Here is a 114,735-nt window from a genome sequence, read left to right as displayed (position 1 = left end):
GCGGTGCTGGCGAAATTCCACGGTATTCCGTTCTACGTCGCCGCCCCACAAACGACGCTCGACCCGGCCTGCCCGAACGGGGATGCGATCCCCATCGAGCAGCGCGCCGCCAGCGAGGTGACGGGCGTTGCCGGAAGCTTTGGCGCGGTGCAGTGGGCGCCGGAAGACGCGCAGGTCTATAATCCGGCATTCGACGTCACGCCTGCCTCGCTGATTAGCGGCTGGGTGCTGGATACGGGTGTGGTCACGCCGGATGAGGTGGCGGAAGGGAAATTTGCCTGAGTCCGGCTATCCTTTAAGGGGGTTCCCTGAGAGGACAACATTGTGACGCTCGATCCTGAAACAGACTTAAAACTGGAGCGCGTGGTGGACGCACCGCGCGACCTGCTCTGGCTCTGCTGGACCACGCCCGAGCACATCAAAAACTTCTTCATTCCTGCTCCGCACAAGGTGACCGAATGCGACCTCGACTTGCGCGTGGGCGGGCGGTTCAACACCGTGTTTGAGGTAGACGGGCAGGGGATGGATAACCGGGGTGTCTTCCTGGAAATCGACCCGGGGAAAAAGCTGGTGTTTACCGACGGCTATACCGAAGGCTGGAAACCGGCCGAGAAGCCGTTTATGACGGCAATTTTGTTGCTGGAAGACGTCGGGGAGGGGAAAACCCGCTATACGGCGATAGCGCGCCATCCGACGAAGGAAATCCGCGAGCAGCATGAACAGATGGGCTTCCACGGAGGGTGGGGGATAGTGCTGGATCAGCTGGTGGAGTATGTGAAAGGGCTTAACGCGTAGTGCGCGCTGGTGCCCTCACCCCGACCCTCTCTCACAGGGCTGAGGAATCCCCAGTAATTCTTAAGCAGAAGCATTAACGTTGTTTCAGAACGATTTAAGGCTTTCAGCGATGCTCTGGTCCGGCTGTAAATCGCTGAGGCGTTTCCTGCAGGCCGGGGCGAGGCGCAGGGATGCGCCGAGAGGGCGGGCTTTACAGGGACGTTACCTCCGCCCGTACCCGATAAGCCGGAAGGAATAAGCCGAGGGCACCGCGAAGCGGCGATTTACCGCCGGGAGCCCGGGTCGCCAGGGTGGTGGCGACTGAGCCACCCTGGCACGTTCACCGGTCATGTCGTTACAGAGTAGCAGGGAACATAAAGTGAACGGAATGACCACCACAGCCGTATGTTCCCCTCACCCTAACCCTCTCCCCAAAGGGGCGAGGGGATTGTTCAGTGCTAGCTAGCATTAATTTGTGGGGAACCCTCAGCCCACAGGGAGAGGGAGAAAAGATCAGGCCAGGCGTGGATAGGCATCCGCGATTGCATCGCCCGTAAACTGCGCCACCCAGCCTTCCGGATTGTCGAAAATACGAATGGCGGTAAAGTTCGGCTCTGAACCCATATCAAACCAGTGCGGCGTGCCCGCCGGCACGGAAATCAGGTCGTTTTTCTCGCACAGCACCTGATAAACCTCATCGCCAATGTGCAGGCAGAACAGCCCGGCACCTTCCACGAAAAAGCGTACTTCGTCCTCGCCGTGGGTGTGTTCGTTCAGGAACTTCGCGCGCAGCGCCTCTTTCTGCGGATTGTCGGCGCGCAGGCTGATCACGTCCCAGCTCTGATAGCCTTTCTCTGCCACCAGCTTGTCGATCGCGTGTTGATACGCTTCGATCACGGCTTCGGGCGCAGGATCCTGCCCTAAATCACGGTCTGCCGCCCAGCGCTCAAAGCGCACGCCTTTAGCGTTCAGCTGTTGAGCGATCTCGGCGGCGTCGGTGCTGTGCCACTGGTGCTGGCTGGCGTCTTTATCGGAATAAATGGTCAATGCGCTCATGAAGGGATCTGCTCCGGATTAATCTCGTCAAACTGGTGGATTTGATGGTGATGGCTCGCGCCGTCATCTTCACCGCGAATCAGTTGCAGGGTGCGAAAACCCGCCTGTTCAGCCGCGTCCAGCTCCTGATGAATATCCGACAGGAACAGGATCTGCGACGGGGCGATGCCCGTTTGCGCCGCTATGTTCTTGTAAGACTGCACCTCGCGCTTGGCGCCGATGTGGGTATCAAAATAGCCGCTGAACAGATGAGTAATATCACCTTCGTCGCTGTAGCCAAATAACAGTTTCTGCGCAGCAACGGAGCCAGAGGAATAAACATAGAGATCAATCCCTTGCGCCTTCCATTTTTCCAGCGCGGGCAGAACGTCAGGGTACAGATGGCCGGTAAAGTCACCGTTGATGTAGCCCTCCTGCCAGATGATGCCTTGCAGGGCTTTGAGCGCCGTCGATTTGCGGTCTTCATCCATAAAGCTAAACAGCACGTTGATGAGATCGCCGACGCCGGCATGCGGATCGCTGATTTCATCGCGCAGGTTGTCCAGAATCGATTTGACCGGCTCGGCGTACTGCTGGGCGGTCACGAAGGCCGCCAGCCGCTCACGCGCGTAGGGGAACAAAACGTCATGGACAAAACGAATATCGCTGGTGGTTCCTTCAATATCCGTCACAATCGCGCGAATCATACTCTCTCCAGTTGTCGTAAACGCATTTCGCATTCAAATAAGAATTCTAAACCTTCCAGATGACGGCGGGCTTCGGCCACGTCGCGTCCCCAGCAGGTTAAGCCATGGCCGCGCAGAAGAAAACCATAATTAAGCGGACGCTCCTGGGCGTAATGGGCGATGCGCGAGGCGAGGGCGTCGATGTCCTGGTCGTTATCAAACACCGGGATGGCGACGGTATCCAGATGGGTAGTCTGCCCGGTAAGCGATTTCTGCATCTCGAAACCGCTGATATTCAGTTCGGCTTCTTTGACCAGACGCGACAGCACCGTGGCGTTAACGGTATGAACGTGCAGGACGGCGTTAGCCTCTGGGAACAGGCGATAGATAAGGGTATGTAGCCCGGTCTCCGCCGACGGTTTTCGACCGGACGGCGCCCGGTTGGTGGCGATCTCAACCTGTAGAAAATCGTCGGTGGTCAGGCTGCCTTTGTCCTTGCCGGATTCGCTGAGCCAGCAGAGGTGCTCGTCCTGACGCAACGACATATTACCGCCGGTGGCGGGTGCCCAGCCTTTGGCACCTATCCAGCGGCAGGCGTCGACCAGGTGTGTGAGCAGCAGGTTGTCTGTCATTTCCTTTTACCCCTCGGCCAGGAATATTGATATGGTTTAGACGTCTAAGCGTCTTGATTGCCAAAGACTAACATCGTGTTATAGTGACAGCAACATAAGTATTACAAGCAGGCACGACAACATGAGCAATAACGTATTGATCCCGCAGAGTAAACTTCCTGATCTCGGTACCACCATCTTTACGCAGATGAGCGCCCTGGCGCAGCAGCACAACGCGATTAACCTTTCTCAGGGGTTCCCGGATTTTGACGGTCCGAAATATTTGCAGGAACGTCTGGCGCACCACGTGGCGCAGGGTGCGAATCAGTATGCGCCGATGACCGGCGTGCAGGCGCTGCGGGAAGCCATTGCCGACAAAACGGCGGCGCTGTATGGCTACCACCCCGATGCGAACAGCGATATCACGGTGACGGCAGGGGCGACCGAAGCGCTGTATGCTGCCATCACCGCGCTGGTGCGCGCGGGGGATGAAGTCATCTGCTTTGACCCAAGCTACGACAGCTATGCGCCTGCGGTTGAACTCTCCGGTGGCGTGGTGAAGCGCGTGGCGCTCCAGCCGCCGCATTTCCGCCCGGACTGGCAGGCGTTCGCCGCGCTGCTGAGTGATAAAACGCGCCTGGTGATCCTGAACACCCCGCATAATCCGTCGGCGACGGTGTGGCAAAAGGCCGATTTTGCCGCGCTGTGGCAGGCTATCGCCGAGCGGGAAATTTACGTCCTGAGCGATGAAGTCTACGAGCACATCTGCTTTGCGGAGGAAGGGCACGCCAGCGTGCTGGCCCATCCGCAGCTTCGCGAGCGCGCGGTTGCGGTGTCTTCATTTGGAAAAACCTACCATATGACCGGCTGGAAGGTAGGGTACTGCGTGGCCCCGGCGGCCATCAGCGCGGAGCTGCGTAAGGTGCATCAGTACCTGACCTTTGCGGTCAACACGCCTGCCCAGCTGGCACTGGCGGACATGCTGCGCAGCGAACCGCAGCACTATCGCGAGCTGCCGGATTTTTACCGCGCGCGTCGGGATATGTTTGTAAATGCGCTGAGCAAAAGCCGTCTGGAAATTCTGCCGTGTGAAGGGACCTACTTCCTGCTGGCGGACTACAGCGCGATTTCCGATCTGGACGATGTCAGCTTTTGCCGGTGGCTGACGGAGGAGGTGGGCGTGGCGGCTATTCCGCTGTCGGTGTTCTGCGCCGATCCCTTCCCGCACAAGCTGATTCGCCTGTGCTTTGCGAAGCAGGAATCGACGCTGCTGGCGGCGGCGGAGCGTCTGGCGACGCTCTGACTATTTCACCGTCCAGGCTTCGGAATAGCGACGGTCTGCAAACAGCTCCAGCAGGCCGTTGATCTGCTTCAGGCGCAGCACCTCGTCGCTGTCCATCCCCAGTTCCTTACCGATTTTCTCATCGTTCCAGCCAAGCTGGGCCAGCTCCCGGACGATGTCGGACATGGCGTTGATCTGGTGGCGTCCCCGCGCGCGGTTGTGGCGGATGGTGGCGGCCATCCGGTCAAGCTTTTGCTGGCGATCTTTGCGCAGGCAGGTGACGGGCAAATAGCCCCGAAGCTGGCGCTTCAGCGCGGCCCTGCTTTTACCGATTTCGTGACGATGGAAGCCGTCGACAATTTCGTAATGCGCTGGCTCGCTTTCCGTCACCACGATGGGCTGCGTAAACCCGTCGAGCTCGAGCGATTGACTCAGCAAACGCTTTTCCGGCGGCGCCACGTTATTCGGGTTGTAGTCGTTGGCAACGATAGCGTCCTGCTTTATCCACAGCACGCAGTCGACGGGCTGGTCGCTGAACGGGCTGAGATGATGCATGGCCTGGCGAAAAGCATTGATGGCATCTATACGTTGCTCGTCGGTGAGCGTCTTTAAATAGGTTTCCAGTTCGGTAATCAGTCGTTGCTGCATAAGATCCCCCACTCATTGCGTTTTGATTTCATCCGTTCGCTATAGCGCTGATAGTGCTTTGGTTTGTTCGGGCTAAAGGAGAGGGCCCGACACCAGTAATCGTTGTTGAGCAGAACCTTGCAAATTCGCCGCCAGGAAGGGATATCCTTTGAGCCGATGTCACCCACCTGCGTCTCGGGAAGATCGGACATCCCGCGCTTCTGATACCAGTGCAGGTACACCGCGACTTTATTGCGATAATGTTCAGCCGTCTGTTGCGGCATGCTGTCGAGGAGCAGCATGGCGTACTCCTGCCAGCTGAGGTGGTCGGGCTTGAGGATCTTTCTGTGACCGTAGAAGTGGTTGTCGTGCCCCGCGTAAATTCCGCCGCTGCGCACGCCGCTGACGCGTGCGCACATGGCGGCCCAGCGTTCAGGTTCAACGACATGATAGAGCCATAAGCCCTGTCGCTGCTCCGGGCCAAAGGGTTCACAGATGCGCATGTAGCGCGGCGGCACGCCGGCCTGGTACATCAGATTGTAGAGGGGGTTATAGGCGCAGCCCGTTTTGGCAAACCAGGTCCAGATGTCGGCGGTTTTCCAGTCGTAGAGAGGATAGATATACCAGGCATGACCGCCGGGCGCGACGGTCGTCCAGGGTTTATCGTCGGAAAAGCGCTGCTTGCGCGCACAGGCGATTGCCAGGAAGCGGTTATAGGATTCGTCGGCGCGGATGCCCACCATCACTGCGGCGGGGCGCCTTCGCGCATACCATTCGGCAAAGTCCCTGACGAAGGCCTCAAAGGTCATCCCCTGCTGATAAAAATCAAAATAACACGTACTGGTGATGGCATCAGGCGGAGGCTGTCTGACCCAGCTTATGCCGGGTTCCCAGCACTGCCATTCCGGCTGGTACTGAGAGAGGGCATTTTGCGTGGTGATCGGCAGCGCCACCCACCAGAACTGATTGATGACGTCACGATATTGGGTCCTCATGTTCTCAATATGCTCAATGGTGCAGGAGAACTGTGCTTCCCAGTCCAGAAAGAGGACATCTATTTTTCTGTTCAACTGCCGCGCCCGCTGCGCAGCAAGATGAAGCATCACCGTTGAATCTTTTCCGCCAGAAAAAGAGACGCACACGCGGGTAAAATTTTGCAGCGTCCAGTTTATGCGTTCTGAAGCAGCCTCCAGAACGTTTTCCTGAAGAGGGTATTTATAGATAGACATGATGAGTCGCATCCTGCGTATGGAATACCGTTAATGCTATTAAACTGCCATCATGTTATTATATGTTCTCATTCTCAACTAATTATTTTACGCCTTCACTCTATTCTTTCTGGAAATACCTTCGCGATGACGCGTCCATTCTATTGAGCCAGCTTATGCATTTTTTCAATAAAGCTGGCGAATACGCTGCTGTTTAACGACGCGCGGTTGTAGACCATATAGATGTCCACTTCAGGTAATTTAAAGGGAGTGTTAACGATTTTTAATTTTAAGGCCGCTTTATAGGTTTCAAAAATGGACACGGAAATATAACCAACTAAATCAGACATGGCGATCATGGAGAGAAGCGAACTGAGGGAGTCTGACCGAAACGCGATGTTTCTTTCCGGGAACGCCTCGTTGACTTCAGCCTGACGCTCCTTCACGCCACTGTTGTTGCTTTGATACATCGTAAACTTTTCCTGGTACAACTCCTCGACGGAGACTTCTGTACCTATTCTGGGATGGTCTTCGCGGCAGATCATGACTGTGGGAATTGTGGTGAAATGCGAGCAGACAACGGAGCGATTATTAACGGGCGCCACGGTAAAAATGAGATCGGCTTTACGGTAGGCCAGTAAATCCTCTGCTGACTCCGCAGAGACAAGCATATCACGTTGTTCTACTGAGCAATTTTCCTGATTCATCAACAACTGAATAGGGTTGAGAAGGTAGCCTGGCGTCACCATCTGAGAACAATAAATGACAAAGTTTTTATTGATGTCGGTGCTGTGCATCAGGTTGATGGTCTGCTCAATCTGATTGAGGTTTTGCTCAAGATGCAGGTGCAGGTTAGTCCCGACGGTCGTGGGGGTGATCCCCTTGCCGGAACGGATAAACAGCGGATCGTTAAGCTGGCCACGCAGGCGTTGCAAAGACTGACTGACGGCTGAAGGGGTAATGTAAAGCGTTTCAGCGGCCTTGCTGATGCTAAGATGTTGATAGATACACTCAAAAATGACCAGTAAATTAAGGTCGAATTTTTTAAGGTCATAAAGATTTGCCATGTGTCATCCTGTTTGCCGTGAGTCTGTTGTTAACATATTGATGATAACTATAGATTAAAGCTAACCATTTACAATCCTTGTGGTTAACTAACTTAAAGTGTTATTTAAGTTATCTTAATATATCACGCCATCGGATTATTGAAATAGAATTACATGTGAGATTAAGATAATTTTATCTTTGAATGGGCTGGGTTCAATTTAATAAATGTTGACATTTATATATTGCCGTAAATTGATTACGTAAAGTTAATTTACGAGCGTAATGTATTTCTCTCAGTCAAAACCTATCACAGCCATAGGCAGGAACGCGCTTTTGATGGATTGCTCTCGATGGGTGCTGGTGGTGTAATCAACCTGCTGTTACGACCTTGATACAAGGTATGTAGAGCGCAACGCAACGCCAGCCTCGGCTGGCACTGAATGTACCTGCGGGGAATTCAGGTATCAGGGCCGCCCGTTGAGGCGGCCTTTATACTTTCTGGAGTACCGCAGCAGGTTCACCTTGCTGTCTTGTTGAAGTTGTAAGGTTTGGCTGATTGATTTGATAAAGCATACGCATTAGCCCCGATGAGCAAAGTTGGTTACCTTAGCTCTCAACGAAAACACGGAGGAAGTACAGATGTCTTTGATTAACACTAAAATTAAACCTTTCAAAAACCAGGCGTTCAAAAACGGTGAGTTCATTGAAGTAACCGAGAAAGATACCGAAGGTCGCTGGAGTGTCTTCTTCTTCTATCCGGCTGACTTCACCTTCGTTTGCCCGACCGAACTGGGCGACGTAGCTGACCATTACGACGAACTGCAGAAGCTGGGCGTAGACGTTTACTCTGTCTCTACCGATACCCACTTCACCCACAAAGCGTGGCACAGCAGCTCTGAAACCATCGCGAAAATCAAATACGCGATGATCGGCGACCCGACTGGCGCCCTGACCCGTAACTTCGACAACATGCGTGAAGATGAAGGCCTGGCCGACCGTGCAACCTTCGTGGTTGACCCGCAGGGCATTATCCAGGCTATCGAAGTTACCGCTGAAGGTATCGGCCGTGATGCTTCTGACCTGCTGCGTAAAGTGAAAGCGGCTCAGTACGTGGCTTCTCACCCAGGTGAAGTGTGCCCGGCTAAATGGAAAGAAGGCGAAGCGACCCTGGCTCCATCCCTGGACCTGGTCGGTAAAATCTAAGTTTTCACCATCCGGCAATCAATGGGCGCCCCCGCGCCCATTTCATTCCAGCACCATGATGCAAGTTGCATTCAGGCCGCCCGCAAAGGCAGCTTGCATGATGACGTCTTAAGAGAGGGAAGAACTATGCTCGACACCAATATGAAAACCCAGCTCAAGGCCTACCTTGAGAAACTGACAAAACCCGTTGAGCTGATTGCCACGCTGGACGACAGCGCGAAATCGGCAGAAATCAAAGAGCTGCTGGCAGAGATCGCTGAACTGTCTCCGAAAGTGACCTTCAAAGAAGACAATTCGCTTGCGGTTCGTAAACCCTCTTTCCTGATTACTAACCCGGGCTCGGACAAGGGACCGCGTTTTGCCGGCTCCCCGCTGGGGCATGAATTTACCTCACTGGTGCTGGCGCTGCTGTGGACCGGCGGTCATCCTTCAAAAGAAGCGCAGGCGCTGCTGGAGCAGATCCGCGATATCGACGGTGATTTTGAGTTTGAAACCTATTATTCGCTCTCCTGCCACAACTGCCCGGACGTGGTGCAGGCGCTGAACCTGATGTCGGTTCTGAACCCGCGCATCAAGCATACGGCGATTGACGGCGGTACGTTCCAGAATGAGATCACCGATCGCAACGTGATGGGTGTTCCGGCGGTGTATCTGAACGGTCAGGAGTTCGGCCAGGGCCGCATGACGCTGACGGAAATCGTTGCCAAAGTGGATACCGGCGCGGAAAAACGCGCGGCGGAAGAGCTGAACAAACGCGATGCGTACGATGTGCTGATTGTCGGCTCTGGCCCTGCGGGCGCGGCGGCAGCGGTTTACTCTGCACGTAAAGGTATTCGTACCGGTCTTATGGGCGAACGCTTTGGCGGCCAGGTGCTGGATACCGTGGACATTGAAAACTACATTTCCGTACCAAAAACCGAAGGTCAGAAGCTGGCCGGTGCGCTGAAGGCTCATGTCAGCGATTACGAGGTAGATGTGATCGACAGCCAGAGCGCCAGCAAGCTGATTCCGGCGGCGGTGGAAGGGGGCTTACACCAGATTGAAACCGCCTCTGGTGCGGTGCTGAAAGCTCGCAGCGTGATCGTTGCCACCGGGGCAAAATGGCGCAACATGAACGTGCCGGGCGAAGATCAATACCGTACCAAAGGCGTGACCTATTGCCCGCACTGTGACGGCCCGTTGTTTAAAGGCAAACGGGTGGCGGTGATCGGCGGCGGTAACTCCGGCGTGGAAGCGGCTATCGACCTGGCGGGGATTGTTGAACACGTGACCCTGCTGGAGTTCGCGCCAGAAATGAAGGCCGACCAGGTGCTGCAGGATAAAGTTCGCAGCCTGAAAAACGTCGACATCGTGCTGAACGCGCAGACCACCGAAGTGAAGGGCGACGGCAGCAAAGTGACCGGTCTGGAGTACCGTGACCGCGTAAGCGGCGACGTTCATAGCGTTCAGCTTTCGGGGATCTTCGTACAAATTGGCCTGCTGCCGAACACCACCTGGCTGGAAGGCGCGATTGAGCGCAACCGCATGGGCGAGATTATCATCGATGCCAAATGTGAAACCAGCGTGAAGGGCGTGTTTGCCGCGGGCGATTGCACCACCGTGCCGTACAAGCAGATCATCATTGCGACTGGCGAAGGTGCAAAAGCGTCCCTGAGCGCGTTTGACTACCTGATCCGCACCAAAACCGCATAATAAAAGAAAGTAAGACATACCTGCAGTAGCCACCTCTTTATGAGGTGGCTTTTTTTTAGATTTTTTTACCCTCAATTATCCTCGTTATTAACCCCTTCATGCGTTAATTACCTGCTTCGATCAAAGAAAATAATAAGCCTGCTGATAATATCTTGTCGTTTTTTATAGCGATAAATATTTATATTTAATATGAATGACAAAGATACATCTACTTCTTCAATATATGAGACGTTAACCCCATTTGAAATAAAGGGATTGATGTTTCGTGATTTCTTTAACGCGGCGGACATGGCATCGCGATGCGCTTCGTTACATCCTTTATTCCCGGAAAGTAAAACCTGGCAGCAGGATGAGGCGTTAGAGGTTGAGTATGATTTCAACGCCCTGTTTGTCGGCCCTGCAACGCTATTGGCGCCGCCTTATGCCTCGGTGTATCTGGACGAAGAGCCTCTGCTGATGGGCGCTACAACGCTGAGCGTACGCGAATTCCTGCGCAGCATCGGGCTTTTTGTGACCGGGGAAAATAGCGTTCCCGACGATCACGTCAGCTATGAAATGGAGCTGGTGGTGATGCTCTCCGCGCATGCCAGACATTCGCCGCAATATCATGACGCACTCGCCCGCTTTGTGCAGGGGCATCTTGAATTATGGCTCCCCGCATTTATTGCAAAAATAAAGGATTGCGCGAAAACATCCGCAATTAAATGTCTCGCGTTGCAGATGACTAATTGGTTTGATGAATTAAAGACGAGAGTAATATTATGAGTATTGATAAAGGGCAGCTAAATCGGCGATCCTTTTTAAAAGGACTGATTGCGCTGGGTACCGTTGCCGCATTACCCGGCGGACTATTATCATCCCGATGTGCCATGGCACAGCCCCCCATTCCGTTTAACCCAAAAACCTACAAAATTTACCGTAACGCTTGCCCGCGTAACTGCTACGACACCTGCAGCTTAAAAACCTGGGTCAAAGATGACGTCATCACCTTCGTTGACGGGGCAAGCGAGTCCACGTTTACACACGGTGCCCCGTGTGTGAAAGGGCTGACCTACCCGCGCCGGGTCTACTCCCCGGACCGTATTAAATACCCGATGATCCAGGATGGGCGCGGCAGCGGTAAATGGCGTCGCATCTCCTGGGATGAGGCCATGCAGCGCATTGCCAGCAAGATGCTGGAGATTAAAAAGAAAGACGGGTCTATGCTCGGCCTGGCGCTGTCGAAATACTCCGGCAACCTGGGCGTGATGAGTTATGCCGTGGAGGGGATGATGTCTTCTCTCGGTTACACCACGCGGTTCGCTGGTACGCCATGCTGGCCAGCAGGGATCGATGCCCAGCACTACGACATGGGCGACATGTGGTGTAACGACCCGGAAGATTTGGTGAAAGCCAAATACATCATTATCTGGGGCGCAAACCCGGCCTGGTGCTCCATGCATACCATGAAGTACATCTATCAGGCGCGTGAGAAAGGGGCGAAAGTGGTGGTCATTGATCCGCTGTTCTCGCAAACCGCCGCGAAAGCCGATTTGTATCTGCGCGTGCGCCCGGGATCGGACGGCGCATTGGCGCTGGGAATGGCGCGGCACCTGCTGGATATTGGCCGCGTCGACCAGGAGTTTGTGAACAACTTCGCGCACGGTTTCCCGGAATTTGAACAGTATCTGCGCAGCAATATCACCGTGGAGTGGGCATCTGAAATCTGTGGCCTGTCGGCAGAGGTGATTCGCCAGCTGGCGGAAGAGTTCACCGCGGTAAAACCTGCCACCGTCTGGATCGGCTACGGGATGCAGCGCCACGTCAACGGTGGGGCGAACGTGCGCGCCATTGACGCTTTTGTTGCCATGACAGGCAACATCGGTGTGGAAGGCGGCGGTGCCCGCTACGGCCATCTGCAGACCTGGGGCTACAACTATCATGCGATGACGCAGAAGCCACCGGTCGGATCTGTTGGCATGGTGGGAGAAAGCGGCCCGGTAGGGGAGTTCGTCAGCGACAGCGGCGAAAAGAGCCACTATTCCGACCGCGCGCTGAACCTGAACCAGACCGCGCAGAGCATTCTTGATGCCAACGATCCGCCCATTCGTATGCTGTGGGTGGCGTGCAAGAACCCGTTCGCGCAGGACTTTGACCGCAACAAAATGGAAAAAGCCTTCAGCAAGCTGGAGATGGTGGTCTGCGTCGATCAGTTCTTCAACGAGACGCTGCAGCATGCCGATATTGTGCTGCCGGTGACCACCACCTTTGAGCACTGGAACCTGTCATCGTCTTACTGGCATTACTGGCTTTCGGTGAATGAACCGGCCATTAAACCGATGTACGAGTGCAAGAGCGATTTGGATATTGCCGTGCTGCTCTCGCGTACCATCAACAAAATGGAGCCAGGCTCCTGTACCTTCCCGCAGGACATTGACCAGAAAAAATGGCTCGACCTTGAGTTCAATGAGGGCATGGCGAAGCAGTTCGGCATCCGCTCCTGGGACGATCTGCTGGATGGGCCGGTGAAAGCCAAAATGGTCAGCTCGGCGGCCTGGCACGACCGCAAGTTTAAAACGCCATCGGGCAAGTATGAGTTCCTCTCCGAGCTGTGTGAAAAGAACGGCCATAAAGCGCTGCCGGAGTATCTGCCTGCCGCGGAGGGCAAGCTGCCGTTCCATCTGTTTACTCCGCATTTGCAGTACGGCCTCCACTCTCAGTTCGTCAACCTCGACTGGATGCAGGTCTTCTGGCCGGAGCCGTTTGTCTATATCCACCCAACCGCCGCGCACAAGAAGGGGATTCGCGAGCTGGCGAAAGTCCGCGTGTTTAACGACGTGGGCGAAGTGGAGCTGCGGGCGAAAATCACCACCAACGTGCCGGAAGATTTCCTGGTGATGTATGAGTCCTGGTTTAACAAGCTTAAGTACAACGTGCAGAACGTCGTGAAAGATACGCCAGCCGATATGGGCAAGATGGCAACCGGCGCGCCTGGCGCGGCGATCCACAGCCAGTTTGTCGACATTGCCCTTATCGCGAATGAAGGAGCAGACGCATGAGACGCGCATTTTTAGTGAACAGTGATAAATGTATTGGCTGCCGCGGATGCGCCATGGCCTGCAAGAGCTTTAACCAGCTTGAGCCGGATCGCTTCTGGCGCTATGTCTATCCGCTGGATAAAGAAATTTATCCGCATGAGGAGCGTGCGTTTTTCTCGCTGGCCTGTAACCACTGTGAAAACCCGGCCTGTCTGGCGGCATGCCCGGTGGAAGCCTACACCAAACGTGATGACGGCGTGGTGGTCCATAACCCTGAACGCTGTATCGGCTGTAAAAACTGCATCCGTAACTGCCCGTACGGCGCGCCGCGCTTCAATGAAGAGACGCAAAAGGCGGAGAAGTGCAGCATGTGCTATGAACGTCTGGATATCGGTATGGCCCCGGCCTGCGTGAACGCGTGTCCTGTCGGTGCCCTGTCGATTATCGATCTGGATGCCGATCCGCTGCCGAACAATGCCGTGCAGTATCCGCCGGGCTTTCCGAAGATGCCTCAGCTTAATCCGGGTACGCGCTTCATTCTGGCCCGTCAGCCAAAACAGCCGGGGGATAAATAATGGAAAAGTACGAACTGCCGTTGGTGATTTTTACCGTGCTGAGCCAGATGTCCGTCGGGATGACGCTGCTCCTGACCTGGCGCACGCTGCGTAGTGAAGTGCATGGCACACGCCTTCACTGGCTGATTACCGGGCTGATTCTGGGCGTTGCCTCCATTGCCGCGGTGCTGCATCTGGCGCACCCGGAACACGCATACAACGCGTTGATTAACCTGAAACATGCCTGGCTGAGCCGTGAAATTCTGGGCGCGACCCTGTACGGCGCCATGATTGGGCTGGCCTTCCTGAGTAAGGGAAACAAAGGCGCAGCGCTGCTGGCGTCCCTGTTCGGGATCCTGCTGGTGGTGGTGCAGGGAATGACCTACGCGGCACCGGCGATGCAGGCCATTGCCAACGGCATCACCATGATGCTGTTCTTTGCGACGGTCTGGGTGATGGGCTGTGCCGCAACGCCGCTGCTCGGGCTGAAAGGATCAAACGCCGCGCTGCGCCAGGGGATTATCGCCCTGATGGCGCTGCTGATTGCCGCGCCGGTGATGTGGCTCAGCGGCGGTACCATCATGAGAATGACCGCTCAGGCCTGGTTAAGCTCGCCGCTCTATCTGGGCAGCCTGCTGTGCTGCGTTGTGGGTGGCGCGTTATCGCTGAAGCGCCAGCCGATGCAGAAAGCGGTGTTTGCGCTCCTGCTGGTGGGCGTGGTGCTCAGCCGCCTGACCTTCTTCGGCGATACCGTCAGCACCATCGTCAATATTGGTCACCTGTACTGATAAACAAAACCCCGCGAAAGCGGGGTTTTTTGTTGGTATTTACCTGACCACCATCACCGGAATATGGGTGTGGCGGGTCACGCTGGAGGCGTTCGACCCCAGCAGGTGAGTGGTAATGGAAGGATTACGTGAACCGATCACCACCACGTCTGCATTCAGCTCCGCGGCCAGTTCATTGACGGCATCGCGCACGCTACCGAACCGGACGTGGGTTTTGATGCGGGAAGGGTCGATGCCGAAATGCCCGACCATGGTCTGCAGCCGCGTTTCGGCTTCGTGCTGTAAGTGCTCCTCAAAGCGACGCACGTCGGCGGCAAAGCGGTGCAGGCTCAGGCTGGCAGAGCCCGGTAAGACGTGTAAAAGATGAATAATTCCGTCCTGCTGCGCGAGGAATTCCGCGTGGCGAACAGCTTTGTCGCTCAGTTCCATTTCGAAAACATCAACCGGCATAATGATTGTCTTATACATAACCGTTTCTCCTTGTTTATAAACGCTGGATACATTCAACCACAAAATATGAATGGTTTCTGTAAGCGCTTCGGCACTTTTCCTCTCTCGCCAGGATAAATCTCAAAAGGCGCGTATTTCCCGGCAGACTTTCAGGGGTAGCTACCCTTTATAAACTTACCTGAAACCTTTCGGAGGTAGCATGAAAGCACTCACGTACCACGGTCCGCACCATGTTCGCGTTGAGAATGTCCCCGATCCCATCATTGAACAGCCCGACGATATCATCCTGCGCGTCACGGCCACGGCGATTTGCGGCTCCGATCTGCATCTCTATCGTGGAAAGATCCCAAAGGTGCAGCACGGCGACATTTTTGGACATGAATTTATGGGCGAGATCGTCGAGTGCGGTCGAGAGGTGAAGGACCTGCAAAAAGGCGATCGCGTGGTGATCCCCTTTGTCATCGCCTGCGGTGACTGCTTCTTTTGCCGTCTGCAGCAGTACGCTGCCTGTGAGAATACCAATGCCGGGCAGGGCGCTGCGCTGAACAAAAAGCAAATTCCCGCGCCGGCAGCGCTGTTTGGCTATAGCCATCTCTACGGCGGCGTGCCGGGAGGGCAGGCGGAATATGTGCGCGTGCCGAAAGGCAACGTCGGACCGTTTAAGGTGCCGCAGTTGCTCTCCGATGATAAAGCCCTGTTTCTGTCTGATATTTTACCCACCGCCTGGCAGGCGGCAAAAAATGCGCAGATTGAAAAAGGCTCCAGCGTCGCCGTTTTCGGTGCCGGTCCGGTGGGGTTATTGACGATTGCCTGCGCACGGCTGTTAGGGGCTGAGCAGATTTTTGTTATCGACCATCACCCCTATCGGCTGCGTTTTGCCGAGGCGCGCTACGGTGCTATCCCCATCAATTTTGATGATGATAACGACGCGGCGGAAAAGATAATCGAGCAAACCGCCGGGCAGCGGGGTGTCGATGCCGTCATTGATGCCGTCGGGTTCGAAGCCAAGGGCAGCACCACGGAGACGATCCTCAGCAACCTTAAAATTGAGGGCAGCAGCGGCAAAGCGCTGCGTCAGTGTATTGCTGCCGTCCGGCGCGGCGGGGTGGTCAGCGTACCCGGCGTGTATGCCGGGTTTATTCATGGCTTCCTGTTTGGGGATGCCTTCGATAAAGGGCTGACGTTTAAGATGGGCCAGACGCACGTCCACGCCTGGCTGGGCGAACTGCTACCGCTGATAGAAAAAGGGCTGCTGACGCCGGAAGAGATTGTGACGCATTATCTCCCCCTGGCGGATGCGGAACGTGCCTATAAGATTTTCGAAAAACGGGAGGAGGAGTGCCGGAAGGTGATTCTGGTGCCCGGCGCGGAAACGCCTGAGGCCGCTGAGCAAAAAGTGAAGGGCCTGGTAAATGCGTTTCCGGGCGGCGTGGTATGAGGTCACTTGTCGGTGGCGCTCAAGTTACTGTCCTGCGATGTAGCGCAATCGGGTGAAGATGTTCGGAAAGAGGATGCAGGCGCATCCTCTGTGCAACGCGGGTCGCGTTTGTTCAGAATGACATTAACGCAGGTAATCGCCCGCGGCTTCTGGCTGGTAGAGCAGCTCCAGCACTTCCAGATGGGTGGAGGCACCGCCCGGCAATTCCCAGTGGATGGTATCGCCCGTGCGCAGCCCCAGCAGTGCGGCCCCCACCGGCGCAAGAACCGAAAGTTGCGCGCTGCTGTCCGTCATCTGGGCCGGGTAAACCAGCGTGCGGGTCAGTTCTTCACCGGTGGTCAGGTTGCGGAATTTCACCTGGCTGTTCATGGTGACCACGTTATGCGGCATCGTCTCAGGCGTGCACATCTGCGCCCGGTCGAGTTCCTCATTCAGGGCATCGGCCACCGGAAGTGAGGCGAATTCTGCTTTTTCCAGCAGCCTGTCGATACGTTCTGCGTCGAGCTCGTTGATGATGATTGTAGGTCTGGACATTTTTTACTCCATGTCGTTAATGCTGCGTCTAACGCAGAAACCAATCCAAAAGAAAACCCTCGCCGTCTGGCAGCGAGGGTTTAACTCTCCCGATGATACTGGCTGAACGCGCAAGTTTGAAGTGATGAAGGTCACATTCATGTGCCATATGAATTTTCACTGAAATTTATTCAGTCTTCATTCCTGGCGGATTGCGTTACGCTGTATGTTCTGAACCCGGGCGCTGCGCGAAACATCATTCGCTGCAGCCCTTACCAACGAGAGAGCGCTATGTACTTCTACCAACCGTCTCAGGGGCATGGCCTGCCGCATGACCCGCTGAACGCCATTGTCGGCCCCCGTCCGATTGGCTGGATCTCCTCTTGCGACCAGGCCGGTCAGCTCAACCTTGCGCCGTATAGCTTCTTCAACTGCTTTAACTATCGCCCGCCGATCATTGGCTTTTCAAGCAACGGCTGGAAGGACAGCGTGCGTAATATTGTTGAAACAAAGGAGTTTGTCTGGAATCTGGCAACGCGCGATCTTGCGGAAGCGATGAATCAGACCTCTGCCATGCTGCCTCACGACCAGGACGAATTTACCTTTTCCGGATTAACGCCTGCGGCAAGCCAGCTGGTGAGCGCCCCCCGCGTGGCGGAAAGCCCGGTCAACTTTGAGTGCCGCCTGTCTCAGTGCATTCAGCTTACCGGCGCCGACGGTACGCCGGTGGATACCTGGCTGGTGCTGGGAGAAGTGGTCGGGATCCATATTGCCGAAACGCTGCTGGAAGAGGGGATATACCAGACGGCGAAAGCGCAGCCCATCCTGCGTGCGGGTGGGCCGACGGCTTACTATGGCATCAGTGACGAACACCGGTTTGACATGGTGCGACCGGTGGTGGGCGATCAGTAACCGGCCTTATCAATGACAAATTGTTTTCCGCAGTTGCCTGGATGCGGCTGCGGAGCAAAGGATGTCGCAGAAAGCGGGGCGTTAATGGTGTCTGCTTTGAGTGAAATTTGCATCTCGGTCAGATATGCCGGATTACCGTTGCAGGTCAGCTTGAAGGCTTTGATATTTTCCTTGCCCCAGGTTTTGGCAACGGCGTTGTCAAAATCACTCCGGCTGACGGTTTTACCGTAATTTTCCGCAAGGAAATGACCGACGGCGCTGTTTTTCATTTCCTGATTCATTCTCACCATGGTGCCGAAATAGGCATCGGGATCAAAACCAAAGCAGACGCCATGTTTGGCATATTCGTAACGTTCCAGACAGGAGTTTCCACCCGCGCCCGGCATGACCTCGTTCAGCTTAGCCGCGCCGGAAAGCGACAGCCCGGTTTCGGCTGCTGCGCATTTGCGGCTGGCCTTCACTTCCGGCATGTTCGGGATAGGGCGCGTGGCGCAGCCAAATCGCATCCATCGACGTTCATCCACGCCGCGTGCGGCAATGGATTTCGGCAGGCCGGGCCATAGCCCGTGAACGGTCAGAAAATCGGTTTTATTGTCGCGCTCTTTTTGCAGACGACATTCATCCGGTTCATTGCGGTTACGCTCGACCATGCTTTGACAAAATCCCGTTTGCCAGGACAAAGCCAGCACATAGCGATCGAAATCGCCGTACTGCGTGGCCTTGAGGGGTTCGGCCTGTGCTGAGAAGAGACTGAGTGCAAGCGCTACTGCGCCAGACGGGATAACGATATCCTTCCTGAACATGTGATTTCCTGATTGGTTGTGCGCAATTCATTTTTGTGGGTTATTAAAGCACAAAAAGCGCCCGCAGGCGCTTTTAGGTAATCAGGAATTTCACTTAGGCGGCGCCGGGAACCAGCACTTCGGTAGCTATAATGACGATGATCAGCCCAACCAGCACCGGCACTGACGTGCGTTTCACCACTTCAAACGGCGAGATTTTGGCCATCCCGGCAACCGCCACCACCACGCCTGAGACAGGCGAGATGGTACGACCCAGGTTTGAAGCCTGGAGCATGGGAATGGAAAGATAAGCCGGGTTGATACCGGACGAGTGAGCCAGCTTAGGGATCATCTCAACGAAGGCGTAAAATGGCGCATTCCCGGAACCGGTGGTCATTGCCGCCAGCATGGTCAGTACCACCAGGACCAGCATCAGGATAATACTGGCCGAGCCAAACGAGGTGGCGATGGAGATCAGGCTCTGGATAAAGCCGATCGTGCTCAGACCCTGGGCAAAGACACCTGCTGCAACCAACAGCATCACCACGCCGGCAAACGCATCTGCCATACCGCGATACGCGACCTCAAGGCCGGAGAAGACTTTTTGGGTGTTGAAACCGCGCACGAACTCCAGCGCAGCGGCTAACAGCATACAGATAACCAGGATAGTAATAATGTGCAGCTGCGGGCCCCATTTCCCGTCAAAAATGAGCACGCCGATAATTGGCGTGAAAGGCAAAATGGCATAGAACGCAGGCGCTGTGGTGGTGATTTCGCTTACATCCATCATTTCATGGCTGATGTTCTCTTTCTTATCGAGATAGCGCTGCCAGAAGAAATGCGCGATACCCATTCCCACAATGGCGACAATCGAGATCGGCAGCGTGGTTTTAAAGGCGAAGTCGATAAGCGACATTTCGGCTGCTTTCGCCGCCAGCACAACGTCTCCTGACGTCGGGGAGAGAATAATGGCCGCCGGGGAGGCGCAAATTGCCGCCGCTGCCCCACGGCTTATGCCCACGTTCACCATCACCGGGAACAGCGTGGCCATTAACAGTACGCCAAGCCCGGTTGCCGATGAAACGGCCAGCGACATCAGGCAGGCGAGGAAATAGGCGGCAACCATCAACAGATACGGCGAGTTAATGTACTGCAGGGGTTTCGAGGCAAGCTTCACAACCATGTCGTTCGCGCCGATATGGGTCATATAGGCTGCAAAACCGCACAGCATCATGATCATCATACCCAGATCGCCACCGCGGCTCATGAGCAGGATTTTAATATATTCAACAATATCCGTGGCGGTGTAGCCCGTGCTGGCTGCGCTGGCAGGTAAAACCTGATGACCCATTACTGCGCTGATTATCAGCAGCGTTAAACCACCGACAAATAAAACGCCCGTGGCTGAGTATCCTTTAATGATGTAGCGAGCTACACCCACAATGACGACGACCCCAATTAGGAGTTCGATAAACGTAAGCATGATTTCCCCTGTGTCTTTCTGCCCTGAGATATAAAAAATTAATATAAAAATGAAGGATGAAAATGTGCCGAATTAATGGCCCGCCCTTGCTGATTAAAATCAATAAACAGACGACTAACGAACAGCATAACAGCGTTTTTGCCATGGCTAAGGCATTTATGTCATAAGGATCTTGACCGGCAAAGACAGCGTAACATGTCTATGTAATGATAACAAAATGTTAAACTTTTGTGTGGTCTGGCCTGTTAGTACTGGAGACGGTTAACAGACATTAGGCGTACATGATGAGGGTTTATTCGGGATAAGCAGAACGCCGCTTTAAGAATATTCCCGAAAAGTGTCCTGATATTTAAGAGTAGGGGTGATGCCATTAAGGCTTGGTTCAATTATTCTATGTTAAACTTTGCCTCGAATATCAAGAATGGTAATTGCATTGTGATTGTACGTAATACTTTTTTCTCTATTTTATTGTTTATTATTGGCCAGTTAACGTTTTCTTCTGTTGCACAGGCAGAGAACAACGCGACGGACAAAGGTTGGTTCTCTACTTTTACGGATAATGTTTCGCAGACCTGGTCAGCGCCTGAACATTATGATCTCTATGTCCCGGCAATAACGTGGCATGCGCGCTTTGCTTACGACAAAGAGAAAACGGATAAATACAACGAGCGTCCCTGGGGAGCGGGTTTTGGTCAGTCGCGATGGGATGATAAAGGAAACTGGCATGGCATCTATCTGATGGCCTTCAAAGACTCCTTTAACAAGTGGGAACCGATTGGCGGCTACGGCTGGGAAAAAACCTGGCGCCCGCTGGCGGATGAGAACTTCCACGTTGGTCTGGGTTATACCGCCGGGGTGACCGCGCGCGACAACTGGAAGTACATTCCGATCCCCGTATTGCTGCCTCTGGCCTCTGTTGGATACGGCCCTGCAACGTTCCAGATGACCTACATTCCGGGAACGTATAACAACGGTAACGTTTACTTCGCCTGGATGCGTTTTCAGTTTTAACTGACAAAACATTACCTGGTGGTGAAAAAACGTGCAGCCGTTGATTCGTAAGCGATAAAAATCTGTCAGTGAAAATTAACGCGACTTTAGTCACTTTTTGTCAAAGATCCGCTGGACAAAAGGTCCCACAATTGATGTACTGGTAACCGACACAGCATTTGTGTCGTTTTTTAATGTAAAGGTAATTTTGATGTCTAAGATTAAAGGTAACGTTAAGTGGTTTAATGAGTCCAAAGGATTCGGTTTCATTACTCCTGAAGATGGCAGCAAAGACGTGTTCGTACACTTCTCTGCAATCCAGTCTAATGGTTTCAAAACTCTGGCTGAAGGTCAGCGTGTAGAGTTCGAAATCACTAACGGTGCCAAAGGCCCTTCTGCTGCTAACGTAATCGCTCTGTAATTCAGACGCGTCAGCAAGAATTTCAAAACCCGCTCATTGAGCGGGTTTTTTTCGTTATGAATCAGCCAAGCAGGTAAATTTTCAGGAAGCTGGCCACGATCAGTACACTCAACAACACCATGCCTGCGCTCATCAGACTCTGTTTCATTTGTCACCCTCGTTCAGTATTGCCTTCAGAGTGACAGAGAAAAATTAAGCCAACATTAACGCTCCGGCAGTTAATGCGTGCTTACAGAGGAAAAAAGCCAAAATGCGATCCCCGTCATCGCGAAAGATCCGATCATGTTGATCGCGATATTCACCAGCGCCCAGCCGATACGTCCTTCCTGAAAGAGAAAAACTGTTTCCGCGGAAAAGGTTGAAAAGGTCGTCAAACCGCCGCAGAAGCCGGTGGTAATCAAGACTTTCCACATGGGATCGATGTGCGTCATCCGGTTAAACCAGGCCAGCCCCATACCAATAATAAAAGCACCAATCAGGTTGGCGGCCAGCGTTCCTAATGGAATCGCCTGGTGCAGGGGATTAAACCGCATACTCAGTAACCACCTCGCAACGCTCCCCGTGCCTCCACCAATAAAAACAGCTAAAAGGAGTTGTAACACGCTAAATACCTGCTATTTGATGTGTAAGAGTAGCGAGTTTAACGCTGTTTATAATGAGGGGACAAATATGTATGTTGCGGTAGGGCAGTTTGCGGTCACGCCTGACTGGCGGCTTAACGCAGTGCAGTGCGTTAACCTGATGATACAGGCCCGACAGAAAGGCGCGTCGCTGCTGGTGCTTCCTGAGGCGTTGCTGGCAAGGGATGATAACGACCCGGATTTGTCCGTGAAGTCCGCACAGGCCCTTGACGGCGAATTTTTACAACAGCTGCTCGCCGAGAGCGTAGGCAGTACGATGACCACCGTCTTAACCGTGCACGTTCCCTCAACGCCGGGTCGCGCAGTGAATACGCTGGTGGCTATCCGTGACGGTGCCATTGTTGCGCGCTACGCCAAGCTTCATCTCTATGATGCGTTCAGCATTCAGGAGTCGCGACGCGTTGATCCGGGAGATGTCGTCCCACCGCTCATTGATATCGACGGGTTTAAGGTGGGGTTGATGACCTGCTATGACCTGCGATTCCCTGAGCTGGCGGTGCATCTGGCGCTGCAGGGGGCGGAGGTGCTGGTATTGCCTGCCGCATGGGTTAAGGGGCCGCTAAAAGAGCAACACTGGGCTACGCTGCTTGCGGCACGCGCGCTGGACACGACCTGTTATGTTGTTGCCGCCGGGGAGTGCGGCAATAAAAACATCGGGCAGAGCAGGGTGGTTGATCCCCTGGGAGTGACGATTGCCGCCGCAGCGGAAGCGCCGGTTATGCTGATGGCGGAGATAATTTTAGAAAGAGTTGCGCTTGCGCGTCAGCAATTACCTGTTCTTCGCAACCGTCGCTTTGCGCCACCGCAATTATTGTGATGTTTTTTTCAACAATGCTTGATTCACCTTGTTACAGATTGCTATTGTGTGCACGCGCCAAATGACCGTTAATACGATCGGGTTTTGGCGCTGAATGCAGCCTGTTTTAAGTAAAGAAGGTATCTATGGGTGAGATTAGTATTACCAAACTGCTGGTGGTTGCCGCACTGGTCGTCCTGCTGTTTGGTACCAAGAAGTTACGCACGCTGGGTGGTGACCTGGGGGCTGCCATCAAAGGCTTCAAGAAAGCGATGAACGACGATGACGCAGCCGCGAAGAAAAGCGCTGACGACATCCCGGCAGAGAAGCTTTCCCACAAAGAGTAACGGCAATGCCTGAGGGCTTGCAAAAAAAACCGGCTCATGAGGCCGGTTTTTTTGCATTACTGTAAATGAATATTACGGCGTTATTTGACTTCTTCGCCTTTCGCCTGCATATCCGCATGGTAAGAAGAACGAACAAACGGACCACAAGCCGCGTGGGTAAAGCCCATCGCCAGCGCTTCGGCTTTCATCTCGTCAAATTCATCCGGGCTCACGTAGCGCTGTACCGGCAGGTGGTGACGGCTTGGCTGCAGATACTGGCCGAGCGTCAACATGGTCACACCGTGGCGGCGCAGATCGCGCATGACGTCGATGATTTCGTCATTGGTTTCACCCAGACCAACCATCAGACCTGACTTGGTCGGGATATGCGGATGTGCTTCTTTAAAGCGCTCCAGCAGCTTCAGAGACCAGTTATAGTCGGCTCCAGGACGCACCTGACGGTAAAGACGCGGAACGTTCTCCAGGTTGTGGTTAAACACATCTGGCGGCGTCGCGGTCAGGATATCCAGCGCGCGGTCCATACGGCCGCGGAAGTCAGGAACCAGCGTCTCGATTTTGATGTTCGGGCTTTTTTCGCGAATGGCAGTAATGCAGTCAGCGAAGTGCTGAGCACCGCCATCACGCAGATCGTCGCGGTCAACGGAGGTGATAACCACATAACGCAGCGCCATGTCGGCGATGGTTTGCGCCAGTTTTTGCGGCTCGTTGGCATCGGGGGCCACCGGGCGGCCATGCGCCACGTCGCAGAATGGGCAGCGGCGGGTACAGATGGCACCCAGAATCATAAACGTCGCGGTGCCGTGATTGAAACATTCAGCAAGGTTCGGGCAAGAGGCTTCTTCACAAACAGAGTGAAGGCCATTCTTTCGCATCGCCGCTTTGATCCCCTGGATACGCGAAGAGTCTGCCGGAAGTTTGATTTTCATCCATTCCGGTTTTCTTAACAGCGCCTCGCGCTCTGTAGCCACGTTTTTAACCGGGATAAGGGCCATTTTATCGGCATCGCGGTATTTAACACCGCGTTCCATCACAATGGGTTTACTCATAGCGTGCGTGTTCCAGTTGCGAATATCGAAGGAAAGCGTTTCAATTCAAGGGAATGTTGTATTTATCAACTATTTTTGAACGAACGACAGGCAGTATATCATTTATAGGGGCGTTAAAGCAGCCTGCCAGGTCGCCAATTTGTAAAATAGTTGTTGTTTTGTGCCTTTTGCCCTGCGAGCGGCAGGGACGTGTACGGGTACGCTCTGTCAGAAGGCCTGACGGATAATGCGGATGACGTTTTCCAGTACCGGATCGCGCAAGCTGAGCTTGTTGTAATGCAGTGAAATCTCGATAGATTCTGCATTGAGCTGGCTAAGCGGAATACTCTCCAGCGGCCAGCATTTCCGCAGCAGGTTATACAGGCGTGAAGGCATGATGCACAGCATATCGCTGCTGCCAATCAGGGATGCGGTGGTGAACATATTGTAACTGCTGAAACTGATCTGACGTTCCGGGAAAATTTCGTCAATACGCTGACGCAGAGCGTGGTTAGACTGTCCTTCGGTAATGAAAGACGAGTGGTCGTAGTTGCGCAGGTTTTCAATGGATAACGGCTCGCTGAGGACGGGGTGCTGCTTGCGGCAAACCAGCACCAGGTTATCCGCGTAAAGCACATTTTGCCCCAGCGCTCGGGCGCTAAAGCTGCCGCTTTCGATGACCAGGTCCGTCTGGAATTGAGCAAGCTGAACGTCAGGTTCGTTAAGAGGCACATTGCGAAGCAGAAGCTGAGGTGCATGCTCTTTCACGGCCTGGAAGATCGCGGGCATCACCAGTACGCCGACAGAAGGGGAGCAGCCGATGGTGATGGTTCTCTGTTTGTCATAGCTTCCGGTTAAATCCAGCGCACCCAGAATCGACTCCAGCCCCTGGCTGATGTATTCGTGGAGATGTGTCGCATAGGCCGTTGGCGTGACGCCCTGGCCCTTACGGATAAATAAGGGGTCGGGAAATATAGCCCGTAGCTTTTGAATTGACTGACTTATTGCCGATGGCGTGAGATTAAGAATTTTCGCAGCGTTAACGATACCCTTATGGACATATACTGCCTCAAAAATAGTCAGTAAATTGAGATCAATATTACGTAAAGTCCGAAAAATTTGCGGCTTATCTTCGCCACCAGGGTCATTCAGGCGTTTGGCTGGTAAATTATTATACTCCACGCTTTCACTCCGTATACATTCACAACATGAATGATAGTTCAATTTATTTATTATGCTTGTAGAGATTCGTAAAGTGTTGCTTTTGTTCCACTTGTTTATCAAAAACAAACAGTTGTGTGATTATCACTCAAGTTACTTAGCCTGTGTATGCCGTGCTGTCCGGAGGCTAAATAATATGTAAGGGCAATATTCGGGCGCTTCGAAAATATAGAATCTGCGGATTATTGTAAAGCGTAAAAGCGGTAAATAAACAGTGGCCCGTCAAATTATCGAGCCATTCTGGATGATATATTAAGCAGGGATATATTCGTGCGGGGGATTGTTAAGTAGCGCTAACATATTCTTCAGAAGCACGGGACGTATATTTTCTGGCGTAGCGGTATCGACCCACTGGCGCATTTGCGTCATTTCCATGCCGGCGTAGCCGCAGGGGTTTATGCGCTGGAAAGGCGTAAGATCCATATTAATATTCAATGCCAGACCGTGGAAGGAACATCCTTTACGAATACGTAGCCCCAGAGAGCAGATCTTCATTTCGCCAACGTAGACGCCCGGCGCATCGGCACGCGGATGCGCGTCAATCCCATACTCCGCCAGCGTGTTGACGACGGTCTGTTCCAGTAACGTCACCAGCTCACGTACGCCAAGCTTTCTGCGCTTCAGATTAAGCAGGACGTACATGACCTGCTGACCCGGACCGTGGTAAGTCACCTGTCCGCCACGATCGCTCTGGATCACCGGGATATCGCCCGTCATTAATAAGTGTTCCGCTTTTCCCGCCTGGCCCTGCGTAAATACCGGCAGATGTTCGACCAGCCAAATCTCATCAGGGGTTGTGTCATCGCGTGAATCGGTGAACTCGTGCATAGCCTGAGAGACAGGCTCATAAGGTTGCAGCCCGAGATGACGGACCAGAATTTTATCCTGATACAAAACGCGTCTCCGAAGACGAGAAACAAAAGATGAGGGGGAGTATATCACAGCGGGGAAGAGGGGTTACCCGGTAAACCGGGTAACCGCAAAGGGACTACAGCACCATACGAACGATTTCGATATTGCCGAGCTCTTCGTACAGCGTCTCAACCTGCTCGATATGTGTGGCAGTGATGGTAATAGAAACCGAGTGGTAGTTGCCCTTGCTGCTTGGTTTTACTGACGGAGAGTAGTCACCCGGCGCATGGCGCTGTACCACTTCAACCACCTGATCAACCAGCTCAGGTTTCGCCAGACCCATTACTTTGTAGGTAAACGGGGTAGGGAATTCAAGCAGTTCGTTAAGTTTGGTTTTCATGTCAGCTCCGGCGTAACGTCAAAAAGAATAACTCCCACGTCAGGTGGGAGTTATCAGGATACTTAGTATATGGGGATCAAAATCACACTTTCAAGTGTTCGATTTTTAGCCAAACCAGTGATGGAACATCAATTTAATGTAATCAATGATTTTGCCGAAGAAATTGCCTTCAGGAATTTCTTCCAATACCACGAGTGGACGCTGGTCGATCGTTTTACCGTCCAGCTGGAAGTTGATGGTGCCCACCACCTGGTTTTTCTGCAGCGGGGCATGCAGTTCGGTGGTGTTGAGCACATAGCTTGCTTTCAGATCCTTCATACGACCGCGTGGAATGGTCAGATAGAGGTCTTTATCCACGCCCAGAGAAGCACGATCGTTATCGCCGAACCAGACGGGTTCAGAAGCAAATTCTTTGCCTGCTTTCAGCGGGTTCACGGTTTCGAAGAAACGGAAGCCCCAGGTCAGCAGCTTCTTACTTTCGGTTTCGCGACCTTTAAAGGTGCGACCGCCCATCACGGCAGAGATCAGGCGCATCTGGCCTTCAGTGGCAGAGGCCACCAGGTTGTAACCGGCTTTGTCGGTGTGGCCGGTTTTGATGCCGTCAACGTTCAGGCTGTTATCCCACAGCAGGCCGTTACGGTTGGTCTGACGAATGCCGTTGAAGGTGAACTCTTTCTCTTTGTAGATAGAGTACTCGTTAGGTACGTCGCGGATCAGCGCCTGACCAATCAGCGCCATATCACGCGCGGAGCTGTACTGACCGTCTGCATCGAGACCGTGTACGGTCTGGAAGTGGCTGTTCTTCAGACCCAGGGCATTTACGTAGCTGTTCATCAGGCCCACGAACGCATCCTGACTACCGGCGGCGAAATCGGCCATCGCTACGCAGGCATCGTTACCGGACTGCAGGTTAATGCCACGAATTAACTGCGAAACCGGAACCTGCATTCCCGGTTTCAGGAACATCAGCGAGGAACCTTTGAAAACCGGGTTCCCGGTAGCCCACGCATCGTTGCCGATAGTGACCAGATCCGTCTCTTTGAACTTACCGGCTTTCATTGCCTGGCCGATGACGTAGCTGGTCATCATTTTGGTCAGGCTGGCCGGGTCACGGCGGGCATCGGCATTCTGTTCTGCCAGCACTTTGCCAGAGTTGTAATCGATCAGGATGTAGGATTCCGCGTCGATTTGCGGAACGCCAGGGATCATGGTCTTGATATTCAGGTCATCAGCATGAGCTGCAGAGAGTGCAGCCGCGCAAAGGGCCGTGGTCAGCGCCATGCGCTGCACAAAACGAGCAGAAAAAGTGGTCTTCATGGTCAGAACTACGACATCCGTGATGGAATTAAAAAAAGTGCCTTACTATAGCAAATGCTATTCAGGCAGGCATCCGACTTTAAGCATGAGTTTGTGAATGTGTTTTACACAAACTGACATTTCGGATACCGCCGATTAATTACTTCGTAACAGCGATAAAGGACTGCAGCTGTGCCTCGCTCTGCAAACGCTGCTGCAGGGATGCCGCCTGCGACTTGCTGGCAAACGGCCCCATCTGAATACGCCAGACCGCGCCGTTTTGCTCAACGCGTCCTGGCACGCCAAACTGCTGGCTTAGACGCTGCTGATACTGCTGGGCACGGGCCCGATCGCTCACTGCGCCCACCTGGACGACAAAGCCGCCGCTGGCTGCTGCGGGAGCGGCAACGGCTGCGCTCTGGGTCGTGACCGGAGCCGTTACCGGGGCAGGCTGCTGCACGACGGGGGCGGCAACAGGGGCTGGCGTCGGCTCACTGCTCTCCAGCACGCCCGAGGCTAAGTTCGTTGGTGCGCCAAGGAAGCCGCTGCTTTTTACCGGTGCGCCAGTGGCATCATCGCTTTGCAGGGTGTCATTGCTGATTGGGCGTATTTCTCCCGCCGGCTGAGAAGGCTCTGCCGGCGAGGAGACGCTTCCCATGCCGCCGTCCAGATTTGGGCGGTCGGGGAGGGCATAGGTCTGTTTCGCCACCGTGGTACACGCGGTTCCCGGCCCGGAGAGCGAACCATCCTGCGCCACGATAATTGGGTCAATGCGAACTTTGGTGTTGTTCGAGGTATTCAGGCGATCGGCAGACGCGCGGGACAGGGAAATCACCCGGTCATTACCGTACGGGCCGCGGTCGTTAATACGCACGACGATCATACGGCCGTTCGCCAGGTTGGTGATACGGGCGTAGCTAGGGATAGGTAGCGTCGGGTGCGCTGCAGTCAACTGCATTGGGTCAAATGTTTCACCCGATGCCGTCAGGTTACTGCCCGGCTCAGCATCATAAATGGCGGCAAAGCCAGCCTGGCTAAAGCGGGACGGATCCTGCACAATTTTGTAGCTTTTGCCGTCGCGCTCGTAATCCTGATTCGCGCTGGCATTCAGCGGTTCATAAACGGGATCGGCACCGCTAATTTCAACGATTGGGCCATTACACACCGCAGGCTGCGGCGGCGCGACGGTTGCCTGTTGCTGACCATCATCACTTGTACAGGCCGCAAGTAAACTTGCCGCAATGCAGATACCCAGCCACTGCTTACGCATTCCGATCCCCTTATTTTTATACGCTTTTTGACAACATTTTTCTGTGGGTGTGGATCGACATCACGATACCAAACCCGGCCATCAACACGATCAGTGCCGAGCCTCCGTAACTCACCAGCGGCAGCGGTACGCCTACCACCGGCAGAATACCACTCACCATACCAATATTTACGAAGACATAAACGAATAAAATCAACATCAGTCCGCCTGCCATGACGCGGCCGAAGGTGGTCTGCGCGCGGGCCGCAATCCACAAACCTCGCATGATGAGCAGCACGTAGAGCGCCAGCAGGATCAGGATGCCAACCAGTCCCAGCTCTTCCGCCAGTACCGCAAAGATAAAGTCGGTGTGGCGCTCCGGTAAAAACTCCAGCTGCGACTGGGTACCGTGCAGCCAGCCTTTACCGCGCAGGCCGCCGGAGCCAATCGCAATCTTGGACTGAATAATATGATAGCCCGCACCGAGCGGATCGGTTTCCGGATCCAGAAGCATCATGACGCGCTGGCGCTGGTAGTCATGCATCAGGAAGAACCACAGGATAGGGATAAACGCTGCAACCAGCACCACCGCGATACCAATCAGACGCCAGCTTAAGCCCGACAGGAACAGGACAAACAGGCCGGAGAGGGCGATAAGGATCGAGGTGCCGAGGTCAGGCTGCGCCGCAACCAGCAGTGTCGGCAGGAATATCAGCACCAGGGCGATAGCGGTATTTTTCAGCGACGGCGGACAGACGTCGCGGTTGATAAAGCGCGCCACCATCAGCGGGACTGCGATTTTGGCAATCTCCGAGGGCTGGAAACGGACTACGCCCAGATCCAGCCAGCGCTGTGCCCCTTTTGAGATGGCACCGAACGCATCTACCGCCACCAGCAAAATAATACAGAAGATGTAGAGATAGGGCGCCCAGCCTTCATAGACGCGCGGCGGGATCTGCGCCATTACCACCATAATGACCAGACCCATCGCGATCTGGCCGATCTTGCGTTCCATCATGCCGATGTCCTGGCCGCTGGCGCTCCAGATAACCAGGGCGCTGTAAACCAGCAGGGCCAGCAGGATCAGCAGCATGGCTGGGTCGATGTGAATTTTATCCCACAGCGATTTTTTATTTGGATTATCCGTCATGATTATTGGTCCTCCGCCGCAGCGGCGGCCGGATTTTCAGCCGGCAGTTCGGTGTTGTTATCACCCAGCATAATGTGGTCCAGGATCTGGCGCATGATGGTCCCTACCGCCGGTCCAGCGCCGCCGTTCTCCAGAATCATTGCCACCGCCACCTGCGGGTTATCATAAGGGGCAAACGCCGTCATCAGCTTATGGTCACGCAGACGTTCGGCAATGCGGTGTGCGTTATAGGTTTCATTGGCTTTCAGGCCAAAGACCTGCGCCGTACCGGATTTCGCGGCCACTTTATATGGCGTACCGGCGAAATACTTGTGCGCGGTTCCGTTAGGACGGTTTGCCACACCGTACATACCGTCTTTCGCTATTTCCCAGAAGCCGGAATGGATGTCGCCTACCGGCGCTTCATGGGGCTGCACCCACGGCACTTTTTTGCCATCTTCAACGGTGCTTTGCAGCAGATGCGGAACTTTCACCACGCCGTCGTTAATGAGGATCATCATCGCTTTGTTCATCTGAAGCGGGGTGGCCGTCCAGTAACCCTGGCCGATACCCACCGGTATGGTATCACCCTGATACCACGGCTTCTTAAAGCGCTTCAGCTTCCACTCACGGGTTGGCATGTTGCCGGAGCGCTCTTCAGCCAGATCCACGCCGGTGTAGTGCCCGTAGCCGAATTTGCTCATCCACTCTGACAGGCGGTCAATGCCCATGTCATACGCCACCTGATAGAAGAAGGTATCCGCAGATTCTTCCAGAGATTTCGTAACGTTCAGATGGCCGTGGCCCCATTTCTTCCAGTCGCGATAGCGTTTTTCAGAGCCCGGTAGCTGCCACCAGCCCGGGTCAAACAGGCTGGTATTACGGTTGATGACGCCCGCGCTCAGCGCTGAGACCGCCACGTACGGTTTAACCGTTGATGCCGGTGGGTAAACGCCTTGCGTGGCGCGGTTCACCAGCGGGGTGTTAGGGTCATTCAGCAGGCCGGAGTAGTCTTTGCTGGAGATGCCGTCAACAAAGAGGTTCGGGTCATAGCTTGGCATGGAAACCATCGCCAGAATGCCGCCGGTGCGCGGGTCGGTGACTACCACGGCGGCGCGGCTGCCCGCCAGCAGGGTTTCAATATACTGCTGCAGTTTGAGATCGAGCGTCAGATAGACGTCGTGCCCCGCCTGAGGCGGCACTTCTTTAAGCTGGCGGATGACGCGGCCACGGTTGTTAACCTCAACTTCTTCATAGCCGGTCTGCCCGTGCAGGACATCTTCGTAGTAGCGCTCGATCCCCAGCTTGCCGATATCATGCGTCGCGGCGTAGTTTGCCAGCTTGCCGTCTTTATCGAGGCGCTCGACGTCTTTATCGTTAATCTTGGAAACGTAGCCAATCACATGCGTCAGCGCGGATCCGTAAGGATAGTAGCGACGCTTGTAACCCTTCACTTCCACACCGGGGAAGCGGTACTGGTTCACCGCAAAACGGGCGACCTGGACTTCCGTCAGATTGGTTTTAACCGGAATGGAGGTGAAACGGTGAGAGCGGGCGCGCTCTTTTTTGAAGGCCGCGATATCATCATCGTTAAGATCGACAACGCTCCTTAGCGCTTCCAGCGTATTCTGCACGTTATCGACCTTCTCCGGCATCATCTCGACTTGATAGATGGTGCGGTTTAACGCCAGAGGGGTGCCGTTACGGTCGTAGATAATGCCGCGGCTGGGTGCGATAGGCACCAGCTTAATGCGGTTTTCGTTAGAACGCGTCTGGTAATCGGTAAAGCGGACAATTTGCAGATTATAAAGGTTGGCGATCAGCACGCCGGTAAGCAGCAAAATCCCCGTAAAGGCGACCAGCGCCCGGCGCACAAACAGCGCGGACTCAGCCGTATAGTCGCGAAAAGAATTCTGTAGTTTCATCCGCTGCTTAATCTACCCTGGTCAGTCATTACTCGCGGTGATAGGGGTGGTTGGTAGTAATGCTCCACGCGCGATACAAGCTTTCCGCCACCAGGACCCGCACGAGCGGGTGGGGCAGCGTCAGCGCAGAGAGAGACCAACTTTGTTCTGCTGCAGCTTTGCAGGCGGGGGATAACCCTTCAGGTCCGCCAATCAACAGACTGACGTCGCGGCCATCCTGCTTCCAGCGCTCCAGTTCATGCGCCAGCTGCGGCGTATCCCAGGGTTTACCTGGAATATCAAGGGTGACGATGCGGTTCTTGCCTGCGGCAGCAAGCATCAGTTCACCCTCTTTGTCGAGAATACGTTTGATATCCGCGTTCTTACCGCGCTTCCCGGCGGGGATCTCCACCAGTTCGAACGGCATATCTTTGGGAAAACGACGCAGATATTCAGTAAAACCGGTTTGTACCCAGTCCGGCATTTTGGTGCCGACGGCGACCAGCTGCAACTTCACGCATTAACCCCAGAGTTTTTCCAGCTCATACAGGCGACGGCTCTCTTCCTGCATGACGTGGACAATCACATCGCCGAGATCCACAACCACCCAGTCAGCGGTCGCTTCACCTTCAACGCCAAGCGGTAAGAGTCCTGCTGCGCGCGATTCCTGAACCACATGGTCGGCAATCGAAACAACATGACGCGTAGAGGTACCGGTGCAGATAATCATGCAGTCGGTAATACTGGATTTACCCTTAACGTCGATAGCGATGATGTCCTGACCTTTCAGGTCATCAATTTTGTCGATAACAAAATCCTGGAGTGCTTTACCCTGCAAGTTTTCCCCCTGGGTGAATGAGATTGTACAACTATGAATTCGTGGCCAGACAGTATACCTGAACTGACGCCCCTGTCGGGACAAATGTCACCGTCCGGGCTTTTGAAGGCGGGTATCATCCCACCCTCCGCCTGAGATTGCATCGCCATTTTTGTAAAACAATTTCTGTAAAGCAACGATCGGCGGGAAAGTCTGGCAGCGGAGGATAACAGTATGGCTTAACCTGTCAAGGCAGGATAATCAATATGCTGCTTTTTATGCCCTCCGGCTATTTATCTGCGGTTTTCTGATACAACCCGTGCGTATGAATATACGCCAGCACCGGGGCAGGCAGCAGATCGTCACAGGCTAAACCCTGCTGTAAACGTTCGCGAATAACGGTCGCAGAGATGTCGAACCACGGCGTCTCCGCCAGATAAATCTTCCCGGCGGGCTGGTTGTGAAGATCTTCAACGTTATCGGTGAGATGGTCTTCAAGCCACTGCTGATATTGCGCTTCGCGCATGGTCAGCGGGTAGCCCGGACGGCGGCAGACGAGCAGGTGGCTATTCCCCAGAATGGTTTCATACTTGTGCCACGTGGGGAAATTGAGCAGGGAGTCCTGACCGATGATAAAGGCGAGCGGCTGGTCAGGCCCTTGCTCGGCCCGCCACTCCTGCAGCGTTTGCGACGTCCACGAGGGGGTGTCGCGACGCAATTCCCGTTCATCCAGCCTGAAGAGCGGCTTATCCGCGATAGCCAGAGCGAGCATCTCTTTGCGCTGCTCGCTGGTTGCTTCAGGCTGGGGGCGGTGCGGCGGAACATTATTGGGCATGATGGTAACGCGCTGCAGGCCGATCAGATTTGCCAGACTTTCTACCGGCTTTAGATGCCCGTAGTGTACCGGGTCAAAGGTGCCGCCATACAGGGCCTGTAAAGAGTGCATACTATCCATCAATAAATACGTCAGCCAGTGCCTTGTGGCAGAGCAGCAGGGAAAGGCTTTCCAGCTCCGCCCACACCGACTGGCCGTAATCTTGTTTTAGGGTAAGCTCGGCGCGCATCAGAAGCTGCACAGCCTGGCGCAGCTGTTCATGGCTCAGGCGGTTGATGGCCTCGGTGGTCATTGCCCGCCGGTTTTGCCACACCCGGTGTTTATCAAACAGGGAGCGTAACGGCGTATGGGCCGACTGGCGCTTGAGCGTTATCAGCAGCAACAGTTCGCGCTGCAGCGTGCGCAGCAGGATGACGGGTTCACTGCCCTCCAGGCGCAGCTGCTGGAGAATATGCAGGGCGCGTTTGCTTTTCGCCGACAACAGAGCATCCACCCAGTGGAACGGCGTGAAGTGTGCGGCATCGTTAACGGCCTGCTCAACGCGCGGTAAGGTCAGCTTGCCGTCCGGCCAGAGCAGGGAGAGCCTGTCCAGCGCCTGTGCCAGGGCCAGCAGGTTGCCTTCATAGCAGTAGCAGAGCAGTTGGTTCGCCGCATCGTCCAGTTGAAGGTTGTGCTGCTTCGCTCTCGCGGCGACCCATTTAGGCAGGTGCGCCTGCTCAGGCGTCTGGCAGGTGACCAGCACCGCGTGGGTCGCGAGCTGGGTGAACCATGCCGCGTTTTCCTGCGCTTTGGTGAGCTTGCTTCCGCGCACAATTAACAGCAGATCGCTATGTAACAGGCTGACCAGCGTGGCGAGTTGCTCATTGATGGCCGCGTTAGGGCCGTTCTCCGGCAGCAGGATCTGGATTGTCTGGCGCGAGGCAAAAAGGCTCATCGCCTGACAGAGTGAGAAGAGGGCGTTCCAGTCGGTGGCGTTATCCACCTGAACGGTATGGTGTTCATCAAAGCCCTGAGCCGCGGCCGCATGCCGCACGGCATCCAGGCTTTCCTGAAGTAGTAACGGGTCGTTTCCGAGCAGCAGATACGCCGCGCGCAGCCCTTCATTGAGCTGCGCGCGGAGTTGTTCAGGATACAGCCTGATCATCATTTACCCAGAGAGGTAGAAACAGGAGGCGTACTGGCATCCGGTTTTTCAATAATATCAGAGCCTTCTCGGTTAGACGCTGCAATACCCGGCAGTTTGCGGATCAGCTGTTCCGCCGCCTTGTCGTACATTTCGTTGATGATAATCTGCTGTTCGGCATCTTTTGCCAGCGCGGTTTGCGGGTTATCAAAGAACGAACGATACACTTTTGCGCTGATCGGATAGATGTCTTTACCCGGGATCAGCACAGCCGCGTTGACCGACAGCACCATCTGATATTCAGCCGTGCGGCCGTCCTGGAAGATGGACGCTGTATCCTGGCTCAGCGTCATTCCCAGTACGCGCAGAGACGGTACGTCCTGGCGCAGCGTACCTTTCTCAATAAGCTCAACGCCGTTCAGGCGCAGCTGATTACGAATGGCCCGGCTGAGCGGTCCGTTTGGATCCCCGGAATCAAAGATCATTGTTTTCATCTCAGCAGGCACCGCCGTGGTATTGCGCAGGTGCCAGCCACAGCCAGCGGTGACAAGCACCGCCAGAGATAAGAGTATTGTTGCCAGTTGTCGCACGTTTCCTCCCGCGCTTAGCCAACGACCAGATTGAGCAGTTTACCCGGTACGTAGATCGCTTTACGTAAGGTAACGCCCTCAAGATATTTCGCAACCAGAGGTTCCTGGCCCGCGCGCTCGCGAACCTGATCTTCAGTTGCATCGACCGCCACGGTAATTTTACCACGGACTTTACCGTTGACCTGGACCACCACCAGCGTGGTGTTTTCCACCATCGCTGCTTCGTCAGCTACCGGCCACGGCGCGTTGTCGATATCGCCTTCGCCTTTCAGCTCCTGCCACAGGGTGAAGCTGACGTGTGGCGTGAACGGGTTAAGCATGCGAACCACGGCTAGCAGCGCTTCACGCATGATGGCACGATCCTGCTCGCCGTCCTGCGGGGCTTTCGCCAGCTTGTTCATCAGTTCCATAATAGCCGCAATTGCGGTATTGAAGGTCTGACGACGACCAATATCATCGGTCACTTTCGCGATCGTTTTATGAACATCACGACGCAGCGCCTGCTGATCTTCGCTCAGCGCAGCGGCGTTCAGTGCCGGAGCATCACCCTGTGCGGTATGTTCGTACACCAGCTTCCAGACGCGTTTCAGGAAGCGGTTCGCGCCTTCTACGCCGGATTCCTGCCACTCAAGGGTCATATCAGCCGGAGAAGCAAACATCATGAACAGACGTACGGTGTCCGCGCCGTAACGCTCAACCATCACCTGCGGGTCGATACCGTTGTTTTTAGACTTGGACATCTTGCTCATGCCGGTATAAACCAGTTCATGGCCTTCAGCGTCTGTCGCCTTCACGATACGGCCTTTCTCGTCGCGCTCAACGATCGCATCAACCGGAGAAACCCAGTTACGCTCTCCGTTCGCGCCAACGTAGTAGAAGGCGTCTGCCAGCACCATACCCTGGCACAGCAGCTGTTTAGCAGGCTCGTCAGAGTTCACCATGCCGGCATCGCGCATCAGCTTATGGAAAAAGCGGAAGTAGAGCAGATGCATGATGGCGTGTTCGATACCACCAATATAGATATCTACCGGCAGCCAGTAGTTGGCGGCGTCAGAATCCAGCATGCCTTCTTTGTACTGCGGGCAGGTGTAGCGCGCGTAGTACCAGGAGGACTCCATAAAGGTATCGAAGGTGTCGGTTTCACGCAGCGCAGGCTGGCCGTTAACGGTGGTTTTGGCCCACTCAGGATCGGCTTTGATCGGGCTGGTGATGCCGTCCATAACCACGTCTTCCGGCAGGATCACGGGCAGCTGATCTTCAGGCGTTGGCATGACGGTGCCGTCTTCCAGGGTCACCATTGGAATTGGCGCACCCCAGTAACGCTGACGGGACACGCCCCAGTCGCGCAGACGGAAGTTCACTTTACGCTCGCCCACGCCCAGTGAGGCCAGCTTATCGGCGATGGCGTTGAAGCCCTCTTCGAAGCTGAGGCCGCTGAACTCACCGGAGTTGAACAGGGTGCCTTTTTCGGTCAACGCCTGCTCGGACAGGTCAGGTTCAGAACCATCGGCGGCCAGAATAACGGCTTTAATCGGCAGGTTGTATTTGGTGGCAAACTCGTAGTCGCGCTGATCGTGACCCGGAACGGCCATGACTGCACCAGTACCGTACTCCATCAGAACGAAGTTTGCAGCCCAGACCGGGATCGCTTCGCCCGTCAGCGGGTGCTTAGCATAGAAGCCCGTCGAAACGCCTTTTTTCTCCATCGTCGCCATGTCGGCTTCGGCCACTTTCGTGTTGCGGCATTCGTCGATGAAGGTCGCCAGTTCCGGGTTGTTCTCTGCCGCTTTCTGCGCCAGCGGGTGACCTGCGGCCACGGCCAGATAGGTCGCACCCATGAAGGTGTCCGGACGGGTGGTGTAGACGGTCAGGGTCTGGTCGTAGTTCTCAACGTTGAAGGTAATTTCCACGCCTTCAGAACGGCCGATCCAGTTGCGCTGCATGGTCTTAACGGTGTCAGGCCAGTGATCCAGCGTATCCAGATCGTTCAGCAGTTCGTCAGCGTAAGCGGTGATTTTAATAAACCACTGTGGGATCTCTTTACGCTCTACTTTGGTGTCGCAGCGCCAGCAGCAGCCGTCGATAACCTGCTCGTTCGCCAGAACGGTCTGGTCATTCGGGCACCAGTTAACGGCAGAGGTCTTCTTGTACACCAGGCCTTTTTTGTACAGCTCGGTGAAGAACTTCTGCTCCCAGCGGTAGTATTCTGGGGTACAGGTCGCCAGCTCGCGGCTCCAGTCATAGCCGAAGCCCAGCATTTTGAGCTGGTTTTTCATGTACGCGATGTTGTCGTACGTCCACGGTGCCGGAGCGGTATTGTTTTTTACCGCTGCGCCTTCTGCAGGCAGGCCGAACGCATCCCAGCCGATTGGCTGCAGAACGTTTTTGCCGAGCATGCGCTGGTAACGGGCGATCACATCACCGATGGTGTAGTTACGCACGTGGCCCATGTGTAGTCGACCAGAAGGATAGGGAAGCATCGACAGGCAGTAATACTTCTCTTTGCTCTCGTCTTCGGTTACTTCAAAGGTGCGCTTCTCGTCCCAGTGTTGCTGGACTTTTGATTCTATCTCTTCCGGGCGGTATTGCTCTTGCATGGCAGCCAGTGGTCCTGTGTTCAATACAGCTACAAAAATGTAGCCAATGGATGTGGTAATTCAGATCCGCATAGCATAGCCCAAACGCCCGCGTCAAAACAGCCTTTCGCGCAATTGCACTTTGCAGGAATTTACCGGGTCTGTGCTTCACCTGACAAAGCGGCGGCGAAATAAGGTCTATTATTAGAAATAGTTACTTACCCGGGAGGCAAAATGATGAACAAGGTTGCTCAATTTTACCGCGAACTGGTGGCGACACTGACGGAACGGCTGCGTAACGGCGAGCGCGATATTGACGCGCTGGTCGAACAGGCGCGTGAACGGGTGACGCAAACGGGTGAGTTAACGCGAACCGAAGTGGAAGAGGTGACGCGCGCCGTACGCCGCGATCTGGAAGAGTTCGCGCGCAGCTACGAAGAGAGCCAGGATGAGATCGCCGACAGCGTCTTTATGCGGGTGATCAAAGAGAGCCTGTGGCAGGAGCTGGCGGATATTACCGATAAAACCCAGCTGGAGTGGCGCGAGGTGTTCCAGGATTTAAATCATCACGGCGTGTACCAGAGCGGTGAAGTGGTGGGGCTGGGGAATCTGGTGTGCGAGAAGTGCCATCACCATATTGCGGTATATACGCCGGATGTGTTGCCGCTGTGCCCGAAGTGCGGGCACGATCAGTTCCAGCGTCGCCCGTTTGAGCCATAAGTAAAAGCGCAGTTTAGTTCCCTCTCCCCGTGGGAGAGGGCCAGGGTGAGGGCGTCAGGCCGCACAATAGTAAGCAAGTCTTTCCGCCAGCAAATCCACAAACGCCTCCCGGTCGATATCCACCATCAGCGTCGTATTCGGTTTATTCCCCGTCAGCGAATAGTAATCCACCACCGTCATCCCCTGGGTATATTTCCCCTGCGTCTCCACGCCAACCCATCTGTCCACCGTGGTAAACATTTCAGGCTTCAGCAGCCAGGCGATGGTGCACGGGTCATGCAGCGGCGCGCCGTGAAAGCCCCATTTCTCGGCTTTGTGGTACTCCATAAAGAAGTCGAGCAGCTCGGCTACGGTTGTCGCAACCGGGTTGCCCACGGCGCGGAAGCGCTCAATATCGTCTGCCATAATCTGTGCCCGATGCGTCACGTCCAGCCCCGCCATCACAATCGGCAGGCCCGACTGGAAGACGATCTCCGCCGCTTCCGGATCAACAAAGATGTTGAATTCGGCCGCAGGCGTCCAGTTCCCCAGCCCCATTGATCCGCCCATGATGACGATACGGGCGATGTTACTGTGCAGTTCAGGATGGCTGTTCAGCAGGAGCGCAACGTTGGTCTGGGGGCCGGTCGCCACCAGGGTGACGGGTTCTGCACTTTCACGCAGCACCTTCGCCATCAGCTCCACGGCGGTGCAGTTTTGCGGTGCAAAGCCCGGCTCCGGCAGCGCCGGGCCATCCAGCCCGCTTTCACCGTGAACGTTGTCGGCAATGATCAGCTCGCGCATCAGCGGCTTAACGGCGCCGCCTGCGACAGGAATATCGGTGCGTTTCAGCAGCGTCAGCATTCGTAAAACGTTGCGCAGGGTTTTGTCCGGCGTCTGATTTCCGGCGGACGAGGTGACCGCTTTCACGTCCAGTTCAGGGGAGGCAAGCGCGAGGACGAGCGCGATCGCGTCATCATGACCCGGATCGCAGTCGAGAATTATAGGGTGTGCCATAGCGTTCTCCATTCTTAGCATTATTTTGTGACAAGGTTAACGCTGCGATGTGACGCCGAATAGAAAAAGAGATCTAAAGCGTGAAGCAGTGCGCAATCCGCAGATTGCGCACCGAGAAGATTAGTGCAGGATTTTCGCGAGGAAATCTTTCGCGCGTTCGGATTTCGGGTTGGCGAAGAACTCTTCTTTCGGTGAGTCTTCGACAATTTTCCCTTCGTCCATGAAGATCACGCGGTTGGCCACTTTACGGGCGAAGCCCATTTCGTGCGTCACCACCATCATGGTCATCCCTTCGTGCGCCAGCTCGACCATCACGTCCAGCACTTCGTTGATCATTTCAGGATCGAGCGCTGATGTGGGCTCATCGAACAGCATCGCCACCGGATCCATGCACAGTGCGCGCGCAATCGCCACACGCTGCTGCTGGCCGCCGGAAAGCTGTGCCGGGAACTTATCGGCATGTGCAGAAAGCCCCACGCGCTCCAGAAGCTTGAGCCCCTTTTCGCGCGACGCTTTTTTATCACGCTTGAGCACTTTGACCTGAGCCAGCGTCAGGTTCTCAATAATGGACAGATGAGGGAACAGCTCAAAATGCTGGAACACCATGCCGACGTGAGAGCGAAGCTGGGCCAGGTTGGTTTTCTTGTCGTTCACTTTCGTGCCGTTAACAACAATTTCGCCCTGCTGCACAGGCTCCAGACCATTAACCGTTTTGATCAGCGTAGACTTACCGGAACCGGACGGCCCGCACACCACCACCACATCGCCTTTTTTGACTTCGGTGGAGCAGTCGGTCAGCACCTGAAAGTGCCCATACCATTTAGAAACATTTTTCAGGGAAATCATTATACCGTCCTTTTCTTCAGCCAGCTGACCAACAGCGACGCGCTTAAACTAATCACAAAATAGACCGCACCCGCGAAGAGCACCATCTCGACCTGCGTACCATCACGTTCACCTATGGTCGACGCGGTACGGAAGAAGTCCGCCAGACTCAGAACGTAAACCAGAGAGGTATCCTGGAACAGCACGATACCCTGGGTCAGCAGGAGCGGAACCATGGCGCGAAACGCCTGAGGCAGAATGATGAGCTGCATGGACTGCCAGTGCGTCATTCCCAGCGCCAGCGCGGCGCTGGACTGCCCACGGGAGATGCTCTGGATACCCGCACGGATAATCTCTGAATAGTAAGCGGCCTCAAACATCGAGAACGCCACCATTGCAGAGATCAGGCGGATGTCGGTTTTCGGCGACAGTCCCAGCACATTCTGTAAGAAGCCTGGAACAATCAGGTAAAACCACAGCAGCACCATCACCAGCGGGATGGAGCGGAAGACGTTAACGTAGGCAGTCGCAAACCAAGCGAGCGGCTTAAAGCTCGACAGGCGCATGACGGCCAGCAGGGTGCCCCAGACGATACCCACGACGATAGCGATCGCGGTGATCTTTAGGGTAATCACCAGGCCATCGAGCAGGTAAGGCATGGATGGAACAATAGAACTCCAGTCAAATTCGTACATTATTTGCCTCCCAGATTGCCCGGCAGGCGTACTTTGCGTTCAACCAGGTTCATCACCAGCATGATGAAAGCGTTAATCAGAACATACGCGAGCGTGATCGCGGTGAAGGATTCCCACGCGTGAGCGGAGTAATCCAGCAGCTTGCCCGCCTGTGCAGCCATATCCACCAGGCCGATGGTTGAGGCGATGGCCGAGTTTTTCACCAGGTTCATCATCTCAGAGGTCATCGGTGGAACGATAACGCGGTAGGCGTTAGGCAGCAGCACGTAGCGGTAGGTTTGTGGCAGGGTCAGGCCCATCGCCAGGCCCGCATTTTTTTGTCCGCGTGGCAATGACTGAATGGCGGCACGCACCTGCTCGCAAACGCGCGCAGCGGTAAACAGCCCCAGACACATCATGGAGGAGACAAAGAACTGCACGTTCGGATCCAGCTCCGACTTGAACCACATGCCAATATTTTCCGGCAGCAGTTCCGGGATGACCAGATACCAGGTAAAGAACTGCACGATGAGCGGAACGTTACGGAACAGTTCCACATACAGTGTGCCAATTGTTGAAAGAAAACGGTTAGGGACGGTGCGCAGAATACCGAACAGCGAACCGACAAGAAACGCGATGATCCACGCCGTTATCGATAATGCCACGGTAACCTGAAAGCCGCTCCACAGCCAGCCAAGATAGGTGGTGTTGCCGAACGGGGCTTGTTGCAGGAAGATGCCCCAGTTCCAGTCTATTGACATAATAAACTCCAGAAAAAAGAGGGTAGCAGCGCTACCCTCGAAGATTGGTGAGAAGCTCTTTTTTCGCGCTGAGTGGGGAACGACCACTCAGCGTATATGTCTGTCCATGCTTCCCGACAATCGAGAGGGCAGGAGATCCCGCCCCTGTTGTTCTAATTAGTTAAGAGCCTTGTCATTTGGAGATTTGAACAGCGCTTTCATGTCGTCAGACAGTTCAAAGTTCATATTGAGATTTTTTGGTGGAATCGGGTTCTTAAACCACTTGTCGAACCATTTTTCCGCTTCGCCGGAGGTCTGCACCTGGGCGATAGTGTCATCGATCAGCTTTTTGAACTGCGGATCGTCTTTACGCAGCATACAGCCGTAGGCTTCTTTGGACTGCGCGGTACCGACGATATCCCAGTTGTCTGGTTTCTTCGCCTTCGCACGTTCGCCCGCCAGCAGGGCGTCATCCATCATAAACGCGACGGCACGACCGCTTTCCAGCGTACGGAAGGAGTCGCCATGGTCTTTCGCGCTGATGATGCGCATATCCATTTTCTTCTCGTCGTTCAGCTTGTGCAGCAGGACTTCAGAAGTGGTACCGGAGGTCACAACGACCGCTTTGCCTTTCAGGTCCGCAAAATCTTTGATTGCGCCGCCCTTCTTGGTCAGCAGACGGGTGCCCACGACAAAGATGGTGTCAGAGAAGGCCGCCTGTTTTTGACGCTCCAGATTGTTGGTGGTGGAACCACACTCGAAGTCAAAGGTGCCGTTTTGCAGCAGCGGAATACGGTTCTGTGAAGTGATTGGGATCAGCTTCACCTGCAGGTCAGGTTTGTTCAGCTTTTTCTTCACAGCTTCAACGATAGCGTTGGAGTAATCCTGTGAATAGCCCACGACTTTTTGCGTGTTGTCGTAGTAAGAGAACGGGACGGAAGATTCACGGTGGCCGACCACGATGACGCCGTTTTTGGCAATCTTGTCGAGAGTGCTGCCTGCTGCCGGAGCGTCTTCAGCGTGAACCACGCCTGCGGACATTCCCATAACCAGCATTGCTGTGGCCAGTTTACGTAATTGCATACCCAACTCCTTTCTTATCAGCGCCAGTGACGCATAGATACCCATTGTGATGTTGTTATATCTCGCGCAATGCGAGTGCAGTGTTATGCAAGCTTGTTAACATTTAGTCTGGCTTAATGTAAAGATTTTGCTGCGTTATTGTTTATTTTTGCGAAGCGCGCCGCACCATTCAGAGGCAATAATCTCCCGTTGCACCGTTTCGGTGCTAGCGACGATCTACACTGGTGCGACAAGGTTGCACGTTAAGCCAGACAGCGTTTACGTGAATAAATAAAGCAACAGGCGTGCCAGAATTGAAGATTGGGAGGAAATTGCCGGGTAAGGCGCAGCCGCCACCCGGCATCAGAAGGCAAGATTATTTATGACGCTGACGCAGGCTCATCAGCACGGCGCCAAAGCCGAACAGCGCGGTCAGGATCCACAGCGGCCAGTTGCCGGTGCGGGCGTACGGCGTCAGGCCCGTGGTTGGCGTGACTTTGGTTGTCAGCACTTCACGGGTGAACTGCGGGATCATGGCCTGGATTTCGCCCTGCGGGCCAATCACGGCGGTGATGCCGTTATTGGTGCTACGCAGCAGCGGACGCGCCAGCTCCAGAGAACGCATGCGCGCCATCTGGAAGTGCTGCCACGGGCCGATTGATTTACCGAACCACGCATCGTTGGAGATGGTCAGCAGATAGTCGGTGTCCGGGCGGAAGTTATCGCGCACCTGCTCGCCGAGGATGATTTCGTAGCAGATGGCGGCCGTCAGGGCCAGACCGTGCGCGTGAAGCTGGGGCTGAACGTACGGACCGCGGCTGAAGGAGGACATCGGCAGGTCAAAGAACGGTGCCAGCGGACGCAAAATAGACTCCAGCGGCACAAATTCACCGAACGGCACGAGGTGGTTCTTGTTGTACCGGTCGGTGGAGTGGTAGCTGTATTCGCTGTCTTTGCCGAGCGTAATAATGGTGTTGTAGGTGTCGTAGCGGTTCTGCTGATTCAGACGCGCATCAACAATGCCGGTAATCAGGGTGCTGCCACGCGCTACCAGCAGATCGTTCATCATGTTGAGGAACGGCTGCTGGTTAATTTCCAGATCGGGAATAGCGGATTCTGGCCAGATAATCAGCTGCGATTTGCCCATCACCTCTTCGGTGGCGTTGGCGTAGATCTTCAGCGTGTTCAGCAACTCTTTTTCGTCCCACTTCATGGACTGCGGGATATTCCCCTGCACCATGGAAACCTGCATGGCGCGCTCGGGCTCGGGCGTGAACCACTGGATATAGCGCAGCGGGAAGGGCAGAGCGAACAGCACCATCGCCACAGCCAGCGGCTTCCAGCCGCGCGTGACCAGCGCCAGCACCAGCAGGCCGCTTACCACCATCAGCAGGAAGTTAATGGCTTCAACGCCCATTACCGGTGCCAGACCTTTCATCGGGCCGTCAATCTGGCTGTAGCCGAACTGCAGCCACGGGAAGCCGGTCAGCACCCAGCCGCGGAGGAACTCGGTAATCTGCCAGACCACCGGCGCGGCAATGGCGACACGCAGCCAGGTGGTTTTAGGCCACAGGCGAGAGAGAATTCCGGCGAACAGACCGGTATAGAGCGAGAGATAGGCGGCGAGCAGGACGACCAGGAAGACGTTAACCGGCCCCGGCATCCCGCCAAACTGTGCGATGCTGACGTAGACCCAGTTAATGCCGGAGCCAAATAGCCCCAGCCCCCAGAAGTAGCCGATCGCAGCGGCCTGTACCGGACGACGATTCAGGGTTAACCCCTGAAGCCCCATCAGGGAGAGAATGGCCGCGGGCCAGATATCGTAAGGAGAAAAAGCCAGCGTACCGCTGGCTCCGAGTAACAGCGCCAGCAGCAAACGGACGCGCTGGCGTTCAAGCAATGGGGCAAATGCCATTTACATTAATCTTCCAGTTTTGGCACCGGTGAATCGTCCGGCGTTCTGACGTGAACCTGTATAATACGTCGGCTGTCGGCCATTGCCACTTTGAACTGGTAACCGTCGATGTCAACGGTCTCACCGCGCGCCGGAAGATGGCCAAAGGCCTGCATCACCAGCCCGCCAATGGTATCGACCTCTTCATCGCTGAAGTGGGTACCGAAGGCGTCGTTGAAATCTTCAATCGAGGCCAGCGCGCGCACGGTCCAGGTGTGGCGACTAAGCTGACGGAAGTCGATATCTTCTTCTTCGTCGTACTCGTCTTCGATTTCGCCCACGATCAGCTCAAGAATATCTTCGATCGTGACAAGACCTGAGACACCGCCGAATTCATCAATAACAATCGCCATGTGGTAACGCTGAGAGCGAAACTCTTTCAGCATTCGATCCACACGTTTACTTTCCGGCACGACCACGGCCTGGCGTAACACTTTTTCCATGCTGAAGGCTTCGGCATCGCTGCGCATAAACGGCAGCAGATCTTTGGCCATCAAAATCCCTTCGATGTGATCTTTATCTTCGCTGATGACCGGGAAACGCGAGTGGGCGGATTCGATGATCACATCAAGGCACTCGTCCAGCGTCTGGTTACGTTTCAGGGTGATCATCTGCGAGCGGGGGATCATGATGTCGCGGACGCGCTGGTCGGCAATGTCCATGACCCCTTCGAGCATTTCGCGCGTATCTTCGTCGATAAGGTCGTTCTGCCCGGAATCACGAATCAGCTCCAGCAGTTCATCACGGTTTTTCGGCTCGCCGTGGAAAAGCTGGTTCAGAATGAGGGAGAAAAATCCCTTTTTACTGGTTGTCGTGTCGCTACTGTGTGAATTGTCGTCGCTCATGGCGTTTGTTAAGGGTTCTCTTGTTAGTTCAACGTTAACCGCCGCGCTATGTCCCTGCGCGGCGGCATGGTAGTCAGTAACTGACTATTCTTTCTCGGCAATGTACGGATCCTCATAGCCCAGAGCAAGCATTATCTCTGTCTCAAGGGACTCCATCTCTTCCGCTTCGTCATCTTCAATGTGGTCGTAGCCCAGCAGGTGCAGGCTGCCGTGTACCACCATATGCGCCCAGTGGGCTTCCAGCGGTTTCTGCTGCTCTTTGGCTTCCTGCTCAACCACCTGACGGCAGATGATCAGATCGCCCAGCAGCGGCATCTCAATACCCGGCGGCGCTTCGAACGGAAAAGAGAGCACGTTGGTTGGCTTATCTTTCCCGCGGTAGGTCAGGTTAAGCTCATGGCTTTCAGCTTCATCCACCAGGCGAATCGTGACTTCTGATTCTTCCTGAAACTGGGGGATTACCGCATCCAGCCATTTCTGAAACTGTGCCTCTTCTGGCATGCCGGAATTGTCTTCACATGCCAGCTGTAAATCGAGGATCACCTGACTCATTTCTGTTCTTGCTCCTGCGCTTCGCGCTTACGTTCTGCGGCCTGTTCGGCCCTGCGTTTGTGATCCGCCTCTTCCCAGGCTTCATAGGCGTTAACGATGCGCGCGACCACCGGGTGGCGAACGACGTCTTCACTGTGGAAGAAGTTAAAGCTAATTTCGTCTACCTCTGACAGCACCTCAATGGCGTGGCGCAGGCCTGATTTAGTGCTGCGCGGCAGGTCGATCTGGGTGACGTCACCGGTGATCACCGCTTTCGAGTTGAAGCCGATACGCGTCAGGAACATTTTCATCTGTTCGATGGTGGTGTTCTGGCTTTCATCGAGAATGATGAACGCGTCGTTGAGCGTGCGGCCGCGCATGTAGGCGAGCGGGGCCACTTCGATCACGTTACGTTCGATCAGCTTCTCCACTTTCTCGAAGCCGAGCATTTCAAACAGCGCGTCGTACAGCGGGCGCAAATAGGGGTCCACTTTCTGACTCAAATCGCCCGGCAGGAAGCCGAGTTTTTCACCCGCTTCAACGGCAGGACGGGTCAGCAGGATGCGACGGATCTCCTGACGCTCCAGCGCATCCACCGCAGCGGCAACCGCCAGATAGGTTTTACCCGTCCCCGCCGGACCCACGCCGAAGGTGATGTCATGGTCAAGAATGTTGGCGATGTACTGCGCCTGGTTCGGCGTACGCGGCTTGATGACGCCACGCTTGGTCTTGATATTGATCGCCTTGCCGTAGTCCGGCACGCTTTCCGCGCTCTGCTCAAGCACGCGGGCCTCTTTAATGGCGAGGTGAATTTGTTCCGGTTCGATGTCCTGAATCTCGCCACGCATCGGGGCGGTATCGACATACAGGCTGCGCAGAATATCTGCTGCCGCATTGACGCAGATAGGGCGTCCGGTGAGTTTGAAATGGTTATCGCGACGATTGATTTCGATACCCAGACGTCGCTCCAGTTGTTTGATGTTGTCATCAAACGGCCCGCACAGGCTCAGCAGGCGAGCGTTGTCTGCGGGCTCAAGGCTAATTTCACGCGTATCTATGTTCAAACTGTTCCTCTTTAAATGGTTAACTGACCCGCTGCCACACGGCGCAATAGAACGGTCATTACCGAAATTATTCACGCCACAGAATAAAGGCGCAAGCGTTGCGGTAGATATTGGGGGTGATGAGAGGAAATACAAGGCCTGCCGAAGAGGCAGGCCTGAAGGATCAAGGCTGGTAAATCCCAACGCCAGAATCGTTTTCTTTGCGGGTACGAGAAATAACGGATTCCGGTGACTCGGCAATACGCAGGCCCATTTCGTCCTCGGTGCGTACCACCTTCGCGCGCAGCGAGTTGGTCAGCACTTCGACAATTTCGACGTCCACAAATTTACCGATCATGTCCGGGGTGCCTTCGAAGTTCACCACGCGGTTGTTCTCGGTACGACCAGAGAGCTCCATAATGCTCTTACGGGAGGTGCCTTCCACCAGAATGCGCTGGACGGTGCCGAGCATGCGGCGGCTCCAGGCGTTGGCCTGCTGGTTGATGCGTTCCTGAAGAATATACAGACGCTGCTTTTTCTCTTCTTCCGGCACGTCATCAACCATGTCGGCCGCAGGCGTGCCAGGACGCGCTGAGAAGATGAAGCTGTAACTGACGTCAAAGTTCACTTCACCGATGAGCTTCATGGTGCGCTCGAAGTCATCAGCGGTTTCGCCTGGGAAGCCGACGATAAAGTCAGAGCTAATCTGGATATCCGGACGCGCTTCACGCAGCTTGCGGATGGTGGATTTATATTCCAGCACCGTATGCGGGCGGCCCATCAGGTTCAGCACGCGGTCAGAGCCGCACTGAATCGGCAGGTGCAGGAAGCTCACCAGCTCTGGCGTATCGCGATAGACGTCAATAATGTCGTCGGTAAACTCCATCGGATGGCTGGTGGTAAAGCGAATACGGTCAATGCCGTCAATCGCGGCTACCAGGCGCAGCAGTTCGGCAAAGCTGCCGGTGGTGCCGTCGTAGTTCTCGCCACGCCAGGCGTTAACGTTCTGGCCCAGCAGGTTCACTTCGCGAACGCCCTGCGCGGCAAGCTGGGCAATTTCAAACAGAATGTCGTCCGCAGGGCGGCTGACCTCTTCACCGCGGGTGTAAGGCACCACGCAGTAGGTACAGTATTTGTTGCAGCCTTCCATGATCGAGACGAAGGCGGTCGGGCCATCGGCGCGCGGCTCTGGCAGACGGTCAAATTTCTCGATCTCCGGGAAGCTGACGTCAACGACCGGACTACGGTTACCGCGAACCTGATTGATCATCTCCGGCAGGCGGTGCAGGGTCTGAGGACCAAAGACGATATCCACATACGGGGCTCTCTGACGGATCAGCTTACCTTCCTGCGACGCGACGCAGCCACCGACGCCAATGATCAGGTCCGGATTTTTCCGTTTGAGAAGCTTCCAGCGGCCTAACACATGAAAGACTTTTTCCTGTGCTTTTTCACGAATTGAACAGGTGTTCAGCAGCAGCACATCGGCTTCTTTCGCATTTTCAGTCAGCTGGTATCCGTGGGTGGTATCCAGCAGATCGGCCATCTTGGATGAATCGTATTCGTTCATCTGACAGCCCCAGGTTTTTATATGGAGTTTTTTAGTCATCGACTTGCTCAGCTCAGGATTGCAAGCCGCGTATTGTAATGCTTTGGTGGGGTTGTGACCAGTATGAAGGTTGTGTGTCTCAGGACCGCAAAAATCCGGTAAACTTAAGGGATTCTCCAATAAGGAAAATTGACCATGACACTCCAACACACCGAAGTTGCCGTTGTCGGCGGCGGTATGGTCGGCGGCGCGCTGGCGCTGGGGCTGGCGCAGCAGGGATTTGATGTAACCGTTATTGAACAGGCGGCTCCCCCGGCATTCGATCCCGCCAGCAAACCGGACGTGCGCATTTCCGCCATCAGCGCGGCGTCCGTCGATCTGCTGCGCGGCCTGGGCGTCTGGGAGGCGGTGCAGGCGATGCGCGCACACCCTTACAGCCGTCTTGAAACCTGGGAGTGGGAAAATGCCCACGTGTCGTTTGACGCCGCCGAGCTGAAGCTGCCGCGCCTGGGCTATATGGTGGAAAACAACGTGCTCCAGCTGGCGCTCTGGCAGGCGCTGGAGGCACATCCGAAGGTGACGCTGCGTATGCCTGCGTCACTTAAGACACTGCATCCTCATGAAAGCGGCTATTTGCTGACGCTCGACAGCGGCGATGAACTGGCCGTGAAGCTGGTCGTCGGGGCCGATGGCGCTAACTCGCAGGTCAGGGAGATGGCGGGTATTGGGGTTCATGCCTGGCAATATCAGCAATCCTGCATGTTAATCACCGTTCAGTGTGAGAATGCGCCGGGCGAAAGCACCTGGCAGCACTTTACGCCGAACGGCCCGCATGCATTCTTGCCGCTGTTTGATAACTGGGCTTCGCTGGTGTGGTACGACAAACCGGCGCGCATTCGCCAGCTGCAGGGGCTGTCGATGGAGCAGTTGCAGCGCGAGATCCTGCTTCACTTCCCGAGCCGCCTTGGCAACGTGACGCCAGTCACCGCAGGTGCATTCCCGCTCACGCGCCGTCATGCTTTACAGTATGCCCGAGAAGGGCTGGCGCTGGTGGGCGATGCGGCACACACCATCCACCCTCTGGCGGGGCAGGGAGTCAACCTTGGATACCGTGACGTCGATGCGTTACTGGACGTTCTGGGCAACGCACGCGCTCACGCGGAAGCCTGGGCCAGCCATCAGGTACTGAAGCGCTACCAGACGCGCCGTATGGCGGATAACTTCATCATGCAGTCAGGGATGGATCTGTTCTATGCCGGTTTCAGCAATGACCTGGCCCCGGTGCGCATTCTGCGTAACATTGGCTTAATGGCGGCAGAGCGTGCCGGTGGGCTGAAGCGTCAGGCGCTGAAATACGCCCTCGGACTCTAATCTTAATTCCCTCTCCCCGTGGGAGAGGGGCAGGGGGAGGGCATCAGGCCGCACTATTCTGAGCAACAAAAACAAAAAAGCCCGCAGAGCGGGCTTGTTTGTTTTAAGTGGCTGGGGTGCAGGGATTCGAACCCCGGAATGCTGGTATCAGAAACCAGAGCCTTACCGCTTGGCGACACCCCAATTGCGTTAAACAGACTGCTTAACGACTTTTAAATTGGCTGGGGTACGAGGATTCGAACCTCGGAATGCCGGAATCAGAATCCGGTGCCTTACCGCTTGGCGATACCCCAACAATTTTTTATTACCGAAAAAAATCGATAATCTTAATTTGGTGGCTACGACGGGATTCGAACCTGTGACCCCATCATTATGAGTGATGTGCTCTAACCAACTGAGCTACGTAGCCAGTACTGCAGTCTTCGATGGCTGGGGTACCTGGATTCGAACCAGGGAATGCCGGTATCAAAAACCGGTGCCTTACCGCTTGGCGATACCCCAATACCGCGGAGAACCGCAAAATCGAAGAAATATGGCTGGGGTACCTGGATTCGAACCAGGGAATGCCGGTATCAAAAACCGGTGCCTTACCGCTTGGCGATACCCCATCCGTGCAACGCTTACCCGGGAATGGTGCGGGAGGCGAGACTTGAACTCGCACACCTTGCGGCGCCAGAACCTAAATCTGGTGCGTCTACCAATTTCGCCACTCCCGCAAAAAGATGGTGGCTACGACGGGATTCGAACCTGTGACCCCATCATTATGAGTGATGTGCTCTAACCAACTGAGCTACGTAGCCATCTTTTTTTCGCGTTACCTTATCGGCGTTGCGGGGCGCATTATGCGTATAGACCCTTGCAGCGTCAACACCTTTTTCAACGAAAATAGCCGGAATGTGACTGTTTGGTTAGGTTGCGAACAGCGTGGCCGAATATTCGGCAATTATTGGTTATTAATCGGTTTTTGGTGGTGAAATGTGAGGCAAAAAAAACAGGCCCCTGAGGGGCCTGTTTGAAATCGTTGTGATTATTTGTAGGCGGACTGGTGAACGCCTACCGCACGCCCCGATGGATCGTTCATCGCCTTGAAAGATTCATCCCATTCAATGGCTTTTGCAGATGAACAGGCCACTGACGGACCGCCAGGAACACACTCGGCAGCGCTCGGCACCGGGAACAGCTCTTCAAAGATCTCACGGTAGAGGTACGCTTCTTTCGAGCCCGGCGTGTTGTACGGGAAGCGGAAGCTTGCGGTTTCCAGCTGCTGGTCAGAAATCTGCTTCGCCGCCACCTCTTTCAGGGTGTCGATCCAGCTGTAGCCAACGCCATCAGAAAACTGCTCTTTCTGACGCCATGCCACGCTCGCCGGCAGGTAGGATTCAAAACATTCGCGCAGGATATGTTTTTCCATCTTGCCGTTGCCGCACATCTTGTCCTGCGGGTTGATACGCATCGCCACGTCGAGGAATTTCTTATCCAGGAACGGTACGCGCGCTTCCACGCCCCAGGCCGACATCGCTTTGTTGGCGCGTGCGCAGTCAAACATGTGCAGCGCCTGGAGTTTACGCACGGTCTCTTCGTGCAGCTCTTTGGCGTTTGGCGCTTTGTGGAAGTACAGGTAGCCACCAAACACTTCGTCAGAACCTTCACCGGAGAGCACCATCTTGATGCCCATCGCCTTGATCTTGCGCGACATCAGGTACATCGGCGTGGAGGCGCGAATGGTGGTTACGTCATAGGTTTCAATGTGATAGATCACATCGCGGATCGCGTCCAGGCCTTCCTGCACGGTGAAGTGAATTTCGTGGTGAACGGTGCCGAGGTGGTTTGCCACTTCCTGCGCGGCTTTCAGATCCGGTGCCCCTTCCAGGCCCACGGCAAAGGAGTGCAGCTGCGGCCACCAGGCCTCGGAGCGCTCCTGATCTTCCACGCGACGAGCCGCGAATTTCTTGGTGATCGCGGAGATCACGGAGGAGTCCAGACCGCCGGAGAGCAGTACGCCGTAAGGCACGTCTGACATCAGGTGGCTTTTCACGGAATCTTCCAGCGCCTGACGCAGCTCGGCTTTATCCGTCACGTTGTCTTTCACCGCGTCATAGTCAAACCAGTCGCGCTGGTAGTACGAACGGATTTCACCGTCTTTACTCCACAGATAGCTGCCCGCCGGGAACTCTTTGATGGTGCGGCAGACCGGCACCAGGGCTTTCATTTCGGACGCGACATAGAAGTTGCCGTGTTCATCGTGCCCCATGTACAGCGGGATAATACCGATATGGTCACGGCCAATCAGGTAAGCGTCTTTTTCGCTGTCGTACAGCGCGAAGGCAAACATGCCTTGCAGCTCGTCGAGGAACTCCGGGCCTTTCTCCTGATACAGCGCCAGGATCACTTCACAGTCAGAGCCGGTCTGGAAGGCGTAGCGGTCGCCGTACTCGGCGCGCAGCGCCTGATGGTTATAAATTTCACCGTTGACAGCCAGCGCGTGCGTTTTTTTCTCGTTATACAGCGGCTGTGCACCGGCGTTGACGTCAACAATCGACAGGCGTTCGTGAGCCAGAATCGCTTTGTCGCTGGCGTAAACGCCTGACCAGTCCGGGCCGCGATGGCGCATCAGGCGGGACAATTCGAGTGCTTTTTTACGCAGTTCGCCCGCGTCAGTTTTAATATCCAGTACGCCAAAAATTGAACACATAACCTTCTCCGTTAACCCTGTTGCATTGTGATGTTGCTTGCTTATGAAAATGCCGCAAAAGGGGGGAGGGGCGCAAGGGTTTTACGGGCCAAAACGGAAAAAGTGCAATAGTGATTGCGGAATAGTGAAAAAAGAGTACGTCACACATCCTTTTATTGATGATTATGCAATGAAAATGGTTTTTTGTTAGATGGTGTTTTGTTTGTATAAGCTGAAAATGAAAAACCACGCCCTGGGACGTGGTTCAGAATCAAATAACGTCGATTTCGTCGACAGAGGGGTAAATCCAGCTTGGTCGGAAGGGCATCGTATCGATGTCATCAAGCTGCGAGACGCCAGAAAGTACCAGGATGGTTTCAAGCCCCGCCTGGAAGCCAGCCAGAATATCGGTGCGCAGGTTGTCGCCAACAATGACGGTTTCTTCTGAGTGTGCCTGCATCGTATTCAGCGCGGCGCGGATGATCCACGGGCTCGGTTTGCCGACAACAAAAGGCTTACGGCCCGAGATTTTTTCAATACCGGCGCACAGCGCGCCGCAGGCCGGATAGAAACCACGGCCGTGCGTATCCGGGTTGGTGGCAATAAAGCGCGCACCGTTGGCGACAAAGTAGGCTGCTTTATGCATCATCTCCCAGTTAAAGGAACGCGTTTCTCCCACGATCACAAAGTCCGGGTTCACATCGGTAATGGTAAAGCCTGTTTTATACAGCTCGTGGATCAGCGCGCCTTCACCGACCACGTAGGCTTTTTTTCCTTCCTGACGCTTCAGGAAATCCGCCGTTGCCATTGCGGAGGTATAAAACACGCTGTCCGGCACGTTGACGCCTGCGGTGGCAAAGCGGTTCGCCAGATCCTGACCGGTTTGGGAAGGGTAGTTCGTGAGTAGAACCAATGGCATTCCTTTGTCGATGATGCGGTGAAGAAACTCCGCAGCACCCGGCACGGCAACGTTGTCGTGCATCAGCACGCCGTCGATATCACAAATTACATTCTTAATGGTCATGGACATTCCGACATCAAAAAAAGAAGGCGTTACTATAAGGTCCGATCAGGATTCCAGCAAATGCTGGAGCAGGATCCCGTTGAGCATGGCGCGCTTGACAAGCGCAAACGCGCCAATCGCCGAGCGATGGTCAAGCTTCGAACGAACCACCGGGAGGTTCTGTCGGAATGCTTTTAGCGCCTGGGTGTTGATACAGCCTTCGATAGCGGGCAGCAGCACCTTTTCCGCTTCAACAATCTCTCCGGCGATCACCACTTTCTGCGGGTTAAACAGGTTAATGGCGATGGCGATGGTTTTCCCCAGATGGCGACCTACCTGCTCGATCACCTCACAGGCCAGCGCGTCGCCTTTATTGGCGGCTTTGCAGATGGTGCCTATCTTGCAATCGTCCAGCGTGACGCGGCTTTGATAACCCTGCTCAAGCAGGTGGCGAACGCGCTGCTCGATGGCCGTGTTGGCGGCGATGGTTTCAAGGCAGCCGAAGTTGCCGCAGTGGCAGCGTTCGCCGAGCGGTTCAACCTGGATGTGGCCGATCTCGCCAACGTTACCGTTACGACCAATAAAAATACGGCCATTGGAGATAATCCCTGCGCCCGTACCGCGGTGTACGCGCACCAGAATAGAGTCTTCACAGTCCTGACTCGCACCAAAGTAGTGCTCAGCCAGCGCTAAAGATCGAATATCATGGCCGACAAAGCAGGTCACCTTAAAGCGTTTTTCCAGCGCGTCGACCAGCGCCCAGTTCTCAACCTGAATATGCGGCATGTATCGGATCACACCGCTTTCCGGGTCGACCAGGCCCGGCAGAATGACAGAGATGGCGATCAGTTCGCGGATCTTGCGCTGACAGCTTTCAATAAAGTGCGCGATAGTATTCAGCAGCGCGTGTTCCAGCGTCTCCTGAGTGCGCTCGGGCAGCGGGTAGTGCTCTTCCGCAATGGCTTTGCTGCTCAGATCGTACAGCGTGAGCGTGGTGTCATGACGACCAAGCCGGACGCCAATGGCCTGAAAGTTACGGGTTTCGGTAATGATGGAGATGGCGCGGCGGCCCCCGGTGGAGGCCTGCTGATCGACTTCTTTGATCAAACCGCGCTCAATGAGCTGGCGGGTAATTTTTGTCACGCTGGCGGGAGCAAGCTGGCTTTGTTCGGCTATCTGGATCCGCGAGATTGGACCATGTTGGTCAATCAGGCGATAAACCGCCGCACTGTTAAGTTGTTTAACGAGATCGACATTACCGATTTGAGCTTGTCCGCCTGGTGTCATACTTTTACTTACTCAGTGACGACCTCGTTACCATTAACGATGGTCTTAATAATTTTATAATCGTGTGTGAATGCCGTCAGGTTTGCAACCATACCTGGTGCAATTCCGCCGAGCTGTTTATCCACGCCGATGGCGCGAGCCGGATAAAGGGTAGCCATACGCAGGACTTCATCAAGCGCAATCCCACAATGCTCCACCAGATTACGCACCCCTTCAATCATGGTCAAAGAGGAGCCACTCAGCGTACCGTTTTCATCCACACACAGTCCATTGCGGTAGTATATTGTTTTACCAGCAAAAATGAACTGCTCAATATTTGCGCCTGCTGGCGCGGTGGCATCGGTGACCAGGCAGAGCTTGTCACCTTTCAGCCGTTTGGCGTTGCGAATGTTGGTGTAATCAACGTGCATGCCATCAGCGATAATGCCGCAGTAGACGTCTGGTTCGTCGAGAATCGCCCCGACCAGACCCGGTTCACGGCCGGTAATATACGGCATGGCGTTGTAAAGGTGGGTCGCAAAGGTAATGCCGGCACGGAAGCCCGCTTTGGCTTCTTTCAGCGTGGCGTTTGAGTGGCCTGCTGAAACCACAATCCCGGCGGCAGCCAGTTTGCTGATGACCTCAGTACCGGTCATTTCAGGCGCCAGCGTCACTTTAGCGATCACATCAGCATTGGCACACATGTAGTCGACCAGTTCAGCATCCGGCTTGCGCACGTAATCCGGGTTATGCGTGCCTTTTTTCACTATGTTCAGCCATGGCCCTTCCAGATGCAGACCCAGCGCCTGGTTCGGGTGTTTGGCGAGGTATTCGCGCATCACGCGGATACCCTGTTTCATCAGGTCATCACTGCTGGTGATGAGCGTCGGCAGATAGCTGGTGCAGCCTGATTTCTCGTTAGCTTTCTGCATGATTTCCAGCGTTTCAACCGTCACCGCCTCGGCGGTGTCATTGAACTGCACACCGCCGCAGCCGTTAAGCTGTACGTCGATGAAACCGGGGGAGATTACTGCTCCATTGAGTGAGCGCTGTTCTATCTCCGGCGGCAGTTCCGCCAGCGGGCAAACACGTTCAATCAGGCCATTGGCGATAACAATCGCATGGTCATCCAGAATTTCATGGCCGGTATAAATCCGACCGTGGGTTAAAGCGTACATATCGACCCCCGGTTAAAAAAAGCGACCGCCTCTGACAGAAGAGGCGGTTATTCAATTACAGACCTTTGATGTTCTCAGCTTCTAACTCGTTGAAGTATTTCAGCGTTTTCACCTTCAGCTCCATCGTGGACGGTTCGTCGCAGACGATGACTGATTTTGGATGCAGCTGCAGGCAGCTGATGGTCCACATGTGGTTAACGTTGCCTTCAACGGCTGCCTGGAGCGCCTGCGCTTTCACGCCGCCCAGTACCAGAATCATCACCTCTTCGGCATCCAGCAGGGTGCCTACGCCAACGGTCAGGGCGTATTTTGGAACCTGGTTCACGTCACCGTCAAAGAAGCGGGAGTTTGCCACGCGGGTGTCATGGGTCAGCGTTTTAATACGGGTACGGGAAGCCAGAGAAGAGGCTGGTTCGTTAAACGCGATATGACCATCGTTGCCCACGCCACCCATGAACAGGTGGATTTTACCGTAAGAACGGATTTTTTCTTCGTACTGACGGCATTCTGCGTCAATATCAGGCGCATTTCCATTCAGCAGGTTAATATTTTCAGCTGGGATATCAACGTGATCAAAGAAATTGCGGTGCATGAAGCTATGGTAGCTTTCAGGATGCTCCTTTGGCAGGCCGACATATTCGTCCATGTTGAAGGTCACAACGTGTTTAAAGCTAACCTGGCCCGCTTTATGCATTTCAACCAGCGCTTTGTACGCGGTCAGTGGGGTACCACCGGTTGGAAGGCCAAGAACGAAAGGACGATCGGCAGTAGGCTTGAAGGCATTAATACGGTTAACGATATGGCGAGCGGCCCATTTACCGACTTGTTCAGCAGTTGCCAGGGGAATCAGTCTCATTGTTCACCTCAAAGTTTAAGTAGAAGAGTGGGCGGATGGGTATCGGAACCTGATGCTTAAGCGTAACCTGGAACCTTTCAGGCCGGATCAATCCGTCTTGATTTTTTGAATGATAAAATAAGTTTTGGCTGTTAGCCAGTGAAAGGGAGGAGGGAATACGATATTTGGTGACAATAATCACAAAAAATAGGTGTTTAATTTGCGATACGAATTAATTTTTCACACACTCAGACTGCCAGTGAATCATCAACTGTATCTATCGTTCGTGACACAATAAAAACATAGTTTATGCGCGAGTCTTAATAATGGGTCTCGTAGGGGGAATAGGATGAATATTTTAGGTTTTTTCCAGCGCCTCGGTAGGGCTTTGCAGCTCCCTATCGCCGTGCTACCGGTTGCAGCGTTGCTGCTGCGATTCGGGCAACCCGATCTTCTTAACGTGCCGTTTATTGCCCAGGCAGGCGGCGCCATTTTTGACAACCTTGCGCTGATCTTCGCCATCGGCGTGGCGTCAAGCTGGTCAAAAGACAGCGCCGGTGCTGCGGCACTGGCAGGGGCGGTAGGTTACTTCATCCTCACGAAAGCGATGGTAACCATCAACCCGGAAATCAACATGGGTGTACTGGCGGGTATCATTACCGGTCTGGTCGGTGGTGCCGTGTACAACCGCTGGGCGGGTATCAAACTGCCTGACTTCCTGAGCTTCTTCGGCGGTAAACGTTTTGTGCCAATTGCGACGGGCTTTTTCTGTCTGATCCTGGCAGCTATCTTTGGCTACGTCTGGCCGCCGGTGCAGCATGCTATCCATGCGGGCGGCGAGTGGATTGTTTCTGCGGGTGCAGTGGGCTCAGGTATCTTTGGCTTTATCAACCGTCTGCTGATCCCAACCGGTCTGCATCAGGTGCTGAACACCATCGCCTGGTTCCAGATTGGTGAGTTCACCAATGCTGCGGGCACCGTATTCCACGGCGACATCAACCGCTTCTACGCGGGTGACGGCACCGCGGGTATGTTCATGTCTGGCTTCTTCCCAATCATGATGTTTGGTCTGCCGGGCGCTGCACTGGCAATGTACCTGGCTGCGCCAAAAGCGCGTCGCCCAATGGTTGGCGGCATGCTGCTGTCCGTTGCGATTACCGCGTTCCTGACCGGTGTAACCGAGCCGCTGGAATTCCTGTTCATGTTCCTGGCGCCGGTGCTGTACCTCATGCATGCGGTGCTTACCGGTATCAGCCTGTTTGTGGCGACCCTGCTGGGCATCCATGCTGGCTTCTCTTTCTCTGCAGGCGCGATCGACTACGTGTTGATGTACAACCTGCCGGCGGCAAGCAAGAACGTCTGGATGCTGGTGGTAATGGGTCTGGTCTTCTTCGTCATCTACTTCGTGCTGTTCACTGCGGTTATTCGTATGTTTAACCTCAAAACACCAGGCCGCGAAGATACCAAAGACGAAGTGGTCACCAACGAAGCCAACAGCAATACCGAAGAGGGTCTGACTCAGCTGGCGACCAGCTATATCGCTGCCGTCGGTGGGACTGACAACCTGAAAGCGATTGATGCCTGTATCACCCGTCTGCGTCTGACGGTGGGTGACTCGGCGCGCGTAAGCGACGCAATGTGCAAACGCCTTGGTGCATCGGGCGTGGTTAAACTGAACAAACAAACTATCCAGGTTATCGTAGGCGCCAAAGCGGAATCCATTGGCGACGAAATGAAGAAAGTGGTTGCCCGTGGCCCGGTCGCGGCAGCATCAGCCGACAGCGCGCCTGCGTCGACGGCTGCCCCGGTAGCGAAGCCGCAGGCCGTGCCTAACGCCGTGACGGTGGCCGCGCTGGTCTCTCCGGTAACCGGTGACGTGGTTGACCTTGAGCAGGTGCCTGACGAAGCGTTCGCCAGCAAAGCGGTCGGTGACGGCGTGGCGGTGAAACCAACGGACAAAACCGTTGTGTCTCCGGCGGCAGGCACCATCGTGAAAATCTTCAACACCAACCACGCGTTCTGCCTCGAAACCGAAAAAGGCGCGGAGATCGTTGTCCATATGGGGATCGATACCGTAGCGCTGAACGGTCAGGGCTTTACTCGCCTGGTGGAAGAGGGGGCCGAAGTGGTGGCAGGTCAGCCGATTCTGGAAATGGATCTGGACTTCCTGAACGCTAACGCGCGCTCGATGATTAGTCCGGTCGTGTGCAGCAACATCGACGACTTTAGCGGTCTGGTACTCCAGGCGAAAGGTCAGGTGGTTGCGGGTCAGACACCGCTGTATGAGATTAAAGGCAAGTAATCGCTCCTGAGTAGAGTCATGCCTTAAGCGGCGGGGGATATCCTCCGCCGCTTTTTTTTGCAGCAAACGCCCCCATTATTTTCATCTGATACGTATTTTCCGTAACTAAGGGTTGTCACTACGTCCGGCTTATAAGATCATACGCCGTTATACGTTGTTTACGCTTTGAGGAATCCACGATGAGTGAGGCAGAAGCCCGCCCGAGTAACTTTATTCGTCAGATCATCGATGAAGATCTGGCCAGTGGTAAGCACACCACGGTACATACGCGTTTCCCGCCGGAGCCGAACGGCTACCTGCACATTGGTCACGCGAAATCGATCTGCCTGAACTTTGGCATTGCGCAAGACTACCAGGGGCAGTGCAACCTGCGTTTCGATGACACCAACCCAGTAAAAGAAGACATCGAATACGTTGAGTCCATTAAAAACGACGTGCAATGGCTGGGCTTCAACTGGTCTGGCGATATCTGCTACTCCTCTGACTATTTTGATCAGCTGTATGCCTACGCGGTGGAGCTGATCAACAAAGGTCTGGCCTACGTCGACGAGCTGTCTGCGGACGAAATCCGCGAGTATCGCGGTACGCTGACTGCACCAGGCAAAAACAGCCCGTTCCGCGATCGCAGCGTGGAAGAGAACCTGGCGCTGTTTGAAAAAATGCGTGCCGGTGGCTTCGAAGAAGGCAAAGCGTGCCTGCGTGCCAAAATCGATATGGCGTCGCCGTTTATCGTGATGCGCGATCCGGTGCTGTACCGCATTAAGTTCGCAGAACACCACCAGACCGGCAACAAGTGGTGCATTTATCCGATGTACGACTTCACCCACTGCATCAGCGATGCGCTGGAAGGCATTACCCACTCGCTGTGTACGCTGGAGTTCCAGGATAACCGTCGTCTGTACGACTGGGTGCTGGATAACATCACCATTCCTGTGCATCCGCGTCAGTACGAGTTCTCTCGTCTGAATCTGGAATACACCGTGATGTCCAAGCGTAAGCTGAACCTGCTGGTGACCGACAAGCACGTTGAAGGCTGGGACGACCCGCGCATGCCGACCATCTCCGGCCTGCGTCGTCGTGGTTACACTGCCGCTTCTATTCGTGAGTTCTGCAAACGTATCGGCGTGACCAAGCAGGACAACACCATCGAAATGGCGTCTCTGGAATCCTGCATTCGTGAAGATCTTAACGAAAACGCCCCGCGCGCGATGGCTGTTATCGATCCGGTGAAACTGGTTATTGAAAATTACCCGCAGGGTGGAAGCGAGCTGGTCTCTATGCCTAACCATCCGAATAAACCGGAAATGGGAAGCCGCGACGTGCCGTTCAGCGGTGAGATCTGGATCGACCGTGCTGACTTCCGTGAAGAAGCCAATAAGCAGTACAAGCGTCTGGTGTTGGGTAAAGAAGTTCGTCTGCGTAACGCCTACGTCATCAAAGCCGAGCGCGTAGAGAAGGATGCTGAAGGTAACATTACCACCATCTTCTGTTCGTACGATGCTGAGACGCTGAGCAAAGATCCGGCAGACGGCCGCAAGGTGAAAGGCGTGATCCACTGGGTGAGCGCTTCCCACGCGCTGCCGGTAGAAATTCGTCTGTACGATCGTCTGTTTAGCGTACCTAACCCGGGTGCGGCGGAAGACTTTCTGGCGACCATCAACCCGGAATCTTTGGTGATCAAGCAGGGTTATGCGGAGCCATCGCTGAAAGCCGCTGAAGCGGGCAAAGCGTTCCAGTTCGAGCGTGAAGGTTACTTCTGCCTGGACAGCCGTTATAGCACGGCAGAAAAACCGGTATTTAACCGTACCGTAGGTCTGCGTGATACCTGGACCAAGATCGGCGAATAATAACGCTGCACTGGTCAATGAGAGACAAACGCCGCTTATAGCGGCGTTTTTTTATTTAATGATCATATCGTTAAAGTAGGCCCGTAATTAGGCCAGCTAAAATTTTTGGTCAATGCGGTGCTACTTATTTTTCTAAAAAAAGTTTGTCTGTTTCATAAAAAAGAGAATTAAGACAAATACGGGTTTTATTACGATCTAATACGCCGAAATTACCTGCTCTACCCCCGCCACACCTTGCATCCGGCCAAATGTTACAAAGCACTACCAATTATGTGCACTTCGTCATAATCCTGACTTTTGCCCACTGAAAAGCATTGATAATTCGCGTCGCGAAAAATAACCTAAAGACGGTAGTTAATTCGAGGGTATTTATAACTACCCCTGGCCTTTTGGTCTTTTATATTTTCGCCGTTTAAGGCGTTTTAATTCGTCAAAGAGGAATAATCTATGCGTACGTTCAGTGGCAAACGTAGTGCGCTGGCGCTGGCTATTGCCGGTGTCACAGCAATGTCGGGCCTGGTGGTGACACCAGAGGCAAAAGCAGCAGGTTTCATCGAAGATTCTACCCTCACTGGCGGTATTTATTACTGGCAGCGTGAACGTGACCGTAAAGATGTCACAGAAGATAAATACAAAACCAACCTCTCACACTCCACCTGGAACGCCAACCTGGACTTCCAGTCAGGCTACGCCGCCGATATGTTCGGTCTGGATATTGCCGCGTTTACGGCGATTGAAATGGCTGAAAATGGCGACAGCGGCCACCCGAACGAAATTGCCTTCTCCTCCAGCAATAAAGCCTATGACGAAGACTGGTCAGGGGATAAAAGCGGTATCAGCCTTTATAAGGCCGCAGCGAAATTCAAATACGGCCCGGTATGGGCGCGTGGGGGCTATATTCAGCCAACCGGCCAGACGCTGTTAGCACCGCACTGGAGCTTTATGCCTGGTACCTATCAGGGGGCAGAAGCCGGGGCTAACTTTGACTATGGTGATGCAGGTGCGTTGAGCTTCTCCTATATGTGGACCAACGAGTACAAAGCGCCGTGGCACATTGAGATGGACAAGTTCTACCAGAACGATAAGAAAACCAAAGTCGATTACCTCCACTCGCTGGGCGCGAAGTACGATTTCAAAAACGATCTGGTTCTGGAAGCTGCATTTGGTCAGGCGGAAGGCTATATCGATCAGTATTTTGCTAAAGCCAGCTACAAATTTGATATCGCCGGTAGTCCGCTGAGCACCAGCTACCAGTTCTACGGTACGCGCGATAAGGTCAGCGATGGCAGCGTAAATGACATTTATAACGGTACCGCGTGGCTGCAGGCGTTAACCTTCGGCTACAAGGTTGGCCAGGTTGATTTGCGCCTGGAAGGGACATGGGTGAAGGCGAAAGGGCAGCAGGGCTACTTCCTGCAGCGTATGACGCCGACCTATGCCTCATCCAACGGTCGTCTGGATATCTGGTGGGATAACCGCTCAGACTTTAACGCCGACGGCGAGAAAGCGGTCTTCTTCGGCGCCATGTATGACCTGAAAAACTGGAACCTGCCGGGCTGGGCGGTGGGCGCTTCTTACGCTTACGCCTGGGATGCAAAACCAGCAGACATGGCGACGCCGGATGCGTACTACGATCCAAACTATCGCCTGAAAGAGTCCTCCTACAGCCTGGATGCTATCTACACCCTGCAGGAGGGCCGCGCGAAAGGCACGATGTTCAAGCTGCACTTTACGCAGTATGACAACCACTCCGATATCCCAAGCTATGCGGGCGGTTACGGCAACATCTTCCAGGATGAACGTGACGTCAAATTCATGGTTATCGCCCCATTCACCATCTTCTGATGAGCACACCGGCGGGCTGAGTCCCGCCGGTCTGGAGACTGCATATGATGAAAAAAATCGTAATCGTCGCGCTGATGGCATCAGGGCTGGTGGCGTGTGTTCAGACTCAGGCGCCGAAAGAGGACGCCCGTCTGAAGGAGGCGTACAGCGCCTGTATTAATACCGCGGAAGGATCGCCTGAGAAAATTGAAGCCTGCCAGAGCGTGCTAAATGTGTTAAAGAAAGAGAAAGCGCATGAGGCGTTCGCGACGCAGGAGAATGTTCGCGTGATGGATTATCAGGCCTGCATCCAGGCACGTAAAACCGGTAACGATCAGGAAGTGGCGAAGCGTTGCGATAAAATCTGGAACGAGATACGCAATAACAACAAATGAGTTGATCTACGCCCGGTGGCACTTTGCTGACCGGGCTTTTTTAATGCAAAAAAAAGCCAACCTTACGGCTGGCTCAGAGTATGAACGCTAACTTATTTTGTGTCGTGAGCGTGTTCATTCTCGCGGCAATCCCCTTCAGCGCAGTGACCGTAAAGGTACAGGCTGTGGTTGGTCAGGCGAATGCCATGACGAGCTGCGATTTCACGCTGACGCGCTTCGATGGAATCATCGCTAAATTCAATGACCTTGCCGCAATCGAGGCAGATCAGGTGATCGTGGTGATGCTGCTGGGTCAGTTCGAATACAGATTTACCGCCTTCGAAATTATGACGGGTAACAATGCCCGCGTCATCAAACTGGTTCAGCACGCGATATACGGTGGCCAGCCCAATCTCTTCACCCATGTCGATAAGACGTTTATAAAGGTCTTCCGCACTGACATGGTGATTGTCTGGACCCTGAAGCACTTCCAGGATTTTTAACCGAGGAAGCGTTACTTTCAGGCCAGCCTTCTTTAATGCGGTATTGTTGTCAGTCATGCGGAATCTGTCCTGTTGCTAAACGATTCACTTCTCTGGGAAGTGACAGAAAATGCACCTGGGATAATGCGTCTCATTATAGAACTGCCATGCCTAAATGAAAACTGCAAGTCTCAGGCAAAGTATGCTTATAAAAACGTGGTATCACCTACAAACTTGCTCAAAGGAAACCACATTTTGCCAGGGAGACATTGTACAGGTCTGGGCGAAAAAGTTAAAAGTTTGTAGCAATTAATTTAATCGGTTTTACCTGGAAAAGGGGCGCAACCCGCGTTGCGCCGTAAAAATCAGGCGTTGAGAATATCGTCCAGATGCAGTTCTTCGCGGATCTGCTTAACCCACTTCTCTACACGCTCTGCGGTCAGTTCTGGCTGACGGTCTTCGTCAATGGCAAGTCCGACAAAATGATCGTCATCGGCCAGGCCTTTAGAGGCTTCGAAGTGGTAACCGGCAGTCGGCCAGTGGCCCACAATAACCGCGCCATTAGGCTCAATGATGTCGCGAATCGTCCCCAGCGCATCACAGAAGTACTCGGCGTAATCTTCCTGATCGCCACAACCGAACAGGGCAACCAGCTTGCCGTTGAAGTCCACCTCTTCCAGCGTCGGGAAGAAATCGTCCCAGTCGCACTGGGCTTCACCATAGTACCAGGTTGGAATACCCAGCAGCAGAATGTCATAGCCCTCGAGATCTTCTTTGCTGCTCTTGGCGATGTCATGCACATCAGCAACGTCTTTACCGAGCTGTTTCTGAATGTTTTTTGCGATATTTTCGGTATTGCCGGTATCACTGCCGAAGAAAATGCCGATGATTGCCATGAGTAAAATAACCTCTTGAAACTTAATGGTATGGTGGCGCAATTCGGCCACGGATAAGGGCAATAATAGCAGAACTGGCAACCCTGCGGAAACCGCTATCGCGCAGGACTGCACTCTGTGCTACATGAAAAGGGCGATAAAGGGGTTTTTCAGACTTATGCCTGGCTGCGCAGCGTCTCAAGTTGGGCGATGAGCATCTCTTCAATAAGCTCGCTGCGGCTGATATTACGCGCCTCTGCCAGCTCGTTAAGCGCATCGACCGCGTCGGCGTTGAGCTTCAGTTCGACACGCTTAAGCCCACGATTTTTATCGCGTTTAAGCTGATTGCGTTTATTGATACGCAGCTGTTCATCGCGCGAAAGCGGATTCGTTTTCGGTCGTCCCGGTCGACGCTCATTCGCGAACAGATCTAGTGTCGTACGGTCCGTTTGTTCTTTGGCCATGATTATGAGACTTCGGGGGAAACACGCCGCCCTGCTAAAGCCCGGGCGATAAGCGCGCCATCATACATCACCAAAAACGGCACGCCAACGACTGGAAGCCCGTCATCTTCCAGTCGCTCTCTTTTTAATCAATTTGCAGTATCAGCGAGATAGCGGCGAATGGCGCGCAGTACAGCATCCGGTTTTTCCGCATGCACCCAGTGTCCGGCACCGGCAATGACGTGGGCGCGCGCCTGCGGGAATTGTGCCAGCAGCGTGTCGCGGTACGCGTCGGTAATATAAGGAGAGTTACCGCCGCGAATAAAGAGGGCAGGGTGCGGCCAGGAGGGAACGGTTTCCCAGCCCACGATGTTGTTGTACTGGTCCCACAGCACCGGCACGTTAAAACGCCACTGCCCGTCAACAAACGACTTCAAAAGGAACTGCACCACGCCTTCTTCATCAAGATGCTCACGCATAACCGCTGCCGCCTGCTGACGAGTGGAAACGCCAGCTTCGGTTACAGCATTGATCGCCGCGAAAATCTCATCGTGACGGCGAACGTCGTAATCCACAGGCGCAACGTCAATCACGACAAGCCCGGAAATTCGCTCTGGCGCCAGCGCGGTGAGCGCCATAACCGCTTTACCGCCCATTGAATGCCCGATGAGGGTCACCTTCTGCAGGTTGTGCGCGTCTAGCGTATCCAGCAGATCCTGCGCCATTGCCGCATAGGTCATCTCGTCTGAGCGGCCGGAAAGCCCGTGGTTGCGCATATCGACCTGTAAAATATCGTGATCGGTAACCAAATCGCGGGCCAGCACGCCCAGGTTATCCAGGCTGCCAAAAAGTCCATGAACCAGCACGATGGGGGAATTATTGTTCGGCGATTGTGCAGTTTGCGCTCGGGTATTCAATTTCATGGCAAAGTTCTTTTTTTACGTATGTCAGGTTAGGGTATCATGTTGACCATTCTGCCGCCCGGCTGCAAGGTTCCAGTTTAATCTGACTTTTGCCGCCAACCTGGTTTGACGCTATCCGCTGTTGGGATTTGACCTTATAATCCCAATGACTTGTATTCAGATAAGATATCGCACTGGATTAAGATGAAAACAATCGAAGTTGATGACGAACTCTATCAGTATATTGCCAGCCAGACGCGGCATATCGGGGAGAGCGCGTCCGACATTTTACGGCGCATGCTTAAAATTTCCGCCGCTTCACAGCCTGCCACCCCAGTTACCAAAGATGTCGTGTCTCAGCCGAGCGTTGCTGTACAAGCAAAACCTGCCGTGACGCCGGTAAAAGATAAAGTGCGCGCGATGCGCGAACTGCTGCTCTCCGACGAATATGCGGAGCAGAAAAAGGCGGTTAACCGTTTTATGCTGGTGCTGTCTACACTTTACTCCCTGGATAACAAAGCGTTTGCTGAAGCGACCGAGTCGCTGCACGGCCGTACCCGCGTCTATTTCGCGGGCGACGAGCAGACGCTGCTGCAAAATGGCAATCAAACCAAACCTAAACATGTCCCTGGCACTCCGTACTGGGTGATCACCAATACCAATACGGGCCGCAAGTGCAGCATGATTGAACACATCATGCAGTCCATGCAGTTCCCGGCGGAATTGATTGAAAAGGTTTGCGGTACAATTTAACCCTTGCATCATAAGGACCCGGTAATGGCAAATCACAGCCGTGCAGGCCAACCTGCACAACAAAGCGATTTGATTAACGTCGCTCAGCTGACCGCGCAGTATTACGTGCTGAAACCGGTCGTGGGCAACGCAGAACACGCAGTGAAGTTTGGTACATCTGGTCACCGCGGCAGCGCGGCGCGCCACAGCTTTAACGAACCGCACATTCTGGCCATTGCTCAGGCCATTGCGGAAGAGCGCGCTAAAAACGGCGTTACCGGTCCGTGCTACGTGGGCAAAGATACCCATGCGCTGTCTGAACCGGCGTTTATTTCCGTGCTGGAAGTGCTGGCGGCGAACGGTGTGGACGTGATTGTTCAGGAGAACAATGGGTTTACTCCAACACCGGCGGTATCAAACGCGATCCTTGTGCACAACAAAAAAGGTGGCGCGCAGGCTGACGGTATCGTCATCACGCCATCCCACAACCCGCCGGAAGACGGTGGTATCAAATACAACCCGCCTAACGGCGGCCCTGCTGACACTAACGTCACCAAAGTGGTGGAAGATCGTGCAAACGCGCTGCTGGCCGACGGTCTGAAAGGCGTTAAACGTATTTCTCTTGATGAGGCGATGGCTTCCGGCCACGTGAAAGAGCAGGATCTGGTTCAGCCGTTCGTGGAAGGGCTGGCGGAGATCGTCGATATGGCGGCCATCCAGAAAGCCGGCCTGAAGCTGGGTGTGGATCCGCTGGGCGGCTCCGGTATTGAATACTGGAAACGTATCGCCGAGCACTACAAGCTGGATCTGACCATCGTAAACGATCACGTCGATCAGACCTTCCGCTTTATGCACCTGGACAAAGACGGCGCGATCCGTATGGACTGCTCCTCCGAGTGCGCGATGGCGGGCCTGCTGGCGCTGCGTGATAAATTCGATCTGGCGTTTGCGAACGACCCGGATTACGACCGCCACGGTATCGTCACTCCTGCCGGGCTGATGAACCCGAACCACTATCTGGCTGTTGCGATCAACTACCTGTTCCAGCACCGTCCGCAGTGGGGCAAAGAGGTGGCTGTCGGTAAAACGCTGGTGTCCTCCGCGATGATCGACCGCGTGGTCGAGGCGCTGGGCCGCAAGCTGGTGGAAGTACCTGTGGGCTTCAAATGGTTTGTTGACGGTCTGCACGACGGCAGCTTTGGCTTCGGTGGTGAAGAGAGCGCGGGGGCCTCTTTCCTGCGCTTCGACGGCACCCCGTGGTCAACCGATAAAGACGGCATCATCATGTGCCTGCTGGCGGCGGAGATTACCGCGGTTACCGGTAAAAACCCGCAGGAACATTACAACGAGCTGGCTGCACGCTTTGGTGCACCAAGCTATAACCGTATTCAGGCTGGCGCGACCTCTGCGCAAAAAGCGGCTTTGTCCAAACTCTCTCCGGAGATGGTCAGCGCAAGCACCCTGGCAGGCGATCCGATCACCGCGCGTCTGACGGCGGCACCGGGTAACGGTGCGTCTATCGGCGGCCTGAAAGTGATGACCGAAAATGGCTGGTTCGCCGCGCGTCCGTCCGGTACGGAAGATGCGTACAAGATCTATTGCGAAAGCTTCCTCGGCGCTGAGCATCGCCAGCAGATTGAGAAAGAAGCGGTAGAGATTGTCAGCGAAGTGCTGAAAAACGCATAAGTCGTGTTCTGGTGCGGGCTGATGCCCTCACCCCGGCCCTCTCCCACGGGGAGAGGGAGAAAACACTAAAAACGGCAACCTCAGGGTTGCCGTTTTGCTTTTACCTAACTGTGTTTGTTCTTCAATTCAAATCTCGGCGACACCAGACCGTACAGCGTCCAGCCCATAAAGGTCACTATCGCCCCGTACAGCATCGCCTCCTGTCCGGACGAGTAGAGCGCATAGAAGCTGTATATCGCCCCAACCAGCGCCACGATATTCGCTACTCGCGCTTTGTGCGGATCCACCTTCGCCACCTTCTGAATGATCGCCAGCGCCGCCATCGACAGAATATACGGGATGATGTTCGTCACCACCGCCAGGTTGACCAGCACGTTGAACTGGCTGTTCAGCGACGGGCTGATGGTCATTAGCGATAATCCGCTCTGGAAGATGACAATTGCCAGCATCCCCTGCACCGGCGCATCGGCTTTGGTCACGCGGGAGAAGATTTTCGGGAAATAGCCTTCATCTGCCGAAGATTTAAAAACCTGTGCAATGGTGAACTGCCAGCCAAGCAGCGATCCGCAGCAGGACATCACCATCAACCCCATGATCACTTTCCCGACTTCCGGGGTGAACATCTGCGCAAAGGCCAGTCCGAACGGTGCCGTGGAGTTAGCCAGATCCATGTTTGGCACGATCCCCGCTATCACGTTGGTTGAAACGATATAGATCACCGCCGCGCCCAGCGTCCCGCCGAGAACCGCAATCGGCACGTTCTTCTCCGGATTTTCCACCACTTCCGCATTTGCGCAGGCGGATTCCAGGCCCAGGAAAGCCCAGAGCGTCATGGCGATAGACGAGCCCACGGCGGTGAAGAACGGCACATGGTGCGGGTTCCAGGAGTTGACGTACAGCGTCGGGCTAAACCAGAACCAGCCGATGATGCACAGACCGACCACCGGGATGATCACGCCCCAGACGGTGATGCTGCTGAGCTGTCCGGTGATGCGCGCGCCGCCAAAGTTGGCAACGGTACAGATCCACAGCACGCCGATCGTCGCCAGCCCAATTTGCACCGGGCTGAGCGTCGCGCCAAACAGCTCCGTACCGTAGCCCACGGCGGAGATGGCAATCGCCACGTTGGCGATCAGCAGCGACACCCCATAGGTATAGTTCGCCATAAAGTTGCCGGACTTGCCGAAGGCGTACTCGGCATAGCCGCCCATGCCGCCTGACTTGCGGCTGAACATCCCGCACTTGGCAAACGCCCACGCCAGCGCCATCGATCCGACAGCCGTCACCAGCCAGGAGATGATCGAGATGGTCCCCACCTCGGCAAGCTTGGTGGGCAGCATGATAATCCCGGAGCCCATCATGTTAACCATGGTGAGGATAGTCAGCTGCACCACGCCCATCTTATTGGACTTGCTCATAATTTTTCTCCTTTCAGCAGCGATGGCTTAGCAGCGGATTGTTTGATGACGTAGCAGCGAACCTGTTTGCGACCCTCACACTCCTCGACGTACACGCCCTGCAGCTCCGGCGCGAAGCCCGGCAGAAGGTTGATGCCTTCTTCCAGCGCGGCAAAGTAGCGCAGCACGGAACCGCCCCAGACTTCCCCTGGAACCACGCACAGTACCCCCGGTGGGTAAGGGAGTGCACCTTCGGCGGCGATGCGGCCTTCCGCGTCGCGCAGGGAGACCAGCTCGACCTCACCGCGCAGGTAGGCGTAATTCGCCTCTTGCGGGTTCATCATCACGCGCGGGAAGTGAGACTTGCGGAACATCTCTTTTTGCAGCTGCTTCACGTTGTGACGGGCGTACAGGTCGTGCATCTCCTGGCAGATCTGGCGCAGGGTGTAATCCGCGTAACGTTCCGGATGCTGTTTGTAGAGGGAGGGCAGGACGTCTTTCAGCGGCACATCGCTCTCAAGCAGTTTTTCGAAGCGCACCAGCTGGGCGACCAGCTGCTGCAGCTTGCCCATGTCCTCCGCAGGGGTGAGCAGGAACAGGATCGAGTTGAGATCGCATTTTTCCGGCACGATGCCGTTTTCTCGCAGGAAGTTGGCGAGAATGGTGGCGGGCACGCCGAAGTCGTCATACTCCCCGGTGCGGGCGTTAATGCCCGGCGTGGTCAGTAGCAGCTTGCACGGGTCGATAAAATACTGGTGCTCTGCATAACCTTCAAAGGCGTGCCAGCGTTCACCCGGTACGAAATGGAAGAAGCGCAGATCGGTTGCAATCTCTGCCGTGTCCCAGCTTTCCCACGCGCGGCCATCCACCGTCTCGGGCACAAATGGACGAATAAATCGGCAGTTCTCCAGGATCAGCTTGCGCGCCTCAATGCCCGTCACCACGCAGTCCATCCACATGTTGCGGCCGCTTTGCCCCTCATGCATGCGGGCGTTAATGTCCAGCGCGGCAAACAGCGGATAAAACGGGCTGGTGGAGGCGTGCATCATAAAGGCATTGTTTAGCCGCTTATGTGGGACATAGCGCTGCTGGCCTTTGATGTGGCTGTCCTTCTTGTGAATTTGCGAGGTCTGCGAGAAGCCAGCCTGCTGTTTATGCACGGACTGGGTGACCAGAATCCCCGGATCGTTTTCGTTCAGCTCCAGCAGCAGCGGCGAGCAGTCGGCCATCATCGGAATAAACTGCTCGTAACCCACCCAGGCCGAGTCAAACAGGATGTAATCACACAGGTGCCCAATCTTATCCACCACCTGACGGGCGTTGTAGATGGTGCCATCGTAGGTGCCCAGCTGGATCACCGCCAGACGGAACGGACGCGCATCGCGTGCACGGCCAGGCGCCACCTCTGCCACCCGTTCACGCAGGTAGCTCTCCTCAAAGCAGTGCGCGTCAATGCCGCCGATAAAGCCGTACGGGTTGCGCGCGGTTTCCAGATAGACCGGCGTTGCGCCAGCCTGGAGGAGGGCACCGTGATGGTTAGATTTGTGGTTGTTACGGTCGAACAGCACCAGGTCGCCCGGAGTGAGCAGGGCGTTCAACACCACTTTGTTGGACGACGAGGTGCCATTCAGCACGAAGTAGGTCTTATCGGCGTTAAAGACTTTTGCCGCATGCTGCTGGGCAATGCACGGTGCGCCTTCGTGGATCAGCAGATCCCCCATCGCCACGTCGGCGTTGCACAGATCGGAGCGGAATAACGTCTCGCCAAAGAAATCGACAAACTGATTGCCGGCAGGATGACGGCGGAAAAACTGCCCGCCCTGATGCCCCGGGCAGTCAAACGCGCTGTTGCCCTGCTTCACGTAGTCGACAAGGGCCCGGAAAAACGGCGGGCGCAGCTGGGTTTCATACTTCTGCGCGGCCGCTTCCAGCTGGCGTCCATAAAAGTCTTTGCTGGTGTCTGAATGCTCAAATACGCCGTGAATGCGCGATAAATAATCTGCCGGGATGATCTCTTCTTTGTGCGTCGCCACAAATACGGGAATGCCAAAACCGGTAGCTTCTATTTCTTCCAGGATACCGCTGGCAATATCCGTGACCGCCAGAACAATGGCGGCAACATCAATATAATCAGAAGCGCGGATATCCACCACTTCACGCTGGGTAGTAAAGCAGTCCGGACATGCACGGCTGGCTGCGATTTTTAAATTTTTCATCTTTCTCTCTTTATTTTAGGTAATAAGCGTCCCTCGATTTCTTGCAAGAAAGAAATCGATAATTTTCCGGAAAAAAGCAATGGGTAGCCGCTGATTAAAATCAGTGAATTGCTTTTTTGATGATTGAAATTCAGTCCGCCCGGTGCGGATGAGTCTGAATTAAGATGAATGAGCGCACGAGTTCACAGGTAATTGCCTGTAAATTAAGGTGTTTCAGGATGACCTGTAAGCGAGTGCGCCAGAAGTCGAAGGACTACCGGGCATTAAAGAGATGAAAGTCAAAGCAGTTTCGGTGGGCAAACATCATAATATGTGTTGTCCGCCTTATATGGGGCATTAAGCGATTGTTGTTTTCCATGTTTATTTTCCTTTCAGTAATTGAAAGCATGGTCATTTTATCCAGGCAAAGGCGATTAACCGTGAAGCAGATCACTATTAACCGATCATTTCAGAAATAATTAGTCGCTTTTGATGAATAATGCAGATCAAAATTCTGAATTGTTAGTGTCACGTTAATAGATTGTTTTGTGAATGTTTGATACGAGCGTAAATAATCAAAAAAATAACGGTTGGGATATTTATGAAATATTTTCCGAGAGGTTTAGTTTTTATTTAAAAATAAATTGAATAGTTATTCAAAGCATAAACCGATAACCGATACCGGTTTCAGTTAATAAATGACGGGGGCGCGCGGGGTCAACTTCAAGTTTCTGGCGAAGATGTCCCATATATATGCGTAAATAGTGACTATGCTCCACCGCGTTGGGTCCCCACACCTGACTTAACAGCTGGCGCTGGGTGAGTACTTTACCGTGATTATTAAGCAGCACGGCGAGCAGGCGAAACTCGATTGGCGTGAGATGGATTTCTTCTTCACCGCGCACAATACGTCGCGCGGCCAGATCAACCCGGATATCCCCAAACGTGTAGGTTGGGTCAGCAGGCGTGGTTGCGCTGTGGCGGCGCAGGGCCACGCGCAGGCGAGCCTGTAGCTCGCCGATACCAAAAGGTTTTATCAGATAGTCGTCCGCCCCGGCATCCAGCGCGGCGATTTTATCCGTCTCTTCAGTACGGGCGGAGAGCACCAGAATCGGCATCTGGCTCCACTGACGTACCTCGCGGATAAAATCGATGCCGTCACCGTCCGGCAGGCCAAGATCGAGGATCACCAGGTCCGGCTTGCGGGTCGCGGCTTCAATTAGCCCCCGCTGAAGCGTACCCGCATCATGAACGCGCAGACCATCGCCTTCCAGCGCTGCGCGCAGAAACCGGCTAATGGCGATCTCATCTTCAACAATCAGAACGTTGATCACAAATCCTCTGGTAATTCATTCAGTTCCGGCGGGGTTTCCAGAGGAAGTGTAACACAAAAACGCGCGCCGCCTTCCGGACGATTCTCCGCGAAAATGGTTCCGCCATGAACATCAATTATTGCCTGACAAATCGCCAGCCCCAGCCCCACGCCCGGGATGGCAGACTCTTTATTGCCGCGTGCGAATTTTTCGAAAATAGCCATCTCCTGTCCGGCAGGAATGCCCGGCCCGGTATCCCAGACGTCAAGACGAAGCGTGTCGTCGACCACCGTCGCATCCACCCCAATCCGGGCGCTGGCACCCGCATATTTGCCGGCGTTTTCCAGCAGATTAATTAACACTCGTTCAAAAAGCGGACCGTCGACGTGAATTAACGTCAGGGGCTCGGGTATGTTCAGCGCAATATGCCGCCCACCGAGGCCGGGTTCGAGCATTTTCAGCGCGCTGCCCACCACCTCTTCAAGCGTGAGCCACTCTTTTTTGAGGTTAAAACCGCCTGACTGGATCCGCGCCATATCGAGCAGGTTATTCACCAGACGCGTGGTATTGAGCACGTGCTGACGGATTTCGCTGGCCTGCATGGCGTGTTTTGAACCTTCCGCTGCCAGGTCCAGCGTCAGGATTTCCGACTGGCCAAACAGGACGGTAAGAGGTGTGCGCAGGTCGTGTGATAGCGCCGCCAGCAGCGAGTTACGAATGCTTTCGCGCTCGCTTGCCAGCCGGGCCTGCTCTTCGCTGGCGGTGAGAGCCAGCCGTTCCAGCGCGCTGGCAACCAGCAGCGTAAAGGTCTCCAGCAGTCGCTGCTGTTCGGGGATCATCAGCTGGCGCAGATTAGAGGGCTCCACGATAACCAGCCCCAGGTTTTTATCGGCGCTGCGCAGGGGCAGAATTTGATAGGGCACGCCGGGCAGGGTGTCGGTCCCTGCACCCGCCGGTAGCCCTTTATCAAAGCTCCAGCGGGCGATGGCTTCGTCCCAGGGCGTCATGCCCGAGGCCGACGTCAGCGGGCGCAGCTTGCCGTGATCGTCCGGGAGTAAAATCAGGTTGCTGGCATGAAAGGTCGAGCGAATAAACTGCTCGCTGGTCTGCACAATATCCAGCGGCGTGCGGCCTACCGCCAGCGATTTCGACATCTCATAAAGATGCCGCGTGCGCTGTTCGCGATAGCGGGCGATACGCGCCTGGTAGCGCACGCCAGCCGTTAAGTTCCCGATCACCAGCCCGACGGTGAGCATCACGGCGAAGGTGAGGATGTACTGTACGTCCGAGACGGCGAGCGTCCCGCGGGGGGCAATAAAGAACAGATCGAAGCTGATGACGTTAATAACCGTCGCCAGTACCGACGGCCAGCGTCCGTAAAAGAGCGCCACCACTACCACGCCCAGCAGGTAGATCATCACCAGGTTGGCCGCGTCGAAGGCAATCAGCCATTTGCTGGCGATTATAGTGATCAGGGCGCAGAGCACGACGGCGACAAGGCAGCCGCGGAGCTGAATACGCCATTTATCGCTGAAGGCCCGGCTGTCCGGCGCGCGGCTGGGGAGGGGAGCAGGTTTATCATCCAGCGCCACGATCACCAGGTCCAGATCCGGCGCGCGGCGGGCCAGCTTGTCGGCAAAGGATTCGCGGCTAAACCAGCGGCGATGCTGGCGGCGGCCAATGACAATTTTCCCCAGGTTATGCTCCCGCGCGTAGCGCAGAATGGCCTTATCTTCCTGCGGATCGGAAAGGGTAGCGGTTTCGGCACCCAGCTCCTGCGCCAGGCGCAGCGAGCTCAGGATCGCGCGGCGCTGATTTTCGGGCAGAGCGTGCAGCTGCGGCGTTTCGACATACACCGCATGCCAGACGCTGCCAAATTTGGCCGCCAGGCGCGCAGCGGTGCGGACCAGTTTTTCATTGCCGCTGCCGTGGCCCACGCACAGCAGAATGGCATCCCGCGTATGCCAGACGCGCTCCTGTCCCTGCAGGTCACGCCAGGCGCGCATCTGATCGTCAACGCGATCGGCAGTACGACGCAGGGCCAGCTCGCGCAGGGCAATCAGGTTACCTTTGCGGAAGAAATGTTCGATGGCGCGCTCGGCCTGGCCGGCAATATAAACCTTTCCTTCGTGCAGGCGCTGGCGCAAATCGTCAGGAGGCAGGTCAACCAGCACCACCTCATCGGCAGAATCAAAGAACGGGTCGGGCACCGTCTCGCGCACCTGAATGCCGGTCACGCCGCTGACCACGTCGTTCAGGCTTTCAAGATGCTGAACGTTAACCGTTGTGAACACATCAATGCCGGCCTTGAGCAGCTCTTCAACATCCTGCCAGCGTTTGGGATGGCGTGAGCCTGGCGCATTGCTGTGCGCCAGTTCGTCCATCAGGATAAGGGCAGGGCGGCGCGCGAGGGCGGCATCAATATCAAACTCCGTAACTAACCGACCACGGTGGCTAATGCGGCGGGGCGGCTGGGTAGCCAGCCCCTTCAGCAGCGATGCTGTCTCTTTACGTCCGTGGGTTTCAACCACGCCGATCAGAATATCGAGCCCCTGCGCCCGAAGCCGCTGGGCTTCCGTCAGCATGGCGAAGGTTTTCCCGACGCCCGCGCAGGCGCCAAAGAAAATTTTCAGTTTGCCGCGATGGGCTTCAGCCGTCTGTTCAAGCAGCCTGTCCGGATCCGGGCGCATGGGCTCGTCGGTCATTTAGTTTTTCCTTAGCGCGTCCAGCGCCAGATTCAGCTCAACAATATTTACCACGGGCATGCCGATGAAGCTGACCAGCGGCTTTTGCGTGTGCTCTGCCACCAGCTTGCTCACCTGTTCGACGGTCAACTGACGGGCGGCGGCGACGCGCGGGATCTGCCAGGCCACCGCTGCCGGCGTCAGGCTGTAGTCCAGCCCGCTGGCCGAGGCGGTCACCAGCTCTACGGGCACCTCGCGGCTGGCCTGAGGATTGGCGGCACGCAGGGTTGCCACGCGTTCAGCGACGGCTTTGTCCAGCTCCGGGTTGCTGCCCGCCAGGTTACTGCCGCCGGATGCCATCGGATTATACGGGCTTTCGGCAGTGGCGGAAGGGCGTCCCTGGAAGTAGCGAGCATCCGTAAAGTTCTGACCAATCAGGCGTGAACCGCGGTTTTCGCCGTTTTGTATAATCAGCGAGCCGTTGGCCTGATCCTTAAACCACCACTGGCCCAGCGCGGTGGTTACCAGCGGGTACAGCCCGCCGGTAATGAGAGACAGCAGAATAAACAAAAGTATAGCGGGGCGTAACATCGTCATTTGATTCACCTTTTAAACCAGCCCGAACAGGGTCAACAGCAGGTCGATAGCCTTGATACCGATGAAAGGCACCACCAGCCCGCCCAGGCCGTATATCCACAGGTTGCGGCGCAGCATGGCAGCGGCGGTCAGCGGCTTATAGCTCACGCCCTTCAGCGCCAGCGGAATAAGAAAGACAATGATCAGGGCGTTGAAAATCACCGCGCTCAGAATGGCCGATGCCGGAGAGTGCAGGTGCATCACGTTCAGCGCATTGAGCTGCGGGTAGGTGGCCGCAAAGGCCGCCGGGATAATGGCAAAATACTTCGCCACGTCGTTGGCGATACTGAAGGTGGTCAGCGAACCACGCGTCATCAGCATCTGTTTGCCGATGTGCACTACCTCAATTAGCTTGGTCGGGTTAGAGTCGAGGTCGACCATGTTGCCCGCCTCTTTTGCCGCCTGGGTACCGGAGTTCATCGCCACCGCCACGTCGGCCTGCGCGAGGGCAGGAGCATCGTTGGTCCCGTCGCCGGTCATCGCCACCAGACGGCCTTCCGCCTGGTACTGACGAATCAGTGCCAGCTTGGCTTCCGGCGTGGCTTCGGAAAGGAAATCATCCACGCCCGCTTCAGCGGCAATCGCCGCGGCGGTAAGACGGTTATCCCCGGTGATCATCACCGTTTTAATGCCCATTTTACGCAGCTGGGCAAAGCGCTCTTTAATGCCGCCTTTGACGATATCTTTCAGGGCAATTACGCCCAGCACGTTCGCGCCTTCTGCCACCACCAGCGGCGTGGCCCCCTGACGGGCTACGCTTTCGACCAGGTTGTCCACTTCAGGTGGGAAGTGGCCATTGTTGGCCTCAATGTGGCGACGGATGGCGTCAACAGAGCCTTTACGGATCATGCGATCCTGAATGTTAATCCCGCTCATTCGGGTTTGCGCCGTAAACGGCACGAAAGTGGCATGCAGGCTCTGAACGTCGCGCTGGCGCAGGTTAAAGCGCTGCTTGGCGAGGATCACGATACTGCGGCCTTCCGGGGTTTCATCGGCAAGCGAGGAGAGCTGTGCCGCATCCGCCAGCGTTTTTTCATCCACGCCCGGGGCGGGTAAGAATTCGGACGCCTGGCGGTTACCGAGGGTAATGGTCCCGGTTTTATCCAGCAGCAAGACATCCACGTCACCGGCGGCTTCAACCGCGCGCCCGCTGGTGGCGATGACGTTAGCACCGAGCATACGGCTCATGCCGGCCACGCCGATGGCCGACAGCAGGCCGCCGATGGTGGTGGGGATCAGGCAGACCAGCAGCGCCACCAGTACGGTGATGGTGACCGGAGTGCCGCCATAGGCGGAAAATGGCCACAGCGTCGCGGTTGCCAGCAGGAAGACGATGGTCAAGGCTATCAGCAGGATGGTCAGGGCAATTTCGTTCGGTGTTTTACGGCGTTGAGCACCTTCCACCATGGCGATCATCCGGTCGAGGAAGGTTTCGCCCGGGTTGACGCTGCACTGGATCACCAGCCAGTCGGAAAGAATGCGCGTCCCACCCGTTACGGAGGCAAAATCACCGCCAGATTCACGGATCACAGGTGCGGATTCCCCGGTAATGGCGCTTTCATCTACCGATGCGCCACCTTCAATGACTTCTCCGTCGCACGGGATGATGTCGCCAGCTTCCACCAGCACCACATCACCTTTACGTAGTTCATCCGCCGGAACGTGGTCCATCTGCGCGCCGTATTTCGGTTCACGTAATTTCCGCGCAAACGCCGTTTTTTTCACCCCTTTCAGGCTGTTGGCCTGCGCTTTACTCCGGCCTTCCGCCAGCGCTTCGGCAAAGTTGGCGAATAGCACGGTAAACCACAGCCACAGGCTGATGGCCCCGGTGAACATCGCGTTTCCCGACATGTGACCCGTCCCCATGGCAATCGCCAGTGCGGTGGTCAGGACGCTGCCGGCCCAGACGATAAACATCACCGGGTTGTGCCATTGCACGCGCGGGCTCAGCTTTTTGACCGCATCCATAAGCGCCTGACGAACTAACGTCGGTTCGAGCAGGGCCAGTTGTTTACGACTCATGACAAATACTCCGCAAAATCAGCGTAAAGAGAGAGTTTCCGCGACCGGGCCTAACGCGAGGGCGGGGATAAAGGTCAGGGCGCCGACCAGCAACACGGTGCCCGTCAGCAGGCCGATAAACAGCGCGCCGTGGGTCGGTAACGTCCCGGTGGTGGTCGGTTGGATTTTTTTATTCACCAGCGATCCGGCAATCGCCATTACCGGCACAATGATCCCGAAGCGGCCCACGAACATGCAGAACGCCAGCAGACAGTTCCAGAACGGAGAGTTGGCGCTTAAGCCTGCAAAGGCGCTACCGTTGTTGTTGGCGGCCGAGGAGACGGCATATAGCACTTCGCTAAAGCCGTGAATGCCCGGGTTAAAGATGCCGCTGCGTCCGGCCTCGGTCATCAGGGCCAGCGCGGTGCCGAGCAGCACAAGCGCCGGGGTGACCAGAATCGCCAGCGCGGTTAATTTCATCTCGCGAACGTCGATTTTTTTACCGAGGTATTCCGGGGTGCGGCCAATCATCAGACCGGCAATAAACACCGCCAGCAGCACGAACAGGAGCATGCCGTAAAGACCGGAGCCCACGCCGCCAAACACCACCTCGCCGATCTGCATCAGCCACATCGGGATCATGCCGCCCAGCGCTGTGAAAGAGTCATGCATGGCGTTTACCGCCCCGCACGAGGCCGCCGTGGTGACCACCGCATACAGGCTGCTGGCGAGAATGCCAAAGCGGCTTTCTTTGCCTTCCATATTAATACTGCTGTTCGCCCCCAGCTGCATGAAATGGGGGTTGCCGCTCCATTCAGCCCACATCACCAGCGCCACGCAGACCACGAAGATCAGCGACATGGTCCAGAGCAGTGTGCGGCCCTGACGGCGATCGTTGACCACATCACCAAAGGCGAAACAGAGCGCGGCGGGGATCAGGAAGATCGCCAGCATCTGCACAAAATTGGTCAGGGCGGTAGGGTTTTCAAACGGATGCGACGAGTTGGCGTTGAAGAATCCGCCGCCGTTGGTGCCGAGCATCTTGATGGCTTCCTGCGACGCCACTGGCCCCATCGGCAGGATCTGTTTTGCTCCTTCAAGCGAAGTATACGGGGCGTAAGGCAGCAGGTTTTGCAGGGTGCCCTGCTGAATAAAGAACAGCGCGATAAGCAGCGCAATCGGCAGCAGGATCCACAGCGTAATGCGCGTCAGATCCATCCAGGCGTTACCCAGGGTACCGATTTTCTGACGTGCAAACGCGCGCGTCAGCGCGAAAATTACCGCGATACCGCTGGCTGCAGAGAGGAAGTTCTGCACGGTTAATCCAGCCATCTGGCTGAAATAGCTGAGGGTGGTTTCACCGGCATAGGACTGCCAGTTGGTGTTGGTAACAAAACTGACTGCCGTATTCAGCGCCAGGTGCCAGGACAGGCCCGGTAACCGTTGCGGATTCAGCGGCAGGCTACCCTGCAGCATCAGCATGGCAAAAAGTGCAATGAGCCCAACGATGTTCAGCAGCAGAATGGCGATCAGATAGTCACGCCAGTTCATCTCCCGATCGTCTATACCCAGTACGCGCCAGATCCCTTTTTCAACGCCTCCCGTGCCGGGCAGGGGGACGTTGTTGATCAATCGCGCCAGTCCCGTTCCCAGCGGCCTTGCCAGAACGAACAATACCACTAAGAAGCTGGCAATAAGCAAAAACGCCTGAGCAGCCATCAGAATGCCTCCGCGTTAATCAGGGCATAGACCAGATAACCCAATAACAGGAACACCAGCACGATGCCGGCAATAAGACCTGCACTCACAATCCACCTCCGGGTGACTTTTGTTGTTGTGCTAACGGTAGGATTTATGGCGCAAAGATTTCGCAAAAATCAGAAGGGTGGGTGTAAAAAAAGTATAAAAATGGAAAGACCATAATTTAACTATTGATAAGTAAATCATTAACTTTTTTGTAACTTAATTACGGCGCGAATGTAAATATTCGCTAAATGAATAAAAATAAGTGGTCGGATGAGTAGTAAAATTACACGCAAAGCGATATTATTTTATCCAGGTCACAGATTTCACATTTTCCGGAGAAGGTTTCCGGCCAACTACAGGGGAGAAAAATATGGATCTTTATAAAGAGTATCCGGCTCATATCGTGTTCATGCGTCGCACTTTCGCCGTAGTGGCTGGCGTGCTGGCTCTGCCGGTGATGTTGTTCTGGAAAGATCGCGCGCGTTTTTACAGCTATTTGCACCGCGTCTGGGCGAAAACCAGCGAGAAGCCGGTGTGGATGGATCAGGCAGAGAAAGCGACCTGCGATTTCTATTGATACAACGCTGACGCGTAGCCATAAAAAAAACCGCCAATAGCAATATGGCGGTTTTTTTGTCCCTCGGGATTCGCGGTCCGTTGGGTGGTCTTGCAGCCCCTACCCGGGATTTTTATCATACCCTTCTGTAAGAAGATGGCAATCCCTCGAAGCCTTTATAAATTCCTAATTTTATTCGGGTATCTTACCTTTGCAGCGGATAGTAATTATGATGCTGCGTCCCTTTCCGCCATCTCGCAAATGGGCATCGGTCCTGGGAAAGGTGTATTTTCAGCCGTAAAGCAGCCCGCCTACCCGGGCTTGTGTCCACCGACTTATCACCGGTGGTGAACGGTGGAGCGGTTAGCAGCAGGGACCGCATAGTGAAACGCTATATATGCATCGCGTTCATTGTCGCCAGCGTACTCGTTGTAAAGAGTGATGAACCTAATGCGTTTGTCGCTTTAACCACGATAGCGCAGGACAAGTAGCGTTAAGGCCGCCCCGGGCGGCCTTTTTTATTTCATCCCGTCTACACTTCATGGCAAAGTAGTTCAATGCATGCTTTTTCCTTGTATGGCATGCCCTTATGGACATAATGGACAATAGCCTGGAGTTTTATGCCCACCCATCTGGTTTGGTTTCGCGCGGATTTGCGCGTACATGACAACATCGCTCTCGCGGCAGCCTGCCGCTCTGATGACGCCAGCGTACTGGCGCTATTTATCGCCACGCCTGAGCAGTGGCAGCAGCATGATATGGCTCCACGGCAGGCGGCTTACCTCAAATCACACCTGAACGAACTGCAGCACTCGCTTGCCGAGAAAGGCATTCCGCTGATCTACAAAGAGGTCAGCGATTTTACCGCGCAGCTTCATATGCTGCAGGAGATATGCCAGCAGAACGGCGTCACGCATCTTTTTTATAACTACCAGTACGAACTGAACGAACAGCAGCGGGACCGCCAGCTGGAGAAAATGCTGGGAGAGGTGGTATGTGAGGGATTTGATGACAGCGTGATGCTGGCACCGGGCAGCGTTATGACCGGCGGTCACGAAATGTATAAAGTGTTTACGCCGTTTAAAAATGCTTTTGTTAAGCGCCTGAAAGAGGCGCTGCCGGAGTGTGTACCCGCGCCCGCCGCCAGAGGAGAGGCTATAACCGATCTCCCCGAATTAACGTTCAACTATCCCCAGCGGGCATTTGATGAACTTCTGTTCCCTGCCAGTGAGAAGGCCGCTATTGCGAAGCTGCGCCAGTTTTGCAAGCAGGGCGCGGGAGAATATGACGCGCGCAGGGATTTCCCGGCAATTGAAGGGACAAGCCGGTTATCGGCCTGCCTGGCGCTGGGCGTGCTCTCTCCTCGCCAGTGTTTGCATCGTCTTCTGGCCGAACAGCCGCAGGCGCTGGACGGTGGTGCGGGCTCGGTGTGGCTGAACGAACTTATCTGGCGTGAATTCTACCGCCATCTGATGACGTACCATCCCAGTCTCTGTAAGCATCGTCCGTTCATTCCGTGGACCGACAGCGTAAAATGGCAGCACGATGAGGCACTTTTACAGGCCTGGCAAAAAGGGGAGACGGGCTATCCGGTAGTGGACGCCGCTATGCGCCAGCTAAATGAAACCGGGTGGATGCACAATCGTCTGCGAATGATTACCGCGAGCTTCCTGGTGAAAGATCTGCTTATCGACTGGCGAATCGGAGAGCGCTATTTTATTTCTCAGCTGATCGATGGCGATCTGGCTGCGAATAACGGTGGCTGGCAGTGGGCGGCCTCTACCGGCACCGATGCGGCTCCCTATTTCAGGATTTTTAATCCGACCACCCAGGGGCAAAAATTTGATGCCAACGGCGACTTTATTCGCCGCTGGTTGCCCGCGCTCAGGAACGTTCCTGAAAAAGCGATCCATGACCCGTGGGCATGGGCGGATAAACAGGGCGTAAAGCTCGATTATCCCCGCCCGATTGTCGACCATAAACAGGCGCGCGTCGCCACGCTGGCGGCGTACGAAGCCGCCCGAAAAGTTTGAGAGAATGATGATGAAAAACAGTGAACTGGAACGCCTGATTAACGAAAAACTTAATACCGCCTCCTTTAGCGACTATGGCCCGAATGGCCTGCAGGTCGAAGGGCGCGAAACGGTGCAGAAAATCATCACCGGCGTGACGGCAAGCCAGGCGCTGCTGGATGAGGCGGTGCGTCAGGAAGCCGACGCGGTGATTGTCCATCACGGTTACTTCTGGAAAAACGAATCGCCGATTATCCGCGGCATGAAGCGCAACCGCCTCAAAACGCTGCTGTCGAATGATATCAACCTGTACGGTTACCATCTGCCGCTGGATGCGCATCCTGAACTGGGAAATAACGTCCAGCTGGCGCAGCTGTTAGGGATAACCGTGATGGGTGAAATCGAGCCGCTGGTGCCGTGGGGCGAACTGTCGATGCCGGTACCGGGGCTGGAGCTGGCATCGTGGATCGAAGCGCGGCTGGGGCGTCGTCCGCTGTGGTGCGGAGATACCGGGCCGGATACCGTGAAGCGCGTGGCGTGGTGTACCGGCGGCGGCCAGGGCTTTATCGACAGCGCCGCGCGCTTTGGTGTTGATGCGTTTATTACCGGCGAAGTCTCCGAGCAGACGGTTCACTCTGCCCGCGAGCAGGGGCTGCATTTTTACGCGGCAGGCCACCACGCTACCGAGCGCGGCGGTATTCGCGCCCTCAGCGAGTGGCTAACGGAAAATACCGATCTGGATGTGACCTTTATTGATATCCCTAATCCGGCCTGATGAGAGGTAGTTAAGTGCAGCGAGCGCGTTGTTATCTTCTGGGTGAAACCGCGGTAGTTCTGGAGCTTGAGCCTCCCGTGACGCTTGCCACGCAAAAGCGTATCTGGCGCCTGGCTCAGCGGCTGCCCGAGCTACCCGGCGTGGTTGAAGCTATTCCGGGTATGAATAATATCACCGTGGTGCTACGCGATCCGCACACCGGGGCGCTGGATGCCATTGAGCGTCTGCAGCGCTGGTGGGAAGAGAGCGAGGCGCTGGAGCCAGAATCGCGGGCGATTGAGATCCCGGTTGTCTATGGCGGCAAAGGTGGCCCTGACCTTGGCGTGGTGGCCGAACACTGTGGATTAACAGTAAAGCAGGTTGTGGAGCTGCACAGCTCGGTGGATTACGTCGTCTGGTTTCTGGGTTTTCAGCCGGGCTTTCCGTATCTGGGCGGATTATCTCCCCGGCTGCATACCCCGCGTCGGGCTGAGCCGCGCCTGAGCGTACCCGCAGGAACGGTGGCGATTGGCGGTGAACAAACCGGAATTTATCCGCTTACTTCACCGGGCGGCTGGCAGCTTATCGGGCACACGTCCACGCCGTTATTTGAACCTGGCCATGACGCGCCAATACTCCTGCGTCCGGGTGATACCCTGCGCTTTATCCCGCAGAAGGAGGGGGTATGTTAACGCTTATTCGCGCGGGGCTTTATACCTCCGTTCAGGATGCCGGACGCTTTGGCATGCGCCAGTCCGGCGTGAGCTACTGCGGTGCGCTCGATCGTCCTTCGCTGGAGATTGCCAACCTGCTGGTAGGCAACGCGGGCAGCACGGCGGCGTTAGAAATTACGCTGGGTCAGTGCGTTATTGAATTTGGTGAGGAGACCTGGTTCGCCTTAACCGGCGCGGGCTGTGACGCGACGCTGGACGGCAAAGCGGTGTGGACCGGCTGGCGATTGCGGGCGAAAGCCGGGCAGCGTCTGACGCTTAAGCGTCCTCTGCACGGCGTGCGCAGCTATCTTGCCGTGGCGGGGGGCATCGACGTGCCGGAGGTGTTGGGGTCGTCCAGCACCGACCAGAAAGCGGGAATGGGCGGCCATGAAGGACGGCTGCTGCGCGACGGCGATCGTCTTGCGATTAAGCCATCAGCGCGCCATTTCACCACCACGCAGGGCGTGAAGCAGCTGCTGTGGGGGAACGTGATCCGCGCCTTGCCGGGACCGGAATATCAGGAGTTTGATGAAGCCTCAAAAGAGTCTTTCTGGCGTTCGCCGTGGAAAATCAGCCCGCAGAGTAACCGTATGGGTTACCGGCTTCAGGGGCAGCCGCTGACCCGCACGACTGACCGGGAGCTGCTTTCCCACGGGCTGCTGCCGGGGGTGATTCAGGTGCCGGGCAACGGGCAGCCCATCGTACTGATGAACGACGCGCAAACTACCGGCGGCTATCCGCGTATTGCCTGCATTATTGAAGCGGATCGCTACCATCTGGCTCAAATCCCTCTCGGTCAGCCGATTCATTTTGTGCAGTGTACGCTGGAGGAGGCGCTAAAGGCCCGGCAGGATCGGCAGCGCTATCTCGAACAGCTGGCGTGGAGGCTTGATGGTAAAGATTGATTTAAACGCCGATCTGGGGGAGGGCAGCAGCGCCGATGCGGAACTGATGACCCTGGTCTCCTCGGTCAATATCGCCTGCGGTTTTCACGCGGGCGATGCGCAAACCATGCTGGAGAGCGTGCGTAATGCCATTAAAAACGGCGTGGCGATTGGCGCTCACCCGAGCTTCCCGGACCGGGACAACTTTGGCCGTACGGCGATGGATCTGCCCCCTGAGACGGTCTACGCTCAGGTGCTCTACCAGACTGGCGCGCTGGAGGCGATGGTGCGCGCTGAGCATGGCGTGCTGCGTCACGTCAAACCGCACGGCATGCTCTATAACCAGGCAGCGAAAGACCCGGCGCTGGCGGAGGCGATTGCCCGCGCGGTGCGGGACTGCAATCCGCAGCTGATTCTGGTTGGCCTGGCGGGTAGCGAGCTTATTCGTGCCGGAGAACGGCTGGGGCTGACGACGCGGCAGGAAGTCTTTGCCGATCGGGGATACATGCCGGACGGCAGCCTGGTGCCGCGCACGCAGGCCGGTGCGCTGATTACTGACGAAAATAAAGCGCTGGCGCAGACGCTGGCGATGGTGCGCTTCGGGCGGGTGACCGCCGTGGATGGAAAATCCGCAAATGTTCAGGCCGATACGGTGTGTTTACACGGCGACGGGGAGCATGCGCTCCAGTTTGCGCGACGCCTGCGGGCGGCGTTCTCTGAAGAGGGCATTCTCGTCAGCGCAGATTGATTATAAAAGGACAATGACATGCCTGAAGGTCCGGAGATCCGCCGCGCGGCGGATAGCCTGGAGGCGGCGATAAAGGGCAAACCCCTGACCGATGTCTGGTTTGCCTTTCCTCAACTTAAGCCGTTTGAAACAGAGCTGGTGGGACAGACGGTGACCCACATTGAAACGCGCGGCAAAGCGTTGCTCACGCATTTTTCCCATAACCTGACGTTATATAGCCATAACCAGCTCTACGGTGTGTGGCGCGTCGTCGATGCGGACGAGCAGCCGCAAACGAAGCGCGTGCTGCGCGTCCGGTTACAAACGGCGGATAAGGCGATCCTGCTCTACAGTGCCTCTGATATCGAAATGTTAACGCCGGAGCAGCTGCTGACGCATCCGTTCTTACAGCGCGTCGGGCCGGACGTGCTGGACATGCGCCTGACGGCGAGCGACGTTAAAGCCCGGCTATTGTCTTCCCAATTCCGCAACCGCCAGTTTTCCGGGCTGTTGCTCGATCAGGCGTTTCTTGCCGGGCTGGGAAACTACCTGCGGGTGGAGATCCTCTGGGAAGTGGGGCTGGCGCCGCAGCGCAAGGCCTCTCAGCTTAGCGAGGAACAGCTGGAGGCGCTGTCGCACGCGCTGCTTGATATTCCACGGCTGTCGTACAACACGCGCGGCCTGGTGGATGAGAACAAGCATCACGGGGCACTGTTCCGCTTTAAGGTATTCCATCGGGCGGGGAAAAAGTGCGAGCGTTGTGGTGGGGTGATTGAGAAGGCTACGATCTCTTCCAGACCGTTTTACTGGTGCCCTCGGTGCCAGATGTAAAAAAGCCGGGTGGCGGAGGTAAAAGCAAAACGGCAACGAAAGTTGCCGTTTTTAATGTTTTGAGAGGGCCGGGGGGAGGGCATCAGGCCGCACCCAACGTTTCTTAGCGCTTCAGGTCAGACTTAAAATCACGCTGCTCGTAGCCGGTGTACAGCTGACGAGGACGGGCGATTTTCATGCCTTCGCTGTGCATTTCGTTCCAGTGCGCAATCCAGCCCACGGTACGCGCCATGGCGAAGATCACGGTGAACATGGAAGATGGAATGCCCATCGCTTTCAGAATAATGCCAGAGTAGAAATCGACGTTCGGGTAGAGTTTCTTCTCGATGAAGTACGGGTCGTTCAGCGCGATGTGTTCCAGCTCCATCGCCACTTCCAGCAGATCGTCTTTGGTGCCCAGCTCTTTCAGCACTTCATGGCAGGTCTCACGCATAACGGTTGCGCGCGGGTCGTAGTTTTTGTAAACACGGTGACCGAAGCCCATCAGGCGGAAGGAGTCATTCTTGTCTTTCGCGCGACGCACGAACTCTGGAATGTGCTCAACGGTGCTGATCTCTTCCAGCATCTTCAGCGCCGCTTCGTTCGCGCCGCCGTGCGCCGGTCCCCACAGGGAGGCGATGCCCGCAGCGATACAGGCGAACGGGTTCGCGCCTGAAGAGCCTGCGGTACGGACAGTAGAGGTAGAGGCGTTCTGCTCGTGGTCAGCGTGCAGGATCAAAATACGGTCCATCGCACGTTCCAGCACCGGATTCACTTCATACTCTTCGCACGGTGTGGAGAACATCATGCGCAGGAAGTTACCGGCGTAGGAGAGGTCGTTACGTGGGTACACAAACGGCTGGCCGATGGAGTATTTGTAGCACATCGCCGCCATGGTCGGCATTTTGGACAGCAGGCGGAACGCCGCGATATCACGGTGACGCGGGTTATTCACGTCAAGTGAGTCGTGGTAGAACGCCGCCAGCGCACCGGTAATCCCGCACATCACCGCCATTGGGTGAGAGTCACGACGGAACGCATGGAACAGACGGGTAATCTGCTCATGGATCATAGTGTGACGGGTTACGGTGGTTTTGAATTCATCGTACTGTGCCTGCGTCGGCTTTTCGCCGTTCAGCAGGATGTAGCACACTTCCAGGTAGTTGGATTCGGTGGCTAACTGATCGATGGGGAAGCCGCGATGGAGCAGGATACCTTCGTCACCGTCAATGTAGGTGATTTTGGATTCGCAAGATGCGGTAGAGGTAAATCCAGGGTCAAAGGTAAATACTCCTTTGGAACCCAGCGTACGGATATCAATAACATCCTGACCGAGCGTGCCTTTTAGCACATCCAGTTCAATAGCATCATCACCATTTAGGGTGAGTTTTGCCTTTGTATCAGCCATTTACGGTCTCCTTAGCGCCTTATGCTTAAGACTGCTTTTACCGGATTTGCCTTCAGCTGTTAATCACCGTTACCAGATTGTTATTTGGCTTACCGCTCAGCTCACGAGGAGTAACCAGGGTACAGAGCTATGGCGCCTTGCAGGTAAACGAATGAAATATCAGTGAAACAACAGCAAATCAGCGTTTTTGCAGTCCGAATTATTCAAACCTGTATATCACTAATAACTGTCCTGATAACTTCGGTCAATACCATCACACTGTTACATAACTATTTGTCAGGTGAAAGAGAGACCTCATAACTTTTGCGCATTATATGCCTTTTCTGATGACGTTTGTAACAATATTGTTTAACATTTGTCAAATCAGATGATTAAAAATTAAAAAGATGTTGTTATCGTGACCCTGATCACTGTTCCAGAGAAAACCCAACAAACTGTATGTAGGTTAATTGTAATGATTTTGTGAACGGCCTATACTGCCGCCAGGTCTCCGGAACACCCTGCAATCCCGAGCCACCCAGCGTTGTAACGTGTCGTTTTAGCATTTGGAAGCAATGTTTTGCATGACGCGCAGTTATAGAAAAGGAACGCTGCTTGACCCGCATCGCAGTCCGGAGGAAGGAAACAATAAGAACAGCATGTGGGCGTTATTCATGATAAGAAATGTGAAAAAACAAAGACCTGTCAATCTGGATCTCAAAACGATCCGGTTCCCCGTAACAGCAATAGCGTCCATTCTGCACCGTGTTTCTGGTGTGATTACGTTTGTGGCGGTCGGTATTTTGCTGTGGTTACTGGGCACCAGCCTCTCTTCCCCTGAAGGATTCCTCCAGGCCTCGGCCATCATGAATAGCTTCTTCGTGAAATTTATCATGTGGGGCATTCTCACCGCGCTGGCCTATCACGTTGTTGGCGGCGTACGCCACATGCTGATGGACTTTGGCTATCTGGAAGAGACGTTCGAGGCCGGGAAACGTACCGCGAACATTTCATTTGTGATCACTGTCGTGCTTTCACTTCTCGCAGGAGTTCTCGTATGGTAAGCAACGCCTCCGCATTAGGACGCAACGGCGTACATGACTTCATTCTGGTCCGTGCTACCGCCATCGTTCTCACCCTTTACATCATCTATATGATCGGTTTCTTCGCGACCAGCGGCACGCTGACGTGGGAAATCTGGAGTGGTTTCTTCGGATCGGCCTTCACCAAAGTGTTCACCCTGCTGGCCCTGTTCTCCATCCTTATCCATGCCTGGATCGGCATGTGGCAGGTGTTGACCGATTACGTTAAACCGCTGGCGATTCGCCTCCCACTGCAGCTGGCCATTGTGGTTGCACTGGTGGTTTACGTTATTTATGGATTCGTTGTGGTGTGGGGTGTGTAATGAAACTGCCAGTCAGAGAATTTGATGCTGTTGTGATTGGTGCGGGTGGCGCAGGTATGCGCGCCGCACTGCAAATTTCCCAGAGCGGCCAGACCTGTGCGCTGCTCTCTAAAGTGTTCCCGACCCGTTCCCACACTGTGTCCGCGCAGGGCGGTATTACCGTTGCGCTGGGTAACTCCCATGAAGATAACTGGGAATGGCACATGTATGACACGGTAAAAGGTTCCGACTACATCGGCGACCAGGATGCCATCGAATATATGTGTAAAACCGGCCCGGAAGCGATTCTGGAGCTGGACCATATGGGTCTGCCGTTCTCCCGTCTGGAAAATGGCACTATCTATCAGCGTCCGTTTGGCGGCCAGTCGAAAAACTTCGGCGGCGAGCAGGCGGCACGCACCGCGGCGGCGGCTGACCGTACCGGTCACGCACTGCTGCACACCCTGTATCAGCAGAACCTGAAAAACCACACCACCATCTTCTCCGAGTGGTATGCGCTGGATCTGGTGAAAAACGCCGATGGCGCGATCGTCGGCTGTACCGCGCTGTGCATCGAAACCGGTGAAGTGGTTTACTTCAAAGCCCGCGCGACCGTGCTGGCGACCGGCGGTGCAGGCCGTATTTACCAATCCACCACCAACGCCCACATCAACACCGGTGACGGTGTCGGTATGGCTATCCGCGCCGGCGTACCGGTGCAGGACATGGAGATGTGGCAGTTCCACCCAACCGGTATCGCCGGTGCGGGCGTGCTGGTCACTGAAGGCTGCCGCGGTGAAGGTGGCTACCTGCTGAACAAACACGGCGAGCGCTTCATGGAGCGTTATGCCCCGAATGCGAAAGACCTGGCGGGTCGTGACGTGGTGGCGCGTTCCATCATGATCGAAATCCGTGAAGGCCGCGGCTGCGATGGCCCATGGGGTCCACACGCGAAGCTGAAGCTCGACCATCTGGGTAAAGAAGTGCTGGAATCCCGTCTGCCGGGCATCCTGGAACTGTCCCGCACCTTCGCGCACGTCGATCCGGTGAAAGAGCCGATTCCGGTTATCCCAACCTGCCACTATATGATGGGCGGTATTCCGACCAAAGTGACCGGTCAGGCGCTGACCGTGAACGAGCAGGGCGAAGACGTGGTCATTCCTGGCCTGTTCGCGGTAGGCGAAATCGCCTGCGTATCCGTACACGGCGCCAACCGTCTGGGCGGCAACTCCCTGCTGGACCTGGTGGTATTTGGTCGTGCGGTGGGTCTGCATCTGCAGGAGTCCATTGCCGAGCAGGGCGCGCTGCGTGATGCAACCGACGACGAAATCGACGCCTCTCTTGAACGCCTCAACCGCTGGAACGGTAACCGTAACGGCGAAGATCCGGTGGAAATCCGTAAAGCGCTGCAGGAGTGCATGCAGCACAACTTCTCGGTATTCCGCGAAGGCGATGCGATGGCCAAAGGCCTTGAGCAGCTGAAGGCGATCCGCGAGCGTCTGAAAAATGCCCGTCTGGACGACACCTCCAGCGAGTTCAACACCCAGCGCGTTGAGTGCCTGGAGCTGGATAACCTGATGGAAACCGCATTCGCAACCGCGATGTCGGCAAACTTCCGTACCGAAAGCCGTGGCGCCCATAGCCGCTTCGACTTCCCGGATCGTGACGATGAAAACTGGCTGTGCCATTCCCTGTATCTGCCAGAGTCGGAAACCATGACGCGTCGTAACGTCAACATGGAACCGAAACTGCGTCCGGCGTTCCCGCCGAAGATTCGTACTTACTAATGCGGAGACAGGATAATGAAACTCGAATTCTCAGTTTATCGTTATAACCCGGATGTTGATGACGCTCCGCGCATGCAGGACTATACCCTCGAAGCGGAAGAAGGTCGTGACATGATGCTGCTGGATGCCTTAATCCAGCTGAAAGAAAAAGATCCTACGCTGTCGTTCCGCCGCTCCTGCCGTGAAGGGGTATGTGGCTCTGACGGTGTGAACATGAACGGCAAAAACGGCCTGGCCTGTATCACGCCAATTTCAGCGCTGCAGCGTCCTGGTCAGAAAATTGTTATCCGTCCTCTGCCAGGCCTGCCGGTCGTGCGTGATTTGGTGGTAGACATGGGGCAATTCTATGCACAATATGAGAAGATTAAGCCTTACTTATTGAATAATGGGCAAAATCCACCCGCTCGCGAGCACTTACAGTCTCCTGAGCAGCGTGAAAAACTCGATGGTCTGTACGAGTGTATTCTCTGCGCATGCTGTTCAACGTCCTGCCCGTCGTTCTGGTGGAACCCGGACAAGTTTATCGGCCCTGCGGGTCTGTTGGCTGCCTATCGCTTCCTTATCGACAGCCGCGACACCGAAACCGACAGCCGTCTGGAAGGATTAAGTGACGCTTTCAGCGTATTCCGCTGCCATAGCATCATGAACTGCGTCAGTGTGTGTCCGAAGGGACTGAACCCGACGCGCGCCATCGGCCATATTAAGTCGATGCTGCTGCAGCGCAGTGCGTAAGTAGTGAGAGGGGAGCGCTGTTCCCCTCACCCTAACCCTCTCCCAAAGGGAGAGGGAATAGATTGCAGAAACCTTTAAAAACTGCCCTGAAGTCTAGACAGTTTCTAAAGGTTCCTTCGCGGGCCAAATGAAAAGAGCTCGCAGGTGAACCCCGGCACGTACACGCGGTGTGCGTGGTAGTTTCTACGGCGAAAGTAAGCATAAAAATGCTTAAGGGATCACGATGCAGAACGGCGCAATGAAAGCCTGGCTGGACTCTTCTTACCTCTCTGGTGCCAACCAGAGCTGGATAGAACAGCTCTATGAAGACTTCTTAACCGATCCTGACTCAGTGGACGCAAACTGGCGTTCCATGTTCCAGCAGTTGCCTGGTACAGGGGTCAAACCGGATCAATTCCATTCCAAAACACGTGATTATTTCCGTCGTCTGGCGAAGGATGCCTCACGTTACTCTTCTGCGATTTCCGACCCTGACACCAATGCGAAGCAGGTTAAAGTCCTGCAGCTTATCAACGCTTATCGCTTCCGCGGTCACCAGCATGCGAATCTCGATCCGCTGGGACTGTGGCAGCAGGAACGTGTGGCCGATCTCGATCCGGCGTATCACGATCTGACCGAGGCCGATTTCCAGGAAAGCTTTAACGTAGGTTCCTTTGCCATCGGCAAAGACACGATGAAGCTGGGCGATCTGATTGACGCGCTCAAGCAAACCTACTGCGGCTCCATCGGCGCGGAATATATGCACATTACCTCTACCGAAGAGAAGCGCTGGATCCAGCAGCGCATCGAATCCGTAGCGGGCCACGCGACCTTCTCGGCCGACGAGAAGAAACGCTTCCTCAGCGAATTGACCGCAGCGGAAGGGCTTGAGCGCTATCTGGGCGCGAAGTTCCCGGGCGCAAAACGCTTCTCGCTGGAAGGCGGCGACGCGCTGGTGCCGATGCTGAAAGAGCTGATTCGCCACGCAGGCAAGAGCGGCACCCGTGAAGTGGTGCTCGGCATGGCGCACCGTGGTCGTCTGAACGTGCTGGTCAACGTGCTGGGTAAAAAACCGCAGGACCTGTTCGACGAATTCGCGGGCAAACATAAAGAACACCTCGGCACCGGCGACGTGAAGTACCACATGGGCTTCTCGTCAGATATCGAAACCGAAGGCGGTCTGGTTCACCTGGCGCTGGCGTTTAACCCGTCACACCTGGAAATCGTCAGCCCGGTGGTTATCGGTTCCGTGCGCGCGCGTCTGGATCGTCTGGACGAGCCGAGCAGCAATAAAGTGCTGCCAATCACCATTCACGGTGATGCGGCGGTCACAGGGCAGGGCGTGGTTCAGGAAACCCTGAACATGTCGAAAGCGCGTGGTTATGAAGTGGGCGGTACCGTTCGCATCGTGATCAACAACCAGGTGGGCTTCACCACCTCTAACCCGCTGGATGCCCGTTCTACCCCGTACTGCACCGACATCGGTAAGATGGTACAGGCGCCGATCTTCCACGTTAACGCGGATGACCCGGAAGCCGTGGCTTTCGTGACCCGTCTGGCGCTGGACTTCCGTAATACCTTTAAGCGCGATGTGTTCATTGACCTCTTCTGCTACCGCCGTCACGGCCACAACGAAGCGGATGAGCCAAGTGCAACCCAGCCGCTGATGTACCAGAAAATCAAAAAACACCCGACCCCGCGCAAAATCTATGCTGACAAGCTGGAGAGCGACAAGGTGGCGACGCTGGAAGATGCGACCGAAATGGTCAACCTCTACCGCGACGCGCTGGATGCGGGTGAATGCGTGGTGAAAGAGCTGCGCCCGATGAACATGCACTCCTTTACCTGGTCGCCGTACCTCAACCACGAGTGGGATGAGAGCTACCCGAACAAGGTTGAGATGAAGCGCCTGCAGGAGCTGGCTAAACGCATCAGCACCGTGCCGGACGCTATCGAGATGCAGTCTCGCGTGGCGAAAATCTACGCCGACCGTCAGTCCATGGCGGCAGGCGAGAAGCTGTTCGACTGGGGCGGGGCGGAAACGCTGGCTTACGCAACGCTGGTTGACGAAGGCATTCCTGTTCGTCTGTCCGGTGAAGATGCGGGCCGCGGGACCTTCTTCCACCGTCACGCAGTGGTTCACAACCAGTCTAACGGTTCAACCTACACTCCGCTGCAGCACGTGCATAACGGTCAAGGCCAGTTCAAGGTCTGGGACTCCGTGCTGTCTGAAGAAGCGGTCCTGGCATTCGAATACGGCTACGCCACTGCGGAACCGCGCACCCTGACCATCTGGGAAGCGCAGTTCGGTGACTTCGCCAACGGCGCGCAGGTCGTTATCGACCAGTTCATTTCCTCCGGCGAGCAGAAGTGGGGCCGCATGTGTGGCCTGGTGATGCTCCTGCCGCACGGTTACGAAGGACAAGGACCGGAGCACTCCTCCGCGCGTCTGGAGCGTTACCTGCAACTCTGCGCCGAGCAGAACATGCAGGTTTGCGTGCCGTCCACCCCGGCTCAGGTCTACCACATGCTGCGTCGTCAGGCGCTGCGCGGTATGCGCCGTCCGCTGGTGGTCATGTCACCAAAATCACTGCTGCGCCATCCGCTGGCGGTCTCCAGCCTGGAAGAGCTGGCAAACGGCACCTTCCTGCCGGCCATCGGTGAAATTGACGAGCTTGATCCGCAGGCCGTTAAGCGTGTCGTAATGTGTTCTGGTAAGGTTTATTACGACCTGCTGGAACAGCGCCGTAAGAACGATCAGAAAGATGTCGCCATTGTGCGTATCGAACAGCTTTATCCGTTCCCGCATCAGGCGATGCAGGAAGTGCTGAAACAGTACGCTCACGTACATGATTTTGTCTGGTGCCAGGAAGAGCCGCTCAACCAGGGCGCATGGTACTGCAGCCAGCATCATTTCCGTGAAGTGATTCCATTTGGGTCAGCCCTGCGCTATGCAGGTCGCCCGGCCTCCGCCTCTCCGGCGGTAGGATATATGTCCGTTCACCAGAAGCAGCAACAAGATCTGGTCAATGACGCGCTGAACGTCGATTAATTAAAGGATACATAATGAGTAGCGTAGATATTCTTGTTCCCGACCTGCCTGAATCCGTAGCAGATGCGACCGTCGCTACCTGGCACAAAAAACCAGGCGATGCCGTTAAGCGCGATGAAGTGCTGGTAGAAATCGAAACTGACAAAGTGGTACTGGAAGTACCGGCTTCGGCGGATGGCGTTCTGGACGCGGTGCTGGAAGATGAAGGCACCACCGTCACCTCTCGTCAGATCCTGGGGCGCCTGCGTGAAGGCAACAGCGCGGGCAAAGAGTCCAGCGCGAAGTCTGAAGAGAAAGCCTCTACGCCGGCTCAGCGCCAGCAGGCTTCTCTGGAAGAACAGTCTAACGACGCCCTCAGCCCGGCGATCCGTCGCCTGCTGGCTGAACACAGCCTTGACCCGGCAGCCATCAAAGGCACTGGTGTGGGCGGTCGTCTGACCCGCGAAGACATCGACAAGCACCTGGCGAAAGCGCCTGCTCAGGCGGAAGCGAAAGCCCCTGCGGCAGCTCCGGCAGCACAGCCTGCTCTGGGTGCCCGCAGCGAAAAACGCGTACCGATGACGCGCCTGCGTAAGCGCGTGGCCGAGCGTCTGCTGGAAGCGAAAAACTCCACCGCGATGCTGACCACCTTCAACGAAGTGAACATGAAGCCAATCATGGATCTGCGTAAGCAGTACGGTGACGCGTTTGAAAAACGTCACGGTATCCGTCTGGGCTTTATGTCCTTCTACGTGAAGGCGGTGGTTGAAGCGCTGAAACGCTACCCGGAAGTGAACGCGTCTATCGATGGCGATGACGTGGTTTACCACAACTACTTCGACGTCAGCATGGCGGTTTCTACCCCACGCGGCCTGGTGACCCCGGTTCTGCGTGATGTGGATACCCTGGGTATGGCTGACATCGAGAAGAAAATCAAAGAGCTGGCCGTGAAAGGCCGCGACGGCAAGCTGACCGTAGAAGACCTGACCGGCGGTAACTTCACCATTACCAACGGCGGCGTATTCGGCTCGCTGATGTCTACCCCGATCATTAACCCGCCGCAGAGCGCGATCCTGGGTATGCACGCCATTAAAGATCGCCCGATGGCAGTTGACGGTAAAGTTGAGATCCTGCCGATGATGTACCTGGCGCTCTCTTACGACCACCGCCTGATCGACGGCCGCGAGTCCGTGGGCTTCCTGGTAGCTATTAAAGAGCTGCTGGAAGATCCAACGCGTCTGCTGCTGGACGTCTAGTAACGATTTAGCATCACCTGCCCCGTGGACCGGCACACGCTGCGCCGGTCTACAGGTTTGAAGATAACGATTACCCTGAAGGATGGATAGAACACATGAACTTACATGAATATCAGGCCAAACAGCTGTTTGCCCGGTATGGCTTACCGGCTCCGGTGGGTTATGCCTGTACTACCCCGCGTGAAGCAGAAGAAGCCGCATCTAAAATCGGTTCCGGCCCGTGGGTAGTTAAATGTCAGGTTCACGCTGGTGGCCGTGGTAAAGCGGGCGGTGTGAAGGTTGTTAAGAGCAAAGAAGAGATTCGTGCGTTTGCTGAACATTGGCTCGGCAAGCGTTTGGTGACCTACCAGACAGATGCGAACGGCCAGCCGGTTAACCAGATCCTGGTCGAAGCGGCGACCGACATCGCGAAAGAGCTGTACCTGGGCGCGGTGGTTGACCGTAGCTCCCGTCGCGTGGTGTTCATGGCGTCTACCGAAGGCGGCGTGGAAATTGAAAAAGTGGCGGAAGAGACCCCACACCTGATCCACAAAGTGGCTATCGATCCGCTGGCGGGCCCAATGCCTTATCAGGGTCGCGAGCTGGCGTTCAAGCTGGGTCTGGAAGGCAAGCTGGTTCAGCAGTTCACCAAGATCTTCATGGGCCTGGCGACTATCTTCCTTGAGCGCGATCTGGCGCTGATCGAGATCAACCCGCTGGTGATCACCACCCAGGGCGACCTGATCTGCCTCGACGGCAAGCTGGGCGCTGACGGCAACGCGCTGTTCCGCCAGCCGGATCTGCGCGAAATGCGCGACCAGTCTCAGGAAGATCCGCGTGAAGCACAGGCTGCTCAGTGGGAGCTGAACTACGTGGCGCTGGATGGCAACATCGGCTGCATGGTTAACGGTGCGGGCCTGGCGATGGGCACCATGGACATCGTTAAGCTGCACGGCGGTGAGCCGGCAAACTTCCTCGACGTGGGCGGTGGCGCAACCAAAGAGCGCGTAACCGAAGCGTTCAAAATCATCCTCTCTGACGACAACGTTAAAGCGGTACTGGTTAACATCTTCGGCGGCATCGTCCGTTGCGACCTGATTGCAGACGGCATCATCGGTGCGGTAGAAGAAGTGGGTGTTAACGTTCCGGTGGTTGTGCGTCTGGAAGGTAACAACGCTGAACTCGGCGCGAAAAAACTGGCTGACAGCGGCCTGAATATTATTGCAGCGAAAAGTCTGACGGATGCAGCTCAGCAGGTTGTTGCCGCAGTGGAGGGGAAATAATGTCAGTTTTAATTAATAAAGATACCAAGGTTATCTGCCAGGGCTTCACCGGTAGCCAGGGGACTTTCCACTCCGAACAGGCGATTGCCTACGGCACTCAGATGGTTGGCGGCGTAACGCCAGGTAAAGGCGGCACCACGCACCTGGGCCTGCCGGTGTTCAACACCGTGCGTGAAGCGGTAGAAGCGACGGGCGCAACCGCGACCGTGATCTACGTTCCGGCACCGTTCTGCAAAGACTCCATTCTGGAAGCGATCGACGCAGGCATCAAGCTGATCATCACCATCACCGAAGGCATCCCGACCCTGGATATGCTGACCGTGAAGGTGAAGCTGGACGAAGCAGGCGTGCGCATGATCGGCCCGAACTGCCCAGGCGTGATCACTCCGGGCGAATGCAAAATCGGCATCATGCCTGGCCACATTCACAAGCCGGGTAAAGTGGGCATCGTGTCCCGTTCCGGTACGCTGACCTATGAAGCGGTTAAGCAGACCACCGACTACGGCTTCGGTCAGTCCACCTGCGTGGGCATCGGCGGTGACCCAATCCCGGGATCTAACTTCATCGACATCCTGAAGCTGTTCCAGGAAGATCCGCAGACCGAAGCGATCGTGATGATCGGCGAGATCGGCGGTAGCGCGGAAGAAGAAGCGGCTGCTTATATCAAAGAACACGTGACCAAGCCGGTTGTGGGTTACATCGCGGGTGTGACCGCGCCGAAAGGCAAGCGTATGGGTCACGCAGGCGCGATCATTGCCGGTGGTAAGGGTACGGCTGATGAGAAATTCGCAGCGCTGGAAGCCGCAGGCGTGAAGACCGTTCGCAGCCTGGCGGATATCGGCGAAGCACTGAAATCCATCATTAAGTAAGTCCTCTCTGCTCCCTGAAAGGGGGGCGTTGAAGTATAAAAATGTCCGTTTCGACATGGTTGGCCGCTGTAAAGCGGCCTTTTTTATTGCCTGCGTCTGGCGACGAGAGTGAACTTGTAGTCGTCGGTATTGAACACGTTGCGGCTGTATTCAAATACCCGTCCGTCCTTCAGAAACCCGCGGGAGACTTTTTCCAGGATCGGCTTTGCCGGATCGAGCGACAGCGCGGCGATCGCCTCCTCTGAAGGCATGATCGGCACCAGCTCCTGCTCGCTGCGATCGATAACCAGCTTTTTGATCTGCTCAACGTAGTGGTATTTCGAATTCTCCATCACTTCCCAGGTGAGGTCGGGGAACAGGGCCAGCGGCATCCATGTCTCCTCCAGGTTCACCGGCTTCTGCTTGATGAATCGCACGCGCTTAACGTGCCAGACCTTATCTTCCACGCCAACTGCTAATGTTGCCGCCAGCCGCGCATCGGCTTTCACCACTTCAAAGATTTTGACATCACTGTGCGTATCGACATGACGATCCGCCAGCTTTTCGTAAAAGCCGGTGAGCTGATAAATATCGTAATTGACGCGCTCCTCTTTTTTTACATAAGAGCCGCTGCCCTGAATACTTTCGATGATCTGCTCATCGGCGAGCAGTTTCAGGGCCTGCCGCACGGTGACGCGGCTGACGCGAAACGCCTCCTGAAGACTGGACTCCGTCGGCAGCGCGTCTCCCGGTTTTAATTCCCCGGCGTTGATTTTCTCGCGGAACGCATCGGCTATCTGCCGGTACATCGGTTTGTTGCCCATTTTATCGCGCCTGCTTAATACCTTTTCAGGGAATTATGCATTCAACTGATGATTTGTAAATAATACAATTAAAATACAAATTTGGCTTTTAGTGAAAGTGATCACATAAATGTATTATCAGGTCTGCCAGAATCCTCCCCAGACAATAACTCTGTATAGGTGAGGATCTTTATGAACCTGACGACTCTGACCGATCCGCGTGCTGTTTGCGTTCAGGCGCAGTTTACCCGCCGGGATGAGGCAATCCGTCAGCTTACGGCGCGGCTGGTGGCGCTGGGCAAAATCGCTGATGCCGATGCGTTTCTGGAGGAGGTGTTTCATCGGGAATCGCTTGGGCCGACCGCGCTGGGTGAAGGACTGGCCGTTCCTCACGGTAAATCAGCCGTCGTGAAGGAGGCGGCTTTTGCCGTGGCAACTCTGCGAGAACCGCTTGCATGGGAAGGCGTGGACGGGCCGGAAGAGGTTGAGCTGGTTTTTCTGCTCGCCATTCCGCCAGCAGAAGCGGGTTCAACCCATATTCAGGTGCTGACGGAGCTGACGTCTCGCCTGGCGGATGACGATCTCAGGGCGCGCGTGATGGCTGCTACCACGGCGGAAGACGTGCTTGCTGCGCTTGAAGCTGCTCCTGACATGGAAGAGGCAGGCGTCGCGCTGAATGCCCCGACAATCGTCTGCGTGACCGCCTGTCCGGCCGGGATCGCGCATACCTATATGGCCGCAGAGTACCTGGAAAAAGCGGGACGCAAGCTTGGCGTCAACGTGGTGGTCGAAAAGCAAGGGGCAAACGGCATTGAGGGGCGCATCACCGTGCAGCAGCTTCGTGAGGCCAAAGCGTGCATTTTTGCCGCAGAAGTGGCGATCAAAGAGAGCGAGCGTTTTCAGGGGATCCCCGCCATCTCCGTGCCCGTCGCGGAGCCTCTGCGCCATGCTGAAGCGCTGATTGAGCGCGCGCTGGCGCTGCAGCCTGCATCCGATGCGCGTCCTGCGCATGTCGATACCGAAACGAAAAAGAGCGTTAAAACTGAACTCAAGCAGGCACTTCTCAGCGGTATCTCTTTTGCGGTGCCGCTGATCGTCGCTGGCGGTACGGTGCTGGCCGTGTCGGTACTGCTGGCGCAAATCCTGGGTCTGCAGCACCTGTTTGACCAGGAAAACTCGTGGCTGTGGATGTACCGCAAGCTTGGCGGTGGCATGCTCGGCATTCTGATGGTACCTGTTCTGGCGGCCTATACCGCGTATTCGCTGGCGGATAAACCTGCGCTGACGCCGGGCTTTGCGGCCGGTCTGGCTGCCAATATGATCGGCTCCGGTTTTCTTGGCGCTATTGTCGGCGGGCTGATCGCGGGCTATCTGATGCGCTGGGTGAAAAACCACATCCGGCTCAGTAGCCGCTACAACGGCTTTCTGACCTTTTATCTCTATCCGGTGATTGGCGTGCTGGGCGCGGGCAGCCTGATGCTGTTTGTGATTGGCGAACCGGTGGCCTGGCTCAATAACACGCTCACCGTCTGGCTTAACGGTCTCTCCGGCGCGAATGCGCTGCTTCTGGGGGCCATCCTCGGGTTTATGTGCTCATTCGATTTGGGTGGCCCGGTTAATAAAGCCTCTTACGCGTTTTGCCTGGGGGCGATGGCGAACGGCGTTTATGGTCCTTACGCGATCTTTGCCTCCGTCAAAATGGTATCGGCCTTTACCGTGACGGCGTCGACGATGCTGGCGCCGAAGCTGTTTAATCCGTTTGAAATTGAAACCGGTAAATCAACGTGGCTGCTCGGCCTGGCGGGCATTACCGAAGGGGCGATCCCGATGGCGATTGAAGATCCGCTTCGCGTCATTGGCTCATTTGTGCTCGGCTCCATGGTAACAGGCGCGGCTGTCGGTGCGATGGGGATCGGGTTATCTACCCCGGGGGCCGGGATTTTCTCTCTCTTTTTACTTCACGATGCCGGGTTGGGCGGTGTGGTTGCGGCTGTGGGCTGGTTTGGCGCGGCGCTGGCGGGGACCGCTGTCTCCACGTTTGTTCTGCTGCTCTGGCGACGTCAGGCGGTAAAAAAGGGCAAGTACCTCACAGAAGACGCCATACCGTAAAAACTCACAAAACAGGAAACGAAGATGAAAGCTGTATCTCGTGTTCATATCACGCCGCATATGCACTGGGACCGTGAGTGGTACTTCACCACTGAAGAGTCGCGTATTCTTCTGGTCAATAATATGGAAGAGATCCTGACCCGCCTGGAGCAGGACGACGAGTATAAATATTACGTCCTTGATGGCCAGACGGCGGTGCTGGAAGATTATTTTGCCGTCGTGCCCGAAAACCGCGCGCGGGTAAAGGCGCTGGTGGAGCGCGGAAAACTGATTATCGGCCCCTGGTATACCCAGACCGATACCACGATTGTCAGCGGCGAGTCGATTGTCCGCAACCTGATGTACGGCATCCGGGACTGTATGGCGTTCGGCGAGCCGATGAAGATCGGCTATCTGCCGGATTCGTTTGGTATGTCCGGCCAGCTTCCGCATATCTATAACGGATTTGGCATTACCCGGACGATGTTCTGGCGCGGCTGCTCGGAACGACACGGGACCGATAAAACCGAATTTCTCTGGCAGAGCCAGGACGGCAGTGAAGTCACGGCGCAGGTGCTGCCGCTGGGCTACGCGATTGGTAAGTACTTACCGGAGGACGAAGCCGGCCTGCGAAAACGGCTCGACAGCTATTTCGACGTTCTGGAAAAGGCCTCCGTCACCAAAGAGATTTTGCTGCCCAACGGTCACGATCAGATGCCGCTGCAGCAGAACATTTTCTCCGTGATGGATAAGCTGCGTGAAATCTATCCGCAGCGTCAATTTGTAATGAGCCGCTTTGAAGAGGTGTTTGACCACATTGAGGCACGCCGCGATGAACTGGCGACCCTGAAAGGGGAGTTTATCGACGGGAAATACATGCGCGTGCACCGGACAATCGGCTCCACGCGCATGGATATCAAAATTGCCCATGCGCGTATTGAGAACAAAATTGTCAACATCCTCGAACCGCTGGCAACGCTTGCATGGACGCTGGGCTTCGATTATCACCACGGCCTGCTGGAGAAGATGTGGAAAGAGATTCTTAAAAACCACGCTCACGACAGCATCGGCTGCTGCTGCAGCGACAAGGTGCATCGTGAGATTGTCTCTCGTTTTGAACTGGCTGAAGACATGGCAGATAACCTGGTGCGTTTCTATATGCGCAAGATTGTCGACAACATGCCGCAAAGCGACGCCGACAAACTGGTGATGTTCAACCTGATGCCCTGGCCGCGTGAAGAGGTGATGAACACCACGATTCGACTGCGCGCCAGCCAGTTCCGTCTGTTGGATGATAAAGGCAACGAGATCCCGTATTTCATTCGCAGCGCGCGCGAGCTGGACCCTGGTCTCATTGACAGGCAGATTGTCCATTACGGTAATTATGAGCCGTTTATGGAGTTTGATATTCAGCTCAGCCAGATACTGCCGTCGATGGGCTACCGTACGCTGTTTATCGAGCCAAACGTGGCCGGGAAGGTGATCTCTCCGGTGATAAACACCGAATCCTTGCTCGAAAACGCCTTCTGGCAGATTGATTTAAATAACGACGGTACGCTGCGCCTGCGCGACAAAGAAACCGGGCTGATTTATGACCGGGTGCTGGAAATCGAAGAGGGTTCGGATGATGGCGATGAGTACGACTACTCGCCTTCGCGGGAAGAGTGGAGACTCACTTCAGCGCAGGGCGAGCATCAGGTCGAGGTTATACACGAACGCTGGCAGAGCAGGGCGGTGATTCGCCATCAGATCGCGGTACCGGCTAATCTGGCCGAACGCGCGGCGGGTCAGCGAAACGGGTCTCTCGGCGCTGAGGTTGAAATCACGCTTAGCCACCACAGCAGGCGTATTGATGTGGCGGTGCGTCTGGATAATCAGGCTGACGACCACCGCGTCCGCGTGCTGATCCCTACGCCGTTTATGACAGAGGACGTGTTAGCTGATACGCAGTTTGGCACCCTCACTCGTCCGGTACAGGACGCGGCGATGGAAAACTGGCAGGAGGAGGGGTGGAAAGAAGCGCCGGTTCCCGTCTGGAATTTACTCAACTATGCCGTCCTGCAGGAAAAACGAAACGGGCTTGCGCTGTTCACCGAAGGACTACGCGAGTTTGAAGTAGTAGGCGAGGATAAAAAAGCCTTTGCCCTGACCCTGCTGCGCGGCGTGGGGTTACTCGGCAAAGAAGATTTGCTGTTGCGCCCCGGTAGGCCTTCAGGAATCAAAATGCCTGTTCCTGACTCTCAGGTGCGCGGTTCGTTAAGCTGTCGCTTTAGCCTCTTCAGCTTCAGTGGAACGCCGGAAAACGCGGGCGTCGCGCAGCAGGCTAAATCGTGGTTAACGCCGGTGCAGTGCTATAACAAAATTCCCTGGGACGCGATGAAGCTCAATCGCTCGTCGTTTACCACGCCGGAAAGTTACAGCCTGCTGGCGCTTTCGCCCACGGGATGCGTGCTCAGTACGCTCAAAAAGGCTGAAGATCGAGACGAACTCATTCTTCGTCTGTTCAACCCTTCCGAGTCCAGCGCATGTGACGCGACGTTATCCGTGGATCCGACCGTGAAACGGTGCTGCGAAACGGACATGAATGAACGGATAATAGACAATCGTGAAGAAGAGGGCATCGTCGGGGCGTTCAGACCGGGACAGTCACGAACCTTCAGCATTCTTCTTGCCTGAAAACCGCTGACACGATCAAAAGGCCGCAGAGTTTGCGGCCTTTTTTCATTAAATAGTCACGCTTCGGTGTTAACTTCCGGGATAATAAAAGTAAATTAAATGTAATTTCTAAGAGTTGCAAAAACAGAATGGAAAAATAAACTGGCCCAGCTACGCTTATTGTTTGTCCCGCTTCGACAGGGCATTTTTCTCTCGCGTTAATTAAAATCACTTCTGTTTATATTTTTTTTGGTCTTCGATAACCAATCGCATCTTTGCATGCACATATCATTAACATGGTTTTTACCATTCTCACCGAAGCTAAACATGATTAACATCAAGACCGGTTTTTGATTTAAATCAAAGTTTAATGCTTGGAAAAAGATGCCGAAAAGCGCTAAATTGTCCCCGATCAAAATGGCCGAAAAGTGGTAATTTTGCTATAAATTGATCGCCGTCGAAAAACGTAAATGTGATTCAATAAAAACCTGTTTATTGTAAGGGTTTTGCAGCGTATTATATTTGCGGGATCAATTTGAGTTTTTTATTAACCTATTTGTAACCTGTCGTCATCGTTTTTATCCTTCTCCAGGGTAATAACGACGACCAGGATGCGAATAATTTGTATTGGGGCATGCGTGTGAATCTCTTTCTGACGGGGTTCACTCTCGGAGTCTTCATGCGATGAGCAAGGAGTCATAATGTTAGACGTAGTCGAACTGTCGCGCTTACAGTTTGCCTTGACCGCGATGTACCACTTCCTGTTTGTGCCGCTGACGCTCGGTATGGCGTTCCTGCTGGCAATTATGGAAACGGTTTACGTCCTCTCCGGCAAACAGATTTATAAAGATATGACCAAGTTCTGGGGCAAGTTGTTCGGTATCAACTTCGCGCTGGGCGTGGCAACCGGTTTGACCATGGAGTTCCAGTTCGGGACTAACTGGTCTTACTATTCCCACTATGTAGGGGATATCTTCGGTGCGCCGCTGGCCATTGAAGGCCTGATGGCCTTCTTCCTCGAATCCACCTTTGTAGGTCTGTTCTTCTTCGGTTGGGACCGTCTGGGTAAAGTTCAGCACATGGCCGTAACCTGGCTGGTGGCATTAGGTTCGAACCTGTCCGCGCTGTGGATCCTGGTGGCAAACGGCTGGATGCAGAACCCGATCGCGTCTGACTTCAACTTCGAAACCATGCGTATGGAGATGGTCAGCTTTGCCGAGCTGGTCCTGAACCCGGTTGCTCAGGTTAAATTTGTTCACACCGTGGCATCTGGCTACGTGTGCGGCGCGATGTTCGTGTTGGGTATCAGCTCCTACTATATGCTGCGCGGTCGTGACTTCGCGTTTGCCAAGCGCTCCTTTGCTATCGCTGCAAGCTTCGGTATGGCTGCAATCCTCTCCGTTATCGTTCTGGGTGATGAATCCGGTTACGAAATGGGTGACGTGCAGAAAACCAAACTGGCCGCTATCGAAGCCGAATGGGAAACCCAGCCGGCACCTGCTGCCTTTACGCTGTTCGGTATTCCCGATCAGGACGCGCAGGAAAACCGCTTCGCCATCCAAATCCCTTACGCGCTGGGTATCATCGCAACCCGTTCTGTCGATAAGCAGGTAACGGGTCTGAAGGAGCTGATGGTTCAGCACGAAGAGCGTATCCGTAACGGTATGAAGGCTTACTCGCTGCTGGAACAGCTGCGTGCCGGCTCTACCGATCAGGCCGTTCGCGATCAATTTAACGACGTGAAGAAAGACCTGGGCTACGGTTTGTTGCTGAAACGTTATACCCCGAACGTTTCTGATGCGACGGAAGCACAGATTCAGATGGCGACCAAAGACTCGATTCCACGCGTTGCGCCACTGTACTTCGCATTCCGTATCATGGTGGGCTGCGGCATCATCATGCTGCTGATCATTGCGGCGTCCTTCTGGTCCGTGATTCGTAACCGCATCGGCGAGAAAAAATGGCTGCTGCGCACCGCGCTGTACGGTATTCCACTGCCGTGGATCGCGATTGAATCCGGCTGGTTTGTAGCGGAGTATGGCCGTCAGCCATGGGCGATTGGTGAGGTACTGCCAACGGCGGTCGCGAACTCTTCCCTGACGGCAGGCGACCTGATCTTCTCCATGCTGCTGATCTGTGGTCTGTACACCCTGTTCCTGGTGGCTGAACTGTTCCTGATGTTCAAGTTCGCGCGCCTTGGCCCAAGCAGCCTGAAAACCGGTCGCTATCACTACGAGCAGTCCACTGCGACTACTCAGCCGGCACGCTAAGACAGGAGTCATCAAATGATCGATTATGAAGTATTGCGTTTTATCTGGTGGCTGCTGGTTGGCGTTCTGCTGATCGGTTTCGCCGTCACGGATGGTTTCGACATGGGGGTGGGGATGCTCACCCGTTTCCTCGGTCGTAATGACACCGAGCGTCGAATCATGATTAACTCCATCGCCCCTCACTGGGACGGTAACCAGGTGTGGCTGATCACCGCAGGCGGCGCGCTGTTCGCTGCCTGGCCGATGGTCTACGCGGCTGCGTTCTCCGGCTTCTATGTGGCGATGATTCTGGTGCTGGCCTCTTTATTCTTCCGTCCGGTCGGTTTCGACTACCGTTCCAAGATTGAAGATACCCGCTGGCGCAACATGTGGGACTGGGGCATCTTCATTGGTAGCTTCGTTCCACCGCTGGTGATTGGTGTGGCATTCGGTAACCTGCTGCAGGGCGTACCGTTCCACCTTGATGAATACATGCGTCTTTATTACACCGGCAACTTCTTCCAACTGCTGAATCCGTTTGGCCTGCTGGCCGGTGTGGTGAGCGTGGCGATGATCATCACTCAGGGCGCAACTTACCTGCAGATGCGTACTGTGGGTGAACTGCACCTGCGTTCCCGTGCTACTGCTCAGGTGGCGGCACTGGTGACGCTGGTTTGCTTCGCTCTGGCAGGCGTGTGGGTGGTGTACGGTATTGATGGCTACGTGGTGACGTCTGCGATTAACCACTCGGCACCGTCTAACCCGCTGACCAAAGAAGTGGCGCGTCAGGCTGGTGCATGGCTGGTGAACTTCAACAATACCCCTGCGCTGTGGGCGATCCCGGCTCTGGGCGTGCTGCTGCCGCTGCTGACCGTGCTGACGTCTCGTCTGGAGAAAGGTGCTCTGGCATTCGTGTTCTCTTCACTGACGCTGGCATGCATCATCCTGACGGCGGGTATTGCCATGTTCCCATTCGTCATGCCATCCAGCACCATGCTGAATGCTAGCCTGACCATGTGGGATGCAACCTCCAGCCATATGACGCTGAACTTAATGACTTACGTTGCTTGCGTGTTCGTTCCGATTGTTCTGGCCTACACCATCTGGTGTTACTGGAAAATGTTCGGTCGTATCACCAAAGAACATATCGAAAGCAACACCCACTCTATGTACTAAGTAAGGAGCTGAATATGTGGTATTTCGCATGGATTTTAGGGACGCTTCTTGCCTGTGCTTTTGGTGTCATCACTGCCCTGGCGCTTGAGCACGTCGAAGCGACCAAAGCGGGTGAAGAAAAACACTGATGAATATTATCGCGAAGCTTTACGCGGTAATGGATAAGCGCCCGTTACGGGCGCTTTCTTTAGTAATGGCATTACTGCTGGCAGGCTGTATCTTCTGGGACCCGTCGCGCTTTGCGGCAAAGACCAGCGAGCTTGAGATCTGGCACGGCTTCCTCATCATGTGGGCAGTGTGTGCCGGGGTGATCCACGGCGTGGGCTTTCGTCCGAAAGCCGTTCACTGGCAGGGAATTTTTTGCCCGCTGATTGCCGATCTGGTGCTTCTCGCCGGTTTGATTTTCTTCTTCTTCTGAATAAGAAATGTCCGTTAACGTTATGGGCTTACCCGAGCCCATAAAAATTTACTCTCCGTTTACTTTCCCCCATTCCAAACCATCTTCCCCGCGCGTATAGTAGCGAAGTTTAAAAGCTCTAACTTTTGTTGCATTACTGGGATGTAAAGTGAATACAACGCTGTTTCGATGGCCGGTTCGTGTCTATTACGAAGATACCGATGCCGGTGGTGTGGTTTACCACGCCAGCTACGTTGCTTTTTATGAACGGGCACGCACAGAGATGCTGCGCCATCATCACTTTAGTCAACAGGTGCTGTTGGCTGAGCGAGTTGCCTTCGTGGTACGCAAGATGACGCTTGAGTATTTTGCGCCTGCCAGACTCGACGATATGCTCGAAGTCCAAACTGAAATTACATCAATGCGCGGGACCTCACTGGTTTTCACGCAGCGGATAGTCAACGCAGAGAACACCGTACTGAACTCAGCTGAAGTACTGATTGTTTGTGTTGATCCAACCATAATGAAGCCTCGTGCGCTTCCTAAGTCTATTGTCGCGGAGTTTAAGCAGTGACTGACATGAATATCCTTGATTTGTTCCTGAAGGCAAGCCTTCTGGTTAAACTTATCATGTTGATTTTGATTGGTTTTTCAATCGCATCCTGGGCCATCATTATCCAGAGAACGCGTATCCTCAATGCAGCTGGCCGTGAAGCGGAAGCATTTGAAGATAAGTTCTGGTCGGGTATTGAACTTTCTCGCCTGTATCAGGAGAGCCAGGGACGCCGTGAAAACCTGACCGGCTCCGAACAAATTTTCTATAGCGGATTCAAAGAGTTCGCTCGTCTGCATCGGGCAAACAATCATGCGCCGGAAGCCGTCGTGGAAGGGGCATCGCGTGCGATGCGGATCTCCATGAACCGCGAGCTGGAAAATCTTGAAACGCACATTCCTTTCCTCGGCACCGTGGGTTCTATCAGCCCGTATATCGGTCTGTTTGGTACCGTGTGGGGGATCATGCACGCCTTTATCGCGCTGGGCGCGGTGAAGCAGGCGACGTTGCAGATGGTTGCACCGGGTATCGCTGAAGCACTGATTGCGACCGCTATCGGTCTGTTTGCGGCAATTCCGGCGGTAATGGCTTACAACCGTCTGAACCAGCGCGTGAACAAACTGGAACTGAACTACGACAACTTTATGGAAGAGTTCACCGCGATTCTGCACCGTCAGGCGTTTACCAGCACCGAGAGCAACAAGGGGTAAACCATGGCCAGATCGCGTGGACGAGGTCGTCGCGAGCTCAAGTCCGAAATCAATATCGTGCCACTGCTGGACGTTCTGCTGGTACTGCTGCTGATCTTCATGGCAACAGCGCCCATCATTACCCAGAGTGTGGAAGTCGATCTGCCGGATGCGACAGAATCACAGGCGGTGAGCACCAATGACGATCCTCCGGTCATCATTGAAGTTTCCGGCGTAGGGCAGTACAGCGTGGTGGTAGAGAAAGATCGTATGGATCAGCTGCCACCTGAGCAGGTTATTGCCGAAGCGCAGCGTCGCCTGGAGTCAAATCCGAAAACGGTCTTCTTAATCGGTGGCGCGAAAGACGTACCCTACGATGAAATTATTAAAGCGCTGAACTTGCTACATAGTGCGGGTGTTAAGTCAGTTGGCTTAATGACTCAACCTATTTGATCATCCGCGTAGTTTTTGGGAACCGATAGTGTCAAAGGCAACCGAACAGAACGACAAGCTTAAGCGAGCGATAATCGTCTCCGCAGTGCTGCACGTTATTCTTTTTGCAGCGCTGATCTGGAGTTCGTTCGACGAGCATATTGATGCATCAGCAGGCGGCGGTGGAGGGTCTTCCATTGACGCCGTAATGGTGGATCCCGGTGCGGTAGTGCAAAACTATAATCGCGAACAACAGCAGAAGGCGAGTGCCAAACGGGCTGAAGAGCAGCGTGAAAAACAGGCGCAACAGCAGGCGGAAGAGCTGCGTGAAAAGCAGGCCGCCGAGCAGGAGCGTTTGAAGCAGCTTGAGAAAGAACGTTTGCAGGCGCAGGAAGCCGCGAAAGCGCAGGCGGAACAGCAGAAGCAAGCCGAAGAGGCCGCGAAGAAAGCGCAGGAACAGCAAAAGCAGGCGGAAGAGGCGGCAGCAAAAGCCGCAGCGGATGCCAAAGCGCAGGCTGATGCCCAGGCAAAATTAGCGGCAGAAGCGGCGAAGAAAGCGGCTGCCGATGCCCAGAAGAAAGCTGAGGCCGAAGCCGCGAAGAAAGCCGCTGCGGATGCCCAGAAGAAAGCCGAAGCGGAAGCCGCGAAGAAAGCCGCTGCTGACGCACAGAAGAAAGCTGAAGCCGAAGCCGCGAAGAAAGCCGCTCAGGACGCAGAGAAGAAAGCGGCTGCCGAGGCTGCGAAGAAAGCCGCTGCGGCTGAGAAGGCTGCTGCCGAAAAAGCTGCCGCCGCTGAAAAAGCCGCTGCTGATAAAAAAGCTGCAGCTGAGAAGGCCGCTGCCGATAAGAAAGCCGCTGCTGAAAAAGCGGCTGCTAAAAAGGCTGCTGCCGCTGAAAAAGCTGCGGCAGCCGCAGGGGTTGACGATCTGCTGGGGGATTTAAGCTCCGGTAAGAATGCACCGAAAACGGGCGGTGGCGCGAAAGGAAACAACGCAGCGCCGACCGGAAGTGGTAACACTAAGAGTAACGGTGCGACAGGGGCTGAAATCAACGGCTATGCCGCGCAGATTAAATCGGCGATTGAAAGCCGGTTCTACGATGCGTCTTCCTATGCCGGTAAAACGTGTACGCTGCGTATAAAACTGGCTCCGGACGGCATGCTGCTTGATATTAAGTCTGAAGGTGGCGACCCGGCTTTATGTACTGCGGCTCTGGCTGCAGCGCGTCAGGCGAAGATGCCTAAACCGCCTTCTCAGGCAGTCTACGAAGTCTTCAAAAATGCGCCGCTGGACTTCAAACCTTAAGTTACATTTTCCCCGTGCAAACGGGGAAAAATAGACCAGGTTTAGTCACAGGGTTCGGGTAGTTTTGTCTATTTGAGTTTGTTAACATTCTGCTAAATTATCGTGGGTAAGGTTACCCGGATAAGGGAGATATGATGAAGCAGGCATTACGTGTAGCATTTAGTTTTTTAATGCTGTGGGCAGCAGTCCTGCACGCAGAAGTACGTATCGAGATCACCCAGGGGGTGGACTCGGCACGCCCAATCGGTGTTGTTCCGTTCCAGTGGGCCGGTCCTGGCGCTGCACCTGAAGATGCCGGTGGCATCGTGGCGGCTGACCTGCGTAACAGCGGTAAATTCAACCCGTTAGATCGTTCTCGTCTGCCGCAGCAGCCGGGCAGTGCGCAGGAAGTCCAGCCTGCTGCATGGTCTGCGCTGGGTATCGATGCCGTGGTGGTGGGGCAGGTTACGCCTAACCCGGACGGTTCTTACAACGTGGCCTGGCAGCTGGTAGATACCGGCGGTGCACCGGGTACCGTTCTGGCACAGAACTCTTACAAGGTCACTAAACAGTACCTGCGCTACGCGGCACACGCGGCCAGCGACGCGGTATTCGAAAAGCTGACCGGTATTAAAGGTGCGTTCCGTACCCGTATCGCATATGTGGTACAGACCAACGGCGGTCAGTTCCCGTACGAGCTGCGCGTCTCTGACTACGACGGTTACAACCAGTTCCTGGTGAAACGCTCTTCACAGCCGCTAATGTCTCCAGCCTGGTCTCCGGACGGGTCTAAGCTGGCCTACGTGACCTTCGAAAGTGGTCGTTCTGCGCTGGTTATCCAGACGCTGGCTAACGGTGCGGTGCGTCAGGTAGCGTCGTTCCCACGTCACAACGGTGCGCCTTCCTTCTCTCCAGATGGGTCTAAACTGGCGTTTGCGCTTTCTAAAACCGGTAGCCTGAATCTGTACGTGATGGACATTGGCTCTGGCCAGATCCGTCAGGTGACCGACGGTCGCAGCAACAATACTGAACCATCATGGTTCCCGGACAGCCAAAACCTGGCATTTACCTCTGACCAGGCAGGCCGTCCACAAATCTATAAAGTGAACATTAACGGCGGTGCTCCGCAGCGTATCACCTGGGAAGGCTCTCAGAACCAGAACGCAGACGTGAGCAGCGACGGTAAATTCATGGTAATGGTCAGCTCCAACGGTGGGCAGCAGCACATTGCCAAACAAGATCTGGTAGCGGGTGGCGTTCAAGTTCTGTCGTCAACGTTCCTGGATGAAACGCCAAGTCTGGCACCTAACGGCACTATGGTAATCTACAGCTCTTCTCAGGGGATGGGATCTGTGCTGAATCTGGTTTCTACAGATGGGCGTTTCAAAGCGCGTATTCCGGCCACTGATGGACAGGTAAAATCACCTGCCTGGTCGCCGTATCTGTAAATAATAATTAATTGATTACTAAAGGAATCATAGAAATGCAACTGAACAAAGTGCTGAAGGGGCTGATGATCGCTCTGCCTGTAATGGCAATCGCAGCGTGTTCTTCTAACAAGAACGCCAGCAATGACCAGAGCGGCGAAGGCATGATGGGTGCCGGTACCGGTATGGACGCGAACGGCAATGGCAACATGTCTTCTGAAGAGCAAGCGCGTCTTCAGATGCAGCAGCTGCAGCAGAACAACATCGTTTACTTCGATCTGGATAAATACGACATCCGTTCTGACTTCGCTGCGATGCTGGATGCTCACGCTAACTTCCTGCGTAGCAACCCATCTTACAAAGTCACCGTAGAAGGTCACGCGGACGAACGTGGTACTCCAGAGTACAACATCTCCCTGGGTGAACGTCGTGCTAACGCCGTTAAGATGTACCTGCAGGGTAAAGGCGTTTCTGCTGACCAGATCTCCATCGTTTCTTACGGTAAAGAAAAACCTGCAGTACTGGGTCACGACGAAGCGGCTTACTCCAAAAACCGTCGTGCCGTACTGGTTTACTAAGAGAATTGCATGAGCAGTAACTTCAGACATCATCTGTTGAGTCTGTCGTTACTGATTGGAATAGCGGCCCCCTGGGCCGCTTTTGCTCAGGCACCAATCAGTAGTGTCGGCTCAGGCTCGGTAGAAGACCGGGTCACTCAGCTCGAGCGTATTTCTAACGCTCACAGTCAGCTTTTAACCCAACTCCAGCAGCAACTTTCCGATAACCAAAACGATATTGACTCTCTCCGTGGTCAGATTCAGGAAAGTCAGTATCAGCTTAACCAGGTTGTGGAACGTCAGAAGCAAATTTTATTGCAGATAGATAGCCTGAGCAGCGGCGGTGCAGCAGCACAACCCGCAGCGGGCGATCAAAGCGGCGCGGCAACCTCAGCGCCTGCGCCGTCTGCTGATGCTTCAGCCTCAACAGGAGCGCCTGTACAGAGCGGTGACGCGAATACGGATTACAATGCGGCCATTGCCCTGGTGCAGGATAAATCTCGTCAGGATGACGCGCTCGCTGCGTTTCAGAACTTTATCAAGAAATACCCTGACTCAACCTATCAGCCAAATGCGAATTACTGGCTCGGTCAGTTGAATTACAACAAGGGTAAAAAGGACGATGCGGCGTTTTATTTTGCCTCCGTGGTAAAAAATTACCCGAAATCGCCGAAAGCGCCAGATGCGATGTTTAAGGTTGGCGTGATCATGCAGGACAAAGGCGACACGGCGAAAGCCAAAGCGGTTTATCAGCAGGTGGTCGCAAAATTCCCGGGCACCGAAGGTGCTAAGCAGGCGCAAAAACGCCTGAATTCGATGGGATGATTATCGCATGACCAGAAATCGCGTTATTTCTGGTCGTGCAGCATGATTACTAAGCAGTTAAGTGATCTTCATCGAAATTTTTGTTGCGCAGAATTCTTAAATCAGTAATATATGCCGCCGTTGCCACGGGATATCAAACAACGTGAAAGCAGCATAAAAGTGGGTCGTTAGCTCAGTTGGTAGAGCAGTTGACTTTTAATCAATTGGTCGCAGGTTCGAATCCTGCACGACCCACCACTTAACGCAGTTCCGGCAGTACAGAGTGGGTGATTAGCTCAGTTGGTAGAGCATCTCCTTTACACGGAGGGGGTCGGCGGTTCGAGCCCGTCATCACCCACCACTCGGGTCGTTAGCTCAGTTGGTAGAGCAGTTGACTTTTAATCAATTGGTCGCAGGTTCGAATCCTGCACGACCCACCAGCCTGAATAAATTTGCAGTAAATCCCGCAAGGGGTCGTTAGCTCA

At 55.0% G+C, this 114,735-nt stretch carries 106 protein-coding genes and 10 tRNA genes (1 of these 116 only partly in view); 54 read left to right on the top strand and 62 right to left on the bottom strand.

Annotated elements, in window-relative coordinates:
* On the top strand, positions 1–282 hold the end of the coding sequence (gene mtnA, locus ACMWL8_RS14765; protein WP_045261031.1) for an S-methyl-5-thioribose-1-phosphate isomerase. Its footprint begins 735 nt before the window's first position; the window shows 282 of its 1,017 coding nt (coding positions 736–1,017); its start codon lies off the left edge, out of view; its stop codon occupies positions 280–282.
* Positions 283–324: 42 nt separating this feature from the next.
* On the top strand, positions 325–795 hold the full coding sequence (locus ACMWL8_RS14760) for an SRPBCC family protein (protein WP_045261030.1): 471 nt from the start codon (positions 325–327) through the stop codon (positions 793–795).
* Between the two features lie 492 nt (positions 796–1,287).
* Here the strand turns inward: ACMWL8_RS14760 and ACMWL8_RS14755 are convergent, their stop codons facing one another.
* The 3 genes from ACMWL8_RS14755 to ACMWL8_RS14745 are packed head-to-tail and all read right to left on the bottom strand — an operon-like array spanning position 1,288 to position 3,127.
* The gene (locus ACMWL8_RS14755) at positions 1,288–1,830 is read right to left on the bottom strand and encodes a 1,2-dihydroxy-3-keto-5-methylthiopentene dioxygenase (protein WP_010428475.1); all 543 of its coding nucleotides are present in this window, start codon (positions 1,828–1,830) and stop codon (positions 1,288–1,290) included.
* Positions 1,827–2,516, bottom strand: a complete 690-nt coding sequence (mtnC, locus tag ACMWL8_RS14750) for an acireductone synthase (RefSeq protein ID WP_045261029.1) — start codon at positions 2,514–2,516, stop codon at positions 1,827–1,829. The genes ACMWL8_RS14755 and mtnC overlap by 4 nt, the downstream gene beginning before the upstream one ends.
* Positions 2,513–3,127, bottom strand: coding sequence for a methylthioribulose 1-phosphate dehydratase (locus ACMWL8_RS14745; protein ID WP_028012314.1), 615 nt, complete (start codon positions 3,125–3,127; stop codon positions 2,513–2,515). The genes mtnC and ACMWL8_RS14745 overlap by 4 nt, the downstream gene beginning before the upstream one ends.
* A gap of 121 nt (positions 3,128–3,248) precedes the next feature.
* On the opposite strand from ACMWL8_RS14745, the gene ACMWL8_RS14740 reads away from it, so the two are divergent.
* Positions 3,249–4,409, top strand: a complete 1,161-nt coding sequence (locus tag ACMWL8_RS14740; protein WP_045261028.1) for a pyridoxal phosphate-dependent aminotransferase — start codon at positions 3,249–3,251, stop codon at positions 4,407–4,409.
* Here the strand turns inward: ACMWL8_RS14740 and ACMWL8_RS14735 are convergent, their stop codons facing one another.
* The 3 genes from ACMWL8_RS14735 to citR form a co-directional block, all read right to left on the bottom strand.
* Positions 4,410–5,036 carry an IbrB-like domain-containing protein gene (locus tag ACMWL8_RS14735; RefSeq protein WP_045261027.1) on the bottom strand — a complete coding sequence of 209 codons (627 nt, stop codon included), beginning with the start codon at positions 5,034–5,036 and terminating at the stop codon, positions 4,410–4,412.
* Positions 5,021–6,244 carry a phosphoadenosine phosphosulfate reductase gene (locus tag ACMWL8_RS14730; protein WP_045261026.1) on the bottom strand — a complete coding sequence of 408 codons (1,224 nt, stop codon included), beginning with the start codon at positions 6,242–6,244 and terminating at the stop codon, positions 5,021–5,023. Before ACMWL8_RS14730 ends, ACMWL8_RS14735 begins: the two co-directional genes overlap by 16 nt.
* Before the next feature lie 140 nt (positions 6,245–6,384).
* Entirely contained in the window at positions 6,385–7,290 is a 906-nt protein-coding gene (citR, locus tag ACMWL8_RS14725) for a DNA-binding transcriptional repressor CitR (RefSeq protein ID WP_414751599.1), read from the bottom strand.
* Between the two features lie 619 nt (positions 7,291–7,909).
* On the opposite strand from citR, the gene ahpC reads away from it, so the two are divergent.
* The 6 genes from ahpC to ACMWL8_RS14695 all read left to right on the top strand — a co-directional run bounded on the left by ahpC (position 7,910) and on the right by ACMWL8_RS14695 (position 14,524).
* A complete protein-coding gene (gene ahpC, locus ACMWL8_RS14720) occupies positions 7,910–8,473 on the top strand; it encodes an alkyl hydroperoxide reductase subunit C (protein WP_008501015.1) in 564 nt (187 codons plus the stop codon).
* A 126-nt stretch (positions 8,474–8,599) separates the two neighbouring features.
* The gene (gene ahpF / locus ACMWL8_RS14715) at positions 8,600–10,165 is read left to right on the top strand and encodes an alkyl hydroperoxide reductase subunit F (RefSeq protein ID WP_028012318.1); all 1,566 of its coding nucleotides are present in this window, start codon (positions 8,600–8,602) and stop codon (positions 10,163–10,165) included.
* Between the two features lie 258 nt (positions 10,166–10,423).
* A complete protein-coding gene (locus ACMWL8_RS14710; protein ID WP_052683007.1) occupies positions 10,424–10,930 on the top strand; it encodes a molecular chaperone in 507 nt (168 codons plus the stop codon).
* Positions 10,927–13,203 carry a molybdopterin-dependent oxidoreductase gene (locus tag ACMWL8_RS14705; RefSeq protein ID WP_045261023.1) on the top strand — a complete coding sequence of 759 codons (2,277 nt, stop codon included), beginning with the start codon at positions 10,927–10,929 and terminating at the stop codon, positions 13,201–13,203. The genes ACMWL8_RS14710 and ACMWL8_RS14705 overlap by 4 nt, the downstream gene beginning before the upstream one ends.
* On the top strand, positions 13,200–13,757 hold the full coding sequence (locus ACMWL8_RS14700) for a 4Fe-4S dicluster domain-containing protein (protein ID WP_028012321.1): 558 nt from the start codon (positions 13,200–13,202) through the stop codon (positions 13,755–13,757). Before ACMWL8_RS14705 ends, ACMWL8_RS14700 begins: the two co-directional genes overlap by 4 nt.
* Complete coding sequence (locus tag ACMWL8_RS14695; RefSeq protein ID WP_045261022.1) at positions 13,757–14,524, top strand: dimethyl sulfoxide reductase anchor subunit family protein; 768 nt, start codon at positions 13,757–13,759, stop codon at positions 14,522–14,524. Before ACMWL8_RS14700 ends, ACMWL8_RS14695 begins: the two co-directional genes overlap by 1 nt.
* A 39-nt stretch (positions 14,525–14,563) precedes the next feature.
* On the opposite strand, the gene uspG is transcribed toward ACMWL8_RS14695, so the two are convergent.
* Positions 14,564–14,992, bottom strand: coding sequence for a universal stress protein UspG (gene uspG, locus ACMWL8_RS14690; RefSeq protein WP_241276834.1), 429 nt, complete (start codon positions 14,990–14,992; stop codon positions 14,564–14,566).
* A 181-nt stretch (positions 14,993–15,173) separates the two neighbouring features.
* Here uspG and ACMWL8_RS14685 point away from each other — a divergent pair, with 181 nt between their 5' ends.
* Positions 15,174–16,412 (top strand): zinc-dependent alcohol dehydrogenase, encoded by a 1,239-nt coding sequence (locus tag ACMWL8_RS14685; RefSeq protein WP_028012324.1) that lies wholly within the window; start codon positions 15,174–15,176, stop codon positions 16,410–16,412.
* A 123-nt stretch (positions 16,413–16,535) separates the two neighbouring features.
* Here the strand turns inward: ACMWL8_RS14685 and rnk are convergent, their stop codons facing one another.
* On the bottom strand, positions 16,536–16,946 hold the full coding sequence (rnk, locus tag ACMWL8_RS14680; protein WP_045261020.1) for a nucleoside diphosphate kinase regulator: 411 nt from the start codon (positions 16,944–16,946) through the stop codon (positions 16,536–16,538).
* A 270-nt stretch (positions 16,947–17,216) separates the two neighbouring features.
* Between rnk and ACMWL8_RS14675 the strand changes: the two genes are divergently transcribed.
* Entirely contained in the window at positions 17,217–17,837 is a 621-nt protein-coding gene (locus ACMWL8_RS14675; protein WP_045261019.1) for a flavin reductase family protein, read from the top strand.
* Here the strand turns inward: ACMWL8_RS14675 and rna are convergent.
* Positions 17,831–18,640: a ribonuclease I gene (gene rna / locus ACMWL8_RS14670; RefSeq protein WP_028012327.1), complete on the bottom strand. Its 810-nt coding sequence runs from the start codon at positions 18,638–18,640 to the stop codon at positions 17,831–17,833. The two genes, ACMWL8_RS14675 and rna, sit on opposite strands and share 7 nt — an antisense overlap.
* A gap of 94 nt (positions 18,641–18,734) precedes the next feature.
* Positions 18,735–20,102, bottom strand: coding sequence for an anaerobic C4-dicarboxylate transporter DcuC (dcuC, locus tag ACMWL8_RS14665; protein ID WP_045261018.1), 1,368 nt, complete (start codon positions 20,100–20,102; stop codon positions 18,735–18,737).
* Between the two features lie 393 nt (positions 20,103–20,495).
* On the opposite strand from dcuC, the gene pagP reads away from it, so the two are divergent.
* The gene (gene pagP / locus ACMWL8_RS14660; RefSeq protein ID WP_080339189.1) at positions 20,496–21,113 is read left to right on the top strand and encodes a lipid IV(A) palmitoyltransferase PagP; all 618 of its coding nucleotides are present in this window, start codon (positions 20,496–20,498) and stop codon (positions 21,111–21,113) included.
* Between the two features lie 190 nt (positions 21,114–21,303).
* Positions 21,304–21,513, top strand: coding sequence for a transcription antiterminator/RNA stability regulator CspE (cspE, locus tag ACMWL8_RS14655; protein ID WP_002439184.1), 210 nt, complete (start codon positions 21,304–21,306; stop codon positions 21,511–21,513).
* Between the two features lie 218 nt (positions 21,514–21,731).
* On the opposite strand, the gene crcB is transcribed toward cspE, so the two are convergent.
* The gene (gene crcB, locus ACMWL8_RS14650; protein WP_041910922.1) at positions 21,732–22,115 is read right to left on the bottom strand and encodes a fluoride efflux transporter CrcB; all 384 of its coding nucleotides are present in this window, start codon (positions 22,113–22,115) and stop codon (positions 21,732–21,734) included.
* 67 nt (positions 22,116–22,182) lie between these two features.
* Here crcB and ACMWL8_RS14645 point away from each other — a divergent pair, with 67 nt between their 5' ends.
* Both ACMWL8_RS14645 and tatE read left to right on the top strand, forming a co-directional pair.
* The gene (locus tag ACMWL8_RS14645; protein ID WP_045261017.1) at positions 22,183–22,971 is read left to right on the top strand and encodes a deaminated glutathione amidase; all 789 of its coding nucleotides are present in this window, start codon (positions 22,183–22,185) and stop codon (positions 22,969–22,971) included.
* A gap of 125 nt (positions 22,972–23,096) precedes the next feature.
* The gene (gene tatE / locus ACMWL8_RS14640) at positions 23,097–23,297 is read left to right on the top strand and encodes a twin-arginine translocase subunit TatE (RefSeq protein ID WP_028012332.1); all 201 of its coding nucleotides are present in this window, start codon (positions 23,097–23,099) and stop codon (positions 23,295–23,297) included.
* An 80-nt stretch (positions 23,298–23,377) separates the two neighbouring features.
* On the opposite strand, the gene lipA is transcribed toward tatE, so the two are convergent.
* The 14 genes from lipA to leuS form a co-directional block, all read right to left on the bottom strand.
* On the bottom strand, positions 23,378–24,343 hold the full coding sequence (gene lipA / locus ACMWL8_RS14635; protein ID WP_028012333.1) for a lipoyl synthase: 966 nt from the start codon (positions 24,341–24,343) through the stop codon (positions 23,378–23,380).
* Positions 24,344–24,550: 207 nt separating this feature from the next.
* Complete coding sequence (locus ACMWL8_RS14630; protein ID WP_045261016.1) at positions 24,551–25,504, bottom strand: YbeF family transcriptional regulator; 954 nt, start codon at positions 25,502–25,504, stop codon at positions 24,551–24,553.
* A 291-nt stretch (positions 25,505–25,795) separates the two neighbouring features.
* Positions 25,796–26,437 (bottom strand): lipoyl(octanoyl) transferase LipB, encoded by a 642-nt coding sequence (gene lipB / locus ACMWL8_RS14625; protein ID WP_045261015.1) that lies wholly within the window; start codon positions 26,435–26,437, stop codon positions 25,796–25,798.
* Between the two features lie 94 nt (positions 26,438–26,531).
* A complete protein-coding gene (ybeD, locus tag ACMWL8_RS14620) occupies positions 26,532–26,795 on the bottom strand; it encodes a DUF493 family protein YbeD (RefSeq protein WP_003858718.1) in 264 nt (87 codons plus the stop codon).
* Between the two features lie 105 nt (positions 26,796–26,900).
* A complete protein-coding gene (dacA, locus tag ACMWL8_RS14615; RefSeq protein WP_045261014.1) occupies positions 26,901–28,112 on the bottom strand; it encodes a D-alanyl-D-alanine carboxypeptidase DacA in 1,212 nt (403 codons plus the stop codon).
* Positions 28,113–28,251: 139 nt separating this feature from the next.
* Positions 28,252–29,361, bottom strand: coding sequence for an endolytic peptidoglycan transglycosylase RlpA (gene rlpA / locus ACMWL8_RS14610; RefSeq protein WP_028012337.1), 1,110 nt, complete (start codon positions 29,359–29,361; stop codon positions 28,252–28,254).
* A gap of 16 nt (positions 29,362–29,377) precedes the next feature.
* Complete coding sequence (mrdB, locus tag ACMWL8_RS14605; RefSeq protein WP_013097590.1) at positions 29,378–30,490, bottom strand: peptidoglycan glycosyltransferase MrdB; 1,113 nt, start codon at positions 30,488–30,490, stop codon at positions 29,378–29,380.
* 2 nt (positions 30,491–30,492) lie between these two features.
* Positions 30,493–32,394, bottom strand: coding sequence for a peptidoglycan DD-transpeptidase MrdA (gene mrdA / locus ACMWL8_RS14600; RefSeq protein WP_028012338.1), 1,902 nt, complete (start codon positions 32,392–32,394; stop codon positions 30,493–30,495).
* A gap of 28 nt (positions 32,395–32,422) precedes the next feature.
* Entirely contained in the window at positions 32,423–32,890 is a 468-nt protein-coding gene (rlmH, locus tag ACMWL8_RS14595; RefSeq protein ID WP_003858701.1) for a 23S rRNA (pseudouridine(1915)-N(3))-methyltransferase RlmH, read from the bottom strand.
* Positions 32,891–32,893: 3 nt separating this feature from the next.
* Positions 32,894–33,211 carry a ribosome silencing factor gene (gene rsfS, locus ACMWL8_RS14590; RefSeq protein ID WP_003858696.1) on the bottom strand — a complete coding sequence of 106 codons (318 nt, stop codon included), beginning with the start codon at positions 33,209–33,211 and terminating at the stop codon, positions 32,894–32,896.
* Positions 33,212–33,479: 268 nt separating this feature from the next.
* Positions 33,480–34,145, bottom strand: coding sequence for a nicotinate-nucleotide adenylyltransferase (gene nadD / locus ACMWL8_RS14585; RefSeq protein ID WP_045261013.1), 666 nt, complete (start codon positions 34,143–34,145; stop codon positions 33,480–33,482).
* Positions 34,138–35,169 carry a DNA polymerase III subunit delta gene (holA, locus tag ACMWL8_RS14580; protein WP_028012340.1) on the bottom strand — a complete coding sequence of 344 codons (1,032 nt, stop codon included), beginning with the start codon at positions 35,167–35,169 and terminating at the stop codon, positions 34,138–34,140. The genes nadD and holA overlap by 8 nt, the downstream gene beginning before the upstream one ends.
* The gene (gene lptE / locus ACMWL8_RS14575; RefSeq protein WP_045261012.1) at positions 35,169–35,738 is read right to left on the bottom strand and encodes an LPS assembly lipoprotein LptE; all 570 of its coding nucleotides are present in this window, start codon (positions 35,736–35,738) and stop codon (positions 35,169–35,171) included. Before lptE ends, holA begins: the two co-directional genes overlap by 1 nt.
* 14 nt (positions 35,739–35,752) lie before the next feature.
* A complete protein-coding gene (leuS, locus tag ACMWL8_RS14570; RefSeq protein WP_052683005.1) occupies positions 35,753–38,335 on the bottom strand; it encodes a leucine--tRNA ligase in 2,583 nt (860 codons plus the stop codon).
* Between the two features lie 216 nt (positions 38,336–38,551).
* On the opposite strand from leuS, the gene ACMWL8_RS14565 reads away from it, so the two are divergent.
* The gene (locus ACMWL8_RS14565) at positions 38,552–39,034 is read left to right on the top strand and encodes a zinc ribbon-containing protein (RefSeq protein ID WP_028012343.1); all 483 of its coding nucleotides are present in this window, start codon (positions 38,552–38,554) and stop codon (positions 39,032–39,034) included.
* Between the two features lie 54 nt (positions 39,035–39,088).
* On the opposite strand, the gene rihA is transcribed toward ACMWL8_RS14565, so the two are convergent.
* The 10 genes from rihA to miaB all read right to left on the bottom strand — a co-directional run bounded on the left by rihA (position 39,089) and on the right by miaB (position 49,313).
* On the bottom strand, positions 39,089–40,030 hold the full coding sequence (gene rihA, locus ACMWL8_RS14560) for a pyrimidine-specific ribonucleoside hydrolase RihA (RefSeq protein ID WP_045261010.1): 942 nt from the start codon (positions 40,028–40,030) through the stop codon (positions 39,089–39,091).
* Between the two features lie 120 nt (positions 40,031–40,150).
* Positions 40,151–40,876: an amino acid ABC transporter ATP-binding protein gene (locus tag ACMWL8_RS14555; RefSeq protein WP_014883001.1), complete on the bottom strand. Its 726-nt coding sequence runs from the start codon at positions 40,874–40,876 to the stop codon at positions 40,151–40,153.
* Positions 40,876–41,550: a glutamate/aspartate ABC transporter permease GltK gene (gltK, locus tag ACMWL8_RS14550; protein ID WP_028012346.1), complete on the bottom strand. Its 675-nt coding sequence runs from the start codon at positions 41,548–41,550 to the stop codon at positions 40,876–40,878. Before gltK ends, ACMWL8_RS14555 begins: the two co-directional genes overlap by 1 nt.
* The gene (locus tag ACMWL8_RS14545) at positions 41,550–42,290 is read right to left on the bottom strand and encodes an amino acid ABC transporter permease (RefSeq protein ID WP_028012347.1); all 741 of its coding nucleotides are present in this window, start codon (positions 42,288–42,290) and stop codon (positions 41,550–41,552) included. Before ACMWL8_RS14545 ends, gltK begins: the two co-directional genes overlap by 1 nt.
* A 156-nt stretch (positions 42,291–42,446) precedes the next feature.
* Complete coding sequence (locus tag ACMWL8_RS14540; RefSeq protein WP_014831086.1) at positions 42,447–43,352, bottom strand: amino acid ABC transporter substrate-binding protein; 906 nt, start codon at positions 43,350–43,352, stop codon at positions 42,447–42,449.
* Positions 43,353–43,707: 355 nt separating this feature from the next.
* A complete protein-coding gene (gene lnt / locus ACMWL8_RS14535) occupies positions 43,708–45,246 on the bottom strand; it encodes an apolipoprotein N-acyltransferase (RefSeq protein ID WP_028012348.1) in 1,539 nt (512 codons plus the stop codon).
* Positions 45,247–45,251: 5 nt separating this feature from the next.
* Positions 45,252–46,130, bottom strand: coding sequence for a CNNM family magnesium/cobalt transport protein CorC (gene corC / locus ACMWL8_RS14530; RefSeq protein WP_021242574.1), 879 nt, complete (start codon positions 46,128–46,130; stop codon positions 45,252–45,254).
* Positions 46,131–46,214: 84 nt separating this feature from the next.
* Positions 46,215–46,682: an rRNA maturation RNase YbeY gene (ybeY, locus tag ACMWL8_RS14525; RefSeq protein WP_003858677.1), complete on the bottom strand. Its 468-nt coding sequence runs from the start codon at positions 46,680–46,682 to the stop codon at positions 46,215–46,217.
* Positions 46,679–47,725 carry a PhoH family protein gene (locus ACMWL8_RS14520; RefSeq protein ID WP_045261009.1) on the bottom strand — a complete coding sequence of 349 codons (1,047 nt, stop codon included), beginning with the start codon at positions 47,723–47,725 and terminating at the stop codon, positions 46,679–46,681. The genes ybeY and ACMWL8_RS14520 overlap by 4 nt, the downstream gene beginning before the upstream one ends.
* Positions 47,726–47,888: 163 nt before the next feature.
* A complete protein-coding gene (gene miaB / locus ACMWL8_RS14515; protein WP_028012350.1) occupies positions 47,889–49,313 on the bottom strand; it encodes a tRNA (N6-isopentenyl adenosine(37)-C2)-methylthiotransferase MiaB in 1,425 nt (474 codons plus the stop codon).
* Positions 49,314–49,448: 135 nt separating this feature from the next.
* Between miaB and ubiF the strand changes: the two genes are divergently transcribed.
* On the top strand, positions 49,449–50,624 hold the full coding sequence (ubiF, locus tag ACMWL8_RS14510) for a 3-demethoxyubiquinol 3-hydroxylase (protein WP_028012351.1): 1,176 nt from the start codon (positions 49,449–49,451) through the stop codon (positions 50,622–50,624).
* Between the two features lie 108 nt (positions 50,625–50,732).
* On the opposite strand, the gene ACMWL8_RS14505 is transcribed toward ubiF, so the two are convergent.
* The 12 genes from ACMWL8_RS14505 to nagB form a co-directional block, all read right to left on the bottom strand.
* Positions 50,733–50,807, bottom strand: a tRNA-Gln gene (locus tag ACMWL8_RS14505).
* A 35-nt stretch (positions 50,808–50,842) separates the two neighbouring features.
* Positions 50,843–50,917 (bottom strand) — tRNA-Gln (locus ACMWL8_RS14500).
* Positions 50,918–50,956: 39 nt separating this feature from the next.
* Positions 50,957–51,033 (bottom strand) — tRNA-Met (locus ACMWL8_RS14495).
* A 17-nt stretch (positions 51,034–51,050) separates the two neighbouring features.
* Positions 51,051–51,125, bottom strand: a tRNA-Gln gene (locus ACMWL8_RS14490).
* A gap of 32 nt (positions 51,126–51,157) precedes the next feature.
* A tRNA-Gln gene (locus ACMWL8_RS14485) sits at positions 51,158–51,232 on the bottom strand.
* Positions 51,233–51,255: 23 nt separating this feature from the next.
* Positions 51,256–51,340 (bottom strand) — tRNA-Leu (locus tag ACMWL8_RS14480).
* A 7-nt stretch (positions 51,341–51,347) separates the two neighbouring features.
* Positions 51,348–51,424 (bottom strand) — tRNA-Met (locus ACMWL8_RS14475).
* Positions 51,425–51,651: 227 nt separating this feature from the next.
* Complete coding sequence (asnB, locus tag ACMWL8_RS14470) at positions 51,652–53,316, bottom strand: asparagine synthase B (RefSeq protein ID WP_045261094.1); 1,665 nt, start codon at positions 53,314–53,316, stop codon at positions 51,652–51,654.
* A gap of 250 nt (positions 53,317–53,566) precedes the next feature.
* On the bottom strand, positions 53,567–54,319 hold the full coding sequence (nagD, locus tag ACMWL8_RS14465) for a ribonucleotide monophosphatase NagD (RefSeq protein ID WP_045261093.1): 753 nt from the start codon (positions 54,317–54,319) through the stop codon (positions 53,567–53,569).
* 45 nt (positions 54,320–54,364) lie between these two features.
* A complete protein-coding gene (gene nagC / locus ACMWL8_RS14460; protein WP_028012354.1) occupies positions 54,365–55,585 on the bottom strand; it encodes a DNA-binding transcriptional regulator NagC in 1,221 nt (406 codons plus the stop codon).
* An 8-nt stretch (positions 55,586–55,593) separates the two neighbouring features.
* Positions 55,594–56,742: an N-acetylglucosamine-6-phosphate deacetylase gene (gene nagA / locus ACMWL8_RS14455; RefSeq protein WP_028012355.1), complete on the bottom strand. Its 1,149-nt coding sequence runs from the start codon at positions 56,740–56,742 to the stop codon at positions 55,594–55,596.
* A 55-nt stretch (positions 56,743–56,797) separates the two neighbouring features.
* On the bottom strand, positions 56,798–57,598 hold the full coding sequence (nagB, locus tag ACMWL8_RS14450) for a glucosamine-6-phosphate deaminase (RefSeq protein WP_028012356.1): 801 nt from the start codon (positions 57,596–57,598) through the stop codon (positions 56,798–56,800).
* Between the two features lie 328 nt (positions 57,599–57,926).
* Between nagB and nagE the strand changes: the two genes are divergently transcribed.
* The 4 genes from nagE to chiQ all read left to right on the top strand — a co-directional run bounded on the left by nagE (position 57,927) and on the right by chiQ (position 63,945).
* Entirely contained in the window at positions 57,927–59,879 is a 1,953-nt protein-coding gene (nagE, locus tag ACMWL8_RS14445) for a PTS N-acetyl glucosamine transporter subunit IIABC (protein WP_028012357.1), read from the top strand.
* A 179-nt stretch (positions 59,880–60,058) separates the two neighbouring features.
* Complete coding sequence (gene glnS / locus ACMWL8_RS14440; RefSeq protein WP_041910779.1) at positions 60,059–61,726, top strand: glutamine--tRNA ligase; 1,668 nt, start codon at positions 60,059–60,061, stop codon at positions 61,724–61,726.
* 447 nt (positions 61,727–62,173) lie between these two features.
* Complete coding sequence (chiP, locus tag ACMWL8_RS14435; RefSeq protein WP_045261092.1) at positions 62,174–63,571, top strand: chitoporin ChiP; 1,398 nt, start codon at positions 62,174–62,176, stop codon at positions 63,569–63,571.
* Positions 63,572–63,618: 47 nt separating this feature from the next.
* Entirely contained in the window at positions 63,619–63,945 is a 327-nt protein-coding gene (gene chiQ / locus ACMWL8_RS14430) for a ChiQ/YbfN family lipoprotein (protein WP_028012360.1), read from the top strand.
* A 92-nt stretch (positions 63,946–64,037) separates the two neighbouring features.
* Here the strand turns inward: chiQ and fur are convergent, their stop codons facing one another.
* The 4 genes from fur to ybfF form a co-directional block, all read right to left on the bottom strand.
* On the bottom strand, positions 64,038–64,484 hold the full coding sequence (gene fur / locus ACMWL8_RS14425) for a ferric iron uptake transcriptional regulator (RefSeq protein ID WP_028012361.1): 447 nt from the start codon (positions 64,482–64,484) through the stop codon (positions 64,038–64,040).
* 287 nt (positions 64,485–64,771) lie between these two features.
* Positions 64,772–65,302: a flavodoxin FldA gene (gene fldA / locus ACMWL8_RS14420; protein ID WP_008501067.1), complete on the bottom strand. Its 531-nt coding sequence runs from the start codon at positions 65,300–65,302 to the stop codon at positions 64,772–64,774.
* A gap of 155 nt (positions 65,303–65,457) precedes the next feature.
* Complete coding sequence (ybfE, locus tag ACMWL8_RS14415; RefSeq protein WP_014883017.1) at positions 65,458–65,745, bottom strand: LexA regulated protein; 288 nt, start codon at positions 65,743–65,745, stop codon at positions 65,458–65,460.
* Between the two features lie 128 nt (positions 65,746–65,873).
* A complete protein-coding gene (gene ybfF, locus ACMWL8_RS14410; RefSeq protein WP_045261091.1) occupies positions 65,874–66,647 on the bottom strand; it encodes an esterase in 774 nt (257 codons plus the stop codon).
* Positions 66,648–66,830: 183 nt separating this feature from the next.
* Between ybfF and seqA the strand changes: the two genes are divergently transcribed.
* Positions 66,831–67,379, top strand: a complete 549-nt coding sequence (gene seqA, locus ACMWL8_RS14405; RefSeq protein WP_041910775.1) for a replication initiation negative regulator SeqA — start codon at positions 66,831–66,833, stop codon at positions 67,377–67,379.
* Positions 67,380–67,403: 24 nt separating this feature from the next.
* A complete protein-coding gene (gene pgm, locus ACMWL8_RS14400) occupies positions 67,404–69,044 on the top strand; it encodes a phosphoglucomutase (alpha-D-glucose-1,6-bisphosphate-dependent) (RefSeq protein ID WP_045261090.1) in 1,641 nt (546 codons plus the stop codon).
* A 104-nt stretch (positions 69,045–69,148) separates the two neighbouring features.
* On the opposite strand, the gene potE is transcribed toward pgm, so the two are convergent.
* The 9 genes from potE to kdpF all read right to left on the bottom strand — a co-directional run bounded on the left by potE (position 69,149) and on the right by kdpF (position 81,078).
* Positions 69,149–70,462, bottom strand: coding sequence for a putrescine-ornithine antiporter (gene potE, locus ACMWL8_RS14395; RefSeq protein ID WP_045261089.1), 1,314 nt, complete (start codon positions 70,460–70,462; stop codon positions 69,149–69,151).
* Positions 70,459–72,657 carry an ornithine decarboxylase SpeF gene (gene speF / locus ACMWL8_RS14390; protein ID WP_045261088.1) on the bottom strand — a complete coding sequence of 733 codons (2,199 nt, stop codon included), beginning with the start codon at positions 72,655–72,657 and terminating at the stop codon, positions 70,459–70,461. The genes potE and speF overlap by 4 nt, the downstream gene beginning before the upstream one ends.
* A 253-nt stretch (positions 72,658–72,910) precedes the next feature.
* Positions 72,911–73,015, bottom strand: a complete 105-nt coding sequence (gene speFL, locus ACMWL8_RS14385) for a leader peptide SpeFL (protein WP_003858645.1) — start codon at positions 73,013–73,015, stop codon at positions 72,911–72,913.
* A 277-nt stretch (positions 73,016–73,292) separates the two neighbouring features.
* A complete protein-coding gene (kdpE, locus tag ACMWL8_RS14380) occupies positions 73,293–73,970 on the bottom strand; it encodes a two-component system response regulator KdpE (RefSeq protein WP_008501074.1) in 678 nt (225 codons plus the stop codon).
* Positions 73,967–76,654, bottom strand: coding sequence for a two-component system sensor histidine kinase KdpD (gene kdpD / locus ACMWL8_RS14375; RefSeq protein ID WP_045261087.1), 2,688 nt, complete (start codon positions 76,652–76,654; stop codon positions 73,967–73,969). Before kdpD ends, kdpE begins: the two co-directional genes overlap by 4 nt.
* Entirely contained in the window at positions 76,655–77,230 is a 576-nt protein-coding gene (kdpC, locus tag ACMWL8_RS14370; RefSeq protein WP_045261086.1) for a potassium-transporting ATPase subunit KdpC, read from the bottom strand.
* A 12-nt stretch (positions 77,231–77,242) separates the two neighbouring features.
* Entirely contained in the window at positions 77,243–79,291 is a 2,049-nt protein-coding gene (gene kdpB / locus ACMWL8_RS14365; RefSeq protein ID WP_045261085.1) for a potassium-transporting ATPase subunit KdpB, read from the bottom strand.
* Positions 79,292–79,309: 18 nt separating this feature from the next.
* A complete protein-coding gene (kdpA, locus tag ACMWL8_RS14360) occupies positions 79,310–80,989 on the bottom strand; it encodes a potassium-transporting ATPase subunit KdpA (protein WP_045261084.1) in 1,680 nt (559 codons plus the stop codon).
* On the bottom strand, positions 80,989–81,078 hold the full coding sequence (gene kdpF / locus ACMWL8_RS14355; protein ID WP_014069365.1) for a K(+)-transporting ATPase subunit F: 90 nt from the start codon (positions 81,076–81,078) through the stop codon (positions 80,989–80,991). Before kdpF ends, kdpA begins: the two co-directional genes overlap by 1 nt.
* Before the next feature lie 308 nt (positions 81,079–81,386).
* Here kdpF and ACMWL8_RS14350 point away from each other — a divergent pair, with 308 nt between their 5' ends.
* The 7 genes from ACMWL8_RS14350 to nei all read left to right on the top strand — a co-directional run bounded on the left by ACMWL8_RS14350 (position 81,387) and on the right by nei (position 87,493).
* On the top strand, positions 81,387–81,593 hold the full coding sequence (locus tag ACMWL8_RS14350) for a YbfA family protein (protein WP_014069366.1): 207 nt from the start codon (positions 81,387–81,389) through the stop codon (positions 81,591–81,593).
* Between the two features lie 599 nt (positions 81,594–82,192).
* The gene (gene phrB / locus ACMWL8_RS14345; protein ID WP_045261083.1) at positions 82,193–83,605 is read left to right on the top strand and encodes a deoxyribodipyrimidine photo-lyase; all 1,413 of its coding nucleotides are present in this window, start codon (positions 82,193–82,195) and stop codon (positions 83,603–83,605) included.
* 10 nt (positions 83,606–83,615) lie between these two features.
* Complete coding sequence (locus ACMWL8_RS14340; RefSeq protein WP_028012373.1) at positions 83,616–84,359, top strand: type 2 GTP cyclohydrolase I; 744 nt, start codon at positions 83,616–83,618, stop codon at positions 84,357–84,359.
* A gap of 14 nt (positions 84,360–84,373) precedes the next feature.
* Positions 84,374–85,030: a 5-oxoprolinase subunit PxpB gene (gene pxpB / locus ACMWL8_RS14335; RefSeq protein ID WP_041910767.1), complete on the top strand. Its 657-nt coding sequence runs from the start codon at positions 84,374–84,376 to the stop codon at positions 85,028–85,030.
* Positions 85,024–85,956, top strand: coding sequence for a 5-oxoprolinase subunit PxpC (gene pxpC / locus ACMWL8_RS14330; RefSeq protein WP_028012375.1), 933 nt, complete (start codon positions 85,024–85,026; stop codon positions 85,954–85,956). The genes pxpB and pxpC overlap by 7 nt, the downstream gene beginning before the upstream one ends.
* Entirely contained in the window at positions 85,943–86,683 is a 741-nt protein-coding gene (gene pxpA, locus ACMWL8_RS14325) for a 5-oxoprolinase subunit PxpA (protein WP_045261082.1), read from the top strand. The genes pxpC and pxpA overlap by 14 nt, the downstream gene beginning before the upstream one ends.
* An 18-nt stretch (positions 86,684–86,701) precedes the next feature.
* Entirely contained in the window at positions 86,702–87,493 is a 792-nt protein-coding gene (gene nei / locus ACMWL8_RS14320; protein ID WP_045261081.1) for an endonuclease VIII, read from the top strand.
* A 103-nt stretch (positions 87,494–87,596) separates the two neighbouring features.
* On the opposite strand, the gene ACMWL8_RS14315 is transcribed toward nei, so the two are convergent.
* Complete coding sequence (locus ACMWL8_RS14315) at positions 87,597–88,880, bottom strand: citrate synthase (protein WP_028012378.1); 1,284 nt, start codon at positions 88,878–88,880, stop codon at positions 87,597–87,599.
* 638 nt (positions 88,881–89,518) lie between these two features.
* Between ACMWL8_RS14315 and sdhC the strand changes: the two genes are divergently transcribed.
* The 8 genes from sdhC (at position 89,519) to sucD (ending at position 99,159) form a co-directional block, all read left to right on the top strand.
* The gene (sdhC, locus tag ACMWL8_RS14310; RefSeq protein WP_026080740.1) at positions 89,519–89,923 is read left to right on the top strand and encodes a succinate dehydrogenase cytochrome b556 subunit; all 405 of its coding nucleotides are present in this window, start codon (positions 89,519–89,521) and stop codon (positions 89,921–89,923) included.
* Positions 89,917–90,264, top strand: coding sequence for a succinate dehydrogenase membrane anchor subunit (sdhD, locus tag ACMWL8_RS14305; protein WP_008501088.1), 348 nt, complete (start codon positions 89,917–89,919; stop codon positions 90,262–90,264). Before sdhC ends, sdhD begins: the two co-directional genes overlap by 7 nt.
* Positions 90,264–92,030: a succinate dehydrogenase flavoprotein subunit gene (gene sdhA, locus ACMWL8_RS14300; RefSeq protein ID WP_041910764.1), complete on the top strand. Its 1,767-nt coding sequence runs from the start codon at positions 90,264–90,266 to the stop codon at positions 92,028–92,030. The genes sdhD and sdhA overlap by 1 nt, the downstream gene beginning before the upstream one ends.
* 15 nt (positions 92,031–92,045) lie before the next feature.
* Positions 92,046–92,762: a succinate dehydrogenase iron-sulfur subunit SdhB gene (sdhB, locus tag ACMWL8_RS14295; protein ID WP_008501090.1), complete on the top strand. Its 717-nt coding sequence runs from the start codon at positions 92,046–92,048 to the stop codon at positions 92,760–92,762.
* A 223-nt stretch (positions 92,763–92,985) separates the two neighbouring features.
* Positions 92,986–95,793: a 2-oxoglutarate dehydrogenase E1 component gene (gene sucA, locus ACMWL8_RS14290; protein ID WP_045261080.1), complete on the top strand. Its 2,808-nt coding sequence runs from the start codon at positions 92,986–92,988 to the stop codon at positions 95,791–95,793.
* A 14-nt stretch (positions 95,794–95,807) separates the two neighbouring features.
* Entirely contained in the window at positions 95,808–97,028 is a 1,221-nt protein-coding gene (gene odhB / locus ACMWL8_RS14285; RefSeq protein WP_045261079.1) for a 2-oxoglutarate dehydrogenase complex dihydrolipoyllysine-residue succinyltransferase, read from the top strand.
* A gap of 95 nt (positions 97,029–97,123) precedes the next feature.
* Positions 97,124–98,290, top strand: a complete 1,167-nt coding sequence (sucC, locus tag ACMWL8_RS14280) for an ADP-forming succinate--CoA ligase subunit beta (protein WP_006809579.1) — start codon at positions 97,124–97,126, stop codon at positions 98,288–98,290.
* On the top strand, positions 98,290–99,159 hold the full coding sequence (sucD, locus tag ACMWL8_RS14275) for a succinate--CoA ligase subunit alpha (RefSeq protein WP_008501094.1): 870 nt from the start codon (positions 98,290–98,292) through the stop codon (positions 99,157–99,159). Before sucC ends, sucD begins: the two co-directional genes overlap by 1 nt.
* Before the next feature lie 83 nt (positions 99,160–99,242).
* Here sucD and ACMWL8_RS14270 read toward each other — a convergent pair whose 3' ends face one another.
* A complete protein-coding gene (locus tag ACMWL8_RS14270) occupies positions 99,243–99,962 on the bottom strand; it encodes a GntR family transcriptional regulator (RefSeq protein ID WP_045261078.1) in 720 nt (239 codons plus the stop codon).
* 171 nt (positions 99,963–100,133) lie between these two features.
* On the opposite strand from ACMWL8_RS14270, the gene mngA reads away from it, so the two are divergent.
* From mngA to ACMWL8_RS14190, 16 genes are all read left to right on the top strand, one after another.
* Positions 100,134–102,050 carry a PTS 2-O-a-mannosyl-D-glycerate transporter subunit IIABC gene (gene mngA / locus ACMWL8_RS14265; protein ID WP_045261077.1) on the top strand — a complete coding sequence of 639 codons (1,917 nt, stop codon included), beginning with the start codon at positions 100,134–100,136 and terminating at the stop codon, positions 102,048–102,050.
* Between the two features lie 24 nt (positions 102,051–102,074).
* Positions 102,075–104,705: a mannosylglycerate hydrolase gene (gene mngB / locus ACMWL8_RS14260; protein ID WP_045261076.1), complete on the top strand. Its 2,631-nt coding sequence runs from the start codon at positions 102,075–102,077 to the stop codon at positions 104,703–104,705.
* Between the two features lie 680 nt (positions 104,706–105,385).
* On the top strand, positions 105,386–106,954 hold the full coding sequence (gene cydA, locus ACMWL8_RS14255) for a cytochrome ubiquinol oxidase subunit I (RefSeq protein ID WP_045261075.1): 1,569 nt from the start codon (positions 105,386–105,388) through the stop codon (positions 106,952–106,954).
* 15 nt (positions 106,955–106,969) lie between these two features.
* On the top strand, positions 106,970–108,109 hold the full coding sequence (gene cydB / locus ACMWL8_RS14250) for a cytochrome d ubiquinol oxidase subunit II (RefSeq protein ID WP_028012386.1): 1,140 nt from the start codon (positions 106,970–106,972) through the stop codon (positions 108,107–108,109).
* A gap of 14 nt (positions 108,110–108,123) precedes the next feature.
* Entirely contained in the window at positions 108,124–108,237 is a 114-nt protein-coding gene (gene cydX / locus ACMWL8_RS14245; protein WP_003858598.1) for a cytochrome bd-I oxidase subunit CydX, read from the top strand.
* Positions 108,237–108,527: a cyd operon protein YbgE gene (ybgE, locus tag ACMWL8_RS14240; RefSeq protein WP_008501100.1), complete on the top strand. Its 291-nt coding sequence runs from the start codon at positions 108,237–108,239 to the stop codon at positions 108,525–108,527. Before cydX ends, ybgE begins: the two co-directional genes overlap by 1 nt.
* A 148-nt stretch (positions 108,528–108,675) precedes the next feature.
* The gene (gene ybgC, locus ACMWL8_RS14235) at positions 108,676–109,080 is read left to right on the top strand and encodes a tol-pal system-associated acyl-CoA thioesterase (protein WP_003858593.1); all 405 of its coding nucleotides are present in this window, start codon (positions 108,676–108,678) and stop codon (positions 109,078–109,080) included.
* On the top strand, positions 109,077–109,769 hold the full coding sequence (gene tolQ / locus ACMWL8_RS14230) for a Tol-Pal system protein TolQ (protein WP_008501101.1): 693 nt from the start codon (positions 109,077–109,079) through the stop codon (positions 109,767–109,769). Before ybgC ends, tolQ begins: the two co-directional genes overlap by 4 nt.
* A 3-nt stretch (positions 109,770–109,772) precedes the next feature.
* On the top strand, positions 109,773–110,201 hold the full coding sequence (tolR, locus tag ACMWL8_RS14225; protein ID WP_003858589.1) for a colicin uptake protein TolR: 429 nt from the start codon (positions 109,773–109,775) through the stop codon (positions 110,199–110,201).
* A 28-nt stretch (positions 110,202–110,229) separates the two neighbouring features.
* Positions 110,230–111,483: a cell envelope integrity protein TolA gene (gene tolA, locus ACMWL8_RS14220; protein WP_028012388.1), complete on the top strand. Its 1,254-nt coding sequence runs from the start codon at positions 110,230–110,232 to the stop codon at positions 111,481–111,483.
* Between the two features lie 134 nt (positions 111,484–111,617).
* Positions 111,618–112,910 (top strand): Tol-Pal system beta propeller repeat protein TolB, encoded by a 1,293-nt coding sequence (gene tolB / locus ACMWL8_RS14215; protein ID WP_013097529.1) that lies wholly within the window; start codon positions 111,618–111,620, stop codon positions 112,908–112,910.
* A gap of 35 nt (positions 112,911–112,945) precedes the next feature.
* Entirely contained in the window at positions 112,946–113,467 is a 522-nt protein-coding gene (pal, locus tag ACMWL8_RS14210; RefSeq protein ID WP_003858578.1) for a peptidoglycan-associated lipoprotein Pal, read from the top strand.
* 9 nt (positions 113,468–113,476) lie between these two features.
* Positions 113,477–114,271: a cell division protein CpoB gene (cpoB, locus tag ACMWL8_RS14205; protein ID WP_045261074.1), complete on the top strand. Its 795-nt coding sequence runs from the start codon at positions 113,477–113,479 to the stop codon at positions 114,269–114,271.
* Between the two features lie 161 nt (positions 114,272–114,432).
* A tRNA-Lys gene (locus tag ACMWL8_RS14200) sits at positions 114,433–114,508 on the top strand.
* A gap of 27 nt (positions 114,509–114,535) precedes the next feature.
* Positions 114,536–114,611 (top strand) — tRNA-Val (locus tag ACMWL8_RS14195).
* A gap of 3 nt (positions 114,612–114,614) precedes the next feature.
* Positions 114,615–114,690 (top strand) — tRNA-Lys (locus ACMWL8_RS14190).
* Positions 114,691–114,735: the final 45 nt, after the last annotated feature.

Source organism: Enterobacter sp. 04-C-12-SI-ECC, assembly GCF_047530715.1.
In the GTDB taxonomy this organism is placed as follows: Bacteria; Pseudomonadota; Gammaproteobacteria; order Enterobacterales; family Enterobacteriaceae; genus Enterobacter; species Enterobacter bugandensis.
Note: the sequence above shows the minus strand (reverse complement) of the source record. Positions and strands in the feature narration are given on the sequence as shown.

Excerpts from the sequence above, each read along its gene's own strand:
- cpoB (WP_045261074.1), top strand. The coding sequence starts at position 113,477 with ATGAGCAGTAACTTCAGACATCATCTGTTGAGTCTGTCGTTACTGATT.
- kdpA (WP_045261084.1), bottom strand. The coding sequence starts at position 80,989 with ATGGCTGCTCAGGCGTTTTTGCTTATTGCCAGCTTCTTAGTGGTATTG.
- cspE (WP_002439184.1), top strand. The coding sequence starts at position 21,304 with ATGTCTAAGATTAAAGGTAACGTTAAGTGGTTTAATGAGTCCAAAGGA.
- gltK (WP_028012346.1), bottom strand. The coding sequence starts at position 41,550 with ATGTACGAATTTGACTGGAGTTCTATTGTTCCATCCATGCCTTACCTG.
- ACMWL8_RS14755 (WP_010428475.1), bottom strand. The coding sequence starts at position 1,830 with ATGAGCGCATTGACCATTTATTCCGATAAAGACGCCAGCCAGCACCAG.
- citR (WP_414751599.1), bottom strand. The coding sequence starts at position 7,290 with ATGGCAAATCTTTATGACCTTAAAAAATTCGACCTTAATTTACTGGTC.
- ACMWL8_RS14555 (WP_014883001.1), bottom strand. The coding sequence starts at position 40,876 with ATGATTTCCCTGAAAAATGTTTCTAAATGGTATGGGCACTTTCAGGTG.
- sdhC (WP_026080740.1), top strand. The coding sequence starts at position 89,519 with ATGTGGGCGTTATTCATGATAAGAAATGTGAAAAAACAAAGACCTGTC.
- rnk (WP_045261020.1), bottom strand. The coding sequence starts at position 16,946 with ATGTCCAGACCTACAATCATCATCAACGAGCTCGACGCAGAACGTATC.
- lipA (WP_028012333.1), bottom strand. The coding sequence starts at position 24,343 with ATGAGTAAACCCATTGTGATGGAACGCGGTGTTAAATACCGCGATGCC.
- tolB (WP_013097529.1), top strand. The coding sequence starts at position 111,618 with ATGAAGCAGGCATTACGTGTAGCATTTAGTTTTTTAATGCTGTGGGCA.
- pxpA (WP_045261082.1), top strand. The coding sequence starts at position 85,943 with ATGGTAAAGATTGATTTAAACGCCGATCTGGGGGAGGGCAGCAGCGCC.
- rna (WP_028012327.1), bottom strand. The coding sequence starts at position 18,640 with ATGTTCAGGAAGGATATCGTTATCCCGTCTGGCGCAGTAGCGCTTGCA.
- sucC (WP_006809579.1), top strand. The coding sequence starts at position 97,124 with ATGAACTTACATGAATATCAGGCCAAACAGCTGTTTGCCCGGTATGGC.
- ybeY (WP_003858677.1), bottom strand. The coding sequence starts at position 46,682 with ATGAGTCAGGTGATCCTCGATTTACAGCTGGCATGTGAAGACAATTCC.
- cydX (WP_003858598.1), top strand. The coding sequence starts at position 108,124 with ATGTGGTATTTCGCATGGATTTTAGGGACGCTTCTTGCCTGTGCTTTT.
- sucA (WP_045261080.1), top strand. The coding sequence starts at position 92,986 with ATGCAGAACGGCGCAATGAAAGCCTGGCTGGACTCTTCTTACCTCTCT.
- kdpC (WP_045261086.1), bottom strand. The coding sequence starts at position 77,230 with ATGACGATGTTACGCCCCGCTATACTTTTGTTTATTCTGCTGTCTCTC.
- rlpA (WP_028012337.1), bottom strand. The coding sequence starts at position 29,361 with ATGCGTAAGCAGTGGCTGGGTATCTGCATTGCGGCAAGTTTACTTGCG.
- ACMWL8_RS14565 (WP_028012343.1), top strand. The coding sequence starts at position 38,552 with ATGAACAAGGTTGCTCAATTTTACCGCGAACTGGTGGCGACACTGACG.
- rihA (WP_045261010.1), bottom strand. The coding sequence starts at position 40,030 with ATGGCACACCCTATAATTCTCGACTGCGATCCGGGTCATGATGACGCG.
- ACMWL8_RS14350 (WP_014069366.1), top strand. The coding sequence starts at position 81,387 with ATGGATCTTTATAAAGAGTATCCGGCTCATATCGTGTTCATGCGTCGC.
- tolR (WP_003858589.1), top strand. The coding sequence starts at position 109,773 with ATGGCCAGATCGCGTGGACGAGGTCGTCGCGAGCTCAAGTCCGAAATC.
- miaB (WP_028012350.1), bottom strand. The coding sequence starts at position 49,313 with ATGACTAAAAAACTCCATATAAAAACCTGGGGCTGTCAGATGAACGAA.
- ahpC (WP_008501015.1), top strand. The coding sequence starts at position 7,910 with ATGTCTTTGATTAACACTAAAATTAAACCTTTCAAAAACCAGGCGTTC.
- nagB (WP_028012356.1), bottom strand. The coding sequence starts at position 57,598 with ATGAGACTGATTCCCCTGGCAACTGCTGAACAAGTCGGTAAATGGGCC.
- ACMWL8_RS14705 (WP_045261023.1), top strand. The coding sequence starts at position 10,927 with ATGAGTATTGATAAAGGGCAGCTAAATCGGCGATCCTTTTTAAAAGGA.
- glnS (WP_041910779.1), top strand. The coding sequence starts at position 60,059 with ATGAGTGAGGCAGAAGCCCGCCCGAGTAACTTTATTCGTCAGATCATC.
- ACMWL8_RS14745 (WP_028012314.1), bottom strand. The coding sequence starts at position 3,127 with ATGACAGACAACCTGCTGCTCACACACCTGGTCGACGCCTGCCGCTGG.
- ACMWL8_RS14695 (WP_045261022.1), top strand. The coding sequence starts at position 13,757 with ATGGAAAAGTACGAACTGCCGTTGGTGATTTTTACCGTGCTGAGCCAG.
- mtnC (WP_045261029.1), bottom strand. The coding sequence starts at position 2,516 with ATGATTCGCGCGATTGTGACGGATATTGAAGGAACCACCAGCGATATT.
- ACMWL8_RS14340 (WP_028012373.1), top strand. The coding sequence starts at position 83,616 with ATGAAAAACAGTGAACTGGAACGCCTGATTAACGAAAAACTTAATACC.
- cydA (WP_045261075.1), top strand. The coding sequence starts at position 105,386 with ATGTTAGACGTAGTCGAACTGTCGCGCTTACAGTTTGCCTTGACCGCG.
- mngA (WP_045261077.1), top strand. The coding sequence starts at position 100,134 with ATGAACCTGACGACTCTGACCGATCCGCGTGCTGTTTGCGTTCAGGCG.
- chiP (WP_045261092.1), top strand. The coding sequence starts at position 62,174 with ATGCGTACGTTCAGTGGCAAACGTAGTGCGCTGGCGCTGGCTATTGCC.
- ACMWL8_RS14270 (WP_045261078.1), bottom strand. The coding sequence starts at position 99,962 with ATGGGCAACAAACCGATGTACCGGCAGATAGCCGATGCGTTCCGCGAG.
- ubiF (WP_028012351.1), top strand. The coding sequence starts at position 49,449 with ATGACACTCCAACACACCGAAGTTGCCGTTGTCGGCGGCGGTATGGTC.
- ACMWL8_RS14730 (WP_045261026.1), bottom strand. The coding sequence starts at position 6,244 with ATGTCTATCTATAAATACCCTCTTCAGGAAAACGTTCTGGAGGCTGCT.
- sucD (WP_008501094.1), top strand. The coding sequence starts at position 98,290 with ATGTCAGTTTTAATTAATAAAGATACCAAGGTTATCTGCCAGGGCTTC.
- ACMWL8_RS14540 (WP_014831086.1), bottom strand. The coding sequence starts at position 43,352 with ATGCAATTACGTAAACTGGCCACAGCAATGCTGGTTATGGGAATGTCC.
- pal (WP_003858578.1), top strand. The coding sequence starts at position 112,946 with ATGCAACTGAACAAAGTGCTGAAGGGGCTGATGATCGCTCTGCCTGTA.
- ACMWL8_RS14675 (WP_045261019.1), top strand. The coding sequence starts at position 17,217 with ATGTACTTCTACCAACCGTCTCAGGGGCATGGCCTGCCGCATGACCCG.
- pgm (WP_045261090.1), top strand. The coding sequence starts at position 67,404 with ATGGCAAATCACAGCCGTGCAGGCCAACCTGCACAACAAAGCGATTTG.
- nagA (WP_028012355.1), bottom strand. The coding sequence starts at position 56,742 with ATGTACGCTTTAACCCACGGTCGGATTTATACCGGCCATGAAATTCTG.
- ACMWL8_RS14315 (WP_028012378.1), bottom strand. The coding sequence starts at position 88,880 with ATGGCTGATACAAAGGCAAAACTCACCCTAAATGGTGATGATGCTATT.
- nagC (WP_028012354.1), bottom strand. The coding sequence starts at position 55,585 with ATGACACCAGGCGGACAAGCTCAAATCGGTAATGTCGATCTCGTTAAA.
- ACMWL8_RS14685 (WP_028012324.1), top strand. The coding sequence starts at position 15,174 with ATGAAAGCACTCACGTACCACGGTCCGCACCATGTTCGCGTTGAGAAT.
- fldA (WP_008501067.1), bottom strand. The coding sequence starts at position 65,302 with ATGGCAATCATCGGCATTTTCTTCGGCAGTGATACCGGCAATACCGAA.
- ACMWL8_RS14710 (WP_052683007.1), top strand. The coding sequence starts at position 10,424 with ATGTTTCGTGATTTCTTTAACGCGGCGGACATGGCATCGCGATGCGCT.
- cydB (WP_028012386.1), top strand. The coding sequence starts at position 106,970 with ATGATCGATTATGAAGTATTGCGTTTTATCTGGTGGCTGCTGGTTGGC.
- uspG (WP_241276834.1), bottom strand. The coding sequence starts at position 14,992 with ATGTATAAGACAATCATTATGCCGGTTGATGTTTTCGAAATGGAACTG.
- mrdA (WP_028012338.1), bottom strand. The coding sequence starts at position 32,394 with ATGAAACTACAGAATTCTTTTCGCGACTATACGGCTGAGTCCGCGCTG.
- tatE (WP_028012332.1), top strand. The coding sequence starts at position 23,097 with ATGGGTGAGATTAGTATTACCAAACTGCTGGTGGTTGCCGCACTGGTC.
- ahpF (WP_028012318.1), top strand. The coding sequence starts at position 8,600 with ATGCTCGACACCAATATGAAAACCCAGCTCAAGGCCTACCTTGAGAAA.
- ybfF (WP_045261091.1), bottom strand. The coding sequence starts at position 66,647 with ATGAAATTGAATACCCGAGCGCAAACTGCACAATCGCCGAACAATAAT.
- pxpC (WP_028012375.1), top strand. The coding sequence starts at position 85,024 with ATGTTAACGCTTATTCGCGCGGGGCTTTATACCTCCGTTCAGGATGCC.
- asnB (WP_045261094.1), bottom strand. The coding sequence starts at position 53,316 with ATGTGTTCAATTTTTGGCGTACTGGATATTAAAACTGACGCGGGCGAA.
- ACMWL8_RS14700 (WP_028012321.1), top strand. The coding sequence starts at position 13,200 with ATGAGACGCGCATTTTTAGTGAACAGTGATAAATGTATTGGCTGCCGC.
- ybgE (WP_008501100.1), top strand. The coding sequence starts at position 108,237 with ATGAATATTATCGCGAAGCTTTACGCGGTAATGGATAAGCGCCCGTTA.
- mngB (WP_045261076.1), top strand. The coding sequence starts at position 102,075 with ATGAAAGCTGTATCTCGTGTTCATATCACGCCGCATATGCACTGGGAC.
- speFL (WP_003858645.1), bottom strand. The coding sequence starts at position 73,015 with ATGGAAAACAACAATCGCTTAATGCCCCATATAAGGCGGACAACACAT.
- sdhD (WP_008501088.1), top strand. The coding sequence starts at position 89,917 with ATGGTAAGCAACGCCTCCGCATTAGGACGCAACGGCGTACATGACTTC.
- ybeD (WP_003858718.1), bottom strand. The coding sequence starts at position 26,795 with ATGAAAACCAAACTTAACGAACTGCTTGAATTCCCTACCCCGTTTACC.
- ybfE (WP_014883017.1), bottom strand. The coding sequence starts at position 65,745 with ATGGCCAAAGAACAAACGGACCGTACGACACTAGATCTGTTCGCGAAT.
- ACMWL8_RS14645 (WP_045261017.1), top strand. The coding sequence starts at position 22,183 with ATGTATGTTGCGGTAGGGCAGTTTGCGGTCACGCCTGACTGGCGGCTT.
- ACMWL8_RS14545 (WP_028012347.1), bottom strand. The coding sequence starts at position 42,290 with ATGTCAATAGACTGGAACTGGGGCATCTTCCTGCAACAAGCCCCGTTC.
- ACMWL8_RS14740 (WP_045261028.1), top strand. The coding sequence starts at position 3,249 with ATGAGCAATAACGTATTGATCCCGCAGAGTAAACTTCCTGATCTCGGT.
- phrB (WP_045261083.1), top strand. The coding sequence starts at position 82,193 with ATGCCCACCCATCTGGTTTGGTTTCGCGCGGATTTGCGCGTACATGAC.
- potE (WP_045261089.1), bottom strand. The coding sequence starts at position 70,462 with ATGAGCAAGTCCAATAAGATGGGCGTGGTGCAGCTGACTATCCTCACC.
- nei (WP_045261081.1), top strand. The coding sequence starts at position 86,702 with ATGCCTGAAGGTCCGGAGATCCGCCGCGCGGCGGATAGCCTGGAGGCG.
- fur (WP_028012361.1), bottom strand. The coding sequence starts at position 64,484 with ATGACTGACAACAATACCGCATTAAAGAAGGCTGGCCTGAAAGTAACG.
- nagD (WP_045261093.1), bottom strand. The coding sequence starts at position 54,319 with ATGACCATTAAGAATGTAATTTGTGATATCGACGGCGTGCTGATGCAC.
- ACMWL8_RS14735 (WP_045261027.1), bottom strand. The coding sequence starts at position 5,036 with ATGCAGCAACGACTGATTACCGAACTGGAAACCTATTTAAAGACGCTC.
- sdhB (WP_008501090.1), top strand. The coding sequence starts at position 92,046 with ATGAAACTCGAATTCTCAGTTTATCGTTATAACCCGGATGTTGATGAC.
- nagE (WP_028012357.1), top strand. The coding sequence starts at position 57,927 with ATGAATATTTTAGGTTTTTTCCAGCGCCTCGGTAGGGCTTTGCAGCTC.
- kdpB (WP_045261085.1), bottom strand. The coding sequence starts at position 79,291 with ATGAGTCGTAAACAACTGGCCCTGCTCGAACCGACGTTAGTTCGTCAG.
- kdpD (WP_045261087.1), bottom strand. The coding sequence starts at position 76,654 with ATGACCGACGAGCCCATGCGCCCGGATCCGGACAGGCTGCTTGAACAG.
- speF (WP_045261088.1), bottom strand. The coding sequence starts at position 72,657 with ATGAAAAATTTAAAAATCGCAGCCAGCCGTGCATGTCCGGACTGCTTT.
- dcuC (WP_045261018.1), bottom strand. The coding sequence starts at position 20,102 with ATGCTTACGTTTATCGAACTCCTAATTGGGGTCGTCGTCATTGTGGGT.
- odhB (WP_045261079.1), top strand. The coding sequence starts at position 95,808 with ATGAGTAGCGTAGATATTCTTGTTCCCGACCTGCCTGAATCCGTAGCA.
- dacA (WP_045261014.1), bottom strand. The coding sequence starts at position 28,112 with ATGAAGACCACTTTTTCTGCTCGTTTTGTGCAGCGCATGGCGCTGACC.
- seqA (WP_041910775.1), top strand. The coding sequence starts at position 66,831 with ATGAAAACAATCGAAGTTGATGACGAACTCTATCAGTATATTGCCAGC.
- pagP (WP_080339189.1), top strand. The coding sequence starts at position 20,496 with ATGTTAAACTTTGCCTCGAATATCAAGAATGGTAATTGCATTGTGATT.
- nadD (WP_045261013.1), bottom strand. The coding sequence starts at position 34,145 with ATGGATAGTATGCACTCTTTACAGGCCCTGTATGGCGGCACCTTTGAC.
- leuS (WP_052683005.1), bottom strand. The coding sequence starts at position 38,335 with ATGCAAGAGCAATACCGCCCGGAAGAGATAGAATCAAAAGTCCAGCAA.
- corC (WP_021242574.1), bottom strand. The coding sequence starts at position 46,130 with ATGAGCGACGACAATTCACACAGTAGCGACACGACAACCAGTAAAAAG.
- sdhA (WP_041910764.1), top strand. The coding sequence starts at position 90,264 with ATGAAACTGCCAGTCAGAGAATTTGATGCTGTTGTGATTGGTGCGGGT.
- holA (WP_028012340.1), bottom strand. The coding sequence starts at position 35,169 with ATGATCAGGCTGTATCCTGAACAACTCCGCGCGCAGCTCAATGAAGGG.
- lnt (WP_028012348.1), bottom strand. The coding sequence starts at position 45,246 with ATGGCATTTGCCCCATTGCTTGAACGCCAGCGCGTCCGTTTGCTGCTG.
- mrdB (WP_013097590.1), bottom strand. The coding sequence starts at position 30,490 with ATGACGGATAATCCAAATAAAAAATCGCTGTGGGATAAAATTCACATC.
- chiQ (WP_028012360.1), top strand. The coding sequence starts at position 63,619 with ATGAAAAAAATCGTAATCGTCGCGCTGATGGCATCAGGGCTGGTGGCG.